Annotated in this window: 113 protein-coding genes and 1 pseudogene (2 of these 114 only partly in view); 64 read left to right on the top strand and 50 right to left on the bottom strand. The window is 68.5% G+C overall.

Annotated elements, in window-relative coordinates; all coding sequences use genetic code 11:
- The 4 genes from AC1RSK_RS05075 to AC1RSK_RS05060 form a co-directional block, all read left to right on the top strand.
- A protein-coding gene (locus AC1RSK_RS05075) for a terminase small subunit (RefSeq protein ID WP_492906125.1) crosses the window boundary here: on the top strand, positions 1–441 show its 3' portion. Its footprint begins 390 nt before the window's first position; 441 of the gene's 831 nt are visible here — the last part of the coding sequence; the start codon falls outside the window, past its left edge; its stop codon occupies positions 439–441.
- A gap of 335 nt (positions 442–776) precedes the next feature.
- Positions 777–1619, top strand: coding sequence for an N-acyl homoserine lactonase family protein (locus AC1RSK_RS05070; RefSeq protein WP_492906123.1), 843 nt, complete (start codon positions 777–779; stop codon positions 1617–1619).
- 2 nt (positions 1620–1621) lie between these two features.
- Positions 1622–2209 carry a UDP-4-amino-4,6-dideoxy-N-acetyl-beta-L-altrosamine N-acetyltransferase gene (gene pseH / locus AC1RSK_RS05065; RefSeq protein ID WP_492906121.1) on the top strand — a complete coding sequence of 196 codons (588 nt, stop codon included), beginning with the start codon at positions 1622–1624 and terminating at the stop codon, positions 2207–2209.
- A gap of 209 nt (positions 2210–2418) precedes the next feature.
- On the top strand, positions 2419–2919 hold the full coding sequence (locus AC1RSK_RS05060; protein ID WP_492906119.1) for a hypothetical protein: 501 nt from the start codon (positions 2419–2421) through the stop codon (positions 2917–2919).
- Here AC1RSK_RS05060 and flaF read toward each other — a convergent pair.
- Entirely contained in the window at positions 2916–3281 is a 366-nt protein-coding gene (gene flaF, locus AC1RSK_RS05055; RefSeq protein WP_492906117.1) for a flagellar biosynthesis regulator FlaF, read from the bottom strand. The two genes, AC1RSK_RS05060 and flaF, sit on opposite strands and share 4 nt — an antisense overlap.
- Positions 3241–3666 carry a flagellar biosynthesis repressor FlbT gene (gene flbT / locus AC1RSK_RS05050; RefSeq protein WP_492906115.1) on the bottom strand — a complete coding sequence of 142 codons (426 nt, stop codon included), beginning with the start codon at positions 3664–3666 and terminating at the stop codon, positions 3241–3243. The genes flaF and flbT overlap by 41 nt, the downstream gene beginning before the upstream one ends.
- A gap of 189 nt (positions 3667–3855) precedes the next feature.
- Between flbT and AC1RSK_RS05045 the strand changes: the two genes are divergently transcribed.
- The 4 genes from AC1RSK_RS05045 to AC1RSK_RS05030 all read left to right on the top strand — a co-directional run bounded on the left by AC1RSK_RS05045 (position 3856) and on the right by AC1RSK_RS05030 (position 8214).
- A complete protein-coding gene (locus tag AC1RSK_RS05045; RefSeq protein WP_492906114.1) occupies positions 3856–5613 on the top strand; it encodes a tetratricopeptide repeat protein in 1758 nt (585 codons plus the stop codon).
- Positions 5614–5673: 60 nt separating this feature from the next.
- The gene (locus tag AC1RSK_RS05040) at positions 5674–6159 is read left to right on the top strand and encodes a primosomal protein (protein WP_492906112.1); all 486 of its coding nucleotides are present in this window, start codon (positions 5674–5676) and stop codon (positions 6157–6159) included.
- A gap of 210 nt (positions 6160–6369) precedes the next feature.
- Entirely contained in the window at positions 6370–7239 is an 870-nt protein-coding gene (locus tag AC1RSK_RS05035) for an AAA family ATPase (protein WP_492906110.1), read from the top strand.
- A 105-nt stretch (positions 7240–7344) separates the two neighbouring features.
- A complete protein-coding gene (locus tag AC1RSK_RS05030) occupies positions 7345–8214 on the top strand; it encodes a hypothetical protein (protein WP_492906108.1) in 870 nt (289 codons plus the stop codon).
- Between the two features lie 52 nt (positions 8215–8266).
- On the opposite strand, the gene AC1RSK_RS05025 is transcribed toward AC1RSK_RS05030, so the two are convergent.
- Both AC1RSK_RS05025 and AC1RSK_RS05020 read right to left on the bottom strand, forming a co-directional pair.
- Positions 8267–8641: a hypothetical protein gene (locus AC1RSK_RS05025; RefSeq protein WP_492906107.1), complete on the bottom strand. Its 375-nt coding sequence runs from the start codon at positions 8639–8641 to the stop codon at positions 8267–8269.
- 22 nt (positions 8642–8663) lie between these two features.
- A complete protein-coding gene (locus AC1RSK_RS05020) occupies positions 8664–9476 on the bottom strand; it encodes a universal stress protein (RefSeq protein WP_492906105.1) in 813 nt (270 codons plus the stop codon).
- Positions 9477–9594: 118 nt separating this feature from the next.
- Here AC1RSK_RS05020 and AC1RSK_RS05015 point away from each other — a divergent pair, with 118 nt between their 5' ends.
- From AC1RSK_RS05015 to AC1RSK_RS05005, 3 genes are all read left to right on the top strand, one after another.
- The gene (locus AC1RSK_RS05015; protein ID WP_492906463.1) at positions 9595–10233 is read left to right on the top strand and encodes a YfbR-like 5'-deoxynucleotidase; all 639 of its coding nucleotides are present in this window, start codon (positions 9595–9597) and stop codon (positions 10231–10233) included.
- Positions 10230–10742: a tyrosine phosphatase family protein gene (locus AC1RSK_RS05010; protein ID WP_492906104.1), complete on the top strand. Its 513-nt coding sequence runs from the start codon at positions 10230–10232 to the stop codon at positions 10740–10742. Before AC1RSK_RS05015 ends, AC1RSK_RS05010 begins: the two co-directional genes overlap by 4 nt.
- 177 nt (positions 10743–10919) lie before the next feature.
- On the top strand, positions 10920–11876 hold the full coding sequence (locus tag AC1RSK_RS05005; protein WP_492906102.1) for an NUDIX hydrolase: 957 nt from the start codon (positions 10920–10922) through the stop codon (positions 11874–11876).
- Positions 11877–12034: 158 nt separating this feature from the next.
- Here AC1RSK_RS05005 and AC1RSK_RS05000 read toward each other — a convergent pair whose 3' ends face one another.
- From AC1RSK_RS05000 to AC1RSK_RS04990, 3 genes are all read right to left on the bottom strand, one after another.
- Positions 12035–12988 carry a sterol desaturase family protein gene (locus tag AC1RSK_RS05000; protein WP_492906100.1) on the bottom strand — a complete coding sequence of 318 codons (954 nt, stop codon included), beginning with the start codon at positions 12986–12988 and terminating at the stop codon, positions 12035–12037.
- Positions 12985–13383 carry a hypothetical protein gene (locus tag AC1RSK_RS04995; RefSeq protein ID WP_492906098.1) on the bottom strand — a complete coding sequence of 133 codons (399 nt, stop codon included), beginning with the start codon at positions 13381–13383 and terminating at the stop codon, positions 12985–12987. Before AC1RSK_RS04995 ends, AC1RSK_RS05000 begins: the two co-directional genes overlap by 4 nt.
- Positions 13384–13520: 137 nt before the next feature.
- The gene (locus tag AC1RSK_RS04990) at positions 13521–14045 is read right to left on the bottom strand and encodes a porin family protein (protein ID WP_492906096.1); all 525 of its coding nucleotides are present in this window, start codon (positions 14043–14045) and stop codon (positions 13521–13523) included.
- A 254-nt stretch (positions 14046–14299) separates the two neighbouring features.
- Here AC1RSK_RS04990 and AC1RSK_RS04985 point away from each other — a divergent pair, with 254 nt between their 5' ends.
- From AC1RSK_RS04985 to rutC, 4 genes are all read left to right on the top strand, one after another.
- A complete protein-coding gene (locus tag AC1RSK_RS04985; protein WP_492906094.1) occupies positions 14300–15421 on the top strand; it encodes a beta-ketoacyl-ACP synthase III in 1122 nt (373 codons plus the stop codon).
- A 155-nt stretch (positions 15422–15576) separates the two neighbouring features.
- Positions 15577–16665 carry a pyrimidine utilization protein A gene (gene rutA / locus AC1RSK_RS04980; protein ID WP_492906092.1) on the top strand — a complete coding sequence of 363 codons (1089 nt, stop codon included), beginning with the start codon at positions 15577–15579 and terminating at the stop codon, positions 16663–16665.
- Positions 16649–17383 (top strand): pyrimidine utilization protein B, encoded by a 735-nt coding sequence (gene rutB, locus AC1RSK_RS04975; protein ID WP_492906091.1) that lies wholly within the window; start codon positions 16649–16651, stop codon positions 17381–17383. Before rutA ends, rutB begins: the two co-directional genes overlap by 17 nt.
- 18 nt (positions 17384–17401) lie before the next feature.
- The gene (gene rutC, locus AC1RSK_RS04970; protein ID WP_492906089.1) at positions 17402–17788 is read left to right on the top strand and encodes a pyrimidine utilization protein C; all 387 of its coding nucleotides are present in this window, start codon (positions 17402–17404) and stop codon (positions 17786–17788) included.
- Positions 17789–18001: 213 nt separating this feature from the next.
- Here rutC and AC1RSK_RS04965 read toward each other — a convergent pair whose 3' ends face one another.
- Genes AC1RSK_RS04965 through AC1RSK_RS04955 form a run of 3 tightly spaced genes read right to left on the bottom strand, consistent with a single transcriptional unit; the run spans position 18002 to position 23831 of the window.
- On the bottom strand, positions 18002–19408 hold the full coding sequence (locus tag AC1RSK_RS04965) for an efflux transporter outer membrane subunit (RefSeq protein ID WP_492906087.1): 1407 nt from the start codon (positions 19406–19408) through the stop codon (positions 18002–18004).
- Positions 19405–22581 (bottom strand): efflux RND transporter permease subunit, encoded by a 3177-nt coding sequence (locus tag AC1RSK_RS04960; protein ID WP_492906085.1) that lies wholly within the window; start codon positions 22579–22581, stop codon positions 19405–19407. The genes AC1RSK_RS04965 and AC1RSK_RS04960 overlap by 4 nt, the downstream gene beginning before the upstream one ends.
- A gap of 11 nt (positions 22582–22592) precedes the next feature.
- On the bottom strand, positions 22593–23831 hold the full coding sequence (locus AC1RSK_RS04955) for an efflux RND transporter periplasmic adaptor subunit (RefSeq protein WP_492906084.1): 1239 nt from the start codon (positions 23829–23831) through the stop codon (positions 22593–22595).
- 155 nt (positions 23832–23986) lie between these two features.
- Here AC1RSK_RS04955 and AC1RSK_RS04950 point away from each other — a divergent pair, with 155 nt between their 5' ends.
- Complete coding sequence (locus AC1RSK_RS04950; RefSeq protein WP_492906082.1) at positions 23987–24592, top strand: TetR/AcrR family transcriptional regulator; 606 nt, start codon at positions 23987–23989, stop codon at positions 24590–24592.
- A gap of 91 nt (positions 24593–24683) precedes the next feature.
- On the opposite strand, the gene AC1RSK_RS04945 is transcribed toward AC1RSK_RS04950, so the two are convergent.
- The 7 genes from AC1RSK_RS04945 to AC1RSK_RS04915 all read right to left on the bottom strand — a co-directional run bounded on the left by AC1RSK_RS04945 (position 24684) and on the right by AC1RSK_RS04915 (position 30060).
- On the bottom strand, positions 24684–25070 hold the full coding sequence (locus tag AC1RSK_RS04945; RefSeq protein ID WP_492906081.1) for a hypothetical protein: 387 nt from the start codon (positions 25068–25070) through the stop codon (positions 24684–24686).
- A 917-nt stretch (positions 25071–25987) separates the two neighbouring features.
- A complete protein-coding gene (locus AC1RSK_RS04940; protein ID WP_492906079.1) occupies positions 25988–26152 on the bottom strand; it encodes a hypothetical protein in 165 nt (54 codons plus the stop codon).
- A 25-nt stretch (positions 26153–26177) separates the two neighbouring features.
- Entirely contained in the window at positions 26178–26969 is a 792-nt protein-coding gene (locus AC1RSK_RS04935) for a TrmH family RNA methyltransferase (RefSeq protein WP_492906077.1), read from the bottom strand.
- Between the two features lie 166 nt (positions 26970–27135).
- Entirely contained in the window at positions 27136–28083 is a 948-nt protein-coding gene (locus AC1RSK_RS04930; protein ID WP_492906075.1) for an NAD(P)H-dependent flavin oxidoreductase, read from the bottom strand.
- Positions 28080–29009 (bottom strand): formylglycine-generating enzyme family protein, encoded by a 930-nt coding sequence (locus AC1RSK_RS04925; protein WP_492906073.1) that lies wholly within the window; start codon positions 29007–29009, stop codon positions 28080–28082. The genes AC1RSK_RS04930 and AC1RSK_RS04925 overlap by 4 nt, the downstream gene beginning before the upstream one ends.
- Positions 29009–29668, bottom strand: a complete 660-nt coding sequence (locus AC1RSK_RS04920; protein WP_492906071.1) for a TetR/AcrR family transcriptional regulator — start codon at positions 29666–29668, stop codon at positions 29009–29011. The genes AC1RSK_RS04925 and AC1RSK_RS04920 overlap by 1 nt, the downstream gene beginning before the upstream one ends.
- On the bottom strand, positions 29644–30060 hold the full coding sequence (locus AC1RSK_RS04915; protein WP_492906070.1) for a DUF1330 domain-containing protein: 417 nt from the start codon (positions 30058–30060) through the stop codon (positions 29644–29646). The genes AC1RSK_RS04920 and AC1RSK_RS04915 overlap by 25 nt, the downstream gene beginning before the upstream one ends.
- Positions 30061–30160: 100 nt before the next feature.
- Between AC1RSK_RS04915 and AC1RSK_RS04910 the strand changes: the two genes are divergently transcribed.
- The 3 genes from AC1RSK_RS04910 to AC1RSK_RS04900 are packed head-to-tail and all read left to right on the top strand — an operon-like array spanning position 30161 to position 34074.
- Positions 30161–31354, top strand: a complete 1194-nt coding sequence (locus AC1RSK_RS04910; RefSeq protein ID WP_492906068.1) for a DsbA family protein — start codon at positions 30161–30163, stop codon at positions 31352–31354.
- Complete coding sequence (locus AC1RSK_RS04905; RefSeq protein WP_492906066.1) at positions 31351–32421, top strand: MBL fold metallo-hydrolase; 1071 nt, start codon at positions 31351–31353, stop codon at positions 32419–32421. Before AC1RSK_RS04910 ends, AC1RSK_RS04905 begins: the two co-directional genes overlap by 4 nt.
- A gap of 21 nt (positions 32422–32442) precedes the next feature.
- Positions 32443–34074, top strand: a complete 1632-nt coding sequence (locus AC1RSK_RS04900) for a sulfatase-like hydrolase/transferase (RefSeq protein ID WP_492906064.1) — start codon at positions 32443–32445, stop codon at positions 34072–34074.
- A gap of 181 nt (positions 34075–34255) precedes the next feature.
- On the opposite strand, the gene AC1RSK_RS04895 is transcribed toward AC1RSK_RS04900, so the two are convergent.
- On the bottom strand, positions 34256–34960 hold the full coding sequence (locus AC1RSK_RS04895) for an anti-sigma factor (protein WP_492906062.1): 705 nt from the start codon (positions 34958–34960) through the stop codon (positions 34256–34258).
- A complete protein-coding gene (locus tag AC1RSK_RS04890) occupies positions 34957–35520 on the bottom strand; it encodes a sigma-70 family RNA polymerase sigma factor (protein ID WP_492906060.1) in 564 nt (187 codons plus the stop codon). Before AC1RSK_RS04890 ends, AC1RSK_RS04895 begins: the two co-directional genes overlap by 4 nt.
- Before the next feature lie 543 nt (positions 35521–36063).
- On the opposite strand from AC1RSK_RS04890, the gene AC1RSK_RS04885 reads away from it, so the two are divergent.
- The 3 genes from AC1RSK_RS04885 to mdoH all read left to right on the top strand — a co-directional run bounded on the left by AC1RSK_RS04885 (position 36064) and on the right by mdoH (position 40171).
- Positions 36064–37293 (top strand): acyltransferase family protein, encoded by a 1230-nt coding sequence (locus AC1RSK_RS04885; protein WP_492906058.1) that lies wholly within the window; start codon positions 36064–36066, stop codon positions 37291–37293.
- Entirely contained in the window at positions 37290–37973 is a 684-nt protein-coding gene (locus AC1RSK_RS04880) for a DUF998 domain-containing protein (RefSeq protein ID WP_492906056.1), read from the top strand. Before AC1RSK_RS04885 ends, AC1RSK_RS04880 begins: the two co-directional genes overlap by 4 nt.
- A gap of 197 nt (positions 37974–38170) precedes the next feature.
- Positions 38171–40171: a glucans biosynthesis glucosyltransferase MdoH gene (gene mdoH, locus AC1RSK_RS04875; protein WP_492906054.1), complete on the top strand. Its 2001-nt coding sequence runs from the start codon at positions 38171–38173 to the stop codon at positions 40169–40171.
- 175 nt (positions 40172–40346) lie between these two features.
- Here the strand turns inward: mdoH and AC1RSK_RS04870 are convergent, their stop codons facing one another.
- The 4 genes from AC1RSK_RS04870 to AC1RSK_RS04855 form a co-directional block, all read right to left on the bottom strand.
- Positions 40347–40880 (bottom strand): MarR family winged helix-turn-helix transcriptional regulator, encoded by a 534-nt coding sequence (locus tag AC1RSK_RS04870; RefSeq protein WP_492906052.1) that lies wholly within the window; start codon positions 40878–40880, stop codon positions 40347–40349.
- 84 nt (positions 40881–40964) lie between these two features.
- Entirely contained in the window at positions 40965–41603 is a 639-nt protein-coding gene (locus tag AC1RSK_RS04865; protein ID WP_492906050.1) for a septation protein A, read from the bottom strand.
- Positions 41604–41612: 9 nt separating this feature from the next.
- Positions 41613–42542 carry a signal recognition particle-docking protein FtsY gene (gene ftsY, locus AC1RSK_RS04860; RefSeq protein WP_492906048.1) on the bottom strand — a complete coding sequence of 310 codons (930 nt, stop codon included), beginning with the start codon at positions 42540–42542 and terminating at the stop codon, positions 41613–41615.
- A gap of 44 nt (positions 42543–42586) precedes the next feature.
- Positions 42587–42778 carry a hypothetical protein gene (locus tag AC1RSK_RS04855; protein ID WP_492906046.1) on the bottom strand — a complete coding sequence of 64 codons (192 nt, stop codon included), beginning with the start codon at positions 42776–42778 and terminating at the stop codon, positions 42587–42589.
- Between the two features lie 64 nt (positions 42779–42842).
- Between AC1RSK_RS04855 and AC1RSK_RS04850 the strand changes: the two genes are divergently transcribed.
- A complete protein-coding gene (locus AC1RSK_RS04850; RefSeq protein ID WP_492906044.1) occupies positions 42843–43478 on the top strand; it encodes a trimeric intracellular cation channel family protein in 636 nt (211 codons plus the stop codon).
- A gap of 3 nt (positions 43479–43481) precedes the next feature.
- Here AC1RSK_RS04850 and AC1RSK_RS04845 read toward each other — a convergent pair whose 3' ends face one another.
- The 5 genes from AC1RSK_RS04845 to dapF form a co-directional block, all read right to left on the bottom strand.
- A complete protein-coding gene (locus tag AC1RSK_RS04845; RefSeq protein WP_492906042.1) occupies positions 43482–43676 on the bottom strand; it encodes a hypothetical protein in 195 nt (64 codons plus the stop codon).
- A gap of 2 nt (positions 43677–43678) precedes the next feature.
- Positions 43679–43801: a hypothetical protein gene (locus AC1RSK_RS04840; RefSeq protein ID WP_492906040.1), complete on the bottom strand. Its 123-nt coding sequence runs from the start codon at positions 43799–43801 to the stop codon at positions 43679–43681.
- A 584-nt stretch (positions 43802–44385) separates the two neighbouring features.
- Positions 44386–45675 carry a tRNA (N(6)-L-threonylcarbamoyladenosine(37)-C(2))-methylthiotransferase MtaB gene (gene mtaB, locus AC1RSK_RS04835; RefSeq protein ID WP_492906038.1) on the bottom strand — a complete coding sequence of 430 codons (1290 nt, stop codon included), beginning with the start codon at positions 45673–45675 and terminating at the stop codon, positions 44386–44388.
- Positions 45672–46631 carry an SDR family NAD(P)-dependent oxidoreductase gene (locus AC1RSK_RS04830; protein ID WP_492906036.1) on the bottom strand — a complete coding sequence of 320 codons (960 nt, stop codon included), beginning with the start codon at positions 46629–46631 and terminating at the stop codon, positions 45672–45674. The genes mtaB and AC1RSK_RS04830 overlap by 4 nt, the downstream gene beginning before the upstream one ends.
- A complete protein-coding gene (dapF, locus tag AC1RSK_RS04825; RefSeq protein ID WP_492906034.1) occupies positions 46628–47470 on the bottom strand; it encodes a diaminopimelate epimerase in 843 nt (280 codons plus the stop codon). The genes AC1RSK_RS04830 and dapF overlap by 4 nt, the downstream gene beginning before the upstream one ends.
- A 213-nt stretch (positions 47471–47683) precedes the next feature.
- On the opposite strand from dapF, the gene AC1RSK_RS04820 reads away from it, so the two are divergent.
- The 7 genes from AC1RSK_RS04820 (at position 47684) to AC1RSK_RS04790 (ending at position 55997) form a co-directional block, all read left to right on the top strand.
- Positions 47684–48478, top strand: coding sequence for a potassium channel family protein (locus AC1RSK_RS04820; RefSeq protein ID WP_492906032.1), 795 nt, complete (start codon positions 47684–47686; stop codon positions 48476–48478).
- 7 nt (positions 48479–48485) lie between these two features.
- Positions 48486–49238 carry a sulfite exporter TauE/SafE family protein gene (locus AC1RSK_RS04815; protein WP_492906030.1) on the top strand — a complete coding sequence of 251 codons (753 nt, stop codon included), beginning with the start codon at positions 48486–48488 and terminating at the stop codon, positions 49236–49238.
- A gap of 100 nt (positions 49239–49338) precedes the next feature.
- Positions 49339–50430: a bifunctional DNA-binding transcriptional regulator/O6-methylguanine-DNA methyltransferase Ada gene (gene ada, locus AC1RSK_RS04810; RefSeq protein ID WP_492906028.1), complete on the top strand. Its 1092-nt coding sequence runs from the start codon at positions 49339–49341 to the stop codon at positions 50428–50430.
- Positions 50427–51137, top strand: coding sequence for a 2OG-Fe(II) oxygenase (locus tag AC1RSK_RS04805; protein ID WP_492906026.1), 711 nt, complete (start codon positions 50427–50429; stop codon positions 51135–51137). The genes ada and AC1RSK_RS04805 overlap by 4 nt, the downstream gene beginning before the upstream one ends.
- Before the next feature lie 91 nt (positions 51138–51228).
- Positions 51229–51471 (top strand): DUF3297 family protein, encoded by a 243-nt coding sequence (locus AC1RSK_RS04800; RefSeq protein ID WP_492906025.1) that lies wholly within the window; start codon positions 51229–51231, stop codon positions 51469–51471.
- 244 nt (positions 51472–51715) lie between these two features.
- On the top strand, positions 51716–53854 hold the full coding sequence (locus tag AC1RSK_RS04795; protein ID WP_492906023.1) for a prolyl oligopeptidase family serine peptidase: 2139 nt from the start codon (positions 51716–51718) through the stop codon (positions 53852–53854).
- Positions 53855–53903: 49 nt separating this feature from the next.
- Positions 53904–55997 carry a prolyl oligopeptidase family serine peptidase gene (locus tag AC1RSK_RS04790; RefSeq protein WP_492906021.1) on the top strand — a complete coding sequence of 698 codons (2094 nt, stop codon included), beginning with the start codon at positions 53904–53906 and terminating at the stop codon, positions 55995–55997.
- An 86-nt stretch (positions 55998–56083) separates the two neighbouring features.
- Here AC1RSK_RS04790 and AC1RSK_RS04785 read toward each other — a convergent pair whose 3' ends face one another.
- A complete protein-coding gene (locus AC1RSK_RS04785; protein ID WP_492906019.1) occupies positions 56084–58348 on the bottom strand; it encodes a TonB-dependent receptor plug domain-containing protein in 2265 nt (754 codons plus the stop codon).
- 94 nt (positions 58349–58442) lie between these two features.
- Here AC1RSK_RS04785 and AC1RSK_RS04780 point away from each other — a divergent pair, with 94 nt between their 5' ends.
- A complete protein-coding gene (locus AC1RSK_RS04780) occupies positions 58443–59543 on the top strand; it encodes a phytase (RefSeq protein ID WP_492906017.1) in 1101 nt (366 codons plus the stop codon).
- Between the two features lie 195 nt (positions 59544–59738).
- On the opposite strand, the gene AC1RSK_RS04775 is transcribed toward AC1RSK_RS04780, so the two are convergent.
- The 4 genes from AC1RSK_RS04775 to AC1RSK_RS04760 all read right to left on the bottom strand — a co-directional run bounded on the left by AC1RSK_RS04775 (position 59739) and on the right by AC1RSK_RS04760 (position 63406).
- Positions 59739–60062, bottom strand: coding sequence for a DUF2218 domain-containing protein (locus AC1RSK_RS04775; protein ID WP_492906015.1), 324 nt, complete (start codon positions 60060–60062; stop codon positions 59739–59741).
- Complete coding sequence (locus AC1RSK_RS04770) at positions 60062–60604, bottom strand: PadR family transcriptional regulator (protein WP_492906461.1); 543 nt, start codon at positions 60602–60604, stop codon at positions 60062–60064. The genes AC1RSK_RS04775 and AC1RSK_RS04770 overlap by 1 nt, the downstream gene beginning before the upstream one ends.
- 301 nt (positions 60605–60905) lie before the next feature.
- Positions 60906–62300, bottom strand: a complete 1395-nt coding sequence (locus AC1RSK_RS04765) for a M20/M25/M40 family metallo-hydrolase (protein WP_492906013.1) — start codon at positions 62298–62300, stop codon at positions 60906–60908.
- A gap of 209 nt (positions 62301–62509) precedes the next feature.
- Entirely contained in the window at positions 62510–63406 is an 897-nt protein-coding gene (locus AC1RSK_RS04760) for a hydrogen peroxide-inducible genes activator (RefSeq protein WP_492906012.1), read from the bottom strand.
- A gap of 152 nt (positions 63407–63558) precedes the next feature.
- On the opposite strand from AC1RSK_RS04760, the gene AC1RSK_RS04755 reads away from it, so the two are divergent.
- Positions 63559–64122: a peroxiredoxin gene (locus tag AC1RSK_RS04755; RefSeq protein WP_492906010.1), complete on the top strand. Its 564-nt coding sequence runs from the start codon at positions 63559–63561 to the stop codon at positions 64120–64122.
- Positions 64123–64256: 134 nt separating this feature from the next.
- Positions 64257–64793, top strand: a complete 537-nt coding sequence (gene ahpD / locus AC1RSK_RS04750) for an alkylhydroperoxidase, AhpD family (RefSeq protein ID WP_492906008.1) — start codon at positions 64257–64259, stop codon at positions 64791–64793.
- Positions 64794–64996: 203 nt separating this feature from the next.
- On the opposite strand, the gene AC1RSK_RS04745 is transcribed toward ahpD, so the two are convergent.
- Both AC1RSK_RS04745 and AC1RSK_RS04740 read right to left on the bottom strand, forming a co-directional pair.
- On the bottom strand, positions 64997–65521 hold the full coding sequence (locus AC1RSK_RS04745) for an SRPBCC family protein (RefSeq protein WP_492906006.1): 525 nt from the start codon (positions 65519–65521) through the stop codon (positions 64997–64999).
- A gap of 50 nt (positions 65522–65571) precedes the next feature.
- Positions 65572–66423, bottom strand: coding sequence for a glutamate racemase (locus AC1RSK_RS04740; protein WP_492906004.1), 852 nt, complete (start codon positions 66421–66423; stop codon positions 65572–65574).
- Positions 66424–66529: 106 nt separating this feature from the next.
- Between AC1RSK_RS04740 and AC1RSK_RS04735 the strand changes: the two genes are divergently transcribed.
- From AC1RSK_RS04735 to AC1RSK_RS04725, 3 genes are all read left to right on the top strand, one after another.
- Positions 66530–66913: a BlaI/MecI/CopY family transcriptional regulator gene (locus AC1RSK_RS04735; RefSeq protein ID WP_492906002.1), complete on the top strand. Its 384-nt coding sequence runs from the start codon at positions 66530–66532 to the stop codon at positions 66911–66913.
- Positions 66903–67799, top strand: a complete 897-nt coding sequence (locus AC1RSK_RS04730; protein ID WP_492906000.1) for a M56 family metallopeptidase — start codon at positions 66903–66905, stop codon at positions 67797–67799. Before AC1RSK_RS04735 ends, AC1RSK_RS04730 begins: the two co-directional genes overlap by 11 nt.
- A 116-nt stretch (positions 67800–67915) precedes the next feature.
- Positions 67916–70036 (top strand): M3 family metallopeptidase, encoded by a 2121-nt coding sequence (locus AC1RSK_RS04725; protein WP_492905998.1) that lies wholly within the window; start codon positions 67916–67918, stop codon positions 70034–70036.
- A gap of 207 nt (positions 70037–70243) precedes the next feature.
- Here the strand turns inward: AC1RSK_RS04725 and AC1RSK_RS04720 are convergent, their stop codons facing one another.
- Positions 70244–70834 carry a hypothetical protein gene (locus AC1RSK_RS04720; RefSeq protein WP_492905996.1) on the bottom strand — a complete coding sequence of 197 codons (591 nt, stop codon included), beginning with the start codon at positions 70832–70834 and terminating at the stop codon, positions 70244–70246.
- 112 nt (positions 70835–70946) lie between these two features.
- On the opposite strand from AC1RSK_RS04720, the gene AC1RSK_RS04715 reads away from it, so the two are divergent.
- From AC1RSK_RS04715 to AC1RSK_RS04705, 3 genes are all read left to right on the top strand, one after another.
- The gene (locus AC1RSK_RS04715) at positions 70947–71339 is read left to right on the top strand and encodes a VOC family protein (RefSeq protein WP_492905994.1); all 393 of its coding nucleotides are present in this window, start codon (positions 70947–70949) and stop codon (positions 71337–71339) included.
- 129 nt (positions 71340–71468) lie between these two features.
- Entirely contained in the window at positions 71469–71909 is a 441-nt protein-coding gene (locus AC1RSK_RS04710; protein WP_492905992.1) for a hypothetical protein, read from the top strand.
- Between the two features lie 2 nt (positions 71910–71911).
- Positions 71912–72391 carry a CYTH domain-containing protein gene (locus AC1RSK_RS04705; RefSeq protein ID WP_492905990.1) on the top strand — a complete coding sequence of 160 codons (480 nt, stop codon included), beginning with the start codon at positions 71912–71914 and terminating at the stop codon, positions 72389–72391.
- 5 nt (positions 72392–72396) lie between these two features.
- Here the strand turns inward: AC1RSK_RS04705 and AC1RSK_RS04700 are convergent, their stop codons facing one another.
- Positions 72397–73011, bottom strand: coding sequence for a hypothetical protein (locus tag AC1RSK_RS04700; protein WP_492905988.1), 615 nt, complete (start codon positions 73009–73011; stop codon positions 72397–72399).
- Between the two features lie 309 nt (positions 73012–73320).
- Here AC1RSK_RS04700 and ffh point away from each other — a divergent pair, with 309 nt between their 5' ends.
- From ffh to AC1RSK_RS04680, 4 genes are all read left to right on the top strand, one after another.
- Positions 73321–74850 (top strand): signal recognition particle protein, encoded by a 1530-nt coding sequence (ffh, locus tag AC1RSK_RS04695; protein WP_492905986.1) that lies wholly within the window; start codon positions 73321–73323, stop codon positions 74848–74850.
- A 23-nt stretch (positions 74851–74873) separates the two neighbouring features.
- Positions 74874–75509, top strand: a complete 636-nt coding sequence (gene rpsP, locus AC1RSK_RS04690) for a 30S ribosomal protein S16 (RefSeq protein ID WP_492905984.1) — start codon at positions 74874–74876, stop codon at positions 75507–75509.
- A gap of 222 nt (positions 75510–75731) precedes the next feature.
- On the top strand, positions 75732–76268 hold the full coding sequence (rimM, locus tag AC1RSK_RS04685; RefSeq protein WP_492905982.1) for a ribosome maturation factor RimM: 537 nt from the start codon (positions 75732–75734) through the stop codon (positions 76266–76268).
- 55 nt (positions 76269–76323) lie between these two features.
- Entirely contained in the window at positions 76324–76563 is a 240-nt protein-coding gene (locus tag AC1RSK_RS04680) for a hypothetical protein (protein WP_492905980.1), read from the top strand.
- A gap of 20 nt (positions 76564–76583) precedes the next feature.
- On the opposite strand, the gene AC1RSK_RS04675 is transcribed toward AC1RSK_RS04680, so the two are convergent.
- Positions 76584–77441, bottom strand: coding sequence for an acyl-CoA thioesterase (locus AC1RSK_RS04675; RefSeq protein ID WP_492905979.1), 858 nt, complete (start codon positions 77439–77441; stop codon positions 76584–76586).
- A gap of 71 nt (positions 77442–77512) precedes the next feature.
- Here AC1RSK_RS04675 and AC1RSK_RS04670 point away from each other — a divergent pair, with 71 nt between their 5' ends.
- From AC1RSK_RS04670 to rplS, 3 genes are all read left to right on the top strand, one after another.
- The gene (locus AC1RSK_RS04670; protein WP_492905977.1) at positions 77513–77887 is read left to right on the top strand and encodes a hypothetical protein; all 375 of its coding nucleotides are present in this window, start codon (positions 77513–77515) and stop codon (positions 77885–77887) included.
- 173 nt (positions 77888–78060) lie between these two features.
- Complete coding sequence (gene trmD / locus AC1RSK_RS04665) at positions 78061–78792, top strand: tRNA (guanosine(37)-N1)-methyltransferase TrmD (protein WP_492905975.1); 732 nt, start codon at positions 78061–78063, stop codon at positions 78790–78792.
- A 13-nt stretch (positions 78793–78805) separates the two neighbouring features.
- Positions 78806–79210: a 50S ribosomal protein L19 gene (gene rplS / locus AC1RSK_RS04660; protein WP_492905973.1), complete on the top strand. Its 405-nt coding sequence runs from the start codon at positions 78806–78808 to the stop codon at positions 79208–79210.
- 132 nt (positions 79211–79342) lie between these two features.
- Here rplS and AC1RSK_RS04655 read toward each other — a convergent pair whose 3' ends face one another.
- On the bottom strand, positions 79343–81163 hold the full coding sequence (locus AC1RSK_RS04655; RefSeq protein ID WP_492905971.1) for a DUF885 domain-containing protein: 1821 nt from the start codon (positions 81161–81163) through the stop codon (positions 79343–79345).
- A gap of 185 nt (positions 81164–81348) precedes the next feature.
- On the opposite strand from AC1RSK_RS04655, the gene leuC reads away from it, so the two are divergent.
- The 6 genes from leuC (at position 81349) to leuB (ending at position 86624) form a co-directional block, all read left to right on the top strand.
- The gene (gene leuC / locus AC1RSK_RS04650; RefSeq protein WP_492905969.1) at positions 81349–82773 is read left to right on the top strand and encodes a 3-isopropylmalate dehydratase large subunit; all 1425 of its coding nucleotides are present in this window, start codon (positions 81349–81351) and stop codon (positions 82771–82773) included.
- Positions 82770–83600 carry a VOC family protein gene (locus tag AC1RSK_RS04645; protein ID WP_492905967.1) on the top strand — a complete coding sequence of 277 codons (831 nt, stop codon included), beginning with the start codon at positions 82770–82772 and terminating at the stop codon, positions 83598–83600. Before leuC ends, AC1RSK_RS04645 begins: the two co-directional genes overlap by 4 nt.
- Positions 83597–84499, top strand: a complete 903-nt coding sequence (locus AC1RSK_RS04640) for a hypothetical protein (RefSeq protein WP_492905965.1) — start codon at positions 83597–83599, stop codon at positions 84497–84499. The genes AC1RSK_RS04645 and AC1RSK_RS04640 overlap by 4 nt, the downstream gene beginning before the upstream one ends.
- Positions 84496–85104 carry a 3-isopropylmalate dehydratase small subunit gene (gene leuD, locus AC1RSK_RS04635; protein WP_492905963.1) on the top strand — a complete coding sequence of 203 codons (609 nt, stop codon included), beginning with the start codon at positions 84496–84498 and terminating at the stop codon, positions 85102–85104. The genes AC1RSK_RS04640 and leuD overlap by 4 nt, the downstream gene beginning before the upstream one ends.
- Entirely contained in the window at positions 85105–85401 is a 297-nt protein-coding gene (locus AC1RSK_RS04630) for a putative quinol monooxygenase (RefSeq protein WP_492905961.1), read from the top strand. It abuts the gene before it with no gap.
- A gap of 170 nt (positions 85402–85571) precedes the next feature.
- A complete protein-coding gene (leuB, locus tag AC1RSK_RS04625) occupies positions 85572–86624 on the top strand; it encodes a 3-isopropylmalate dehydrogenase (protein ID WP_492905959.1) in 1053 nt (350 codons plus the stop codon).
- A gap of 21 nt (positions 86625–86645) precedes the next feature.
- On the opposite strand, the pseudogene AC1RSK_RS04620 reads toward leuB, so the two are convergent.
- Positions 86646–86815: pseudogene (locus AC1RSK_RS04620) on the bottom strand (hypothetical protein); the annotation flags it as partial.
- Between AC1RSK_RS04620 and AC1RSK_RS04615 the strand changes: the two are divergent.
- On the top strand, positions 86787–87515 hold the full coding sequence (locus AC1RSK_RS04615; RefSeq protein ID WP_492905957.1) for an EcsC family protein: 729 nt from the start codon (positions 86787–86789) through the stop codon (positions 87513–87515). The pseudogene AC1RSK_RS04620 and the gene AC1RSK_RS04615 overlap by 29 nt on opposite strands.
- Positions 87516–87571: 56 nt before the next feature.
- Positions 87572–88423, top strand: coding sequence for a dienelactone hydrolase family protein (locus AC1RSK_RS04610; protein WP_492905955.1), 852 nt, complete (start codon positions 87572–87574; stop codon positions 88421–88423).
- A 157-nt stretch (positions 88424–88580) separates the two neighbouring features.
- On the opposite strand, the gene AC1RSK_RS04605 is transcribed toward AC1RSK_RS04610, so the two are convergent.
- Positions 88581–88970, bottom strand: coding sequence for a PaaI family thioesterase (locus AC1RSK_RS04605; RefSeq protein WP_492905953.1), 390 nt, complete (start codon positions 88968–88970; stop codon positions 88581–88583).
- Between the two features lie 66 nt (positions 88971–89036).
- Positions 89037–90032: an aldo/keto reductase gene (locus AC1RSK_RS04600; RefSeq protein WP_492905951.1), complete on the bottom strand. Its 996-nt coding sequence runs from the start codon at positions 90030–90032 to the stop codon at positions 89037–89039.
- Between the two features lie 93 nt (positions 90033–90125).
- Between AC1RSK_RS04600 and AC1RSK_RS04595 the strand changes: the two genes are divergently transcribed.
- Together AC1RSK_RS04595 and AC1RSK_RS04590 are read left to right on the top strand one after the other, a co-directional pair.
- A complete protein-coding gene (locus AC1RSK_RS04595; protein ID WP_492905949.1) occupies positions 90126–91022 on the top strand; it encodes a LysR family transcriptional regulator in 897 nt (298 codons plus the stop codon).
- A 50-nt stretch (positions 91023–91072) separates the two neighbouring features.
- Complete coding sequence (locus AC1RSK_RS04590) at positions 91073–91606, top strand: hypothetical protein (protein WP_492905947.1); 534 nt, start codon at positions 91073–91075, stop codon at positions 91604–91606.
- A gap of 142 nt (positions 91607–91748) precedes the next feature.
- Here the strand turns inward: AC1RSK_RS04590 and AC1RSK_RS04585 are convergent, their stop codons facing one another.
- Positions 91749–92063, bottom strand: coding sequence for a hypothetical protein (locus AC1RSK_RS04585; RefSeq protein ID WP_492905945.1), 315 nt, complete (start codon positions 92061–92063; stop codon positions 91749–91751).
- 160 nt (positions 92064–92223) lie between these two features.
- On the opposite strand from AC1RSK_RS04585, the gene AC1RSK_RS04580 reads away from it, so the two are divergent.
- From AC1RSK_RS04580 to AC1RSK_RS04565, 4 genes are all read left to right on the top strand, one after another.
- Positions 92224–93261, top strand: coding sequence for an aspartate-semialdehyde dehydrogenase (locus AC1RSK_RS04580; RefSeq protein WP_492905943.1), 1038 nt, complete (start codon positions 92224–92226; stop codon positions 93259–93261).
- 84 nt (positions 93262–93345) lie between these two features.
- Positions 93346–94254 carry an EamA family transporter RarD gene (rarD, locus tag AC1RSK_RS04575; protein WP_492905941.1) on the top strand — a complete coding sequence of 303 codons (909 nt, stop codon included), beginning with the start codon at positions 93346–93348 and terminating at the stop codon, positions 94252–94254.
- Between the two features lie 192 nt (positions 94255–94446).
- Positions 94447–95778 (top strand): serine hydrolase domain-containing protein, encoded by a 1332-nt coding sequence (locus AC1RSK_RS04570; RefSeq protein ID WP_492905939.1) that lies wholly within the window; start codon positions 94447–94449, stop codon positions 95776–95778.
- Positions 95779–95827: 49 nt separating this feature from the next.
- On the top strand, positions 95828–96739 hold the full coding sequence (locus tag AC1RSK_RS04565; protein ID WP_492905937.1) for a DeoR family transcriptional regulator: 912 nt from the start codon (positions 95828–95830) through the stop codon (positions 96737–96739).
- On the opposite strand, the gene AC1RSK_RS04560 is transcribed toward AC1RSK_RS04565, so the two are convergent.
- Entirely contained in the window at positions 96736–97860 is a 1125-nt protein-coding gene (locus tag AC1RSK_RS04560; protein WP_492905935.1) for a serine hydrolase domain-containing protein, read from the bottom strand. The genes AC1RSK_RS04565 and AC1RSK_RS04560 overlap by 4 nt on opposite strands.
- Positions 97857–98705: a bifunctional hydroxymethylpyrimidine kinase/phosphomethylpyrimidine kinase gene (locus AC1RSK_RS04555; RefSeq protein ID WP_492905933.1), complete on the bottom strand. Its 849-nt coding sequence runs from the start codon at positions 98703–98705 to the stop codon at positions 97857–97859. The genes AC1RSK_RS04560 and AC1RSK_RS04555 overlap by 4 nt, the downstream gene beginning before the upstream one ends.
- A gap of 125 nt (positions 98706–98830) precedes the next feature.
- On the opposite strand from AC1RSK_RS04555, the gene AC1RSK_RS04550 reads away from it, so the two are divergent.
- Entirely contained in the window at positions 98831–99244 is a 414-nt protein-coding gene (locus AC1RSK_RS04550; protein WP_492905931.1) for a hypothetical protein, read from the top strand.
- Positions 99245–99308: 64 nt separating this feature from the next.
- Here AC1RSK_RS04550 and ahcY read toward each other — a convergent pair whose 3' ends face one another.
- Both ahcY and AC1RSK_RS04540 read right to left on the bottom strand, forming a co-directional pair.
- A complete protein-coding gene (gene ahcY / locus AC1RSK_RS04545; RefSeq protein ID WP_492905929.1) occupies positions 99309–100700 on the bottom strand; it encodes an adenosylhomocysteinase in 1392 nt (463 codons plus the stop codon).
- 83 nt (positions 100701–100783) lie between these two features.
- Positions 100784–102493 (bottom strand): M61 family metallopeptidase, encoded by a 1710-nt coding sequence (locus AC1RSK_RS04540; protein ID WP_492905928.1) that lies wholly within the window; start codon positions 102491–102493, stop codon positions 100784–100786.
- A gap of 125 nt (positions 102494–102618) precedes the next feature.
- Between AC1RSK_RS04540 and AC1RSK_RS04535 the strand changes: the two genes are divergently transcribed.
- The 3 genes from AC1RSK_RS04535 to AC1RSK_RS04525 all read left to right on the top strand — a co-directional run bounded on the left by AC1RSK_RS04535 (position 102619) and on the right by AC1RSK_RS04525 (position 108205).
- Positions 102619–103929 carry a metal-dependent hydrolase family protein gene (locus AC1RSK_RS04535; protein WP_492905926.1) on the top strand — a complete coding sequence of 437 codons (1311 nt, stop codon included), beginning with the start codon at positions 102619–102621 and terminating at the stop codon, positions 103927–103929.
- Positions 103930–104178: 249 nt separating this feature from the next.
- The gene (gene bioB, locus AC1RSK_RS04530; RefSeq protein WP_492905924.1) at positions 104179–105180 is read left to right on the top strand and encodes a biotin synthase BioB; all 1002 of its coding nucleotides are present in this window, start codon (positions 104179–104181) and stop codon (positions 105178–105180) included.
- 256 nt (positions 105181–105436) lie between these two features.
- On the top strand, positions 105437–108205 hold the full coding sequence (locus AC1RSK_RS04525) for a M16 family metallopeptidase (RefSeq protein WP_492905922.1): 2769 nt from the start codon (positions 105437–105439) through the stop codon (positions 108203–108205).
- 136 nt (positions 108206–108341) lie between these two features.
- Here the strand turns inward: AC1RSK_RS04525 and AC1RSK_RS04520 are convergent, their stop codons facing one another.
- From AC1RSK_RS04520 to AC1RSK_RS04510, 3 genes are all read right to left on the bottom strand, one after another.
- Positions 108342–108716, bottom strand: a complete 375-nt coding sequence (locus tag AC1RSK_RS04520) for an endonuclease domain-containing protein (protein ID WP_492905920.1) — start codon at positions 108714–108716, stop codon at positions 108342–108344.
- A gap of 92 nt (positions 108717–108808) precedes the next feature.
- Entirely contained in the window at positions 108809–109111 is a 303-nt protein-coding gene (locus AC1RSK_RS04515) for a winged helix-turn-helix domain-containing protein (RefSeq protein ID WP_492905918.1), read from the bottom strand.
- Positions 109112–109139: 28 nt separating this feature from the next.
- Positions 109140–109285, bottom strand: the 3' end of a protein-coding gene (locus AC1RSK_RS04510) for a hypothetical protein (protein ID WP_492905917.1). The gene runs 481 nt beyond the window's last position; 146 of the gene's 627 nt are visible here — the last part of the coding sequence; the start codon falls outside the window, past its right edge — the gene reads right to left on this strand; the stop codon is at positions 109140–109142.

Below are 109285 nucleotides of genomic sequence, written 5' to 3'. Positions count from 1 at the left end.
ACGGGGGTGGTGACGCGGACCGTCGGGTTTCGGCTGGCCGACCGGTCGGCGGCGCTGATGAAGCTGTTGCCGGTGCTGCGCTCGCCGACCGAGCAGGAGGCGAACTGGCGCGGGTGGCTGGAGGGGGCGGAGGCCATGGCGGAGCTGTCGCCCGAGCAGTTCGGCCGCTTCCAGGCCGTGCGGGCGGAGATGACCGGCGGCCGCAAGGCGGTGGCGATCAATGAGGTGGTCGACGCCTTCTGGGACCGGGAAACACAGGCGCGGGCGACCCGGCAGCAGGCCGCGCTTGATGAGGCCCTGGCGGCGCGGCAGGTGGAGCTGGACGCGCTGGCCCAGCAGCTGGACAGCGAATGGGAGGAGATTTCGGCGGAACGCACCCGGCTGAGCGAGCAGGCGCACCGGCTGGAGCGGCAGCGGGCGGAGGCGGAAGGCCGGCGCTGAAGGGGCGTTGTGGGTTTGCCTGAGGGGCCGGCGCTGCCCCCTCCACCACGCGCTTCGCGCGCGGTCCCCCTCCCCCGTCGCTGCGCGCCGGAGGAGGAATTGCCGGCGCTGCCCCCTCCACCCCGCGCCTACGGCGCGCGGTCCCCCTCCCCCGTCGCTGCGCGCCGGAGGAGGAATGGCCGGCGCTGCCCCCGCCACCACCCTGCTTCGCCAAGGCTTCGCAGGGCGGTCGTTCGGCGTATACGCCTCACCCCCCGTCGCTGCGCGCCGGAGGAGGAATGGCTGGACGGCGGTCGGGACGGCTTTCATGATCGCGCCGCCGCCTGGAGTCTGCCATGAAACTGTCGCCGCTCGCCGCCGCACTCGCCCTGCTGGGCGCCTTCGCCTTCGAGGCGGCCGCCGCGCCGGCCCCGGCGGTGACGCTGTACGCCATCGACTGCGGGACCATCGCCGTGCCCGACGCCGACTGGTTCGCCGACGACGGGGCCTACAAGGGGGTGTCGCGGGACCTGATCGTGCCCTGCTACCTGATCCGTCACCCGAAGGGCGACCTGATCTGGGACACCGGCCTGCCGCAAGCGGTGGCCGATCTGCCGGGGGGCAAGGGGCCGGAGGGGATGATCGTGCGGCGCAAACTGACCGACCAGCTGACGGAGCTGGGGCTGAAGCCGGCGGATATCGAGTATCTGTCGGTGTCGCACAGCCATTTCGACCATATCGGCAACGGCGGGCTGTTCGCGGCCTCGACCTGGATCGTCGACGCCGACGAGAAGGCGCACGCCTTCCGGCCGGCGGCGCGGGCCGAGACCCAGGTGTTCGGCTACTACGCGGCCCTGGAGACGGCGCCGACGCGGCTGCTGGAGGACGACGCCGACCATGACGTGTTCGGCGACGGCTCGGTGCTGCTGGTCGCCGCGCCGGGCCATACGCCGGGGCACCGGGTGCTGCTGGTGCGGCTGAAAGGGGCCGGGCCGGTGCTGCTGACCGGCGACCTGTGGCACCTGGCCGAGAGCCGGGCCGGGCGCAAGGTTCCGCGGTTCAACGTCGACCGGGCGGCGACGCTGAAGGCGATGGACAAGGTCGAGGCGCTGGCCAAGGCGACCGGGGCGCGGGTGGTGCGCCAGCATGTGATCGAGGACTTCGAGGCGATGCCGAAATTCCCGGCGGGGCTGGACTAGCCATGGCGGTGACCCTGCGGCCCCTGGCGGCCGGCGACGGCGAAACGGTGCTGGCCTGGCGCAACAGCGAGGCGGTGGCGCCCTACATGTATTCCGAGCACGTCATCACGGCGGAGGAGCATGCCGGCTGGCTGGCGCGGGCGCTGGCGGGCGGAGACCGGCGGTTCTGGATCATCGAACTGGACGGCCTCGGGGTGGGGCTGGCGAATTTGGTGAAGATCGACGGGGCCAATTCGAAGTGCGAGTGGGCCTACTACCTGGCCGATCCGGCGACGCGGGGGCGCGGGGTCGGGGCGGTGGTCGAGTATCTGGTGCTGAGCTTCGTGTTCGAGCGGCTGGGGCTGAACCGGCTGTGGTGCGAGGTGCTGGTCGAGAACGAGGCGGTGTGGAAGACCCACGAGGGCTTCGGCTTCCGGCGCGAGGCGCTGTTTCGGGCCCATGTGCGCAAGGGCGGGGTGTTCCGGGACGTGGTGGGGCTGGGGATGCTGGCCGCCGACTGGCCGGCGGCGCGGGCGGCGGCGCGGGAGAAGCTGGGCGCCAAGGGGGTGGACCTGGCGGCGCTGGAGGGGGTGCTTGAGGAGATGGGCTAATCCCCCCTACCGCTCATCCCGGCGAATGCCGGGACCCAGCCGCCTGAGCGCCGGCTGTTCAGGATGAAGCTCTGATCCAAGTGGATGAATCTGGGTCCCGGCATTCGCCGGGATGAGCGGAAATAATCATTGGTCGAGCGTCTGGCCTTTGGCCTGCCCGTTGCATTAAGACTTCCTTAACCGGCGAAAGTCCGGTGCGGAGGATCAAAATGGGACGAGTTTGGGCCGTGTTGGCCGTGGCGTTGGGTCTGGCGTTCGGCCAGGCGAGCTTGGCTTCGGCGGCCGAGTGGACGCTGTTGAAGGCCGAGGACGCGGGGTTTTCGGCCGAGCTGCCCGGGGACGCCACCCATGTGCGGTCCGGCGCCTATGAGCCCGAGCAGTGGCTGCTGGTCGGCGGCGAAGGGGTCTACGCCATCTTCCTGTCGCCGACCGGCGCGGGCGAGGCGGACGAGGCGCTGCTGGACAGCGTGCTCGACAACAGCGTCGAGGCGCTGGCCGGCGAGGTGCAGGAGCGCTGGACGGCCGACGCACAGGGGACGCGGGTGCGCTGGGCCAATTTCGCGGGCCAGGCTTCGGACCTGCCGGTGGCGGGCCAGGCGATCGCCATCGCCCGTCCGGGCGCGGTGCTGGTGGCCATGGCGCTGACGCCCCAGGGCGGCGACCCGGCCAGCGTGGCGCGGTTCCTGAACAGTGTGCAGTTGACGCGCTAGGCGGTTTCCGCCGGAGCGCCGTGCAGGCCCTGCATGATGATGCGGTTGATGTCGATCAGCGGGTCGATCTCTTCCTCGCGGCGGATGACGGCGCTGGTGTGCTTGCCGACCCAGATGGAGATGGAGATGATCTGGGCGCGCAGCGGCACCGGCAGGGCGTTGTCCGGCTGCGAGCAGTCGGTCGCCAGGGCCGACCATAGGCGGCGGTTCCAGTCGAGGGCCTCGACGCGGCCCGCGATCTGGGTGTCGGGAAGCTGCTTGGCGTCCATGAGGGCGCGGGTGACCTGGCCAAACAGCCGGTACTCGGCCTCCTTCGGGTTTTCAGCCCTCGCCGCCGCTTGTTGATACGCCTGAAGACCCATTCCCCAACCTTTCGTCCTCGTAGTCCACCAGCTTCCGGCAGAGCATGAGCGCTTTGTAGTATTCTCGCTCCATGATGTGCTTGGAGATGTTAACGCACTCCGACAGAACGCCCGGGTTGCGGATAACGTTCATGAACTCGGTGAGGCGGCGGACGAACTCGTCGTAGTAGCGGCCGGCGCCGGGCTCATCGAGGTACATCATCATGACGGGGAAGTAGATGTGGCGGGCCGGCGTGACGGCTTCGGACTCCTGCATGATGTCCTTCTCGCGAAGGACGGAGGCCTTGTTTTGTAAGATTAAAACGCCGCGCCGGTCGCCATTCTGGACGACCGCGCCATTGAGGACGAACTTCTCGCCCGGCTTCAGAGACAGTTTGAGCGGCACTGGGCCCTCCCCCGATACTGGCTCGTAGAATGCCCCACCATGGTTAACGCCGTATTGCCGCAGGGGGTAACATTTGGCTGATCTTAAGGGCGGGGTAACCATAAGTCGGCGATCTGAGGGGTTAAGATCGCCACAGACTGTGACCACATGACGCGCCGAAAATCCGAAGTTTCTTCCGTTGCTCTGGGGATGACGCCAATCGTCGGCCAGGCGGCGCAGGTGAAGGCGTTCGGCGGCATGGCCGGCCAGGCCGGATCGCCGGCGGCGCTGACCCGCATGCTGGAGGCCATGGCCGAGATGAAGGCGGCCAGCGTCGGCGGCATCATCGACCAGGCGGTGGCGGCGCTGCAGAAGGACGACTTCGAGACCGGCGGGCGCCTCGCCATCCAGGCGCTGGAGATGGACGAGCGGTCGGGCTTCGCCTGGTACCTGCTGGCCATCGCCCGCGAGCGGGCCGGGGATTTCGGCAGTTCGGTGAAGGCCTATGAGAAGGCGCTGCTGCTGATCCCGGCTCATGCCGAGGTGGCCAACGACATGGGCCGCCTGGCCTATCGCATGGGCATGCGGGAGACGGCCGAGAAGCTGTTCGCCCACTATGTGGCGGCCTATCCGGGGAACCCGGAAGGGGTCAACAACCTGGCTTGCGCGGTGCGCGACCAGGGGCGCTATGACGAGGCGGTGGAGATCCTGCGGCCGGCGATCATGGCCAATCCGGGGGCGGCGGTGCTGTGGAACACCCTGGGCTCAGTGCTGGCCGAACAGGGCGACCCGGCCGGCTGCGTGACCTTCTTCGACGAGGCGCTGCGGCTGCAGCCGGTGTTTCCCAAGGCGCAGTACAACCGCTCGACGGCGCGCCATGCGCTGGCTGACACGGTCGGGGCGCTGGAGGACTGCAACGCGGCGATGGCGCAGACCATGCCGGCCGACGAGATCCAGATGATGCGGCTGGCGCGGTCGACGATGCATCTGACCCTGGGCGATCTGCAGCACGGCTGGGACGACTATGAGGCGCGGCGGCATCCGAGTTTCGGCGACGTCACCCACTATCTGGTCGAGCGGCCGGAGTGGACGCCCGACAGCGACCTGGCCGGCCAGTCGCTGCTGATCTTCGGCGAGCAGGGGCTGGGCGACGAACTGCTGTTCGCCAACCTGATCCCGGACGTGCTGGCCGCGCTGGGGCCGAAGGGGAAGCTGACCCTGTCGGTGGAGCCGCGGCTGGTTCCGCTGTTCCAGCGCAGTTTCCCGCGGGTTCGGGTTGGGGCGCATGCGACCTTCGACGTCGACGGCAAGACCGTGCGGGTGGCGCCCTTCCTCGATGAAGCGGACCTGGCGAAGATCGACCTGTGGTCGCCGCTGGGATCGCTGCTGCGGGGGTTCCGCGGCCGGGTCGACGCCTATCCCCAGGACAGCGGCTATCTGACCGCCGATCCGGCGCGGGTGGCCCATTGGCGCAAGGTGCTGGACTCCGCGCCGGCCGGGCCCAAGGTCGGGCTGTTGTGGAAGAGCATGACCGCCAAGGGGGCGCGGCACCGCTGGTTCTCGCCGTTCGAGCTGTGGGCGCCGGTGCTGCGCACGCCGGGGATCTGCTGGGTCAACCTGCAGTACGGCGACTGCTCGGCCGAATTGGCGCACGCCAGATCGCAGGGCATCGACATCTGGGTTCCCCCCGGCATCGACCTGAAGCAGGACCTGGACGACGTGGCGGCGCTGACCTGCGCGCTGGACCTGACCGTCGGGTTTTCCAACGCCAGCCTGAACCTGGCCGGGGCCTGCGGGGCGCCGGTGTGGCTGGTGACGCCGCAGGCCTGCTGGACGCAGCTGGGGACCGATCACTACCCCTGGTATCCGCAGGCCCGGGTGTTCACCCCGACCACCTATGCCGACTGGAACGAGGTCATGGACGAGATGGCGGCGGCGCTGGCCGAGAAGTTCGAGACCGGAACGTAAGGCGTCCGCAGGGGTTGAATCCGTGGGCGGCATTCCAGCCGCCGGACGGATGACAACGCCATGACCAACATCGACAACGGGTCCGACCCGCAGGATCGCGCCGAGGTCCTGGACGAAACCAACCTGACCAAGGACGGCGGCAATATCGCCAATTTCGACGAGGTCTCGGACGTCTATGACGCCACCTCGGCCGCTGGCGACGCCGACATCGACGATCTCGACCCCGAGCGGGACGAAGCCGACTTCGAGGCCGCCGAGTTCGACGACCTGACCGAAGAGCGCGACGACGCCGGCCTGCGGGCCGCGCCGGAAGACCGCAGCTTCGCCTCCGACACTGATCGGGTGACGGGCGAGCAGGAGCGGACCCGCAACTACGAGGCCTCCGGCGGAACCGGCGACGAGGCCGACAAGACCGGCACGGCCTCCGATCCGGCCGACGCCGTCCCCGACGAAAAGGACGAGCACGTCGACAAGCAGCTGGACAAGGGCCTGAAGGAGACCTTCCCGGCTTCGGATCCGGTGTCGATCAATCCTGGGGCGGATTAGAACCGAACCCTTCTCCCGCGGGGCGGGAGAAGGGTTTGCCCTGACCTGCCCTCCCCCAACGTCACCCCGCATCGCCCGCGCGGCTTTTTCGCGCGAGGCGATGAAAACGCTTCACAGACCGGTTCCTGACGCTAGTGTCGCCGTTGAATGAAACGTTTGTTTGGAGCGCCCTTCTCCCCTGCAGGAGGGGGCGCTCCGCAGGGGATGCGAATGACCACGCGCTTCGAAGGCACCAAGGACTATGTGGCCACCGACGACCTCAAGGTCGCGGTCAACGCCGCCATCGCGCTGCAGCGGCCGCTGCTGATCAAGGGGGAACCCGGAACCGGCAAGACCGTCCTGGCCGAGGAGATCGCCAAGGCGCTGGGCGCGCCGCTGATCACCTGGCACATCAAGTCGACGACCAAGGCCCACCAGGGGCTCTACGAGTACGACGCCGTCACCCGCCTGCGCGACAGCCAGCTGGGCGACGAGCGGGTCAAGGACGTCCGCAACTACATCAAGAAGGGCAAGCTCTGGGAGGCCTTCGAGGCCCCCGGCGCGCGGCCGGTGCTGCTGATCGACGAGATCGACAAGGCCGACATCGAGTTCCCCAACGACCTGTTGCAGGAACTCGATCGGATGGAGTTCTACGTCTACGAGACCGACGAGACCATCAAGGCCGTGGTCCGCCCGGTGGTGATCATCACCTCCAACAACGAGAAGGAACTGCCGGACGCCTTCCTGCGCCGCTGCTTCTTCCACTACATCAAGTTCCCGGAAGCCGAGACGATGAACGCCATCGTCGAGGTCCACTACCCGGGGATCAAGCAGAAGCTGGTCGCCGAGGCGCTGCGCATCTTCTACGACATGCGCAAGGTTCCGGGCCTGAAGAAGAAGCCCTCGACCAGCGAGCTGCTCGACTGGCTGAAGCTCTTGATGGTCGAGGACATCGGCGAGGACGTCCTGAAGGAAAAGGACCCGACCAAGCTGATCCCGCCGCTGCACGGCGCCCTGCTGAAGAACGAGCAGGACGTCCACCTGTTCGAACGCCTGGCCTTCCTGGCCCGGCGCGAAGGGGCGACGCGGCCGGGGCAGTAGTTCTGGCGAGACCATAGCGGTTACCGCGAATTCACTGGCGAATTGATTGGCGCGGCCTCACCTTCACGGGTGAGGCCGTCGCTATTTCAAAAGGCTAAGAGCAACATGAAAACCAAGCTGATGACCGCCGTGGGCTGCGGCGCCATCCTCCTCGCGCTGGGCGCCTGCGAAAGCCGGTCCGAGTACCGGGCCCGCAAGGCCGAGCGCGAGGCGCTCAAGGTGGTGAGCAAGCTCGACTGCCCCGAAACGCAAGGCAACCTGAAGCGCACCGCCGTGGCCGCCGATGGGCTGAGCTGCACCTACGCCGGCGACGGCTCGGACGTGACCCTGCGGCTGGTGGCGGTCAGCAACGACCCGTCCAAGGCGCTGGAGCCGATCGAGGCCGAGGTGAAGGGTCTGTTCCCCGCCACGCTGGTCGAACCGGAAACCCCGACGCCCCCGGCCAAGCCGGGCGAGCCGGCTCCGGTGGTCGAGAAGAAGACCACGACCAAGGAAAAGGTCTCCATGCCCGGCCTGTCAGTCGAGACCGAGGAAGGCGACGGCGTCGACAAGGCCCATGTGCGGATGCCGGGCCTGACCGTCAACGCCGACGGCGACAACGCCCACGTCAAGGTCATGGGCATCGAGATCAACGCCAACGAAAAGGAAAACGAGGTCCGCATCGTGCGCGAGCGCTGGCGCGGTGACGACGAGGGCGATTTCAACATCGACACCTCCGATGGTCACGCCAGCATCAACGATGGCGGCTTCTCGCTGGGCGGCAAGCGCAGGCAGGGCTACCGCAGCACCTTCGTGAAGACGACGCAGGCGGCGGGCGCCGAATGGACTGTCGCCGGCTACGAGGCCCAGGGCCCCAAGCGCGGGCCGCTGGTCGTGGCCATCGTCAAGTCGAAGAGCCCAAGCGACGCCGACGGCGAGGCCAAGCACCTGTTCCGGGACGCGACCTCGCTGGTGCGCAAGCAGTTCGGGGAGTGATCACGAAGGGCGGTCCTTTGAAGGACCGCCCCCTCCGGATATTGGTTGGACCTCAGCTCACCGGCTGCACGTCGGTGACCTTGTAGGCCAGCAGGCGGCCGTCCTCGTCGGCCACTGACACATACTCCCCGACCGCGAAACGGTGCTGGCCGAGCTTGTGGACGGCCTCGTCGTCGGTGTCGTCCTGGTCGTCGTAGTCGAAATACCAGTTGTCGCGGCGGCGGGCCAAACGGCCCGTCGTGGCGTCCTCGTCGGGGGCGAAGCGGCGGACGGTGCAGTCGGCCTTGGCCTTGCCGAAGGCCTCGGGGTCGAGCATGCCGTCGTCGGTCAGCGGCGCGGTCAGGGTGTAGCCGCGGTGGTCGTCGCCATCGGCGAATTCGGTGCCCGGATTGCGGGCAAGGCGCATGATGATGCGGGACAGGGTCATGCCTGTTTCTCCGGTTTGAAAGCTAATGTGAGAGGAAGAGCGACGGACCGTCGTTGTTGAGCAGCGTCCGGGTGGTGCCGCCGAAGATGTACTCCTGCAGGCGCGGGTGCCCGAAGGCGCCCGCCACCAGCAGACCCGCCCCCAGACGCTTGCAGGCGTCCAGCAGCAGGGGGGCGGCGTCGCCGTTCTCGGCGATGACCTCGACCTCCGAGGCCACGCCGCGATCGGCGAAGAACTGTTGCAGCCGGCCGCCCTCGAAATTGCGCGACGAGGCGGCCGGGGCGCAGAGGATGACCACGCGGCTGGCCTTTTCGAGCAGCGGCTGCGCGGTGCGGGCGGCGCGGCTGGCCTCCTTGCCGCCGTCCCAGGCCACGGCGACGACGCCGCCGACGGCCAGGCCGGGACGGGCGACGATGGTCGGCCGCTGTTCGTCGGCGACTGTCTGCTGGAAGGCCTCGGCCAGGGGGCCGCGGCCGCGGGCGGCCTCGTCGGTGAAGACCACCACGTCGGAGAGGCGGCCTTCCATCGACAGGCCGGCCCAGACCGGCGTCTCGAGGCTGACGAAGCGGGTCTTGGCGTAGCCGCAGGCGGCGACGGCGGCCTGGGCGGCGCGCTGGCCCTCGGCGGCGGCCTCCTTGAGGCTGTCCATGGCGGTGATCTGCACCCCGCCCATGAACCCCTCGCCCATCCAGGGCATCAGGTCGGCGACGTCGGCCGGGGCGTGGACGGCGGCCAGTTCGGCGCCGAACGGCGTCGCGATGGCGGCGGCGGCCGCCAGCACCTGTTCATCACCTGCGCCACCGGCCAGAGGCGCCATGATACGGGCCCAACTCATGCAGTCATCTCCATGTGTAGACCAACGAATGTGACCGCTACCCCGTTCCTGTCGTTGATCTTTGTCAAGCGATGCTCCAGTTGAACGTTCCCGATTGTTCGACGAGAGGAACGGCGAGATGGCCAACGGGCCGCGCGGCAAGCAACCCAGAGCCTGGCAGCGGATGCTGTCGGGGCGCCGCCTGGACCTGCTTGATCCCTCGCCGATGGACATCGAGATCGAGGACATCGCCCACGGCCTGGCCCGGGTGGCCCGCTGGAACGGCCAGACGATCGGCGAGCACGGCTTCTCGGTGGCCCAGCATTCCCTCGTGGTCGAAGAGATCGCCGCCCACATCCAGCCGGATCTGGCTCCGCGCTGGCGGCTGGCGGCGCTGCTGCACGACGCGTCGGAGTATGTGATCGGCGACATGATCAGCCCGTTCAAGGCGGCGCTGGGCGTGAGCTACAAGGAGTTCGAGGAGCGGCTGGAGCACGCCATCCACGCCCGCTTCGGCCTGCCGGCCAAGACGCCGCAGAACATCAAGAAGCTCTTGAAGACCGCCGACCGGGCCTGCGCCTATTTCGAGGCGACCCAGCTGGCCGGATTCACGGTCGAGGAGAGCCTGAGCATCTTCGGGGCCCCGCCGGCCGGCTACAGCCTGGTCATCCATCCGCAGCCGCCGGGCGAGGCGCAGGAACGCTATGTGGCGCGCTTCCATCTGCTGTCGGAAGCGGCCGGCTATGAGCGGACACCGCAGGCCTTCAGCACCGAATGACGATTATTGTCAGCCCGCTGCGGGACGCGCCGACGGTCATCAAGTGGAAGAAGCCGTCGCACGTCATCACCCTCCTGGAAGAGGGGCTGATGAGCCAGGCGCCCCGGGCGCTGTATCCGGACCGGCACCTGAAGCTGATCGTGCACGACATCTGGGAACAGACGGCCGGCGAGACGCTGCCTGACGAGGGACTGGTGCGAAAAATCCTCGATTTCGCCGGGACCTGGGACGGGCGCGATCCGATGCTGGTGCATTGCTGGGCCGGGGTCAGTCGGTCGACGGCGAGCGCCTTCATCGTCGCCTGCGCGCGCAATCCCAGAGCCGATGAGGCGGAGATCGCGCGGACGCTGCGCAAGGCCTCGCCGGGGGCGACGCCGAACCCGCTGATCGTGCGGCTGGCCGACGACGTGATGGGACGCGGCGGGCGGATGGTCGAGGCGGTGCAGGGGATCGGGCGGGGGGTGTATGTGTACCCGGGCGCGCCGTTCGAGATGGCGTCGCGGTACTAGTTCCTCCCCCATCGGGGGAGGTGGGCGTCGCGCAGCGGCGGTCGGAGGGGGTCCGCTCCCCATGCCAGCGGCAGCTTTCGGGGGTTCGGCCGCCGCCATCGGTGGGGACCCCCTCCACCACCGCCTTCGGCGGCGGTCCCCCTCCCCCGATGGGGGAGGAACTGCTACCACCACCCCATGAACCCGTCCGTCGTCATCGGCCTGTCCGCCGTCATCGTCGCCATCCGCGAGAGCGAGGCGGTGGTGCTGACCGTGCGGCCGCAGGAGGCGGCGGCGCTGCCGTTCGGGCCGTTCGCGCCGGAGCGGGACCGGACCTTCGAACTGGCGCTGCGCCAGTTCGTGTCGAGCCAGACCGGGTTCGAGTTGGGCTATGTCGAGCAGCTCTACACCTTTGGCGACCGGGGCCGCGAAGCGCCCAGAGCCGAGGTCGGGGCCGGGGCGGCGCGGGTGGTGTCGGTGGGCTATCTGGCGCTGACCCCCTCGGCCAGCGGCGGGCTGGCGGGCGACACTGTCTGGGCCTCGTGGTCGCGGTTCTTTCCCTGGGAGGACTGGCGCCGGGGCCGGCCGGACCTGATCGATGAGGGGATAAGGCCGGCGCTGATGGCCTGGGCCGGCCACGACGCCGGGCGGGCGGCGCGGGCCAGGCTGGCCTTCGCCCTGGACGGGGCGCCGTGGAACGAGGAGCGGGTGCTGGAGCGCTATGAGCTGCTCTACGAGGCCGGACTGGCGCCGGAGGCGGCGCGCGACGCGGCCCGGGCCGACGGGCGCGACCCGGCCGAGCCGGCGGCGATCTCGGCGGCGCTGGGCGAGCCGATGATCAGCGACCACCGGCGGATCCTGGCGACGGGGCTGGGGCGGCTGCGGGGCAAGCTGAAGTACCGCCCGGTGGTGTTCGAGCTGATGGCGGCGGAGTTCACCCTGTCGGCGCTGCAGAAGACGGTCGAGGCCATCGCCGGCATCCCGCTGCACAAGCAGAACTTCCGCCGGGTGGTCGAGCGGACGGGTCTGGTCGAGGGGCTGGGGCGGATGGACGCCGAGACCGGCGGGCGGCCGGCCGAGCTGTTCCGGTTCCGGCGCGAGGAGTTGCAGGCGCGGCCGGCGCTGGGGCTGAGTTTGCCGGGGGTTCGGGATTGACGCAGAGGAGCGGCCCGCCGCAATTTCGGGGACACAATACTTAATTCGACCCTTCACGCTTGAGCGGCAAGACCGGTGGGCGAATTAAGTATTGTGTCCCCGAAATTACTCCGCCGGCTCCGTGACCGCCTTCGGTGTGTGGGGGTGGGGTGTGAGCCCTACTCCGCCGCCATCGGGGGCGCGGCTTCAGCCTCTGCTTCCGCCTTCTGACGCTCGACCCACTTGGCCTTCAGCGTCTTCGACGTCTCCCGCGAGCCATCGGGACTCCAGCCCGGCGGTCCAAACAGGTAGCCGAGCACCTCCCGCGCCGACCGCGAGCCGGCGAGGTCCTTGCCGATGCCGATCCACTCGTGGAAGGCCACCCGCAGGATGTTGAAATCGCCGAGGTTCTTGACCAGGCCGTAGCGCGGCGGCTCCGCGTCGGTCTCGGGGATGAAGGTGCCGAACATCCGGTCCCAGATGATCAGGATGCCGGCGTAGTTGGCGTCGAGGTAGCGGGCGTTGCGGGCGTGGTGGACGCGGTGATGGGACGGGGTGTTGAACACCGCCTCGAACCAGCGCGGCATCTTTTTGATCGCCTCGGTGTGGATCCAGTACTGGTAGACGAGGCTGATCCCCTTCTGGATGGCGATCATGGCCGGCGGGAAGCCGATCAGGGCCATGGGCAGCCACAGCAGCCAGGTGCCGGCGACGCCGCCGGTCCAGGTCTGACGCAGGGCGGTGGCCAGGTTGTAGTGCTGGCTGGAGTGGTGGTTGACGTGGCTGGCCCACCAGAACCGGCGCTCGTGGCTGAGGCGGTGGAACCAGTAGTAGGTCAGGTCCTCGAGGAAGAAGATGGCGACCCAGGCCCAGATGGCGGTCATGCCGATGTCGAAAAAGCGGTAGTTATCCCAGATCCAAATGCCGACGAGCGCGATGCTGCCCTCCAGCAAGCCACCAGCGACGGAGCTTCCAAGACCCATCAGCAGGGACGTTGCCGTGTCTCGCGCCTCATAGGCGGCTTTGATTTTCCCCCACCTGGTCAGGATGATTTCGCCGATGATCGTCAGGACGAACAGCGGGATCGCGTAGGTGACCGGATTGAAGGCCGGCTCGATCGGGCTGAGGGTCATGCTGCGATCAGGCCTTCGGGCGCCTGGGGCGGCCAGGGAGTGACGCCGCTGACGGCCAGCGAGAGCTTGGGGGCGGCGGGGTCGGCGGTCCGCAGGCGGACGCGGCCGCCGCGGATCGGCGAGGCGATGGCCGCGTCCCAGGCCATGTCGCGGGTCACCCAGCTGTCGCCGAGTTGGGCGAGGACCAGTGCGTGGTCGCCGCTGCGGGCGATGGCGCCCAGGCCGTCGGCGGCGATCCAGACGGCGTCGATGGGATAGCCAGGATAGTCGGTGTCGAGGAGGTGGCGGGCGGTCGGCTCGTCGAGGGGCTCAGTCGGGCGCGGGATTCTCGCCCAGGCCGTCAGGCCGACCATGGCGGCGACCGCCACGGCCGAGCCGATCAGCTGTATCAGCATGCCGTTCACTTCAGACGCTCCGTGCCCCGGGCGCGGACTCTGACGGGCTGGGCGGCGGCGTCAATGAAAAAGGCCCCCGCCGGAGGGCGGGGGCCTGTTCCACAAGGTCGCGGAAAACCGCGACGGCTGGCGCTGTCCTAGAACTTGCGGACGTAGCTCAGGCCGACGACGTCGGCTTCGCCGTCATCGGTGTCGTGACGGGTGACGTCGAGGCGGACGCCGTCCTTGTCGCTGAAGAAGTACTGGCCGCCGATGCCGTAGGCGACGCCGTCGGTCTCGCCGGACCCGGTGAAACCGGCGCCGGAGATGTCGAACTCGGACTTGGCGTAGCCGACGCGGGCGAAGATGTCGGCCTTCGGCGAGACGGGCAGGTAGCCGACGGCGAAGGCGCCGGCCGAGTAGTTCAGATCGACGTCGACAGGGATGCCGCTGATGCTGGTCGAGTCGTCGGTGACGCCGCCGGACAGTTCGCCTTCAACGCCGAAATACTGGCCGAAGCGGGCGCCGACGCGGCCCTGCACGGCGCCGAGGTTTGCGTCTTCGACATTGACGTTGGCGCCGCCGATGGTGCCGTACCAGGTCGGGCTGAGGTCCTGGGCCATGGCCGGGGCGGCAATGGCGAGGGTGGCGACCGAGGCAGCGGCGATGATGAGAGATTTCATTGTTCTATACTCCTGACTTCATTTCGTACTTTAGGACCCCTCCTGCCCTTGTTTAGGTATGGTGCAAACGCGGCGGCGCAACGGCGGTTCAGGGTTTGGATTGCGGCTAACCTGTTTCGTTGCGGCGAAAGCACACACCCTGTTCGGCGAAAGGCCTGGCGCGTGCGGGGATGACGCCGGCCCCGCCCGTGCTATCTAGCGGGCAAGCAACAACAGGGCGGGTCCGGACGGATCCGCGTCGGGAAGCATCCATCGTGCATCAGGCCGTCATCGCCGCCACCGGGCTGTTCACGCCCGAGCAGAGCATTTCCAACACCGAGCTGGTCGAGGCCTTCAACAGCTACGTCGAGCGCTTCAACAGCCGCAACGCGGACGCCATCGCCGCCGGCGAGGTCGAGGCCCTGGCGCCCTCCTCGCCGGAGTTCATCGAGAAGGCCTCGGGCATCAAGGCCCGCTTCGTGATGGACAAGGCCGGCATCCTCGACCCGGAGTTCATGGCCCCGCGCATCCCCGAACGGTCCAACGAGGAGCTGTCGGTGCTGGCCGAGATGGCGGTCAAGGCGGCGCGGCAGGCGATCGAGGCCTGGGGCAAGGATGCGTCCCAGATCGACGCGGTGCTGTGCGCGGCCTCGAACATGCAGCGGGCCTATCCGGCCATGGCCATCGAGGTGCAGCAGGCGCTGGGCATCGAGGGTTTCGCCTTCGACATGAACGTCGCCTGTTCCAGCGCCACCTTCGGCATCAAGACGGCGGCCGACTTTATCGCCAGCGGCTCGGCGCGGGCGGTGCTGATGGTCAACCCGGAGATCTGTTCGGGCCACCTGAACTTCCGCGACCGCGACAGCCACTTCATCTTCGGCGACGTGGCCACCGCCGTGATCGTCGAGCGGGCCGAGGATACGCCCGCCGGCCAGGGCTGGGACATCCTGGGTACGCGGCTGAAGACGGTGTTCTCCAACAACATCCGCAACAACTTCGGCTTCCTCAACCGCGCCGCGCCCGAGGGCATCGGGGCCAGGGACAAGCTGTTCGTGCAGGAGGGCCGCAAGGTGTTCCGCGAGGTGGTGCCGATGGTCGCCGAGATGATCGTCGAGCATGCCGGCGACATCGGCGTCGATCCGCATGGGCTGAAGCGGATGTGGCTGCACCAGGCCAACATCAACATGAACGAGATGATCGGCAAACGCGTGCTGGGCCGCGATCCCGAGCCCGGCGAGAACGTCATCATCCTGGACGACTACGCCAACACCAGCTCGGCCGGCTCGATCATCGCCTTCCACCTGCACCATGACGGGTTCGGGGCGGGGGACACGGGGCTGATCTGCAGCTTCGGGGCGGGGTATTCGGCCGGGACGGTGTTTGTGCGCAAGCGCTAGTCACCGGGCGCTGGCGCTGCCCTCATCCGACCTCCTTCGGAGGCCACCTTCTCCCGACAAGCGGGAGAAGGGACGGGGATGGCCCTCCCCTCTTGCCAATTTCAGCAAACAGAGCGCCTCATGCCCGCCCACTGAATTCGAGGGCAGGCATACCTATGGACATCGGCGTCTTCATCCCGATCGCCAACAACGGCTGGATCATGTCGGCGACCTCGCCGCAGTACATGCCGACGTTCGAGCTGAACAAGCAGGTCACCCTGAAGGCCGAGAAGTACGGGCTGGATTTCGCCCTCTCGATGATCAAGCTGCACGGCTTCGGCGGCGAGACCGAGTTCTGGGACTATGCCCTGGAGAGCTTCACCCTGATGGCGGGCCTCGCGGCCGTGACCAGCAAGATCAAGCTCTATGCCTCGGTGCCGGTGCTGGCCATTCCCGCGCCCATCGCGGCGCGGATGGCGGTGACCATCGATTCGATCTCGAACGGCCGCTTCGGGATCAACATCGTCTCGGGCTGGCAGAAGGCCGAGTACGACCAGATGGATATCTGGCCGGGCGAGCGCCACTTCCTCAATCGCTACGACTTCTGCGCCGAGTACGTGACGGTGATGAAGGAGCTGTGGCGCGACGGGGAGTCGAACTTCAAGGGTGAGTTCCTCACCATGAAGGACTGCAAGCTGCTGCCCAAGCCGCAGGTCGACATCAAGATCGTCTGCGCCGGCCAGAGCCAGACCGGCGTCGACTTCGCCGCCAAGCACGCCGACTACAATTTCTGCTTCGGCATGGGGCTGAACGAGCCGAAGAAGTGCGCCGAGGCCGTGGCCCGCAACGTGGCCGCCGCCAAGAAGGCCGGGTCCAACACCGGCGCACTGCTCCTCTTCATGATCATCGCCGACGAGACCGACGAGGCGGCGATGGAGAAGTGGGAGACCTACAAGAAGGGTGCGGACCTCGACGCCATCGCCTGGATGAACCACCAGGGCGAGGCCGATCCGCGCGGGGCGCTGGACGTCTCGGCCATCTACATGAGCCGGCCGCCGTCGGCGATGAACCTCAATATCGGCACGCTGGTGGGATCGTACGAGACCGTCGCCCGGCTGATGGACGAGATCGCCGAGGTCGAGGGCGCGGCCGGGGTGCTGCTGACCTTCGACGACTTCCTGGTCGGGCTCGACCAGTTCGGCCAGCGCATCCAGCCCTTGATGAAGACCCGGCGGGACGTGGTGAGCGATGTCCTCCCTGCGTGATCGCCCGCAATCGATGGCGCAGGCGCGGCCGGGGGCGGTGATGCTGCCGGCCCGGCCGGAAGCGGTGCCGATGTCGCCGAAGGACACGGCGCTGATCGTCGTCGACATGCAGAACGCCTACGCCTCGCCCGAGGGGTACCTCGACAAGGCCGGGTTCGACATCGGCGGGGCGGCGGCGGTGATCGGCCAGATCGGGCAGGCTTGCGAGGCGGCGCGGGCGGCGGGCGTGCAGGTGGTCTATTTCCAGAACGGCTGGGATCCGGACTACGTCGAGGCCGGCGGCGAGGGGTCGCCCAACTGGTGGAAGTCGAACGCCCTGAAGACCATGCGCGAGAAGCCGGAGTTGGAGGGCCAGCTGTTGGCCAAGGGCGGCTGGGACTATGAGCTGGTCGAGGCGCTCAAGCCTCAGGCCGGCGACATCGTCATCCAGAAGCCGCGCTACAGCGCCTTCTTCAACACCTCGCTGGACTCGGTGCTGCGGGCGCGGGGCATCCGCAACCTGGTGTTCGTCGGCATCGCCAGCAACGTCTGCGTGGAATCGACCCTGCGGGACGCCTTCCACCTGGAGTATTTCAGCGTGATGCTGGAGGACGCCGTCCACCAGGCGGGCCCGGCCTTCCTGCAGGAGGCCACCGTCTACAATGTCGAGAAGTTCTTCGGCTGGGTGAGCAACACCGCCGACTTCTGCGGGGCGATCCGCCAGACCCCGCCCGCCTGAACCTCACAAGGACAAGCCATGCCCAAGAAAGTCATCACCCCGCCCGGGACCGTCACCCCGATCGCCCCCTTCTCGCCCGGCACCCTGGCCGATGGGGTGGTCTACGTCTCCGGCACCCTGGCCTTCGACAAGGACAACAACGTCGCCCACGTCGGTGACGCCGAGGGCCAGACGCGGCAGGTGCTGGAAACCATCAAATCGGTGATCGAGACGGCCGGCGGGACCATGGACGACGTGACCATGAACCACATCTTCCTGAAGGACTGGGCCGACTACGCGGCGATGAACAAGGTCTATGCGGAGTATTTCCCGGGCGACAAGCCGGCCCGGTTCTGCATCGTCTGCGGCCTGGTGCGGCCCGACTTCCTGGTCGAGATCGCCAGCATCGCCCACATCGGCAAGTAGCTTAAGGCCGTACGTCGAGTCGTCGACCAACGTTCGACAACTTGTGGTTAGGTTTTTGGAAACCCCGCCGGCCGCCATGCCGGTATCCAGACAAGGCGAAGGGGCGCACCGGGGGGGTGGTGCGCCCCTTCTTGTCAAGGCGCGGGGGGATGCGCCGTTGACGCCCGCCTAAGGTCGGATTGGGGGGGACCCAGGCGGGATTCGAATTGGGTATTAGTTCAAGGAGTCCGTTCCACCCCCCAACGCCTTGTACAGTGTGGCTGAAGTTTGCGCCCTCACAAGCCATAGCGCAACCAGAGCCTTCTCAGCGCTGTATCTGGTTCTTTGGGCATCTAGCAAGACCAGATAGCTGTCTATTCCCTGCTCATAGCGGATTCTTGAAAGCCGCTCGGCGTCTTGCGCGGCCACTAACAGGCGAGTCGCCGCCTCGAGTCGCCTGTTGAGCGTCGCCTGAACGGCAAGAGAATCGGCCACTTCGCGAAAGGCCGTCTGGACCGATTTGTCATACTGAGCGAGGGCGATCTCGCGGTCGGTTTTTGCAACCCTGAGATTTGCCGCGTTGGCTCCGCCGTCAAAAATCGGCAGGCTGATGGCCGGGGCGAAGCTCCAGGCCCCCGAACCGCTGCCGAACAGGCCTGACAGCTCACTGCTGGCCGAGCCGGCGCTGGCGGTCAGGGTGATGCGCGGGAAGAAGGCCGCGCGGGCGGCGCCGATGTTGGCGTTCATCCCCTGCAGATTGTGCTCGGCGGCCAGCACGTCGGGGCGACGGGCCAGCACGTCGGACGGCACGCCGGCCGGCAGGTCGTGGCGGATGGCCAGGTGCTGCAGGTCGCCTTGCGGCAGCAGGCCCGCCGGAACCTCGGCCCCGGCCAGCAGGGTCAGGGCGTTGCGATCCCGGGCGACCTGGGCCTGGGCGGCGGCGAGGTCGCCGCGCGCCTGTTCGGCCAGGGTCTCGGCCTGACGCACCTCCAGCAGGTTGGCGGCGCCGCCTTCCTGACGCCGTTTGGTCAGGGCCAGGGACTCCTCGCTGGATTTCAGCGTGTTCTGCGAGACGGTCAGCAGGTCCTGGTCGGCGGCCAGCGTCGTCCAGGCGGTGGCGGTCTCGGCGATCAGGCTGATCTGCACCGCCCGGCGGGTCTCGGCGGTGGCAAGGTAGCTCTGCAGGGCGGCGGCGTTGAGGCTGCGCACCCGGCCGAACAGGTCCAGCTCATAGGCGGTGATTCCCAGGCTGGCGCTGTAGCTCTCGGTGTCGACCGCCGAGCCCGTGCCGGAGAGTTCTCCGGGCGTACGGCCCTTCGAGCCGGAAACGCCGGCGTCGACGGTCGGCAGCAGGGTCGAACGCTGGACGCGGTACTGGGCCCGGGCCCGCTCGATGTTCAGCACGGCGACGCGCAGGTCGCGGTTCTGCTCGAGGGCCAGCTGGATGACGCCCTGCAGGCGGGGGTCCTGGTAGACCTCCTTCCAGGCCAGATCGGCGGCGCTGGTCGTCTGACCGGCGGCATTGCCGTCCGGCCAGGCCTGGGCGATGGGCAGCACCGGCTTTTCATAGGCCGGCGCCAGGGTGCAGGCCGAAAGGGCCGTGGACGCCATCAGGATGGCGGCGATCAGGGAGCGGCTCATGCCGGGGTTCCTTCAATCGAAGGGGCGACCGGGGCGGCATCGTCCGAGGGGGCCTCTTCCTTTTTCCTGAGATTGCGATCGAACAGGCGCTCGATGACGACGAAGAACAGCGGCACGAAGACCAGGCCGAGGACCACCGCCGCCAGCAGGCCGCCGATGACGCCGGTGCCGACTGCGTTCTGGGCGCCGGAGCCGGCTCCCGTCGCGATGGCCAGCGGCAGCACGCCGAACATGAAGGCCAGGGAGGTCATCAGGATCGGCCGCAGGCGGATACGCACCGCATGCAGGGTCGCCTCGACCAGCTCCTCGCCCCTGGCCATCCGTTCTCGGGCGAACTCGACGATCAGGATGGCGTTCTTGGCCGCCAGACCCATGGTCGCCAGGATGCCGACCTGGAAGTAGATGTCGTTGTCCAGGCCCCGGACGCTGGTGGCCACCACGGCCCCCAGAATGCCCAGCGGCACGGCCAGCAGCACGGCGAGCGGGATGGTCCAGCTCTCGTACAGGGCGGCCAGCAGCAGGAAGACCAGCAAGGCGGTCAGGCTGTAGAGCATCGGCGCCTGGGCCCCGGACTCCCGTTCCTGTAGCGACAGGCCGGTCCATTCGTAGCCGATGCCGGGCGGCAGCTTGGCGATCAGGCTCTCCATCGACTTCATGGCGTCGCCGGAGCTGTGGCCGGGAGCGGCCGAGCCCTGGATGTTGACCGAGGGGGCGCCGTTGTAGCGCTCCAGCTTCGGCGGGCCGTAGGTCCAGCCAACGGTGGCGATGGCGCTGAGCGGGACCATCTGGCCGGCGCCGTTGCGCAGCTGGATCTGGGTCAGGTCCTCAGGGCTGCCGCGCCATTGGGCGTCGGCCTGCATGTAGACCTTCTTGACCCGGCCGCGATCGACGAAGTCGTTGATGTAGGCCCCGCCCAGCGCAGCCGAGATGGTCGAATTGACCTCGGCGATCGACAGGCCTTGGGCGGACGCCTTGGACTGGTCGACGTCGATGCGCAGCTGCGGCGTGTCGTCCAGGCCGTTGGGACGGACCCCGACCAGGGTCTTGTCCTGCGCGGCCATGCCGAGCAGCTGGCCACGGGCAGCCATCAGGGCCTCATGGCCGACGCCGCCGACGTCCTTCAGCTGCAGGTCGAAGCCCGAGGCGTTGCCCAGCTCGTTCACCGCCGGCGGCACGATCGGGAAGACCATGGCCTCGCGGATCTGGGAGAAGGCGCCGAAGGCCCGCTCGGCGATGGCCGGCGCGCGCAGCTTCTTGGAATTGCGCTCGTCGAAGTCCTTCAGCCGCAGGAAGGCGATGCCGGCGTTCTGGCCGTTGCCGGCGAAGCTGAAGCCGGCGACGGTGAAGATCGACTGCACGGCCTGGTTCTCGTCGACCAGGAAGTGGTGCTCGACCTTCTTGAGGACGTCGACCGTCTGATCCTGGGTGGCCCCGGCCGGCAGCTGGACGAGGGTCAGCATCAGGCCCTGGTCCTCGTCCGGCAGGAAGGAGGTCGGCAGCCGCACGAACAGCAGCATCATGACCACCATGATGGCCCCGAAGGCGACCAGGTAGCGGCCGCCGCGGCGGATCACCGAGCCGACCAGGCCCTCATAGCGGTCGCGGCCACGGTCGAAGGTGCGGTTGAACCAGCCGAAGACGCCGCGCTCGGAGAGGGTGTGGCCCTTCTTGACGGGCTTGAGCAGGGTGGCGGTCAGGGCGGGGGTGAGGATCAGAGCGACCAGCACCGACAGCAGCATGGCCGTCACCAGGGTCACCGAGAACTGGCGGTAGATGGCGCCTTGCGAGCCGCCGAAGAAGGCCATCGGCACGAACACCGCCGACAGCACCGCGGCGATGCCGATCAGGGCCCCGGAAATCTCGGCCATCGACTTCTTGGTGGCCTCCTTGGGACTGAGGCCCTCCTCGCTCATCAATCGCTCGACGTTCTCGACCACGACGATGGCGTCGTCGACCAGGAGGCCGATGGCCAAAACCAGGGCGAACATGGTCAGGGTGTTGATCGAGTAGCCCAGCGCCAGCAGCACGCCCATGACGCCCAGCAGGACGACGGGCACGGCGATGGCCGGGATCAGGGTGGCGCGCCAGTTCTGCAGAAAGACGAACATGACGATGAAGACCAGGACCATGGCCTCGACCAGGGTCTTGACCACCTCCTCGATCGACTTCTCGACGAAAGGCGTGGTGTCGTAGCCGACGGCGTAGGAGACGCCCTCCGGGAAGTTCTTGGAGAGGGCTTCCATCTCCTTGTTGACCCGCTCGGAGGTCTCCAGGGCGTTGGCCCCGGTGGCCAGGCGGATGGCGAAGCCGGCGGCCGGCTTGCCGTTGAAGCGGGTGGCCGACTGGTAGCTCTCGGCCCCCAGCTCGACGCGGGCGACATCCTGCAGCCGCACGACCGAGCCGTCCTCGCGGCTCTTGACGACGATCTGGCGGAACTCGTCGGCCGTGGTCAGGCGGGACTGGGCGGTGATGGTGGCGTTGAGCGAGGCGCCGGGGGCGCTGGGGGCGCCGCCGATCTGGCCAGCCGAGACCTGGGCGTTCTGGGCCCGCACGGCGGTGGCGACATCGGCCGGGGTGAGGCCCAGGCCCGCCAGCTTCACCGGGTCGAGCCAGATGCGCATGGCGTACTGCGAGCCAAACAGCTGCACCTCGCCGACCCCGTCGACGCGGCTGATGGCGTCAACGACGGTGGAGGCGGCGTAGTCGCCCAGGTCGGTGCTGCTCTGGGAGCCGTCGGGCGAATAGAGCCCGATGACCATCATGAAGTTGCGGGCCGACTTGGAGACGGTCAGGCCCTGTTGCTGGACTTCCTGGGGCAGCAGGGCGGTGGCCGCCTGCAGCTTGTTCTGCACCTGCACCTGGGCGATGTCGGGATCGGTGCCGGCCTTGAAGGTCAGGGTGGTGGTGGCCAGGCCCGAACCGTCACTGGTCGAGGACATGTATTCCAGCCCGTCCAGACCCTTCATCCGCTGTTCGATGATCTGGGTGACGCTGTCCTCGACGGTCTTGGCCGAGGCGCCAGGATAGACGCTGCTGATCGAGACCTGCGGCAGGGCGATGGTCGGATACTGGGCGATGGGCAGGTTGAGGATCGCCAGGACGCCGGCCAGCATCACAATGATAGCCAGCACCCAGGCAAAGATCGGGCGTTCGATGAAAAAGCGCGACAACATTGGGGCAGGTCCTAGCGCTGGGCCGAAGATTGGGCCGAGGCGGGCCGGGCCGGCGTGTTGTCGGCGACAGCGACCTGGGTGACGACCTGCGCCTTCACCGGGGCCCCGGGCCGCACCGACTGCAGGCCCTCGACGATCACCTTGTCGCCGGGCTTGAGGCCGGCGGTGACCACCCAGCGATTGCCCTTGGTCTGGTCGGCCGTGACCTGGCGGCTCTGGGCCTTGCCGTCGGCCCCGACGACCAGGACGCTGGCGGCGCCCTTGGCGTCACGGGTGATGGCCATCTGCGGGACCAGGATGGCCTGGGCGGCGACGCCGGTGGTCAGGCGGGCGCGGACGTACATGCCCGGCAGCAGCGTCCCCGTCGGATTGGGGAAAACCGCCCTAAGCCCGATCGAGCCGGTGCCCGGATCGACGGTGACGTCGGAGAAGGCCAGGCGGCCTTCCAGCGGATACTCGCTGCCGTCCTCGAGGATCAGCCGCACGGCGGCCGTGCCGGCCTGGTCGAGCTGGCCGTTGGCGAAGCTGGCGCGCAGTTTCAACAGGTCGGTCGAGGACTGGTTGAGGTCGACATAGACGGCGTCCAGCTTCTGGACCGTGGCCAGGGCCGCGGGCTGGCTGGCGGTGACCAGGGCGCCCGGGGTGACCGTCGACTTGCCGATGCGGCCGCTGATCGGGGCGGTGACGCGGGTGAAGTTGAGGTTGATGCGGGCGGCGTCGACGGCGGCCTTCTGGAAGGCGACGTTGGCCTGCGCCTGGCGGAAGGCCGACTGAGCGTCGTCGTTGTCCTGCTTGCTGACCGCGCCGGTGGCGGACAGGGCGCCGTAGCGCTCGGCCTTCAGCTTGGCGGAGTCGCGGGCGGCGTCGGCCTGGGCCAGGCCGGCGCGGGCGCTGTCGTAGGCGGCCTGATAGGTGGCCGGGTCGATCTGGTAGAGCAGCTGGCCGGCGCGGACCATGCCGCCCTCGGCGAAGTTGCGGCTCTTGATGATGCCGCCGACCTGCGGCCGGACCTCGGAGACCAGCACCGCCGAGGTGCGGCCCTGCAGCTCGGTGCTCAGGGTGACCGGCTCGGTCCTGGCGATCATGACGCCGACGCTGGCCGGGCCCATGCCTTGGCCCTGGGCGTTGGCGGCCCCGTCGCCGCAGCCGGAGAGGGCCAGCGCCGCCAGGGTCAGGGCGATGGCGCCCGCTTGGATCGAATTGGAGAAGGCGGCGCGCGCAGGCGCCGTCCGGAGGGGAGTCTGGGACATGGGGAGGACGCCTTGCTAACTACACACAAATGTGAGAATGAACGTTCATTCTCAGTTCAGGCAGACTTAGATATGGCCTGTCCCTAAGTCAACCGCCTCTGGCGCCTTTTTGTCGCAACGTGCACAAGCGGCCCAACGGCTAAGCAAGGATAAGAATGATCGACGCCGCCCCCTCCCCGCGCCCGAGCATCGAGGCGCGCCGTCAGCAGATCCAGGACGCCGCGGCGGCCTGCTTCCGCCGCTCGGGGTTCCATGGAGCCAGCATGGCCGAGATCGCCAAGGCGGCGAACCTCAGCGTCGGCCAGATCTATCGCTACTTCGAGAACAAGGAAGCGATCATCGAGGCCATCGTCGAGCAGGACCTGGCCGACAAGCGCGAGAAGTTCGCCGAGTTCTACGAGACCTCCGAGGATCTCGCCGAGCACATGGTCGAGAACTGCGCCGGGGCGATCGACAAGTTCTGGGACCGCGAGCGCGCCGCCCTGATGCTGGAGGTGCTGGCCGAGGCGGCCCGCAACCCCAAGGTCGCCGCCATCCTGCACCGCCGCGACGAGCAGGAGCATGAATTGATGGCCCTGTTCCGCGAACGCATCCGCCGCCCCGACTGGAGCGAGGAAGAGACCGAGATGCGCAGCGAGCTGATCGGCATGATGTTCGACGGCATGGCGTCCCGCTCGATCAACAGCGACATCGACCCGACGCGGCTGGCGCCGGTGCTCAAGAGGGTGATGGCCGCCATCCTCGGCGTCGATCAGAAATGACCCCGCGAAAATGACCCCGGGGCGAACCCCGGGGCCAGGTGCTGTCATCAGGAGCCGTCATTGGGGCTGACGGCGGCCCATTTGGCGGCGCCTAGTAGCGGCGGTAGCCGCCGTGGTCATAGTCGTCGTCACGCACTTCCTGGCGGACGCGGAAGGCCAGCCGGTCGAGGCGCTGGTCGAGGTCGGACCGTTCCCAGCGGTTCAGGCGACCGTCATAGCGGTAGCGGGCCTCGACGCGGTGGATTTCCCACAGCTGCTCGCGCAGGCGGCGGGCTTCGCGGCGGTTGAGACGGCCGGACTGCTCGGCGCGGGCGATGCGGTGCTGCAGCTGGGCTTGGCGCTCGTCGATCGAGCCGCCGCGATCATGGCCGTAGCCGCCACCATAACCGCCACCGTAGGGTTGGGCCGCGGCCGGCATGGCCAGGGCGGCGGTTCCAAGGGTCGCAACAGCCGCGACCGTCATCAGCATCTTTTTCATCAGGAACGCTCCATCTGAAGGGTCACGCTGTCAGGGGCGACAACGCTGAGATGGAGTTCAGCATTTCAGTCCTGAAACGAACCTGAGAGGTTTGTTGTGTGGGGTTCAGGTTGATGAACACCCCCCCGCTACCGTCATCCTAGGGCTTGTCCCTAGGACCCACGGTTCAGCCGCCGCAAGCGATTGCCATGGAGGCGCGGCCGCGCCTCCACCCCACGGTGAGTGCGGCGGATACATGGGTCCTAGGGACAAGCCCTAGGATGACGGTTGTTTGGGGGATGTAAGGGGGAAAAGGTGTCGGCTGACCAAGCTTCCGATGCGGGGGGCTGGGGGGGCTGTTCAGGATCCGGACCGGGGCCGATCAGCCGACATAGACAGACTGATGGGCGGGTGTGGCGGGGACTTGCTCGGATTAGGGCGGCAATGGGGCTTTTTCGTTAGCGCCGTCCCGGCAAAGCCTCGTTGTGGCGATACCACACCCCCGCCCAAATCGGCCGGCGCGACACCTGCGCCGATTGAGTCGGCCGGTTTTCGGCCTGATAGTGCCTGTGAACGGCGGCCACCTCGTGGTCGCCGGGGCGTGGGGCCCTCCGCGGCGCCTCCGGGACATTGCGTCCCGCGCGGATCATCAGAGGCGGCGAAGGCGGTCCCGAGGGGCCGCCTTTTCTGCATCGGGATTCACGTCGCGCCGGGCCGGCGCGGTCCGCCCCGCAATATGTCTAGACATATTCCGCGGCCCGGGCTGAAGCCCTGTCGCGCACCGGCGCCGACCGGCCTTTTCGGGGTGGTCTCTGGTGGGTCCAATCCGCTCGAAAAGCCGTGCGAAAGACGGTCCTTGGCCGCGCTTCGGTTGGATATAAGGCGTTGATATCGCTTATTTAATCCCCACACGACCTGTGCTAGACTGAGGTCAGCGGCTATCCGGCTCTCTTGCCGAGGTACTTCATGGCCAACGTGCCGGCCAAGCCGATCAGGCAGATGAAGAAGGCGATCTTGGCCAGGGCTCCGGCGACGTCGACGACGAAGCCCAGGATGCCCGCGATGATCATGACGACGAGGAAGACACCGGCGAGTTTCAGCATTTTCCGCTAACGGCGCGCGCCGCCGTCAGTTCCGCAGGTGGTGCAGGGCGATGCCGACGCTTGTGGCGACGTTGAGCGAGTCGAAGCCAGCCGCCATCGGGATGCTGACCGTCCGGCAGCGGGCCAGGACCGTGTCGGGCAGGCCAGGCCCCTCGGCGCCGGCCAGCAGGGCGGTGCGGGGCGGGACGGCCAGGCGGGCCAGGGGCGTCTGGCCGGCGGGACTGAGGGCGACCGGCTGCAGTCGCGCCTGCTCCAGCAGGCCGATGATGTCCTCGCCCTCGGCCAACCAGGCGAAGGGGGTGGTCAGCACGCCGCCGACCGAGACCCGGATGGCCTTGCGGTACAGCGGGTCGCAGCAGCCGGCGTCCAGCAGCACCGCGTCGACCCCGAAGGCGGCGGCGTTGCGGAACAGGCCACCCATGTTGTCGTGGTTGGCGATGCCGACCAGGACGAGGACCAGCGCCCGCTCCGGCAGGCCGGCCAGCAGGGTCTGCGCCGACGGCGGATCGCGCCGCCGGCCTATGGCCAGGATGCCCCGGTGCAGGTGGAAGCCGGCGATGGCGTCGAGCACCGCCTGGTCGGCGAGGTAGACCGGCGTCGTCTCGGGAAGGAGGTCGAGGGCGGCGGCGAGCTTGGCCTGGCGGCGGGGGTCGATCAGCACCGACACCGCCTCGAAACGGCTTGAGCGGGCGAGCAGGTTCAGCACCACCTCCCCCTCGGCCACGAACAGCCCCTGGCGGCCGACGAGGTCACGCTCGCGGATGTCGCGGTAGGGCTGGGTGCGGGGGTCGGCGGGGTCGGTGATGGGGAACAACATCGGGGCCGTCTTAGCGGACTTCGCTCCCACCCCACTACCGATCATCCCGACGAAAGTCGGGACCCAGTGTCCACGGCGGTACAGGTAACAGCACTGATCAGCGCCAGCCCTTCAACAGATTGCCAGCTGGGTCCCGACTTTCGTCGGGATGATCGGAATATTGGGGCTAGGCCGGAACGCCGTATCGCCTGCCGAGATCCGCCGTGACCTCCTCGAATTCCCGCACCGTGTCGCGGATGATGTCGGCCACCGGCCGGACGCTATCGATCCGCCCCGCGACCTGCCCCGACAGCGCGATCGAGGCCTCCATGTCGCCGCCAAAATAGAGCTTCAGCGCGTTGGCGAACTCGCCCATGACGCCGCCTTCGGGCGAGGCCTTCTCATAGGCCGTGGTCTTTTCCGTGCGCAGGGCCCGCAGCGCCGGCCCGGGCCCGAAGCGGTTGAGGAAGACGGTGTCGGTCTCCTTGGCCTCGACGATGGCGGTCTTCCAGTTCTCGTGCACCGGCGACTCGGCGGCCGAAACCATGCGGGTGCCCATCTGCACCCCCTCGGCGCCGAGCGCGAAGGCGGCGGCCATGGTCCGGCCGTCGGTGATGCCGCCGGCGGCGATGACCGGCACATCGACCTTCGAACAGACCAGCGGCAGCAGCACCATGGTCGCCACGTCGCGCGGGTTCTTGAAGCCGCCGCCCTCGCCGCCCTCGACGATCAGCCCGTCGACCCCGGCCTCGATGGCCTTCAGCGCCGCGCTCAGCGACGGCACGACGTGGAAGACGGTCAGGCCGGCGCTCTTGAGCTGGCCGCAGTATTTGGCCGGATCGCCGGCCGAGGTGGAGACGAACTTCACCCCCTGGTCGATGACGAACTGGACGATGTCGGGGTCGCGCACGAAGGCCTGGGCGACGTTGACGCCGAACGGCTTGTCGGTCAGCTGGCGCATCTTGCCGATCTCGGCGCGGACCTCGTCCAGCTGGCCCGAGGACGTCTCGATGATGCCCATGGCGCCGGCGTTCGACACCGCCGAGGCCAGCTGGCTGCGGGCGATCCAGCCCATCGGGGCCTGGACGATGGGGTACCGGACCCCCAAGAGCTCGGTGATGCGGTTCTTGATCATGGTGACCCCAATTGAGCGCGCTTGACCGTGCGGAAGCCAAGGTGGCTCTGGCCGGTGTCGGGCGGTCCCGGCTGGCGGGCGGCCGGGCGGTAGCGGAGGCAGAAGTTGTCGGCGCAGAGGTAGGAGCCGCCCTTGATCAGCCGCGAACCGTCCGGGTAGCGGCCGCTGGTCCATTCCCAGACGTTGCCCGACATGTCGTAGAGGCCGTAGGCGGATGGCGGGAAACAGCCGACCGGCGCGGCGCGGGCCCTGTAGCCGTCCGCGCCGGTGTCGATGGCCGGGAAGACGCCCTGCCAGGTGTTGGCCTGGGGCTTTTTCCCGTCGAGCGGCGCGTCGCCCCATTCGTACTTTGCGGCGGCATGGCCGGCGCGGGCGGCGAACTCCCACTCCTCCTCGGTCGGCAGGTCGCGGCCCTTCCAGCGGGCGTAGGCCAGGGCGTCGTCGTAGGCGATGTGCACGACGGGGTAGCGGTCGCGGCCTTTCAGGTCGCTGCCGGGTCCCTTGGGATGCTTCCAGCTGGCCCCGTCGATCACCCGCCACCACTGGGCCGGGTTGCCGTCGCCCAGCGCATCGGCGCCGACGAAGACCAGGGACGAGGGCTTGAGTTGCTCCTTTGGTATTCCGGGATAGAGGGCCGGGTCGGGGTCGCGTTCGGACAGGGTGACGTAGCCCGTGGCCTGCACGAACTGCGCGAACTGCGCGTTGGTCACCTCGGTGCGGTCGATGGAGAAGGGGCCGACGGTGACGGTGCGCTGCGGTCCCTCGTCATCGTGCATGGCCCCGGCCCCGAGGGTGAAGGTTCCCCCCTTCAGGGCGACCTCGCCGGTCGGCTGGGCGGCGCAGACCGGCTCGGCGACGGCGACCTTGGCCTTCGGTCCGCAGGCGGTCAGGGTCAGGGCAGCCAACAGGAGAACGGCGAGCCGCATCAGGGGCCGACCACCCGCTCGACCAGGCCGGCGACGATCGCTTCGGCGTCTTCGGTCGACAGATGCTGGTCCAGGCGCAGGCGGCGCCAGGCGTCGAAGCTCATCACCAGGTCCATCATCTCGACCAGCACCGGGTCGGCCTTGATCTCGTCGGGCAGCAGGGCGGTGGCCAGGCTGCGCTGCAGCCGCACCAGGCTCTCATGCGCCTTGTTCAGAAAGGGCGAGCGGGCGCGCTGGGCGTCGGCGGCGACCTGGAAGGGCATCATCTCCTCGAACAGGCGCACCCGGCGATGAATGAGATTCCGCAACCGCTCCCGCCAGGTGTCGCCGACCACCGGCTCGGCGGCGATCGGGACCAGCCGGGCCAGCATCATGGCGTGCATCTCGCGGTAGAGGCTGTCCATGTCGTTGAACAGCCGGAAGACGGTGCGCAGCCCGACCCCGGCCCGCTCCGCCACCGCCTCGGCCGAAGGGGCGGGATTGCCCGCCGCGATCAGCTCCAGCATGGCGGCGACGATGCGCGCCCGGCTGGCCTCGGCCCGCAGGCGGCGGCCGTCGATCGGGGCGGAGGGGGTGTTGGCGGCCATGGCCCCCGCAATTGCCGCCGCGACGCCCTGAAGTCCAGTCTCGGCGATCATGCGCCTGGCGTGGGACTGCATTGGATCAGCAGCTGGCCCTTAAGGCCGGCCTTGCGGTGATGGCCGATGGCGGCGACCTCCGCCGAGGTGGCGATGGCCACGAAGGCGGCGCGACTGGGGTACTCCATGATGGCGGCGACGTCCCACAGCTCGCCGACCTCACCGATCACCAGGTGGTCGATGGCCGCCGAAAACAAGATCCGCCCGCCCTTGGCGGCGACCAGGGCGCTCATCGGCGCCCCGTAGCGCATATAGGCCTCGCGGCCGCTGATCTTCGGCTCGGCGGGATCGTCGTACTGGGCGATGTCGTGGAATTTCAGAAGGTTGAGCATCTGGATCGGCTGGTCGCCGCCCAGGCCCAGGAGCCCAACGAGTTGTTCCTGGCGGGGCATCACGGCGTTTTCGAGCTTCATATCTTGGTTCCCGTCTTGACGGCCTGGCCTATTTTGGCATTATTAGTGCCAATAGTTTCGAGAGCGTCAAGTCACTCGAGCGCAAGTCGGGAGGGAACGGGTGTCAGCAGGTGAACCGGCCGGCGGCGTGGTCCGCTATTTCCACCAGGCGGACGATCCCTACAGCCATCTGGCGGTGCAGCTGTTGCCGCGCCTGGCGGCCGCCTATGACGTCGCTGTCGAGGTCTTCCTGGTTCCCGCCCCTGTCGAGAGCGCCGCCCCCGACCGCGAGCGGCTGGCCGGCTGGAGCCTGCGCGACGCGGGTCGCCTTGCCGCCGCCCACAACCTCTCTTTGCCGGCCGACGCCCGCCAGCCGAGCCCCGAACAGACCGCCATCGCCCAGCAGGCCCTGGCGGCGGCGCTCGGCGGGCCGGACTTCGCCGCCCGCGCCAAGGCTATCGGCGAGGCTCTGTGGCGCGGCGACGACCGGGCGCTCGAACGCCTGCCGCTGGCCCCGGCGGCCGAGGCCCTCAGCGCCGGCGAGGCCAGGCGGTTGGAGCTCGGCCACTACCTGGGGGCCACCTTCCATCACGGCGACGTCTGGTTCTGGGGGCCCGACCGGCTGCACTATCTGGAGGAACAGTTGGCGGCCTATCGGCGTCCCGGCGCCGCCCCCGTCGCCCGGCTGATGCAGGAGGGCGCTGCGCCGGAGCGGCGCGGCCTGGTCACCCTCGACTTCTTCGCCTCGTTCCGCAGCCCCTACACCTGGCTGGCGGCCCGACGGGTGCGTGAGCTGGCCGAGCGGCATGGCGCGACCCTGCGCCTCAAACCGGTGCTGCCGATGGTCATGCGCGGCCTGCCGGTGCCGCGCGAGAAGCAGGTCTACATCGTCCGCGACTGCTGGCGCGAAGCCATGCGCCAGGGCATCGCCTTTGGCCGCATGGTCGATCCGGTCGGCCTGGGGGTCGAGCGCGGGATGGGGGTGCTGGGCCGGGCCATGGCGCTGGGCAAGGGCATGGCTTTCGCCGAATCCTTCCTGGGCGGCGCCTTCTCCGAGGGTGTCGACGCCACCACGGACGATGGCCTGTGGACCATGGCCGAGCGGGCCGGGCTGAGCCGCGACGACGTCGCCGCCGGCCTGGCCGACGAAAGCTGGCGCGACATGGCCGAGGCCAATCGCCTGGAGATGCTGGGGCTCGGCCTGTGGGGCGTGCCCTCGTTCCGGGTCGGCGACCTGCCGGGCCACTGGGGCCAGGACCGTCTTTGGGCGGTCGAACAGGATCTCATCGCGTTCGCCAAGGAGGCCGCGGCATGAAGCGGATCATCGCAGCCGTTGTCGTCCTCCTGCTGCTCGGCGGGGCCTGGATGTTCCGGGGGCCCATCGCGCTGAAGCTCAGCGACCGGGCGGTGGCCGCCAACATGAAGGCCGATGCCGTCGCCGGCCTGCCGGACGGGCTGCACGCCTTTGTCTGCGGCTCCGGCTCGCCCCTGCCCGACCGCAGCCGGGCTGGGCCCTGCCTGACGGTGATCGCCGGCCAGCGGGTGTTCCTGGTCGACGCCGGCGAGGGCGCGGCCGAGGTCCTGAGCGCCGGCGGCATCCCGGCCGGCCGCATCGACCGGCTGTTCCTGACCCATTTCCACTCCGACCACCTCGATGGCCTCAGCGCCGTCGCCCTGCAGCGTTGGGTCGGCAGCGCTGCCACCCGGCCCTTGCTGCTGGTCGGGCCGCCAGGCGTCGAGCGCATCGCCGCCGGCTTCAGCGAGGCCTACGCCATCGACAACACCTATCGCACCGGCCACCACGGCGCCGCGGTCGCCCCGCCGTCCGGCGGCGGCTTCGCGGCCCAGGCCTTCGCCATGCCGGAGGGCCAGAACGCAGTCGTCGTGCTGGACGAGGGCGGGCTGAAGGTCACCGCCTTCCGCGTCGACCACGGCCCGGTCGAGCCGGCCGTCGGCTACCGCTTCGAGTACAGGGGCCGCAGCCTGGTGGTCAGCGGCGACACCTCGGCCAATGCCGGCCTGGTCGCCAACGCCAAGGGCGCCGACCTGCTGGTCCATGACGCCCTGTCGCCAGTGCTGGTGCGCCGCCTGCAGAAAGCCGCGTCGGGTGCCGGCCAAAAGAACCGCGCCAAGATCCTCGGCGACATCATCAACTACCACGCCAGTCCCGAGGACGTGGCCCGCGAGGCCAGGGACGCCAAGGTGGGGGCCGTGCTGCTGACCCATCTGGTCCCCCCCCTGCCCTTGCCGGGGCTGGACGCGCCTTTCGTCGGCCAGGCGCGCAAGCTGTACGAAGGGCCGCTATGGCTGGCGCGGGACCGCGACCTGATCAGCCTGCCGGCCGGGTCGACGAAGATCGAACGCAAGCGGCTCGGCCGCTAGAACTGAGTTGGGGAGAACGAGATGAAAAAGCGCACCCTGGTCGGCCTGCTCGTCCTGGCCGTGGTGGTGGTCGGCGGCTACGCCGGCTTCCAGCACTTCAAGATCTACCTGCCCGGCATCATCGGCCGGCTGAAGCAGCCGATCGGTCCCAACCAGCCGGTGACCTGGGCGCGGGGCCCAGCCACCCCGCCTGCCGGCCAGCGGCCGCCGAACATCATCCTGATCGTCGCCGACGACCTGGGCATCAACGACACCACGGCCACCGGCACGGGCGTGGCCGGCAAGGTGGCGACCCCCCACATCGACAGCATCGCCAGGACCGGCGTGCGCTTCGCCAACGGCTATGCCGCCAACGCCACCTGTTCGCCGTCGCGGGCGGCGATGATGACCGGCCGCTATCCCAACCGCTTCGGCTTCGAATTCACCGCCGTGCCCAAGAGCTTCGCCCGCGAGGTGACCCACGCGTCCGACGGGCCGATCAAGCCGGTCTTCTACGCCGACCGCGCCAAGGAGATGCCGCCGGTCGAGAAGATGGGCGTGCCGGCCGGGGAGACGACCATCGCCGAGGCGCTGAAGGCCCAGGGCTATCGCACCCTTCACATCGGCAAATGGCACCTGGGCGAGGCGCCGGCCATGCAGCCCAATGGCCAGGGCTTCGACGACAGCCTGGCCATCCTGGCCGGGGCCGGCATGTTCCTGAAGCCGAACGATCCTGAGGTCGTGAACTCCAAGCAGGAGTTCGACCCGATCGACAAATACCTGTGGCCCAACCTGCCCTATTCGGTGCGTTGGAACGGCGGCAAGCCGTTCGAACCCAAGGGCTATGTCACCGACTACTTCGGCGACGAGGCGGTCAAGGCGATCGACGCCAACGCGAACCGACCCTTCTTCCTGTACCTGGCCTTCAACGCCCCGCACACGCCGCTGCAGGCGACGCGGGAAGACTATGAGGCGCTGAGCGACATCCCCGACCACACCACGCGGGTCTATGGGGCGATGATCCGGGCGCTGGACCGCAACGTCGGCAAGGTGCTGGCCGAGCTGGAGCGCCAGGGCCTCAGCGACAACACCATCGTCATCTTCACCAGCGACAACGGCGGGGCCAACTACATCGGCCTGCCGGGCATCAACAAGCCCTTCCGGGGCTGGAAGGCGACCTTCTTCGAGGGCGGCGTCAACGTGCCCTTCTTCCTGAAGTGGCCCGGCCATGTCGAGCCCGGCCAGGTCGCCCCGGCCCGCGCCATGCACATCGACATCTTCGCCACCGCCGCCCATGCGGCCGGGGCCCAGGTGGGGCCGAAGGTCGACGGGGTCGACCTGCTGGCCCTGGCGTCGGGCAAGGCGGCGCCGCGGCCGCTGTTCTTCCGTTCGGGGCATTACCGGGCGGTGATCGATCGCGACTGGAAGCTGCAGCTGTCGGAGCGGCCGAAGAAGGCCTGGCTGTTCAACCTGGCCGCGGATCGGACCGAGCAGAAGAACCTGGCGGCATCGGAGCCGGCGCAGCTGGCGCGGCTGACGGCCTTGCTGGACGAGCAGGACCGGCGGGCTGGCAAGCCGCTGTGGCCGGCGTTGGTCGAGGCGCCGTTCTTCATCGATGAGCCGCTGAACAAGGCGCGGAGCATGACGGGCGAATATGTGATGTGGGCGAACTGACGACGGCGCGAGTCCTCCCTCCCCGACTTGGGGAGGGTGGCGCCCCCGGGTCCGGCCGACGGCCGGCCCGAGGACAGGCTCCGGCCGGGTGGGGAAGCAGGTTCCCGCCATCTGAGTTCTGTGGCCGATTCCCCACCCGGCGCGCAACGCGCGCCTGCCCTCCCCAAGTCGGGGAGGGAGGTTAGCCGATCGACAGCGGGCCAACCCCCAGGATCGGCCCCGTTGGCGCGCCCGTCGGCGAGCCACCTTCCGGCTCCCGTGAGATCGCCAACGCGGCGCCCTTGGCCTCGACCGGCAGGGTCACGCCCGCCAGCACCGTCGCGCCGCCGGCCTTGACCAGGCCCAGCGACCGGGGCGCTCCGCCATCGGCCGGCACGATCCACAGCTCAAGCGACCGCGCCTGCTCCTCGGTCAAGCCGATGGGCGTCACCACGATCCGCTTCAACTCCCCATCGACCGTGATCGCCGCCAGGGCCGGTCCGCCGTCGGGGGCGGCGACCAGGGCCGTCCAGGGGGCGGAGGCGACGAGCGGCGGCGCCACCGGGGTCGGGCTTGGGGCGACCAGAATGCCGATGGTGATGGCGGCGACGGCGATGGAAGCGGCGGTCAGGCCGCGCCAGACATCGAGATTGCTCCACCAATTGTCATTGGCCGCGCCCGGCGGCAGGCGCAGGCGCACCGCCTCCCAAACATGGGCGGAAGGGCGGACCTCGGGCGTGTCGTCGGCCAGGGCGGCGAGGCGTAGCTCCCAGGTCTCGACGGCCTCGGCGAAGCTGGCGTCGCTGGCCGCCAGGGTCTGGGCTTCAGCCAGGGCGGCGCCGTCGAGGACGCCCAGCGCGTATTCGGCGGCGCGCAGGTCCTGTGGATGGGGGGGCGTGGCGCTCATGACTCGAGGCAGACCTTCAGGGTCATCAGACCCTTGCGGATCCAGGTCTTCACCGTGCCGAGCGGCTTGCCGGCCGCCTGGGCCAGGTCGCTGTAGGACAGGCCGCCGAAGAAGGCGCGGCGGATCAGGCCGGCGTGGTCGGGGTCGAGGCTGTCGAGGCAACGTCTGAGGCGGCGGCTGTCCTCGCTCCGGGCCAGCTGGCTCTCAGCGTCGGGGCCGGGATCGGCCAGCGCCAGGGCCCCGTCGATCGGGCCCGAGCTGCGCACCACGCGGGCCCCGGAGGCCCTCAAGCGATCGATGGCGCGATTGCGGGCGATGGCGGCCGGCCAGGTGATCGGGCTGGCCTTGGCGGCGTCGTAGGCGGCGGCCCGCTTCCAGACGGTGAGGTAGACCTCCTGCAGCACCTCCTCGGCCTGGGCGTCGTCGCGGACGATGCGCAGGCAGACGCCGTAGAGCTTGGCGGAAGTGGACTTGTAGAGCTCAGCCATGGCCGCCCGGTCGCCGCGCGCCACTTGTCCGAGCGCGCGCTTCAGGCGCTCGCGGTCCAGATCGGTCGTCATGCCCCTCCCCCAGGCGCCGGGCCGCGATCCCGGCAGGGCGCCGTCCCCGCTCCCTTGAGATGCGACGGCGCCATGGCGCGTCGGGCTGGCGACGTAACTCATGGTCTGCAGATACGCGCCGGCCGGCGATTTGGATTTGCCGCGATCTTTTTCGCCCCGCCGTTGATCCGGCCCGACCGCGCCTGCGTAGCTGTTGTTGGGAGCCTCACGCCGGTCCAGCAGACGGCGGCTTTCCGACAACGCGGCGCTCCTTGGGGCGCGTACCTGCTTTAAAGGCGCCGCCAGGGCGGGGCCGGCCTCACTCCCCCCCGACGACTGGCCGGTCCCGTCCGATCCCCCCCGTGACGCGCCGGACACATTGTGCGGTCCGGTTTGAGGCATAGTGACCCGGCGATGACGAATCGCCGGGCGCGGAACCCCCGCGCCGCCTAGGTATTTCGGGCCTTTGCGGCCAGATGTCGGGAGATCAGGGGTGTGATCGGTCAGGGCAGACACCGCCTCGGACGTGGACTTTTTCGTCCGCGGGCGTCATAGGACCGCCCCGTGTCCCCTCCCCCCACATCCAACAGCCGCAGGGCGGATCTGGACTGGCTGCGCATCGGCGCGCTGGGCCTGCTGATCCTGTACCATGTGGGGCTGGCCTACACGCCCTGGGACTGGCACCTGAACAGCCGGCATCGCTTTGGTTTCATGGAGGAAGTCATCCTCCTGACCTCGCCCTGGCGCCTGACCCTGCTGTTCCTCGTCTCCGGCGCGGCGCTGCGGCTGATGAGCCGCAAGTACGAAGCCAAGGAGGTGCTCAAGCAGCGGTTCGCGCGGCTGGCGCCGCCGCTGCTATTCGGGACCCTGTTCCTGGTGCCGCCGCAGGGTTGGGCCGAGACCACCGCCAAGGACGGCTATACGGGCAGCATCCTCGACTGGTGGATCAGCGAGTTCAGCCTCAGGGGCTGGGCCGACGGCATCCCGATCAACCACCTGTGGTTCGTGCTCTACATCGCCGTCTACAGTCTCGTGGCCGTGGCCCTGCTGACCCGGCCCGCCTGGATCGCCAGGGCCGAGGATTGGCTGGCGCGCGCGCTGACCGGCTGGAAGCTGCTGGTGCTGCCGATCCTGTATCTGGCCGTCGTGCGCCAGCTGCTGTTCCCCTGGTTCGGGCTGAACAACCAGATCCAGCATGACTGGTACAATCACGCCTCCTCGCTGGGCGTCTTCCTGTTCGGCTTCCTCGTCGTCGGCCAGGCGGGCATCTGGGCGCAGCTGGAACGCCTTCGCTTCGTCGCCCTGCCGGTGGCGCTGGTCTCGGTCGGCTGCCTGATGGCGCTGCACGCCCACCCGGGCGGCGAGGCCTTCTTCGGCTCGGTCAAGAACACGATGTTCGCGGTCAACCAGTGGGCCACGGTCTGCGCGGCGCTCGGCTTCGCCAGCCGCCACCTGCGCGGCGCCGACAACGCCGTGAAGCGCTATCTGAACGACGCCATCTTCCCGGTTTACATGGCCCACCAGACCATCCTGGTGCTGACCCTGTTCGTGCTGGCGCCCCAGGGCCTGCCGGCCTGGATCGAGGCGCCGCTGTTCGTCTTCATCACCTTCGCCGGCAGCCTGGCGGTCTATGAGGCGGTGCGCCGTTTCAATCCCCTGCGGCCGCTGTGGGGCCTGAAGCCCCTGGGCCCCAAGGCGCCGCCGGAGCCCAGCCCGGCCCGCCTGGTGCTGATCGCCGCCCTGCGCAACGACGCCGCCCCGCTTGGCGAGCCGGCGGGAGCCCAGACGGCGTGATCCTCGACGACCTGGCCGCCCAGTTCGCAACCGGCCAGCGCTGGCGTCGCCGCCGCATCCTGCTGGCCATCGCCGTCGCCGCGCCCATCTTCGCCTTCCTCGCCGTGGTGGCGGCGGTTCTGGCCTACCCCGGCTACAACAACGCCACCCAGTTCCTCAGCGAGCTGGGCGGGACCACCGCCCGCTATCCCTGGCTGTTCAACGGCGGGGTGCTGATCAGCGGCGTCGGCGCGGCGGTGGCCGGGGTCGGCTTCGGCCTGGCGCTGGTGGCGCTGGGCGGCTCGCGGGTCGCGGCCGGCGGGGTCGTGCTCTGTTTCGTGCTGGCCGGGATCGGCATGGTGGTCTCCAGCCTGATCGCCTGGCCCAACCCCTGGCACCTGCTGATCAACCTCGGCCTCGGCATCATCCTGGCCCCGCTGTTCCTGATCTGGGGCCTGTGGCGCATCGAGGCGATGGGGCCGATGAAGCTGTTCCTGGCCGCTATCAGCCTGATCAACCTGTTGATGGCGCTGATCACCAACCACCGCATCTGGTACGGCATCGTGAACCCCCAGAACGTCGGCTGGTGGGAGAGCGCCTTCGCCATCCTGCTGGTGGGCTGGACGGGAATCGCCGCCTATGGTCTGGAGCGTCGGCTCTACCGACTGGCGCAATCACAAAGCGTTTCTGACATCTTCTGAACACGCAACTGTCACGGTCCGGTCATAGCCGTGCAGACCCGGTGCATTTTTGGGCGCCGATCGCTCTGGAAGCGATTTTCCGGCTTCCATCGCAGCGCAACATAACGTATCCGTGATAATCACGTTACCAGCCTCCCGGAGACTCGGTTGGCGCGCTCTCCGGGGCGGGACGGACACCTTTTGACGGCGGTTTTCCCATGGACGGCACGAGCAATCTCGCCCTGCGCTACGAGCATGATGACCGTGCGTACGCGCCGCTGGGCGAGCCTTGGCTGCCGCCGGAATCGCCGATGGACATGCCGCGCCAGTCGTTCGGCGCCGATGCGCCGAAACTCGCCAAGGCCCCCGTCACCTCGCCGGCCAACATCGGCGCCCGCCGCTTCATCCTGTTCGCCGCCAGCTGGCTGCTGACCGCCCTGATCGCCGCCACCCCGCTGCAGCTCTACATGCGCGACGGCTTCACCCCGCTCGAGGGGATCGGCCTTGGCCTGTTCGTCGTCCTGGTCTCGGCGGTGTCGACCTGGTTCTGCAGCGCCGTCGCCGGCTTCTGGGTGCTGAAGAACCGCCAGGAAGACATCTTCGACTTCCCGGCCATCGTGCCGGCCCCGCGGGTCAAGACCGCCCTGCTGATGCCGCTCTACAACGAAGACCCCGCCGCCACGCTGGCCCGCCTGGCCCGCATCGAGCGGTCGCTGAGCATGCTGGGCGTCGCCCACTGGTTCGACCTCTTCGTGCTGAGCGATACGACCAACGAGGCCATCGCCGCCCAGGAGCGCGTGCAGTTCTCAGCCCTGCGGGCCCGCAGCCGCTGCGCCACCTACTACCGTCGCCGGCCCAAGAACGTCGAGCGCAAGGCCGGCAACATCAGCGACTGGGTCACCCGCTGGGGCGGCGGCTACGAGCACATGATCATCCTCGACGCCGACAGCGTGATGAGCGGCGAGACCGTCGTGAAGCTGGTCGACGCCATGGAGCGCCACCCGGGCATGGGGCTCCTGCAGACCACCCCGGTGATCATCGGCGCCGAGACCCTCTATGCCCGCGCCCAGCAGTTCAGCGTCCGCATGTTCGGCAAGGTCGCCTCGGCGGGTCTTGCCTGGTGGACCGGCGCCGAGAGCAGCTACTGGGGCCACAACGCCATCGTCCGGGTGAAGGCGTTCGCGTCCTGCTCGGGCCTGCCGGTGCTGCCGGGCAAGAAGCCGTTCGGCGGCCACATCCTCAGCCATGACGTGGTCGAGGCGGCCCTGCTGCGCCGCGGCGGCTGGGCGGTGCACGTCACCCCGGTGCTCGACGGTTCGACCGAAGAGACCCCGCCCTCGATGATCGAGTTCATGAAGCGCGACCGCCGCTGGGCGCAGGGCAACCTGCAGCACCTGGGCCTGCTGTTCGCGCCGGGCCTGCACCCGATCAGCCGCCTGCAGCTGTTCTTCGGCATGCTCTGCTATCTGGTCTCGCCCATCTGGCTGCTGTCGCTGATCGTCGGCCTGGGCATCCAGGCGCAGATCACCCTGACCATGCCCGAGTACTGGCGCCTGCTGGCCCCGGTGAAGTACGACCCGATCATCTGGGCCTCGCTGCTGACTGTCCTGATGCTGATCGGTCCCAAGGTGCTGGGCCTGGCCCTGACCCTGAGCCGGCCGGAGGAGCGCGCCAAGTTCGGCGGCGCCTTCGCCATCCTCAAGAGCGCCGCCTTCGAAACCGCCTACTCGGCCGTCATGGCCCCGGTGATGATGGTCGGCCACAGCCGCATCGTCTTCGAGGTGCTGATGGGCCGCGACGCCGGCTGGTCGACCCAGACCCGCGAGGGCGAGACCCTCTCTTACAAGGACGCCTTCCGCGCCCACCGCTGGGAGATCAACACCGGCCTGCTGTTCGCCAGCATGCTGATCCTGGCCCCGCAGCTGACGATCTGGTTCGCCCCCATCATCCTGCCGCTGATCGCCTCGCCGTTCATCGCCGTGGCCACCAGCCGCAAGGACCTCGGCGCCCTGGCCGGACGCCTGGGCCTGCTGGTCACGCCGGAAGAGGTGACCGAGCGCAGCGAAGCGCTGGGCGCCCAGATCCACCAGTTGTTCCCGGTGGTCGACGATCGTCATGCGACGGTGATGGACCTGGACCTGCCGGAAACCTCGGTGTTCTGGCCGAACCTGATCGCGACGCAGCGGCGAGCGATGCCGGCTTCAGCGACGGTGCATTAGGAACCTCCCTCCCCGAATGGGGAGGGCAGGCGCGCGTTGCGCGCCGGGTGGGGAAGTGGATCACCACACCCCGCCGGTTATGCTTCTCGGTGCCCGATCTCGAAGGTCAGTGACCGACTTCCCCACCCGACGCGCGTAACCGCGCGTCTGCCCTCCCCAATTCGGGGAGGGAGGGCTAAGCCGCCTTCGCCAGCTTCTCTTTCTTCTTCTTGGCCTTCTTCTCCGCCTTGGCCGGCTTGTCGGCCTTGGGCGTCTTGGCCTTCTTCTCGCGGGCCTCGCCAGCCGCCAGGATTTCCAGCGCCTCCAGCAGGCCATCGCGCTTGCCCTTGGGCAGCAGGGCCATCAGGGCGGCGTCGGCGGCGGCGGTCTTTGGTCCGATCGACTCCAGGGCCTCGCGGCCGGTGTCGGTGAGCCGGACGGCGTTGGCCCGGGCGTCGAGGGCGGAGCGTTCGCGGGCCAGCAGGCCCTTGTCGATCATCCGGGCGACCATGTCGGCCAGGGTCGAGCGGTCGATGCCGGTGGAGGCGACCAGGTCGGCCTGGGCGGCGCCCTCCTTCTCGGCGACGGCGGCGAGCACGGCGTGCTGGCGCTGGGTCACCGCGCCGGGACCGGCCTGCGCGGCGTAGAGATCGAGCGCCCGCTGGGCGGCCCTGTGCAGCAGGTGGCCCACCGAAGCAGCGGCCCGTTTGCCCGACTTGTCTTTCGCCATAATCCCCTCCGGTTCATCGACCGCCTGCGGAGCTTAATCGGCCTCGGTGTAGGTTTGACGACAGATCATTCACTCGATGCCCCGTCACTCGATGATCGGCGGGGCGGCCGTGGCTTCCTCCGGATCGGTCGGCGGGCCGCCGGCGTTTTCCGCCTGCTTCATGCCGCGCATGATCAACGGCCCCTGGCTCAAGGAGAACAGGACGGTCAGGCCGAGGATGCCGAACACCTTGAAGGTCGCCCAGAGGCTCTCCGACTGGGTGCGCCAGACGACCTCGTTGAGGATGGCCATGGCGAAGAAGAACAGGCCGTAGCGCAGGGTGAAGGTGCGCCAGACGGCGTCGCTCATCACCAGTTCCGAGCCCATCAGCATCTTCAACACGTTCTTCCGGGCCAGGAGGCCACCGAGCAGGATGACGCCGAACAGGGTCATGGTGATGGTCGGCTTGAGCTTCAGGAAGATGGGGTCCTTGAAGACGACCGTCAGCGTGCCGAACACCAGGGCCAGAACGCCGGAGATCAGCGGCATGGGGGCCAAGCGCTTCTCGACGACATAGCCGACGACCAGCGCGATCGCCGATCCGGCCACCAGCCACCAGGCGGCGGCGACCAGACTGTGGGTGACCAGATAGCCGATAAAGAAGGCGACCAGGCCGCCGAAGTCGACGGCGGTGCGGATCCAGCCATGGGATTTTTTCGCAGGCGCGGAGGGCGTCTCAGTCATGGTCTTCCTTTACGCGTCCAGCCCAACCAGGGACCGGGAAAACGCCCGGGCGTCGAAAGGTTGCAGATCGTCGATGCCCTCGCCGACGCCGATCAGCTTGATGGGCGAATCGGAGGCCTGGGCGACCGGCACCAGAACGCCGCCGCGGGCGGTGCCGTCGAGCTTGGTCATGACGATGCCGGAGACGCCGATCTGGTTGCCGAACAGGTTTTCCTGGCTCAGCGCATTGCGCCCGACGGTGGCGTCGAGGACCAGCAGGGTCTCGTGCGGAGCCTCCGGATCGACCTTCTTCAGGACGCGGATGACCTTCAAGAGTTCGTCCATCAGCCCCTGCTTGTTCTGCAGCCGGCCGGCGGTGTCGATGAGGACCACGTCGTATCCCTCGGCCTTGGCCTTCTCGACGGCGTCGAAGGCCAGGCCCGCCGCATCGGCGCCGGTGGGACGGCTCATGAAGTCAGCCTTGGCGCGGGTCGCCCAGATCTGCAGCTGCTCGACGGCGGCGGCGCGGAAGGTGTCGCCGGCGACGATCAGCACCTTGGCCCCCTTGCCGGTCAGGTCGGCGGCGATCTTGCCGAGCGTCGTGGTCTTGCCCGAGCCGTTGACGCCGATGAACAGCACCACATAGGGCTTGGGCCCCGACAGCGGGTCGAAGTCCCCTTCCCGGCTGACCAGTTCCTTGGCCACCAGATCGGCGAGGGCTTCCTTGACCTCCTGGTCGGAGACCGACTTGCCGAACTTGGCGTCGCTGAAGGCCTGGGTGATGCGGCCGGCGGCGTAGGGGCCGAGGTCGGCCTCGATCAGCATCTCCTCCAGCTCGTCGAGCTGGGCCTGGTCGAGGGGACGTCGGAAGATTTCGGTGACCTGCTGGGTCATCGCCTGGGAGGAGCGGGAAAGCCCGCTGGTCAGGCGCTGGAACCAGCCTTGTTTCTGTTCAGCCATGGGCGGGGTTTAGCCTGCCTTGCCTCGCCACGAAAGCCGCGCGCTCACCGGTCCTTGCGCGGTGGGGAGCGCGGCAGGGGCATGGCCAGCATGTCGGCCAGATCCTGGTCGGTATTGTTGTCCACAATGGCCTTGAGGGTGCGGTCGGTGAGCGCCTCGGGACCATCCGGCCGGCCGAGCAGAACGGCCAGCTTGACCGCCCATTTGCGCATCCGAAGGTCGATCACCTCGCCCATGGGTTCAGCCTGCGCCCGGCGCGGCGGGCTTTCAAGCCGCCGCCGCACGGCCTAGAGACGAACCATGCCGCCAACCCTGCCCAACCTCGACCTGGCCTTCCTGCTGTTCGACTACGCCGCCGTGCTGGTGTTCGGCGCCACGGGAGCGCTGGCGGCGGCGCGGCGGGGGCATGACATCGTCACCTTCGCCTTCTTCGCGGCGATGACCGGGGTCGGCGGCGGCACCTTGCGCGACCTGCTGATCGGGGCGCCGGTGTTCTGGATCAACAGCCCCGGCTACCTGCTGGCCTGTATCGTGGCGGCGGTGGTGGTCTGGGCTGTCGGGCGGCGAACCTGGCGGCTGAGCGCCCTGCTGTGGCTCGATGCGGTGGGGATGGCGGCCTACTGTATCGTCGGGGCGGCCAAGGCCCTGTCGCTGGGGGTGCATCCGGTGTCGGCCGTGGTCATGGGGATGATGACGGCCTGCTTTGGCGGGGTGCTGCGCGATGTGGTGGCCGGCGAGCCGTCGATCCTGCTGCAGCGGGAGATCTATGTGACGGCGACGATCCTGGGGGCGGCGGTGTTCGTGGTGCTGGCCGTGCTGGGGGTGGACCGGATCCTGGCGGGGCTGATCGGGTTTGGCTGCGCCTTCGCGCTGCGAGGGGCGGCGATCCGATGGAAGCTGCGCCTGCCGGAGTTTCAGGGGCGGGAGCCGGAATAGGCTCTACCCCCGGGGGTGCAGGGCGGCGTCGCGCAGGCTGGCGAATTCTTCCGGCGTGCAGAGGGGGACGTCCGCGATGGCCGGCGGCGGCTCGGCAGACAGCGGGGCGAGGGCCGGACGCTGGGATTGTCCGGTGATCCAGCGCCAGGGGTTGAAGGGGTGGGTCATGGTCGGTTCCGTCTTTCGGGGCTTGGCCATCCTCAGCGAGGATCCAGGGCGGCGCGCTCGGCTTCCAGGGCCGCGACCTCTCGCAGGCGCCAGGAGCGGGCGAGATCGGCGAACTTCTCGCGCTCGACAATCAGGCTGACAACGCGAGCCAGCAACTCCAGCTCTTCAGCCCTCAATCGGCAAATATTTGAACTCGCAAGGTGCATGATGCAGCCAGAACGGGTTCATGGCGCTGATGTTCCGCAAAACGGGAATATATTTAAATAAAAGTGGTGATGGTTGAATTATAATTTCCGTTAACACTTATCGTATGCCTTTGTTTTGTCTGATTTTGTACTGCTTATCGGCTAAAATCACCCATAAATATTTGCAACTTACTCACATTAACGATTGTCATCTAAATACGGTTGCTGATCAACACAATCCCGACAGCCTCTGACCGACTTCCCCACCCGGCAGGGCTATCGCATATGGAACCAGCTGGCCAAGACTGGGGCAGCCGCCGTGAGTGTTCCCTTCTCCGTCGGCGGTGGGAGAAGGTGGCGCGAAGCGCCGGATGAGGGGTCGATAGGTCTTTCAGCTGCGATGAGGCGGTGGCGACAGGCTGTATCGGAGGCCGGGGAGCCCCCTCATCCGCCCCCTCCGGGGGCACCTTCTCCCACGAGGGGAGAAGGGAGACCCGAGGCGAACTCACGAACATCCCGTCGACGCCTTATGCGCCCGCCCCTCTTTGGGGAGGTCAGGCCAGTTCGGCCAGGGCGCGGGCGCCGTCGTGGGCGGTGATGCGCATGGGGCGGAGAGAGCCGGGGGCGGCTTCGCCCTGGAAGGCGATTTCGGTGAAGTCAGGGGCGCGGGCGAAGCCGGGGCGTTCGACCAGGCCTTCCAGCACCTTGCCGACGCGGGCCTCGAGGTGGCGGACGAGCGCGGCCGCGCCGGCTTCGCGCAGGCGGGCGGCGCGGGCCTTGATGACCGGGCGCGGGACCGGCGGCATGCGGGCGGCCGGGGTGCCGGGGCGCGGGCTGTAGGGGAAGACGTGGAGGTAGGAGAGGCCCGCCTCCTCGACCAGCCTGACCGTGTTCTCGAAGGCTTCCTCGGTTTCGGTCGGGAAGCCGGCGATCAGGTCGCAGCCGAAGGCCACGTCGGGACGCACGGCCCGGACGTCAGCCACCAGCCTGAGAGCGTCGGCGCGCAGATGGCGGCGCTTCATGCGCTTGAGGATGAGGTCGTCGCCGGCCTGCAGCGACAGGTGCAGGTAGGGGACCAGGCGGGTCTCGGTGGCCAGCACCCGCATCAGGTCGGGGTCGATCTCGGCCGCGTCGATGCTGGAGAGCCGCAGGCGCGGCAGGCCGGGCACCAGCTTGAGGATACGGGCGACCAGCTGGCCGAGGGTCGGCGCGCCGGGCAGGTCGGCGCCCCAGCTGGTCAGGTCGACGCCGGTCAGCACCACCTCGTTCCAGCCCTCGGCGGCCAGGCGGCCGATGCGCTCGACGATCTCGCCGGCCGGGGCCGAGCGGCTGTTCCCGCGGCCATAGGGGATGATGCAGAAGGTGCAGCGGTGGTCGCAGCCGTTCTGGATCTCGACATAGGCGCGGGCCCGGTCCTTGAGGCCGTCGGACAGGTGGGCGGCGGTCTCGCGCACGCTCATGATGTCGTTGACGCGCACCCGGCCCAGCTCCGGCTGGGGCAGCAGGGCGCCGGGGGCGGCCTTTTCGGCGTTGCCGAGGACGAGGTCGATCTCGTCCATGGCCGCGAAGCCGGCCGGGTCGATCTGGGCGGCGCAGCCGGTGACGACGATGCGGGCGTTCGGGTTCTCGCGCCGGGCCTTGCGGATGGCCTGGCGGGCCTGGCGCACGGCCTCGCCGGTCACCGCGCAGGTGTTGAAGACGATGGCGTTCGAGACGCCGTCGGCCTCGGCCCGGGCGCGAATCTGCTCGGATTCATAGGCGTTCAGCCGGCAACCGAAGGTGACGACGCGCGTGCCAGCGTCGGTCTCGGCGACCTCGGGATGATCCAGGACGTCTTCGCTCACAGGATCGATCCCAGGGCCAGGCCGGTGAGGAAGCCCGACCCGTCCCCGTCCGACCCGTTTTCCCGCTCGCTGGCGGCGAGGCGATCATTGTACCGGGCCAGCCAGTCCGCGTTCTGGACACGCTGCTCGCCCATGAAGGACTCGAAGGCTTCCTTGTAGTCGGCATGCCACCGGCTGAGCGGCGGACGGCCGGCGGCGACGTCCTCGGCGGCCCAGCGGATGCGGGCGGCGTCGGTGACGCGGTCGACGTCGTTATCGGGGCAGAGGATGTAGAAGTCGCCGGCGGTAACGTTGGCCAGCATGAGGTCGATGACCTGATCGGCGGTCCAGGCGGCCGGCGGCTTCTCGGCCTGGCCGCGGGCGGTCATGCCGGTGAAGGTGTAGCCGGGGATCAGCAGGTGGGCGGTGACCTGGCAGCCGGGGGTGTTGCGCAGGGTGTGCTGCAGGCCTTCGGTCAGGACCTTCACACCGGCCTTGGTGACATTGTAGGCGGTGTCGCCGGGCGGGGTGGTGATGCCCTGCTTGGAGCCGGTGTTGATGATCAGGCCGGGGGCGCCCTGGTCGATCATCGTCTGGGCGAAGGCCTGGACGCCGTTGATGACGCCGAACAGGTTGACCTCGATCAGCGCCCGCCAGCGGTCGGGCCGCTCGATGGCCGAGCCGCCGCCGCCGATGCCGGCGTTGTTCATCAGCACATCGACGCCGCCGTACTGGGCCAGGGTCGCGTCGCGCAGGGCCTCGACGGCGCGCGGGTTGGAAACGTCGGTCGGCACGGCCATGGCCCGCTCGCCGCCGTTGAGCCCGGCGGTGGCGGCCAGCAGCTTCTCGGCGTCGATGTCGGCCAGCACGACGTTCAGGCCCATGGCCAGATAGCGGCGCGCGGCGGCCAGGCCGATGCCGTCGGCGGCGCCGGTGATGACGGCGGTGTGGCCGGGCTGCAGGGCGGGATGGGTCACGCCGCCACCGCTTCGGGCAGGCGGCCGGTGAACTCGACCTCGACCGGGCCGGTCATGATCACGTGGTTGTCGCTCTCGCGCCATTCGATGGTCAGCTCGCCGCCGTCCATGACCAGGGTGGCGCGGCGACCCGACAGCCCCCGGCGGGCCGCGGCGACCAGGGCGGCGCAGGCGCCGGTGCCGCAGGCGCGGGTCATGCCGGCGCCGCGCTCCCAGACGCGGAAGCGGATGCGCTCGGAGCTCTCGATGTGGGCGAAGCCGACGTTGACGGCCTCCGGGAACAGGGGGTGATGCTCCAGCATGCTGCCGAGGCCCCGCACCATCTCCTCCTCCGGCTCGTGGTCGAGGAAGAAGACGACGTGGGGGTTGCCCATGCTGACCGCGCCGGGCGGCTGCAGCGTCTGACCGACGGGGCCGGCGAGGACTTCGATGCGGCGGGTGTCCAGCTCCTCGCTGAGCGGGATCTGGCGCCAGTCGAGGCCGGGCTCGCCCATGTCGATGCTGATGGTCCCGGCCGGGCCGCGCGTGGCGTGCAGCAGGCCGGCGCCGGTCTCGATGACGGCGCTGTCCTTGCCGCTGGCCTCCATGAGCAGCCAGCCGACGCAGCGGGTGGCGTTGCCGCAGGCGTCGACCTCGCCGCCGTCGGCGTTCCAGATGCGCATGAAGGCGTCGGCGCGGTCGGAGGCTTCCAGCCCGATCAGCTGGTCGCAGCCGATGCCGCTGGCGCGGTCGGCGATGCGGCGCGCGTCGTCGGCCGAAGGGCGGAACGGCTGGTCACGGGCCTCGACGACGACGAAGTCGTTGCCGAGCCCGTTCATCTTGAGGAACGGACGGGACATTGAGCGGGCTATATAGGGGAAAATCGGCCGGATGGTGAGGGGGTGAGGCATTGCGGCGTCCACTTCCACCGATCGTCCTCGCGAAGGCGGGGACCCAAGCGCGGTTGGCGGCGCCTGTGAGGATGAGTAGGTCTGGAACCGACGAGGGTAGATCAGCCTATGCATGGGTCCCCGCCTTCGCGAGGACAGTCGGTTGATTGGGTGAGCGGGCGCGTGGAATCACAAGCGGCCAGGCATGATCGAAAGGGCCTGCGGCTGAGGGCCCGCCTGCGGGCGCTGTACCACGGCGATTCGCGCGTTGCGGTGAAGTTCCGGTTGGGCGTCATCGTGCTCGACCTGGCCATCGTCGCCTTCTTCGTGGCGGCGCCGATCCTGCGCGAGACGCGGGCCTTCTACGCTATCGACTACGCCATCGCCGCCTTCCTGGTGCTGGACCTGGGGGCGCGGTTCCTGGCCGCGCCGGACCTCAAGGCCTGGCTGAAACGGCCGCTGGTCTGGGTCGATCTGGCGGTGTTGCTGACCCTGCTGTTCCCGGTCTGGCTGGCCAACTTCGGCTTCCTGCGGGTGCTGCGGCTATGGACCCTGGTCGAGAGCGACTTCTTCTGGCGAACGGTCGGGCGCCGCTTCGACAACACCCGCTACGAGGAGCTGACCAAGGCCGGGGCGCGGCTGCTGACCTTCATCTTCGTCATCACCGGCTTCGTCTACGCCAGCTTCATCGGCCGCTACGAAGGCATCGGCGGCTGGGTGGACGCCCTCTACTGGACGGTGACCAGCCTGACGACGACCGGCTATGGCGACATCAGCCTGCCGGGGGTGTGGGGGCGCCTGCTGTCGATCGCGGTGATGTTGGTCGGGGTGTCGCTGTTCATCCGGCTGATGCAGGTGCTGGTGCGGCCGCACAAGGTGCGCCACGCCTGCCCCAAGTGCGCCCTGCTGCTGCACGACCCGGACGCGGTGCACTGCAAGGCCTGCGGCCAGGTGCTGTGCATCCCGAACGAAGAGTAGCGGCAGCATGGAGCCGCTCCTCCTGCTGGCCGGCGCCGGGTTGCTGGCCGGGGCGATGAACGCCCTGGCCGGCGGCGGCTCGTTCGTCAGCCTGCCGGCCCTGATCGCCGTCGGCGTGCCGTCGGTGGCGGCCAATGCCAGCAGCACCGTGGCCCTCTATCCGGGCGGGCTGGCCAGCGCCTGGGTCTATCGGTCGGGGCTGAACGACATCTGCGGCGTGCCGGCAAGGGCGATGCTGGCGGTGACCCTGATCGGCGGACTGGCGGGCAGCCTGCTGCTCTTGCTGACGCCGTCGGCGGCCTTTGACCTGGTGCTGCCCTGGCTGCTGCTGATCGCCACCCTGGCGCTGGCTTTCGGGCGGCGGGTCGCGCCCTGGCTGCAGGCCCACGTGCGGCTGGGGGCGGGACCGATCCTGGCGATCCAGTTCGGGCTGGGCGTCTATGGCGGCTATTTCGGCGGGGCGGTCGGGCTGATGATGCTGGCGGCCTGGAGCCTGCTGGGCCAGGTCGACCTGAAGGCGCTCAACCCGCCGCGCACCCTGATGGTCAGCGCCGCCAACACCGTGGCGGTGCTGTGCTTCGTGCTGGCTGGGGTGGTGCACTGGCGCGAGGCGCTGGTGCTGGGAGCGGCCGCCATCGTCGGCGGCTATCTGGGGGCGGTGGTCGGCAAGCGGCTGGATCCCCGGCTGACCCATGCGGCGACGGTGCTGCTGTCGGTGGGCATGACGGCGGCCTTCTTCGTGCGGGCGTGGCGCAGCTAGCGGCGGCGCCCTACCTTTCCGATTGCAGAGCAAGACCCGGAGCGCGGGCCCATCGGCATCCCTTCAAAGTGTGGCCAACACCGATGAAAGGGATCAAGCCATGAGCACCGTTCTCGCCTTCAGGCCCACGATGACTTCGAACAAGACCCCCACCGAGCTGGACCCGCGCTGGCCGCGCGTGCAGGCGCGCGACGCCAGCGCCGACGGGGCGTTCTTCTATTCGGTCGCCACGACCGGCGTGTACTGCCGCCCCTCCTGCGCCGCCCGGCCGGCCAATCCGAAGAATGTCGGCTTCCACCTGACGACGGCCGAGGCCGAAGCGGCGGGGTTCCGGCCCTGCAAGCGCTGCAAGCCCGACCAGCCGCCGAAGGCCGAGCGCGACGCCGCCCTGATCGCCGGCGTCTGCCGGATCATCGAGGCGGCCGAGGAGCCGCCGGCCCTGGAGGCCCTGGCCCGGGCGGCGAACCTGTCGCCGCACCACTTCCACCGGCTGTTCAAGGCCGTCACCGGGGTGACCCCCAAGGCCTATGCCGACGCCCACCGGGCCATGCGGCTGCGCGAGGGGCTGGAAACGGCGGCATCCGTGACCGAGGCCATCTATGACGCCGGCTTCAACTCCGCCGGCCGGTTCTATGAGGCGTCGGATGCGTTGCTCGGCATGACGCCGGGCGCCTATCGGGCCGGCGGCGTCGGGGCCGAGATCCGGTTCGCGGTCGGCGAGTGTTCGCTGGGCGCCATCCTGGTCGCCCGCAGCGACAAGGGGGTCTGCGCCATCCTGATGGATGACGACCCAGACGTCCTGGTCCGCGACCTGCAGGACCGCTTCCCCAAGGCGCGGCTGGTGGGTGGTGACGCCGGGTTCGAGCAGCTGGTGGCGCGGGTGGTGGGGCTGGTGGAACAGCCGGGGATCGGCCTGGATCTGCCGCTCGACGTGCGCGGCACCGCCTTCCAGCAGCGGGTCTGGCAGGCCCTGCGCGACATTCCGGCCGGGACGACGGCGACCTATCGCGATATCGCGGAGAAGATCGGCCAGCCGAGCGCCGTCCGCGCCGTGGCCGGGGCCTGCGCCGCCAACGCGCTGGCCATCGCCATCCCCTGCCACCGGGTGGTGCGCAACGACGGTTCGCTGTCGGGCTATCGCTGGGGCGTCGAGCGCAAGCAGGCGCTGATCAACCGCGAGAAGGCGGCGTGAGCGGCGGCAGCGGACGGCTGGCGGCGGTGGACTGGACCGTCGTCGCCGGCGATCTCGACGCGCAGGGCTTCGCTGTGCTGCCTGGTCTGTTGCGGCCCGAGGAATGTGAGCGGATCGCCGGGCTGTACGACCAGCCCGGCGGTTTCCGCAGTCAGGTGATCATGGCCCGCCACGGCTTCGGCCGAGGGGAGTACCGATACTTCAGCTATCCCCTGCCCGCCCTGGTCCAGGGCCTGCGCGAGCGGATGTGGCCGTATCTGGCGCCGATCGCCAACCGCTGGAACGAGGCAATGGGCATGGCGGCGCGGTTCCCGGAGACCCACGCCGATTTCCTCACGCGCTGCCATGAGGCCGGGCAGAAGCGGCCGACGCCGTTGCTCCTGCGCTACGGGCCCGGCGACTACAATTGCCTGCATCAGGACCTCTACGGCGAGCATGTCTTCCCGCTTCAGGCCGCCGTGCTGCTCAGCCAGCCGGGCCGCGACTTCGAAGGGGGCGAGCTGGTGCTGACCGAACAGCGGCCGCGGATGCAGTCACGGGTGATGGTGGTTCCGCTCCGCCAGGGCGACGGCGTGGTGTTCGCGGTCAACAGCCGGCCGGTCGCGGGGACGCGCGGGACCTACCGCGTCACCATGCGCCACGGGGTCAGCGCCCTGCGCTCGGGATCGCGCCATACGCTGGGGGTGATCTTCCACGACGCGGCCTAGAACCCGCCCCAGTCATCCTTCGGTTGGGCGAAGGATGACAGATGAAGGAAGGGCCGCTATCAACCGCGCCTCACATCTATCGAGACTGACCATGGCCGACGAACTCCCCGACCGCCTCTGCACCAACCCGCGCAGCCCCTACTACAACGAGGACCTGCTGCAGCAGGGCATCGGCATCAAGTTCCGCGGCGAGGAAAAGACCAACGTCGACGAGTACTGCGTCAGCGAAGGCTGGGTGAAGGTCGCCGTCGGCAACAAGGTCGACCGCAAGGGCAACCCGATGACCATCAAGCTGACCGGCCCGGTCGAGCCGTACTTCAAGCCGAACGAGTAGCGCGCCGGCGCCCTGCGGCGCCACCCTCCTAAATTCCGACTTCCCCGACGAAAGTCGGGGCCCAGAGGCCGCGTTGATCAAGGGTTCGCGCTGATCAGCGCCTCGACCTTCATACGAATTGCCAGCTGGGCCCCGACTTTCGTCGGGGTGATCGGATGAAGGGGGTCTTGAGGAGAGGAAATCGCCGCCTTGCTCCCGCCACGCGGGCGCCTATGCTCCGGCGGTTCAAGTTTCGGGGAAATCCATGCGTCCCATCCGCTTCGCAGCCGCGCTCGCCGGCCTTTCCCTGTTCATCGCGGCGGCGGCCGTCGCCCAGACGGCCGATCCCTTCCAGTGGCTGGAGGAGGTCGAGGGGGCCAAGGCGCTCGATTGGGTGAAGGCGGAGAACGCCAAGTCCGAGCCGGTGCTGATCGGCGACAAGCGCTACGCGACCCTGCATGACGAGGCCCTGGCCGTGCTGTCGGCCAAGGACCGGATCCCGAAGCCGGAGTTCATCGGCGAGGCGGTCTACAATTTCTGGCAGGACGCCGAGCATGTGCGTGGCATCTGGCGGCGCACGACGCTGGAGAGCTTCCGGAGCGCCGAGCCGCAGTGGGAGACGGTGCTCGACCTCGACGCCCTGAGCGCCGCCGAGCATGCCAACTGGGTCTGGAAGGAAGCCACCTGTCGCTCGCCAGGCTACGACCGCTGCCTGGTGCGGCTGTCGAACGGCGGCAAGGACGCGGTCGAGGTGCGGGAATTCGACCTCAAGGCCAAACGCTTCGTGGCCGGCGGCTTCCGCCTGCCCGAGGGCAAACAGAACGTCGAGTGGCTGGACGACGACCGCCTGATCCTGACCCGCGACTGGGGTCCGGGCAGCCTGACCGAGAGTGGCTACGGCCGGATCATCAAGGTGCTGGGCCGCGGCCAGCCGCTGGAGGCGGCCAAAACGGTGTTCGAGGGCGCGACCCACCACGTCAGCGTCTCGCCGGACGTGGTCAAGGACGCCAAGGGCAATAAGCTCGTCCTGATCGGGCTCAACCTCGACTTCTTCAACACCGCCTGGTTCCAGCTCGACGACCAGCTCCGCACCCAGCGCATCATGCTGCCGACCCGGTCGAACGTGCATGGCATGGTGAACGGCCGGCTGATCGTCTCCATCCAGCAGGACTGGACCTGGAAGGGCTATGCCTACAAGGCCGGCTCGCTCCTGGCCGTCGACGTGCCCGGCATGACGGCCAACCAGTTCGCGCCGCTACCGCGCAACCGCAATCCGCCGCAGAGGCCCATCGCCCAGGTGGTGTTCGAGCCCAAGGACCGCATCGCGCTCGACCGCGACCAGATCGGCGTCACCGACAACCGCGTCGTGGCGGTGCTGTACAACAACGTGCGCGGCTCGCTCGTCAGCTTCAACCAGACCCAGGGGGTGTGGCTGATGCAGCGCTACCTGGGGGCCGACAACGCCGCCATCGGCCTGGTCTCGACCGCCGACAAGGGCGACGACGTCTTCTACACCGAGGAGACCTTCCTCACCCCGACCAAGCTGATGCTCGGGGTCGGGGCGACGCCGATGGCCCGGCCGGTGAAACTGCTGCCGCCGAAGTTCAAGGCCGACGACCTGATGGTCGAGCAGCGCCAGGCGATTTCGAAGGACGGCACGGCCATCCCCTACTTCCTGGTGCGCCGCAAGGACCTGGCGATGAACGGCCAGGCCCCGACCCTGCTGCACGCCTACGGCGGTTTCCAGCTGTCGAAGCTGCCGGTCTATGACCCGGTGGTTGGCAAGCTGTGGCTGGAGCGCGGCGGCGTCTATGTGGTCGCCAACATCCGCGGCGGCGGCGAGTTCGGACCGGCCTGGCACGAGGCGGCGCTGAAGGCCAACCGACAACGGGCCTATGACGACTATTTCGCGGTCGCCGAGGCCCTGATCAAGGACGGCGTCACCAGCCCCCGGCGCCTGGGCGCCTACGGCCGCTCGAACGGCGGTCTGTTGATGGGCGTGGCCATGACCCAGCGGCCGGACCTGTGGAACGCCGTGGTGGTGGAAAGCCCGCTGCTCGACATGCTGCGCTATCACAGGCTGCCGGCCGGGGCCTCGTGGATCGGCGAGTATGGCGATCCGGAAAAGCCCGAGGAAGCCGCCTGGATCGCGGCCTACAGCCCGTACCAGAACCTGAAACCCAGGGTGAAATATCCGCTGGCCTACATCACCACCTCGACCAAGGACGACCGGGTCCACCCCGGCCACGCCCGCAAGTTCGCGGCCAAACTGCAGAGCCTGGGCCAGCCCTATCTCTACTACGAGAACCTCGACGGGGGTCACGCCAACGGCGCCGACCCCAAGGCCAACGCCAAGCGCTGGGCCATGCACTATGTCTACCTGTCACGCCAATTGATGGATTGAATGGACTGAAGCGTTGAAACACCTGTTCCTCACTGCCGCGGTAGCCGCCTTGACCCTGTCCTCCATTCCCGTCGCCAACGCCCAGCCATCGGCGGGCGGCCCCTCCGCGACCCAGGCCGATCCCTTCCAATGGCTGGAGGACGTCGAGGGCGAGAAGGCGCTGGGCTGGGCCCGGGCGCAGAACGCCCGCTCGCTGCCGGTGCTGCAAGGCGACCCGCGCTACCAGGGCCTGTTCGACGAGGCGCTGAAGATCGTCACCGCCCAGGACCGCATCCCCCTGGCCGGGTTCGCCGGCAAGGGCGACGCCCAGTTGCGCAACTTCTGGCAGGACAAGGAGCATGTGCGCGGCGTCTGGCGGCGCACGACCCTGGACAGCTACCGCACCGCGACGCCGGACTGGGAAACCATCCTCGACCTCGACGCCCTGTCGACGGCCGAGGGCAAGAACTGGGTGTGGAAGGGCTCCAACTGCCTGCCGCCGGATGACCGCTACTGCCTGGTCTCGCTGTCGGACGGCGGCAAGGACGCGGTGACGGTCCGCGAGTTCGACACCGTCAGCAAGACCTTCGTCGAGGGCGGTTTCGTGGCCCCCGAGGGCAAGCAGAACATCAGCTGGCTCGACAAGGACACCCTGATGATCGCCCGCGACTGGGGTCCGGGCACGATGACCAAGTCGAGCTACCCCTTCGTGCTGAAACTGTGGAAGCGCGGCCAGCCGATCGAGCAGGCTGTCGAGATGTTCCGCGGGACCGAGGACGACATCTCGGTCAGCGGCTACGCCCTGCGCGATCCCGAGGGCCGGATCGAAGCGGTGTTCATCAACCGCGCGGTCAGCTTCTTCGAGGCCGAGACCTACGCCTGGGCAGGCGGCAAGGCGACCCGCCTGCCCTTCCCGCTGAAGTCGTCGGTGCAGGCCCTTGTCGACGGCAGGCTGGCCTTCTCCGTCGAGGAGGACTGGGCCGCCCAGGGCCTGAAGCAGGGCGACTTGGCCGCCTTTGACCTGAAGGCCCTGCTGGCCGATCCGGCGGGGGCCAAGGCCGAACTGATCCTGCGGCCGACGGCGCGCCAATCGATCGAGACGGTGACCTCGACGGCCCACACCCTGGTGGTCGAGCTGACCGACAACGTCACCGGCGCCATCTACGCCTACCGGCCCGGCAAGGCCGGCTGGACGAAGCAGAAGCTGGACCTGCCGGCCAATTCCTCTCTCGGCATCGCCTCGGTCGGCGCCCAGGGCGACCAAGTGCTGACGACGGTCGACAACTTCCTCAACCCCAAGACCCTGTGGCTGGCCGACGGCGCGGCCAAGCCGGCCCAGATCAAGGCCGCCCCGGCCAAGTTCGACGCCAGCGACATGGTGACCGAGCAGTATGAGGCGACCAGCAAGGACGGGACCAAGGTCCCCTACTTCGTGGTCCACAAGAAGGACATCAAGCTGGATGGGTCCAACCCCACCCTGCTGTACGCCTACGGCGGCTTCCAGGTGTCGATGAACCCCGCCTACTCGGGGACCATCGGCAAGCTGTGGCTGGAGCGTGGCGGCGTCTATGTGCTGGCCAACATCCGCGGCGGCGGCGAGTTCGGGCCGGCCTGGCACCAGGCGGGCCTGAAGGAGAACCGCCAGCGGGTCTTTGACGACTTCTTCGCGGTGTCCGAGGACCTGGTCTCCAGGAAGATCACTTCGCCCCGGCGGCTGGGGATCATGGGCGGCTCGAACGGCGGCCTGCTGATGGGCGTGGCCTTGACGCAGCGGCCGGACCTCTACAACGCCGTGGTCATCCAGGTGCCGCTGCTGGACATGCAGCGCTACACGGTCATGGGCGGGGCCGGCGCCAGCTGGGCCGGCGAGTACGGCGACGGCACGGACCCCAAAGACTGGGCCTTCATCGGCAAGTACAGCCCCTACCAGAATATACGGATCGGTATGAAATATCCGGAGGTCTACATCGAGACCTCGACCAAGGACGACCGCGTCGCCCCCGGCCACGCCCGCAAGGCCGCCGCCAAGCTGGAGTCGCTGGGCTATCCGGTCCTCTACTACGAGAACATCGACGGCGGCCACGCGGCCAGCGCCAACCTCAACGAGACGGCGATGCGGGTGGCGCTGGAGTACAGCTATCTGTCGCGGCGGCTGATGGACTGACGCTCCAAGGCGAACTCACAAAGAAAGACCCCGCCTGGCAGACCAGGCGGGGTCAGGGGATTCACACTCTGGGGAGGGAGTGAATTCTAGAAGGCGTACCGCGCCACGATCTGGAACACCGGACCGGCGCGCTCGGTTTCGATTTCGTACTCGTCATAAGTGCGGCTGGCCTGGTCGTCGAGGTCGCCGAACTTGTGGAACACCTCGTCCTTGGAGCTGTCGAGCAGGTTCTGGCCGGTCAGACGCAGGACGAAGTTCTTGCCGAACCGCTTCTCGACAAAGACTTCCAGGTCACTGCCATAGGAGGTGTGGACCTCTTCCAGCTCCAGTCGGCCGAAGGCGTCGCCCTGCTTGCGGTAGGTCGCGCCGAAAGCGGCCCCCCAGCTGGGCAGGTCCTGGATGAAGCCGATGTTGTAGACGTAGCCTGACTGGTCGTTGAACTTCCGCTCGCCGGCGAAGTCGGTGATCTCGCTGTCCAGCCAGCTGTAGTTGAAGAAGACGCCAGTGTTGTCCAAGCCCATGAAGGTCAGCGGGGTGGAGAGATCGAACTCAATGCCCCAGACTTGGCCGTCGCCGACGTTGGCGACGGTGTAGAGGTCGGCGGCCAGATCATTGGGGTTGACGCCAGTGTTGATGACCGCGATCAGGTCGGTGACGTCACGATAGAAGACGTTGACGCCAACGACGCCGCGGCGACCGATGCGATGCTCGTAGCCAGCGTCTAGACCCCAGGCCGTTTCAGGATCCAGGTTCGGGTTGCCGATGAAGTCCTTGTCATCGCCGAACTCGTCGTTCAGTTCGATCGGCTGTAGTTGATCGAACTTCGGCCGACGGACCGTCCGGGCGGCCGACAGGTTGATCCGGCCGGCCTCACCGACCTTGATCCGCAGGTTGGCCGACGGCAGCAGCAGTTCGTAGGACTTGTCGGTGACCCGATCGGCCGGATCGACGTCATCGCTGTCGTCGGTGATGGTGACGTCGGTGGTCTCGTAACGCAGACCCGCCTCCCAGCGGACCACGTCGCCCTTGCCGGAGAGCATCACGAAGGGGTCGAGCCGGGTTTCCTCGATGTTGACGTCGCCGGTCCCCTGGGGGGTGTAGACCGGGGTTGGCGTCGGGAAGGTGGTGGTGCGGAAGCGCTGTTCGACAACGAGGTTGTCGCGCTCCTTGTCATTGTACTGGAGGCCAAAGGCCAGCTCGACCGGGCCGAAGGCGCGGCTGTGTTCGTAGCCGGCGGAGAACTCGCGGTCCTCGAGGTCGGTCCGGACCTCATCGCGGGTGAAGCGGTCGGCGTCGGGATAGGGGATCGGGACGCCTTCGCGGCGGTATTCGATCTCTTCCTCGAACTCGAACTGGTCGTCGATGATGGCCGCATAGCCGAGCCGGAACTTGTTCTTGCCGCCCAGGAAGTCGCGCTCATACTTGGCGGCCAGGGTGTAGTTGTCGGTCAGGATGTCGAGATCGTTGTCATTGACGGTGTTGATGTTGACGTCAGTCCGGATCCCATTGACGTACTCGATCGAGTCCTCGTCCTGCAGGCGGTCGGTGCGGACCCAGAAGCCGCTCAGCTCAAGCTCGCCGCCGGCCAACGGGGTCTCGTAGGAGAAGTTGGCCGAGTAGTCGGTGCCGTCACGCACATCGGTCTGGACCTCGATGTTGTTCAGCGTACCGCCCGGCGCGCTGAAACGCTTGGACAGCTTTTCTTTCGGGCTGCGGCGGCCCTGAGCGCCGAGCCCAAACAGCAGCCGACCTGGGCCCACCTGGCCGCCCCAGACCAGGCCGGCCGAACCGGCCCACTTGCCGTCGTCATAATAGGCTCCGCCGCCGCGAACATAGCCGCCGTCGAGGCTGTAGGCGTCGCGAAGCACGATGTTCAGGGAACCGGCGACAGCGTCGCCGCTGCGGTTCGCTGACGGGGCGCGGACGATCTCGATGCGCTCGACCAGCTCGGCCGGGATGCGGTCGACGAAGAAGCTGCGGTCGGCATTGGCGCCGGGCACCCGCTCGCCGTTGATCAGGATCTGGGTGTAGCCCGGGTCGAGGCCGCGCAGGCGGGCGCCGTCGCTCTCCAGCACGTCGGACAGGAAGGTGACGCTGGGGATGCGCTTCATGGCGTCGCCGGCCGAGACCGGCTCGAAGCGCTGGAAGTACTCCTGATCATAGACCAGGACCGGGGCGGTGGTGTCGGTGCGATCACGGAAGGTGACGCCGGGGTTGATCACCAGTTCCTCGACGGTGGCCGGCGCCTCGGGCTCGGCCGTGGCGATGGCGACTTCATCAGCGGCCCAGGCTTGCGCGGCGAAAGCGAGCGGCGCGAGGGCCGTCAGTGCAAAGAGTTTGGTTCTGGTCATCGGTTGCCCCTCGTGTGACAGCGCGGTTGACGGGAGATCGCGCTCGTGATCAGCACGCGGCGGACTTAGTTTTGACAGCAGAGAGACGCCAGTGATGTTTGTTCGACGGTTTTGCTACAGTTCCGTGACGGCGATCCTGGCCTCTGCTCTTCTCTGTGCTTGCACAACGACTGATCCGGAGGCGGTGTCGGACTCCGGAAAACTGACGATCGGCGTCGGAACCCCTGTTCTGTCGTCGAAAGAGACGCAATCGGTGGCCACAAGGTCGGCCGACGCCGCCGACGACCCGGAAATCTGGGCCGATCCGCGCGATCCATCGCGGGTTGTGATCTTCGGGACGGACAAGCAGGCCGGGCTCTATACCTACGACCTGGAGGGCCGGATCACCGGCTTCATCCCGGACGGCAAACTCAACAACGTCGACCTGCGTGGCGGATTCGCCACGGCCAAAGGCGAGCGGGTGCTCGTCGCCGCGTCGGATCGCGGCCGCATGGGGGCGGCGCTGTATCTGATGGATCCCGATTCGCTGACGGTCGAGCCCTGGGGCGTCGCGCCGCTCGACCTGGCCGAGCCCTACGGCCTGTGCATGGGCCGGCGGGCGGGCGGTTTCCTGGTCATCGTCAACGGCACGGACGGCCAGGTGCGGCAGGTGCGCATCGAGGCCGGGCCGGACGGCGCCTTCAAGGCGACCGAGGAGAAGCGCTTCGGGGTCAGCAGCCAGACCGAGGGCTGCGTCGTCGATGACGAAAAGGGCGTGCTGTACCTGGGCGAAGAGAACAAGGGCGTCTGGCGCTTCGACCTCGATCCGGCGGCCACGCAAGGGACGCTGATCGCGGCGGCCCCGTCGGCGATGCTGACGCCCGATGTCGAGGGCCTGACGCTGCTCCGCGAGGGCGCCGTGACCTGGCTGATCGCCTCCAGCCAGGGTGACAGCAGCTTCGCGGTCTGGCGGGTGGACGGCGCGGAGCCGGTGTTCAAGGGCCGGTTCTCCGCCGTCGGCGGCAATGGCGTCGACCCGGTGACGGGCACGGACGGCGTTGCCGGACTGGGTGGCGTGGTCGGGCCGTATGGCGAGGGCCTGGTGGTGGTCCAGGACGACGTCGACAGCGACGGCGAAGGCCAGTCCGCCGCCCGCGCCCGCCAGAACTTCAAGCTGATCGACTGGCGCGCGGTGAAGGCGGCGCTGGGGTTGTAGTCTAGCTCTCCGCCCCCGAGAGGGGGCGGAGGACGGTTCGGAGCGTGAGCGACGGACCAGGAGGCGGGGCAGCGCCGGTGGTTGGGGTTGTCGTTCTGAACCGGCGGAGGAGACCCCCTCGGTTTGGCTCGCTTGCAGCGCTCGCCAAATCCACTCCCCCGCCAAGCGGGGGAGAGCGAGACGCCGCTTTCTCGATTAGGCCCGCATCCGGCTCACATCGATGGCCCCCGCCGGCCAGGCGCGGGTCCAGCCGAACGTGACTTCCCCCTCCCGGAAGGCGAAGCGGGCCAGGTGGCTGGCGATGACGTCTTCCAGCTTGGTCAGGCCCTCCGGCGTCTCGGCCGTGGCGGTGATGGCCAGGCCCTCGGCGTCGGCGCGCATCACGCAGCGGCCGATGGGCAGGTCGATCTCGCAGTCGGCCTCGCCGAGCAGCACCGGGAACTTGTGGCTCCAGTGCTTGCCCAGCTGGCTCATGTAGCGGACCGCCCTGTCGGTGGTCAGGCGGGCGTGGCTGTCCATCAGGCGCGCTCCACAGCCGCCGCCGCCGCGTCCAGGGCGTCGCAGATCGCGGCGATCTGTTCCTTGGTCAGCGACTGGCCGGTCAGTTTCAGGCGAAGGGCGGTCTTGAGGTTCTCGCGGGCCCGCAGGATCTGCGGGGAGAAGATGGCGCTGGCCTGGGCGGCCTGCGCCATGCGGTCGAAGATGCCGGCCACCTGGCCCTCGTTGGCGGCCAGTTGGGCCTCGCCCTCGGGGGTGATGCTGTAGCGCTTCTTGCCGCCCTGGGCTTCGGCGACGATCAGGCCGGTCTCTTCCAGCAGGGTCAGGGTCGGGTAGACCACGCCCGGGCTGGGGGTATAGGCGCCGCCGGCGTTTTCCTCGACGGCCTTGATCAGCTCGTAGCCGTGACGCGGGGTCTCGGCGATCAGCTTGAGCAGCACGAAGCGCAGGTCGCCGTGGTCAAAGAACCGGCCGGGCCGACGCCAGCCGTGGTGGGCGCCGCCGTGGCGGCCGTGATGGCCGAAGGGGCCGCGGTGATGGGTGTGGCGGTGAAAGCCGAACATGCGATGCATTGAAATGAGTCCTATTGCGATATGTCTGACATGCGATGCTATTTCGATATGTCGGATTTTAGATATATCGGAAATGTGGGGTTCGCAAGAGGTATTTAGATATATCTGTTTCCCACCCTCAACACCCGTCATCCTAGGGTCGGTGGTGCCTAGGACCCACGTGTCCGCCGCACTCACGGCGGGGTGGAGGCGCGGCCGCGCCTCCATGGCAGAAGTTCGCGGCGGCTGAGCCGTGGGTCCTAGGCACCACCGACCCTAGGATGACGGCCGTTGGGGTGGTTGGAACGGCGCCCTACTCCGCCCCCGCCAGCGCCTTGATCAGCAGGTAGAAGTGGTCCAGGCCGTCGTCGAACTGCGCCACGGGCAGGCGTTCGTTGTTGCCGTGGATGTTGTAGTCGACGCCCTGTGACAGGAAGAGGCCGCCGACGCCGAGGGTCGGGATGCCGGCGCTACGGAAGTAGAGGCCGTCGGTGGCCCCCGCCTCCATGTAGGGGATGGCGACGACGCCCGGCGAGCGGACGGCCAGCACCTTGGCCAGGGCCACGCGCAGCTCCTCCGGCGGCACCGAGACGTCGCTCTCGACCGGTTCGCCGGTGATCTTGATCTCCAGCTTGTCGTTGCCGGCCACCTTCAGCAGCGTGTCGCGGACCTGCGCGATCGTCTGGCCGGGGAAGATTCGGCAGTTGATGGTGGCGGTCGCCGCCACCGGCAGGGCGTTCTCGGCATGGCCGCCGCGCAGCATGGTGGCCACGCAGGTGGTGCGCAGCTCGTTGCTGACCCAAGACTTGTCGAGCTCGGCGATGGCGCCCTTGTCGTGCGGATTGGCGGCGAAGCGGGCCATGGCCTTGCCCAGCTCGCCGTCCAGGCTGGGGGCGGTCAGGCGGAAGCTTTCCAGGGTGACCGGGTTCCAGCGCGCCTCGAACTTATAGGCGGCGATGTTCCGCAGCGCGGCGGCCAGGTCGTAGATGGCGTTGTCCGGGCGCGGGGCCGAGGAGTGGCCGCCGGTGTTGTGGGCGGTCAGTTCGTAGGTGGCGTAGGTCTTCTCGGCCACCTGCAGGGCGTAGCTGGCCTTCTCATTGCCGCCGCCCCGGAAGCCACCGCCGGCGTCGGAGTTGATGGCGTAGGCGGCGCCCTTCAGCTTGCCGGCCAGCAGGATGGCGGTCTTGCCGGTGGTCTCCTCGTCGCCGGTGAAGGCCAGGATCAGGTCGCGGTCGGGGACGAAGCCCTCGCGGCGCAGGCGCATGAAGGCCTGGGTGATGGTCAGCACGCCATACTTGTTGTCGACCACGCCGCGGCCGAAGAAGGTCCCGTCCTGCTCGGTGAGGACATAGGGGTCGCGGCCGCCCCAGTCTTCCTTGCTGGCGGCGACGACGTCCATGTGGGCCATCAGCACGACCGGCGGCTTGGTCGAGCCGGCCTTGCCGGGATAGCGGACGATCAGGCCGGCGGTCTCGCCGAGCGGCACGATCTGCATCTCGCCGTCCTTGAAGCCGGCGGTCTTCAGCTCGCCGACCAGGTATTTGGCCAGGGCCGGAACCTGGCCCCTGCCCTCCTGGGTCGGGAAGGCGATGATCTTTGAAAACAGGGTACGGGCCTCGGCCTTGACCTCGGGCGAGGGTTCGGCGGCGTGAACCGATGAGCCTATGAGCGCGAACATCGCCGCAACGGCTACTAAGACTCTGTGCATCGAAATCCCCAGCTGACGGACAGACGGTATCGCGTGCGGATTTCCACCGCCATGCATGCCTATCTAAAATTCCGATCACCCCGACGAAAGTCGGGGCCCAGCTGGCAAACCAGAGGACAGGCCGGCGCTGATCAGCGCCACGCTCAGCGCCGTCAGCGGACACTGGGCCCCGACTTTCGTCGGGGTGATCGGATATTGGGGGATGTAGATCAGGCATCCCGCAGCGTCTCCGCCAGCAGGCGTCCGTCGCGCGCCCGGCTGGAGCCGGCCCGCCAGGCGACGACCACCTCGCGGCTGGGATGGTCGGCCTTCAGCGGCCGCACGGTGACCGGCGCCTGGCCGGTCAGCCCCGCCTCCACCGCCATGGCCGGCACGAAGGAAACACCCAGGCCCGAGCCAACCATCTGCACCAGGGTCGGCAGGGAGGTGGCGGCGAAGGCTTCCTCCTCGCCGTGCCGGGCCGGGGGGCCGAGGCCACAGGCGGCCAGCACATGGTCGCGCAGGCAGTGCCCGTCCTCGAGCAGGATCAGCTCGTCGCCGTCCAGCGAGGCGGGGCTGATGCTGGCCTGGCTGGCCATGGCGTGGCCGGTCGGCACGGCGGCCAGCAGTTCGTCGTCGACGACATGGGCCCAGTCGAGGCCAGCCATATCGTAGGGCAGCGCGATCAGGGCGGCGTCGAGGGCGCCCGACTTCAGGGCGGTGATCAGGCGGCTGGTCAGGTCCTCGCGCAGGAAGAGGCGCAGCTTGGGGAAGCGGGCCCGCATGACCGGCAGCGCCTTGGGCAGCAGGAAGGGGGCGATGGTCGGGATGACGCCAAGCCGGAACCGCCCGGCCAGCGGCAGGCCGGCGCTCTGGCTGGCCTGCACCAGATCCTCGGCCCCGGCCAGCAGGTCGCGGGCCCGGCGCGCGGCCTCCTCGCCGGCGGCGGTGAGGATGACGCCGCTGCGGGCGCGATCGACCACCGGGGCGCCGATGATCCGCTCCAGCTCGGCGATGCCGGCCGACAGGGTGGGCTGGGTGACGTGGGCGGCCTCGGCGGCGCGGCTGAAGCTGCCGTGCTCGGCGAGGAGCTTGAGATACTGCAGCTGGCGCAGGGTGGGGAGCATGAGGCGATCATAGAGACGATCTATGCCGCCGGCAAAAACTATCGATTGGCTAATGGGTGAGTCGCCGCTTATCTGGCCCCTGTCGCCGCGACGCTCCCCTGTCCGGCGGCTTCACCTGTCTCGATCATTTTTCCAAGCGCGAGGGATACGCAATGCTGGGTGTTGGCCAGAAACTGCCTGAGTTCAAAGTCGTCGGCGTGAAGCCGAAGTTCAACCGTCACGAAGAGAACGGCGAGAGCGCGTTCGAGGCCGTGACCAACGAAAGCTTCCCGGGCAAGTGGAAGGTCATCTTCTTCTACCCGAAGGATTTCACCTTCGTCTGCCCGACCGAAATCGCCGAGTTCGCCCGCCTGAACCGCGAGTTCGAAGACCGTGACACCGTCGTCCTCGGCGGCTCGACCGACAACGAGCACAGCAAGCTGGGCTGGCGCCGGGAGCACCCGGACCTCAACAGCCTGCCGATGTGGAACTTCGCCGACAACGGCGGCAAGTTCGCCCGCGAACTGGGCGTGCTCGACGAGGAAGAGGGCGTCGCCCAGCGCGCCACCTTCGTGGTCGACCCGCACAACGTCGTGCAGCACGTCTACGTCACCAACCTGAACGTCGGCCGCGCGCCGGCCGACACCCTGCGGGTGCTCGACGCCCTGCAGACCGACGAGCTGTGCCCGTGCAACCGCGCGGTCGGCGGCGACGTGCTGAGCCTGGCCGCCGAGTAGGCAGCCACAAGATCCAGCGGGTCCACCGTCCCTCCCCGGACCCGCTGGCGCCGGGGCTCCCCTGCCCCGTTTCCTCCCCCCAGCGGGCGGGGGAGACCCCGGCCCCCTTTTTCCCCTTTGAACGGACCCAACCGATGTCGATCGACACCGTGCGCGACGCGCTGCCCGCCTATGCCAAGGACCTGAGCCTCAACCTCTCGTCGCTGTCGGCCGAGACCCTGCTGAGCGAACAGCAGAAGTGGGGCGCCTTCGTCGCCTCCGCCCATGCGGTGGGCCAGCCGGTGGTGGTGAAGGGCCTGGAAGCGGCCGCCCGCGCCGCCGGCCTCAGCGAAGAGGCCCTGACCGCCGCCAAGGCCGCGGCCGCCATCATGGGCATGAACAACGTCTACTACCGGTCCCTGCACCTGATGAAGAACAAGGAATACGGCACCCTGCCGGCCAAGCTGCGCATGAACGTCCTGGCCAACCCGGGCGTCGACAAGGTCGACTTCGAGCTGTGGTCGACGGCGGTGTCGGCCATCAACGGTTGCGGCATGTGCCTGGACGCGCATGAGGCGGAGCTGAAGAAGCACGGGGTTCCGAACACGGCCGTGCAGGCGGCGCTGCGGATCGCGGCGGTGGTCAATGCGGTGAGCCGGGTGATCGCGGGCGAGGCGGCCGCGGCGGCTTAAGAGTTCGCGCCCTCCCTCCCCTTTATGGGGAGGGACAGCGGGGCGCAGCCCCGCAGGGTGGGGAACTCGCGTTCAAGCGCTGGCCTGTCCGAACTTGGCATTCCAAGACCACGAACTCTGGGTGGGCTGCATCCGACTTCCCCACCCTGACGGCTTCGCCGTCGGTCCCTCCCCATAAAGGGGAGGGAGGACCGCGCCCCGTCTCAGCTCGGCTTGCCGGTCTCGATATACGCCTTCAGCCGCGTCAGCTGCCCGGCGATCACCCCGTCAATCCCCGGCGCGGCCTGCAGCTGGCCGGCGCTGAAGCCGCTGGCCTTGTAGCGCAGGACCACCGTCGTCTTGCCACCCTCGGCCGGCTTCAACTCGAAGGTCATCGCCGTGGCGACGCCCCAGTCCTGCATCGGACCCAGCGGGGCCGACAGCCGCACATACTTGCCCGGCATGGCCAGGACCACCTCGCCATGCTTGACCCCGCCGCCGGGCAGGCTTTCGCAGAAGCAGCCGCCGGGCTTCAGCTCCAGGGTCATCTTGCCGCCGTAGCTGTGGGCCGGGTCCCACCAGGAGCCGATCTGGCCGATGGCCTCGTAGACCTTGTCCGGCGCGCCGGCCACGACGACGCTGCTCTCCAGTTCCAGCCGCCCCTCGGCGGCGGACTTGACGGCGGCCGAAGCCGTCCCGGCTGTGCCGACAAGCGCCGCCGCCAACGCGGCCGCCAACAGAATGCGCATGATCCCCTCCGATCGAACGGCGGTCACCTAAACCCGTCTTGAACGATCAATCAAGCCGCTTCGAAGTCGAGCGGCGCGCCCCAGAAGCCCTGCACCAGGCCGTTCTGCCGGCCGGGCGTCCCGGTGGTCAGGAAGCGGCGATGACCCGAACTGCCCGGGTCCAGTTCCGGGTGGCGGTCGAGATAGAGGGCCAGCGCATCGGCCGTCGCCCCGGGCTGGTGGATCAACGGCGTGCCGGGCGGCAGGGCGGCGCGGAACAGGTCGGCGACCATCTCGTAGTGGGTGCAGCCGAGGATGGCGCGGTCGGGGAAGCGGCCGATGCGGCGCTTCAAGGCCTGCACATGGCCCTCGACCTCCTTGGCCAGCTCGACCGGCCCGGCCCCGTCCTCGATCATCCGGGCCAGGTTCGGGCAGGGTTCGGAGAAGACCGCCAGGTCCTGCTTGCGCTTGTCGATCTCGATCTCGAACACGCGGCTGCTGGCCGTACCCGGCGTTGAAAACACCCCGAGGACGTCGAGCTTCTCGATCTTGTCGCCGCGCCGTTCGGCCTCGTGTTCCCAGGGCAGGCCCGTGGCCGCCTCGATGGTCGGCACGATGATGCCCAGCACGTTGAGCGCCCGCCCCGTCTCCTTGCGGTAGCCCGGGAGCCAGGTCTGCTGCAGGCGGCGAAGCGCGATGGCGCTGGCGGTGTTGCAGGCCAGCACGACCAGCGACGCGCCGGCCTCGAACAGCCGGATGCAGCCGGCCCGGGTCAGGTCGACCACCTCCTCGCCGGGCCGCCCGCCGTAGGGGGCGTTGGCCTGGTCGGCCAGGTAGATGAAGTTCGCGTGCGGGAGCCGCTCCACCAGGGTGCGGTGCACGGTCAGTCCTCCGACGCCGGAGTCGAATACGCCTATCGCCATGACCTGCGGTGTAGGCCCACGCGCCATGCTTGGGAAGCGGGCCCGCTCTCGGTTGACGGTCATAAATTCATGTTGACGTCGTGCATTACCGGCGTAATCTCATGGCATGGCCAGAGAACCCGTCCAGATCACCAGCGCCGAAAGCCAGGTCATGGAGGCGCTGTGGCGCACCGGACCCTGCACCGCCGACGAGCTGGTCGCCGAGGTCAAGCAGGCGCAGGACTGGGGCGACGCCACGGTCAAGACGCTGATCAACCGCCTGCTGAAGAAGTCGGTCATCCAGTCCGAACGGGCCGGCGGCCGCCACCAGTACCGGCCCCTGGTGCAGCGCGAGGACTACATCACCTCCGAGAGCCAGGGCCTGCTGGACCGCCTGTTCGACGGCGAGCTGGCCCCGCTGATTTCCCACTTCGCCGAGCACCGCAAGCTGAGCCCGCAGGAAGTGTCCCGGCTGAAGGCGCTGATCGAGGAGATGGGCGATGATCAGTGACCTGCTGATCTCCCTGGCCAAACTGAACATCGCCGTCGCGGCGGCCGTGCTCGTCGTCATGGCCCTGCGCCAGCCGTTGCTGCGCCTGTTCGGAGCCCAGTCGGTCTACGCCGCCTGGCTGATCGTGCCGATGGCGGCCAGCGCCAGCCTGCTGCCGGCCCTGCGCAGCGTGCCGCTGGAAGAGGCCGCCGTCCCGGAGGTCGCCGCCCTGATCGAGGGCCAGCCCTGGCTGTCGGGTCTGGCCATCGCCGCCTGGCTGATCGGCGCCGTGGTCCTGGCCCTGCGGCTGGCCGCCGGCCAGCGCCGCTTCATGCGCAAGGCCGCCCGTGGTCAGGCCGGTCCGGCCATCATCGGCGTCATCGACCCGCGCCTGATCCTGCCGGCCGACTTCGCCGAGCGCTTCAGCCCCGAGGAACAACGGCTGATCCGCGCCCACGAACGGGTGCACATGGACCGCGACGACCCGCGCGCCAACGCCGTGCTGGCCGCCATCCAGTGCCTGTTCTGGTTCAACCCCCTGGTCCACCTGGCCGCCAGCCGCATCCGGCTGGACCAGGAGCTGAGCTGCGACGCCGTCGTCGTGGCCCGCTATCCCAAGGAGCGCCGCCGCTACGCCCACGCCATGCTGAAGACCAGCCTGGCCGACCAGGCCCTGCCGATCGGCTGCTACTGGCCCGCCTCGGCGAAGCATCCGCTGGAGGCCCGCATTGCCCTGCTCAAGGCCCCGGCCCCGACCAGCGCCCGCCAGCTGATGGGCTTCAGCCTGGTCGCCGCCGTCGCCCTGCTGACCGCCGCCGCCGCCTGGAGCGCCCAGCCGCCCCGCGCCGAGGCGCCCGCCCCGCCGCCGGCTCCCCGGCCGGTGATGGATCTGATGATCCTCAGATAGCGTCCTTCTCCCGCTTGTCGGGAGAAGGATCCCGTTAGGTTACAGCCCGTTCATGTGACCTCGCCGACCGCATGCCCTAGGGTCTCGCCACAATGTGACCCTGGAGCTCCATGCCCGTGCAACGCAGAACCTTCCTCGCCGCATCGACCGCGGCCGTCGCGGCCGCCGCCGTCCGTCCCGCCTTCGCCTTCCAGGCCGACAATCCGGTCGTCGCCCCCTTCAAGGGCCCCTACGGCGGCGTGCCCTTCTTCGACAAGGTCAAGGTCGCCGACTTCAAGCCGGGCCTCGAAGCCGCCATGGCCGAGAACGACGCCCAGATCGCCGCCATCGTGAACAACAAGGCCGCCCCGACCTTCGAGACGGTGATCGCGCCGCTCGAGGACGCCGGCCGGGCCCTGGGCCGCGCCTACCGCTACTATGGCGTCTGGAGCTCCAACCTCAGCACGCCGGAGTTCCAGGCGGTCGAGGCCGAGATGGACCCCAAGCTGTCGGTCTATCAGGACAAGATCAACCAGAACGCCCCCCTCTTCGCCAAGGTCGAGGCGGTCTACAACTCGCCTGACAAGGCCAAGCTGACGCCCGAGCAGCAGCGGGTCACCTGGGTCTGGTACGACGGCTTCGTGCGCTCCGGCGCCAAGCTCGGCCCCGACGCCAAGAAGCGCGTCGCCGGCATCAACGAGGAACTGGCCGGCCTCTACACCCAGTTCAACAAGAACCTGCTGGCCGACGAGAGCACCTACATCGAGCTTTCCGACGCCGATCTCGTGGGCCTGCCCGCCTCGCTGGTCGACGGGGCCCGCGCCTCGGCCAAGGCCAAGGGGCTTGAGGGCAAGGCGGTCATCGTCAACACCCGCTCCAGCGTCGATCCCTACCTGACCTATTCGCCGGTGCGCGCCACCCGCGAGAAGGTCTGGCGCGCCTTCGTCGGCCGCGGCGACACCGGCGGCGCCACCGACAACAACGCCATCATCACCAAGATCCTCAAGCTGCGCGTCGAGCGGGCCAAGCTGCTGGGCTACAAGACCCACGCCCACTGGCGGCTCGAGAACGCCATGGCCAAGACCCCCGAGCGGGCCATGGAGCTGATGGAGGCCGTCTGGACGCCGGCCGTGGCCGCCGTGAAGCGCGACGTCGCCGACATGCAGGCCATCATCGACGCCGAGAAGGGCGGCTTCAAGCTGGCCCCCTGGGACTACCGCTTCTACGCCGAGAAGGTCCGCAAGGCGAAGTACGACCTCGATCTGAACGAGGTGAAGCCCTACCTCGAGCTCAACAACATGCGCGAGGCGATGTTCTTCGCGGCCGGCAAGCTGCATGGCTTCGAATTCAAGCCGGTGACCGGCATCCCGGTCTTCCATCCCGACGTGAAGGTCTGGGAAGTGACCCGCAAGGGTGAGCACGTCGGCCTGTGGTACTTCGATCCCTTCGCCCGCGAGGGCAAGCGCTCGGGCGCCTGGATGACCGACTACCGCACCCAGGAGACCTTCAAGGGCAAGATCACCACCCTGGTCAGCAACAACTGCAACTACATCCAGGCCGGCGAAGGCAAGCCGGTGCTGATCAGCTGGGACGACGCCGAGACCATGTTCCACGAGTTCGGCCACGCCATCCACGGCCTGTGCTCGAACGTGGTCTATCCGACCGTCTCGGGCACCAACGTCGCCCGCGACTACGTCGAGTTCCCCAGCCAGCTGAACGAGAAGTGGCTGACCACGCCGGAGGTGATGGAAAAGTACATCATCCACTACGAAACCAAGCAGCCGATCCCGCAGGCCCTGGTCGACAAGATCGACGCGGCCTCGAAGTTCAACCAGGGCTTCATCACCGTCGAGTACCTGGCCAGCGCCCTGATCGACATGAAGCTGCACCTGGCCGGCGACGTGACCATCGATCCGGACAAGTTCGAGCGCGAGGAACTGGCCAAACTCGGCATGCCCGAGGAGATCGTCATGCGTCACCGCACGCCGCAGTTCGGGCACGTCTTCTCGAGCGACGGCTACTCGGCCGGCTACTACAGCTACCTGTGGTCCGACACCCTGACCGCCGACTGCTGGGAAGCCTTCGTCGAGGCCGGCAGCGCCTACGACCGGCCGACCGCCGACCGGCTGTATGCGACCATCATGAGCCAGGGCAACCGCAAGGACCCGGCCCAGCAGTACCGCGACTTCCGCGGCCGCGACCCGGCCATCGGGGCGCTGATGCGCAGCCGCGGCTTCCCGGAGCCGGGCAAGGCCTAGAGGCCTAGAACGACAGGGCCGTTCCGGACCCAGACAATTCCTCCTCCGGGACGCGAAGCGTCACGGGGAGGGAGCAGCGCCGGCCCCTGCCGATGAATCGCGTTCTGGAGCGGGAGCAACGACAGCGTTCAGGATCAACCCGATCCGCCGGCGCTGCCCCCTCCACCACCGCCGCTAAGTCGCGGCGGCGGTCCCCCTCCCCCGCCGCTACGCGTCGGAGGAGGAACTGGCCGCCTTCCGCCCCAGCAGCCAGGCCGCCACCGCACCCGCGACGGTGTAGCCGACGAAGGTCGTCACACCCGTGGCCAGCGAGAAGTCCATCGGATAGCCGTACCAGATGGCGTTGCTGCCGTTGGTCGTCACCGCCGCCGCCAGGCCGACGGCGGTCGCCGAGAGCAGCCGCGTGGTGAACGAGCCGGCGATCTTGGCCAGCACAAAGGCCAGCAACAGGCCCTGCAGGATCTCGATCAGGGCCTCGCTGATCAGGTAGGGGCCCATGTCCATCGCCCGACCCGGCGGATGATAGATGACGATGCCGGACGGGCTGGTTTTGGTCGCTTCCATCAACGCCGCGCGGGCGGCCTCGTCCTCATGCGGGTTGAGCCCTTCGCCGACGCCCGGAAAGCTGTAGAGCCCCGCCTTCTGGCCGGCGTCGGCCCGCAGCGCCGCCGGCGCGGCCGAAGCCTCCGGAAGCTGGTTGATGCCGATATGGCCCAGCGGCAGGACCGTGTGCGCCAGCGACGACCAGACGAACATGGCGAGGCCAGCCAGCAGGCCCGCCAGCAGAATTCTTCCCATGATCTCCTCCCCGAGATGATTGCCCAAAAATCGATTGAGCGAACGATGCTATGCTTAACGAAGAGCAGCGTCGACCCTTGCCCGGCCGGCCCCACGCGACCATCTGGACGCCATGCGCATCACCGGCATCGACCACCTCGTCCTGCGGGCCCATGACCAGCAGAAGCTCGTCGACTTCTACACCGGCGTGCTCGGCCTCACCGTCGAGAAGCGGCAGGACGCCATCGGCCTGGTGCAGCTGCGGGCCGGCTCCAGCCTGATCGACATCGTCTCGGTGGACGGCCGGCTGGGCCGCATGGGCGGCGCGGGCCCCGGCGAAGAGGGCCGCAACCTCGACCACGTCTGCCTCAACGTCGCCGGCTTCGACCTGGAGACCGTCAAGGCGCACCTGGAGGCCCACGGCGTCGAGGTCGGCGAGGAAGGCCTGCGCTACGGCTCCGGCGGCGAGGGCCTCAGCCTCTATCTCAAGGATCCGGAAGGCAACGGTCTCGAACTTCGCGGCTAGTCGTTCTCCCGGTTGACGGTAAGCTCACGACGCCACGATGGTGGGCTGATCCAGAGGGGGACAACGATGCGAGGATGGGTTTCGGCGCTGGTGGCCGCGGGGGCGCTCGCGGCTGTTGGGGCGCCGGCTGTGGCCGCGCCGTTGCGGATCGAAGCGACCGACGGGCGCTGCGGCTTCAGCGTCAACAACGGCACGATCGGCACGGGCAACCGCTGCAACAAGGCGACGGTCTCCCAGGACGCCAAGACCGGTGACATCACCCTGCGGCTGGATTTTCCCGATGACCTGTCGGTGGAACTGACCGGAGCGGGGATGCAGGTCAACAGCACCTGGATCATGATGGGGGTCGGCCGGATGGCCTGGACCAATCCCGGCGCCACGCCGCAGCAGGACCTGAGCAATCCCGCCGACTCGCCGCGCGACCAGCTCATCGGCCAATGCGCCATCTCCCTGCAGGAGGAGGGTCAGCGGATCTGGGAGATCTACTGCGTTCTCAAGACCGCCATCGGCGACGTGAAGGTGGACTACAAGGTCCCCAAGATCGAGGACAAGGCCAAGGCCGAGGACTGAGCATGAGCGCCGCCCACCGCGAGATCGAGCGCAAGTTCCTGGTGTTGCACGACGGCTGGCGGGCCCAGGTCATCGGCGAGCCGGTGGTCATGCGCGCCGGCTATGTCAGCCGCCGCAAGGAGGCTTCTATCCGGGTGCGCTTCGAGGGCGAGGCGGCGGTGCTGACCCTCAAGGGCCGGGCCATCGATCCTGAGGGCCGCGAACGGCCGGAGTTCAACATCCCCATCCCCGCCGACCAGGGCGCCGCCATCCTGGAGAGTGGCATGGTCGATGGCGGGGTGATCAGAAAGACCCGCCACACCGTGCAGGTGGGCGCGAGCCTGTTCGAGGTCGACGAATTCGAACACCCCCGCCCCGGCCTGGTGCTGGCCGAGATCGAACTGCCCTCGGCCGACGCCGACTTCGAACAGCCGGACTGGCTGGGCGAGGAGGTCACGGCCGACAGCCGCTATTCCAACGCGGCAATCGCGGGCGAGGCCTGATCCCGCTAGTCGTTCCGCTCAGGCGCACAGCGACGATCCATGTCGAACCAACCGCAGGCGTAGTCCAGCACGGCCTGCTGCAGCAGGGCGGCGATGGCGTCGTTGGGGTGGTTTTCGCCGCAGAAGCCGTCCAGCCAGGTCTGCTTTCCGCCAACCCGCCGCTCGCTGACATAGCCCGGGCCGTCCGTGCAGACGATCAACTCCGTCACCGGCCCGCCCGGCTCCGACACAAACCCACCGGTCCTCGGCTCGTCCCGCGCCAGTTCGGCGTCGATGCGTCGGGTCAGCGTCTCGTAGTCCTCGATGGGCATCGAAAAGCGGACCCGACCGGCCTCGTTCCCCTTGCTGCGGCTGGTCCACAGAAACCTCGCCTCGCCCACCGCCCATTTCGCATCGGCACGATGGAGTTCGATGACCCAGCTCCTGCCGCCAAGCGCAGGCGTGCTGCTCATCCGGATCACGTCGTCGCCGAGGGACGCCAGCGGCGGGGACCTGGTCCAGGCCAGGATATTGAATCTGCCGTGGTCAAACGGACCAACGCCGGTGTCCGCCCGGGCCGCCGGCGACAACAGCACGACCATCGCTGCCACGGCGGCCCGTGCCCAATGGGATTTTCGCATTCCGCCTCTCCACGACCCCGCCGACTATCGCCCCGCCTCACGAGGACGGGCAATGGGCTGCTTCCTTGACCTGAGCGCCCCTTTCGCCCATAAGCGCGCCCTTCCGGCGCAATCTGCCAGCGCCCTCCCCCATCACGACCCCGGTTCCTATATCGGACGAGGATGGAGAGGACCCCCGTCGACGCGATCGTCCACGGGGGCTGGCTTCGTTGTGCGGTTCAGATCGTAGCGAGCAGGCGCAGCCTGATCGTGGTCCGATCTGAACAAAGGAAATGGTAGGTCCGCCTTGGCGGACCGGTGGAGTTTTGAATGTTTGAAGGCCTTACAGAACGGCTGAGCGGTGTTTTCGACCGCCTGTCCGGACGCGGCGTCCTCAGCGAGAAGGACGTCGATGAAGCGCTGCGCGAGGTCCGCGTGGCGCTGCTGGAGGCCGACGTCGCCCTGCCGGTGGTCAAGGACTTCATCGCCAAGGCCCGTGAGGAAGCCACCGGCGAGGCGGTGATCCGCTCGATCCGTCCCGCCGACCAGGTGGTCAAGATCGTCTACGACGGCCTGGTCGAGATGCTCGGCGGCGAAGAGCCCGTCGGCCTGAACATCGCCATCAACCCGCCCAGCGTCATCCTGATGAGCGGCCTGCAGGGCTCGGGTAAGACCACCACCTCGGCCAAGCTGGCCCTGCGCCTGTCGAAGACGGACCGCAAGAAGGTCCTGATGGCCTCGCTGGACACCCGCCGTCCGGCCGCCATGGAACAGCTGGCCACGCTGGGCAAGCAGGTCGAGGTCGACACCCTGCCGATCGTGGCCGGCCAGTCGGCGACCGACATCGCCAAGCGCGCCATGAGCGCCGCCAAGCTGGGCGGCTACGACATCCTCATCCTCGACACCGCCGGCCGCACGACGCTGGACGAGTCGATGATGGCCGAGGCGGCCGAGATCGCCCGCATCGCCTCCCCGGCCGAGACCCTGCTGGTCGCCGACAGCCTGACCGGCCAGGACGCGGTGCGCACCGCCAAGGCCTTCCACGAACGCCTGCCGCTGACCGGCCTGATCCTGACCCGCGCCGACGGCGACGGGCGCGGCGGCGCGGCCCTCTCCATGCGGGCCGTCACCGGCCTGCCGATCAAGTTCCTGGGGGCCGGCGAAAAGGTCGAGGCCCTCGACGTCTTCGACGCCCGCCGCGTGGCCGGCCGCATCCTCGGCCAGGGCGACATCGTCTCTCTGGTCGAAAAGGCCGCCGCCGACTTCGACCAGGCCAAGTCCGAGGCCATGGCCCGCAAGCTGGCCAAGGGCCAGTTCGACCTGGACATGCTGTCGGACCAACTGTCGCAGATGCAGAAGATGGGCGGCATGGAAGGCCTGATGGGCATGCTGCCGGGCGTCCAGAAGATGAAGGGCCAGATCGCCGAGGCCGGCCTCAACGACAAGTCGATCAAGCGCCAGCAGGCGATCATCAGCTCGATGACCAAGACCGAGCGCAAGAAGCCCGACATCCTGGCCGCCTCGCGCAAGCGCCGCATCGCCGCCGGCTCCGGCGTCGACGTCGCCGAGGTCAACCGCCTCCTGAAGCAGCACCGTCAGATGGCCGACGCCTTCAAGATGATGAGCAAGAGCGGCGGCAAGGGCTTCGCCAAGATGGCCGCCATGCTCGGCGGCGGCGGTGGCGGCATGGACCGCCTGAAGAACCTCGGCGGCGGCAAGATGCCCGAGCCCAGCACGGCCGAACTCGAACAACAGCTGAAGGGCCTGCCCGGCATGGGCGGACCCGGCGGCGGTTTACCCAACCTGCCCGGCCTTCCTGGCCTGGGCGCCTCGTCTTTCAACCCGTTCAAGAAAAACTGAACCAACTCCAAGGACTACCCGAAATGCTGAAGATTCGTCTGGCCCGTGGCGGCACCAAGAAGCGCCCCTACTACTCGATCGTCGTCGCGGACAGCCACTCGCCGCGCGATGGCCGTTTCATCGAGAAGGTCGGCACCTACAACCCGCTCCTCAAGAAGGACGACCCGGCCCGCACGACCCTGAAGCTGGAGTCGATCGAAGCCTGGATCAAGAAGGGCGCCCAGCCGACCGACCGCGTCGCCCGTTTCCTGGCCAAGGAAGGCCTGGTGAAGTGGGAGCACGGCAACAACCCGACCAAGGGCAAGCCGGGCAAGAAGGCCGAGGAACGTGTCGCAGAGCGCGCCAAGCGTGAAGAAGACCGCGCCGCCGCCGCCGCCGAACTGGCCGCCAACCCGCCGGCCCCCGAGCCGGAACCGGAAGTCGAAGCCCCGGTGGCTGAAGAAGCGCCGGCCGTCGAAGCCGCCGCTGAAGAAGCCGCTCCGGTTGAAGCCGCTGCTGAAGAAGCTGCTCCGGCTGCTGAAGAAGCTCCGGTCGAAGCCGCTGCCGAGGAAGCTCCGGCTGCCGAAGCCGCCGCCGAAGAAGCCCCCGCTGCTGAAGAGGCTCCGGCCGCTGAAGAAGCCCCGGCCGCCGACGCCGGCGAAGAAAAGGCCGAAGGCTAATGCTCAGGTCCCTTCTCCCGCTTGTCGGGAGAAGGTGGCCCCCGAAGGGGGTCGGATGAGGGCAGCACCGGCTCCGGCCGGGCTGTCCTTTTCCGTATCTGGACCACACCTTCAAAGGCTGGCGCTGCCCTCATCCGACCGCTTCGCGGCCACCTTCTCCCGACAAGCGGGAGAAGGACGCAGCTCTTGCCCTCCGCGCCCGTTTCCGTTCCAAGGCTCCCTATGAGTTCCAACCTCCTCCTCATCGGCCGGGTCGGCGGCGCCCATGGCGTGCGCGGCGAGGTGCGGATCGCCACCTTCACGGCCGACCCGCTGGCCCTGACCCAGTACAGGCATCTGAAGCGCGCCGACGGCTCGCCGGCCCTGACAATCACCTCGGCGCGCCTGTCCAAGGGCGGCGTCGTCGCCCGCGCCAAGGGCATCGACACCAAGGAACAGGCCGACGCCCTGCGCGGCCTGACCCTGCACATCGACCGCGCCGATCTGCCCGAACCGGACGAAGACGAGTTCTACCTGGCCGACCTCATCGGCCTCAGCGCCGTGACGCCCGAGGGCGAGCTGCTCGGCAAGGTCAAGTCGGTGCAGGACTTCGGGGCCGGCGACATCCTGGAAATCGACCCGGCGCAGGGCGGCCAGACCTGGTACCTCAGCTTCACCCGCGAGGCCGTCCCCACCGTCGACATCGCCGCCGGCAAGCTGACCGTCGTGCGTCCCACCGAGATCGAAGTGCGTCCCGAAGACGGCGAAGACGAAGCCTGAACCTCAATTGATTCAAATACTTGTTGAATATGTCTAGACATATTCGCCGCCTCGGATGGCCGCCGCCGCCGGCCCGCCCGAGGGTGTTGGTCGAGGCGGCGCGCTTTCGACCAACAATCCCAGCGCATCGACCAACACTTCGACCGACGCCGCGGGCGACATCCTCGCGGCCTCGACCCACGCCAAAGCCAACGCGGCATGGGTTTGCCCGGGATTTCAGCGCCCTTCAACCGACGACAGCTTTTTTTGTGGGTCGATCGGGCGGCGGTATAATGTCCGCCGCTTCGATAGCTGACCGCCGGGAGGCGAATGGCCCTAGGTCTTCACCCGCATCAGGCATTCCTGCGTCACCGAGGCGGCCAGCCGGCCGTCCTGGGTGTACATTTCGCCGCGGATGAAGCCCCGACCCTGCGAGGTGCTGGGGCAGTCCTGGTCGAACAGCAGCCAGTCGTTGAAGTCGACCGGCCGGTGGAACCACATGGCGTGGTCGAGACTGGCCGACTGCATGCCCGGCGTCTGCCAGGTCAGGCCGTGCACCCGGATCGCCGTCTCCATGAAGGCCATGTCCGAGGCATAGGCCAGGCAGGCCTGCTGCAGCCGGGGGTCCGGACCGATCGGGAACTTGGCCTTCATCCACACCTGTTTGCGCGGCGGCTTGGGCACGGGGTTGGCGAAGTTCTGCGGGTCGGGCCAGCGCACGTCGATGGGGCGCGGGCGCCGCATATGCGCGACCATGGCCGGCGGCAGGCTGCTGAGGTCCTGGGCCAGCATCCGCTCCAGGTCGGTCGGGATGGTCTCCGGGTCCGGCGCGGCCGGCATCGCCGACTGGTGCTCGTACCCCTCCTCGGCCACCTGGAAGGAGGCGGCGAGGTTGAAGATCTGCTTGCCGTTCTGGATGGCGATCACCCGGCGGGTGGTGAAGGTGCCGCCGTCGCGCGAGCGGTCGACCTCATAGAGCACCGGCATGCGCACATCGCCCGGCCGGATGAAGTAGGCGTGCAGCGAGTGGCAGACGCGGTTCTCGACCGTCTCATAGGCGGCCAGCAGCGCCTGGGCGATGACGAAGCCGCCGAAGATGCGGGGCATGCCGTCGTTGGGCGAGACGCCGCGGAACAGGTTCATCTCGATCGGTTCGAGCGCCAGGGTCTCGAGCAGGTTTTCAGTCTCTTCCATGGGTCGGTGCATAAGCTCCCCCAACGGGAGCGGCAAGTGACGTCGCCCCGGGCCGCTGCTAGGCTGGCCGCATGTTGATCGCGTCCGCCCTCTCCCTCGCCCTGATGTTCCAGTCCGGCTCCGGCCTCGCCTACGGCGAGGCCCTGGCCCGGGCCGACAAGTACAAGGACGACCCCAAGGCCCAGGAATGGCGCACCACGAAAATGGACCCCTTCCTGAAACCCAAGACCACGGCCCTGTTCGACCGCTGCTACTCCAGTTCGCTGCGGCGGCGGATGAGCTTCTCGCTGGTGGTCAGCTTCAAGGACGGCAAGTTCGACCGCGTCGACCGCGACAGTGAGGACCAGGTCGCCGTCTGCATGGCCGACGTCTTCGCCGAGTACCGCTGGCCAAGCCCGCCGCACCCGGACTTCGCCGAAAAGTTCAATCTGGACCTGGCGCCCTAATCCCCTCTCCCGATCATCCTCGCGAAGGCGAGGATCCATGCGGAGGCGGCCACAATCACCCGCCCGGGCAGCTTCCAGCGCCGTATGGATCCTCGCCTTCGCGAGGATAGTCGGTGGATGGGCGACGCCGCCCCTTCGACTCGACGGCCCGAAAGGTGTAGGGAGCCCGCCCCATGCCCTTCACCGCCACCGTCCTGACCATGTTCCCCGAGGCCTTCCCGGGCCCGCTGGGCGTCAGCCTGATCGGCACGGCCTGGCGGGAATTGGACCTGTGGCGCCTTGAAACAGTGGACATTCGGACCTTTTCCAAGGATAAGCGCGGCTTCCTCGACGACACCCCTGCGGGTGGCGGTCCTGGACAGGTGATGAAGGCGGACGTGATCGCGGCGGCGCTCGACAGTGTCGACACCGCGGGACGGCCGCTTTTGTGCATGAGCGCCCGGGGCAGGCCCCTGACCCAGGCGCGTGTGAGTGAGTGGGCCAGGGCGCCGGGGATTGTTGTCCTCTGCGGCCGGTTCGAGGGGGTGGACCAGCGGGTGCTCGATGCCCGGGGGTTCGAGGAGGTCTCCGTCGGAGACGCGGTCCTGGCCGGTGGCGAGGCGGCGGCGATGGTGGCGATCGAGGCCTGTGTGCGGCTGGTTCCGGGGGTTCTGGGCCAGGCGGACAGCCTCAAGGAAGAAAGCTTCGAGGACGGGCTCCTCGAGCATCCGCAGTTCACCAGACCGCGGACGTTCGAAGGGCTCGACATCCCCGAGGTGCTGCTGAGCGGCGACCACAAGCGGGTCGCGGCCTGGCGGCGGGAACAGAGAGAACTGACGACCCGCGAGCGACGGCCCGACCTCTGGTCAGCCCACCTCGCCAACTTACAGGCAAACGGCGCCCACAAGGGTAAGCCTCAGAAATAATTGGAGTAACGAGATGGCTGCGAACATTATCAAGGAACTGGAAAAGGAAGAGACCGCCCGTCTCGCCCAGCTCCGCAAGACCCCCGACTTCCAGGCCGGCGACACCCTGCGGGTGAACGTCAAGATCAAGGAAGGCGAACGCGAGCGCGTGCAGGCCTATGAAGGCGTCTGCATCGGCCGCCAGGGCGCCGGGCTCCACGAGAGCTTCACCGTCCGCAAGATCAGCTTCGGCGAAGGCGTCGAGCGGGTTTTCCCGATCATGTCGCCGATGATCGAAAGCATCGAAGTCAAGCGTCGCGGCGTCGTCCGTCGCGCCAAGCTCTACTACCTGCGCGACCGCCGCGGTAAGTCGGCCCGGATCGCCGAACGCGCCATGGGCGCCAAGAAGGAAGTGGTCGAGGCCGACGCCGGCGAATAAGCCGATCCTTCGGGTTGAATTGGAAAGGCCCCGCTGGAAACGGCGGGGCCTTTTCTTAAGGGCAGTTGCTCCCCCTCTCGGGGGAGCTGGCGGCGGCGCAGCCGCTGACTGAGGGGGTCCCCACGAACGCCGCTATTTCGCCCCGGCGATATACAGGTCCATCTGGCTCTCCAGCACGTCCAGCGGCAGGGCCCCGTCCTTCAGCACCACGTCGTGGAAGCCGCGGATGTCGAACTTCGCGCCCAAGGCCGCCTTCGCCTTGTCGCGCAGTTCGAGGATCTTCTGCTGGCCGACCATGTAGCTGGTCGCCTGGCCCGGCCAGCAGATGTAGCGCTCGATCTCCTTGACGATGTCACGCTCGCTGAGCAGCGAGTTCTGCTGAAAGAAGGCGATGCCCTGTTCGCGGGTCCACTTCTTGGCGTGCATGCCGGTGTCGGTGACCAGCCGCACGGCCCGCCAGGCCTCCAGCGAAAGCCGGCCGAAGTCGGAATAGGGGTCCTGGTAGAAGCCCATCTCCTTGCCCAGCCGCTCCGAATAGAGCCCCCAGCCCTCGATATAGGCGCCGTAGCCGCCGAACTTGCGGAACTTCGGCAGCCCCTCCAGTTCCTGGGCCAGGGCGATCTGGAAGTGATGCCCCGGCGCCCCCTCGTGGTAGGCGATGCCCTCGATCTGGGGTTTGAGCACCTGGGTCATGTCGGCCAGGTTGACGTAGAAGATGCCCGGCCGCGACCCGTCCGGGGTCGGGCGGTTGTAGAAGGCGACGGACGCCGTCCGCTCGCGCCAAGCCTCGACCGCCCGCACCTCCAGCGCCGCCTTGGGCAGGCGCAGGAAGTACTGCGGGGCCTTGGCCATAACCTGGGCGATGTAGCCCTTGGCGTCGGCCAGGTACTGGGCTTTGCCTTCCGGGGTGTTGGGGTACTGGTGGGCCGGGTCCGTCTTCAGGGCCTTGAAGAAGTCCTGCAGCGTGCCCTTGAACCCGACCTTGGCCATGATGGCCCGCATCTCGCCCTGCACCCGCTCGAGGTTCTTCAGCCCCAGCTGGTGGATCTGCTCGGCGGTCATGTCGGTGGTGGTCGAGACCTTCAGGCGGTAGGCGTAGAAGGCCTCGCCGTCAGGCAGCGACCAGGCGCCGTTGTTGCCCTTGGCCAGGGCCTGCACCTTCTTCTGCGCAGCCAGGAAGTGCTCGTAACCTTCCTTGAACGGGCCCAGCAACGCCGCCTTGCCCTCGGCCAGCAGGCGGTCCTTGTCGCCCTGCGGCGCAGCCAGCTTGCCGACCTTGGCCTTGAAGTCGGCCCAGACGGCGACGTCCTCGCCCTCGGTGAAGGGCGCCCCCTTGAGCACGTTGCGGGCGTCGGCGTCGACCGGATCGAAGGTGAAGGCCGGGGCGACAATGCCCTTGGCGGCCGACGTCTCGATGGCGGCGCTGACCTCGGTCATCACCCGGCGGGTTTCCTTCAGCCGGCTGATGTAAGCCTCGGCGTCGCCGATGCCGTCGATGCGGTGCTGGTTGATCAGGAAGACCGGAATCTCGCCGGCCGGGCTGCCGTTGGTCGTCGCCTGGTAGCCGTGGTCGCGCCAGCGCATCCCCTCGCGGGCCCGCATCACCTGCTGGTCGAACAGCTTCCAGGAGATCTGCGACTGGGGCCCCAGCTTGTCGTAGGCGAAGCCGGCCTTCATCCGCTTCAGCTGATCTTCGCTGAGAGCCAGGGCCTTGTCGGCGGCGGCGTCGGTGTAGTCGTCCAGCTTGCCATAGTCGGTCTTCATGCCCAGCGAGGTCATCGCCTCGGGGCTCAGCGCGATGGACTCGTCGAAGGCGGCGTCCAGGAAGGCGGTGAACTTTGCATCCACGCTGTCCTGGGCGAAGGCCGCCCCACCGAAGGAGACTTGGGCGAGCGGCCCCGCAAGGACAAGCCCGGCCAGGGCGAAGCGGCGGCTGATGATGAGTTGGGACACGCTGGAAACTCCCGCAAATTGAGGCGGGCTCAGTCTTCACGGTTCGCGGGCGGTGTCACCTGTCGGTTTTGTCATGATCCGGCGGCCGCAACTTCCTGCCCCGGCGCCACGCCGAACCATCGCTCTGACGCACTTTTGTTCCCCCGCACTGGACGGACCGCCCCCTCGCGTCCTACATCCCCGCCATGGCCGGCAAGACCCTCTATGACAAGATCTGGGACGCTCACGCCGTCGCCCAGGACGGCGGCGAGACAGTCCTCTACATCGACCTGCACCTCATCCATGAGGTGACGACGCCGCAGGCCTTCGCCGGCCTTCGCGCCGCCGGCCGCAAGGTGCGCCGGCCCGATCGCACGCTGGCGGTCGCCGACCACAATGTGCCGACCGTCGGCCAGGCGCTCGGCGTCGACGCCGTCGAGGACGAGGAGGCCCGGCTGCAGCTGCAGACGCTGGGCCGCAACGTCGCCGACAACGGCATCGAGTATTTCCAGATGGGCGACCCGCGCAACGGCATCGTCCATGTCGTCGGCCCCGAGCAGGGCCGCACCCAGCCGGGCATGACGGTCGTCTGCGGCGATTCCCACACCTCGACCCACGGCGCCTTCGGCGCGCTCGCGCAAGGGATTGGCACCAGTGAGGTCGAGCATGTGCTGGCGACCCAGACCCTGCGCCAGGCCAAGTCGAAGAACATGCGCGTCACCGTCGACGGCCAGTTGGGTCCCGGCGTCACCGCCAAGGACATGGCCCTGGCCATCATCGGCACGATCGGCACGGCCGGCGGCACCGGCTCGGTCATCGAGTTCGCCGGAGAGGCGGTCCGTAGCCTGTCGATGGAGGGCCGCATGACCCTCTGCAACCTGACCATCGAGGGCGGGGCCCGCGCCGGTCTGGTCGCGCCGGACGACAAGACCTTCGCCTATATCCAGGGCCGTCCGGCCGCGCCGAAGGGCGCCGCCTGGGACATGGCGGTCAGCTACTGGAAGAGCTTCTTCACCGACGAGGACGCCCACTTCGACCGCGAGGTCCGCCTCCAGGCCGAGGACATCGCCCCGACCGTGACCTGGGGCACCAGCCCCGAGGACACCGTGGCCGTCACCGGCGTCGTCCCCGACCCGGCCAGCTTCGCCACCGCCGACAAGCGCGCCTCGGCGGTGCGGGCCCTCGACTACATGGGCCTGACCGCCGGCCAGCCGATCACCGACGCCCGCGTCGACGTCGTCTTCATCGGCAGCTGCACCAACAGCCGCATCGAGGACCTGCGCGCCGCCGCCGCCGTCGCCCAGGCCGCCTTCCTGGAAGGCCGCATGGTGGCGCCGCACGTGCGGGCCATGGTCGTGCCGGGCTCCGGCCTGGTGCAGGAACAGGCCGAGTCCGAGGGCCTCGACGCCATCCTCAAGGCCGCCGGCTTCGAATGGCGCGAGCCGGGCTGTTCGATGTGCCTGGGCATGAATCCCGACCGCCTGACCCCCGGCCAGCGCTGCGCCTCGACCTCCAATCGCAACTTCGAAGGCCGCCAGGGCCGCGGCGGCCGCACCCACCTGATGAGCCCGGCCATGGCGGCGGCGGCGGCGATCGCCGGCCACATCGTCGACGTGCGGACCTTCCTGTGAGCATCACCGCGCTCGATCACATCGCGCTGGTCGTGCACGACCTCGACAGCGCGGTCGTCGGCTACACGAACCTGCTCGGCCGCGCCCCCGACTGGCGCGGGGCCAGCGGTCCCGTGCGCCACGCCTGGTTCCAGCTCGGCAACACCGCCCTCGACGTCATCGCCCCCGGCGACCAGGGGCCATCCGGCGCCTGGCTGGCCGCTCACGGCGAGGGCCTCTGGGGCCTGGCCTTCGCCAGCGACGACATCGAGGCCGAGCGCAAGCGGCTGGCCCGGCTGTCGATGCCCTCGACCGACACCTTCCCGATTCGCACCAAGTCGGAAGCCGGCGAAGCCCGCACCTGGCCGACCTCCATCCTCGACGCCGACGCCACCCACGGCGTCACCACCTTCCTGATCGGCGAGACGCCCGACTGGCCGGTCGCGCCGGCCGCCAGTGACGAGGCCGCCGCCGTCAGCGGCTTGGACCACGTCGTCGTCTCCACCCGCCACCCCAACCGCGCCGCCGCCCTCTACGGCGCGCGCCTGGGCCTCGACTTCAAGCTCGACCGCAGCAACGAGGCCTGGGGCACGCGGCTGATGTTCTTCAAGGTCGGCGACCTCGTCGTCGAGGTGGCCCACCCGCTGAAGAGCGAGCCCAACGACGCCCCCGACAGCCTGTGGGGCCTGTCCTGGCGCGTCCCCAACCTCGCCGCCGCCCATGGCCGCCTGGCCAAGACCTTCGCCGTCAGCGAGATGCGCGAGGGCCGCAAGCCCGGCACCCGCGTCTTCACCATCAAGGACGCCCCCGTCGGCGTGCCAACCCTGATCATTGGACCTGTATCGTGAACCGCGTTTTCGCCTGCCTGATCGCCGCCGCGGTCGCCCTCGCCCTGCCCTCCGTTTCGCTGGCCGGTCCGGACAAGACCTTCGAGCAGGCCATCGACCTGCCGACCGGAACGATCATCGATTTCCAGGTCGTCCGCACCCGCAGCGGCGCCAGCACGCCCGAGGCGTCGATGGCGTTTCGCTACCGCCAGAAGCTGACGATCACCGACGAGGGGTACCGGGTCGAACAGACCCTGCGCGAGCCCAGTCCCGACCAGCTTCCGGCCGAACTGCGCCTGCCGGTCGGCCATGGACTGGCCTATCTGACCGATGAATCCCTCGCGCCGGTGGAGATCGCCGACTGGGACAAGCTCCTGTCCGACACCATCGGAAACTTCGTGGGCAAGGACGACGCGGCGGGTCAGGCCAAGGTCCGCGCCATGTTCGCGCAGTACGACGGCGCCAGCGCCGCGCAGCTGTTCCTGAAGCCGCAGGTCTTTCTGGGCCAGATCCAGAATGCGGTGCTGACGCTCGGCGAAACCCAGACCTACGAGCGGGAGATGCAGATGCCGTTCGCGAAGGAACCAATCAAGGCGATCGGAACGGTCAAGCTGATCTCGCTCGACCAGGCAGCCGGCGAGGCCCGGATCGAATGGCGACAGGCCACCGATCCCGAGTCGCTGAACAAGGCCATGAAATCCATGATGAAGGAGCTGGCGCCGGCGGAGGTCCAGGCCCAGTTGGGCGCCATGGGCCTGCAGAACGAGAGCGGCTGCGACTACCTCATGGACCTGAAGACCGGCCTGGTGCGGCACGCCGAATGCACCATCACGGTCAAGGGCCGGACCGCCGGGTCCACCGAAACCACCGTCCAGGCGCTCGAGCGCTGGACCATCGACCAGAAGGTCATCAAGGAATGAAAGCCTTCACCCGCCTCGACGGCCGCGCCGCGCCGCTGCATCTGGCCAACGTCGACACCGACCAGATCATCCCCAAGCAGTTCCTCAAGACCGTCGAGCGCGAGGGGCTGGCCAAGGGTCTGTTCTACGACTTCCGCTTCGACGAGCAGGGCCGCGAGAAGACCGACTTCGTGCTAAACCGGCCGGAGTATAAGGGCGCCGCCGTGCTGATCGCCGGCGACAACTTTGGCTGCGGGTCGAGCCGTGAGCACGCCCCCTGGGCGCTGATGGATTTCGGCATCACTTGCGTGATCTCGTCCAGCTTCGCGGACATCTTCAAGAACAACTGCCTGAACAACGGCCTGCTGCCCGTCATCCTCAAGCCTGACGAGGTCGAGGCCCTGATGGACGAGGCCAAGGGCGGCAATCACGTCTTCACCGTCGACCTGGAAAGCCAGACCGTCACCGCCCCGTCGGGCGCGAAGTTCCACTTCGACATCGACCCCGACCGCAAGGACAAGCTGATGAAGGGCCTCGACGCCATCGGCGAGACCCTGCAGCACGCCGGCGACATCGACGTCTACGAGAGCCGGCGGGCGCTCAGCACCCCCTGGCTGGAGGCCTAGGTGGTCATCGTCATGGGCACAGTCCGCGTGGACCCGGACGCCATCGAGCGCCTGCGCCCGGCCATGGAGGCAATGATGGCCGCCAGCCGCGCCGAGGCCGGCTGCCTGACCTACGCCTACGCCCTGGACCTGCTGGAGCCTGGCCTGGTGCGGGTGTCGGAGCTGTGGACCGACGCGGCCTCGCTGGAGGCGCATATGAAGACCGCCCACATGGCGACCTGGCGCGCGGCGTTGACCGGCCAGGTTCTGGAACGCGACATCAAGCTGTATGAAAGCGGCGATGGAGAGTCGTTCTGAGCCGACCAGACCTCATCCCTCCCCTTTATGGGGAGGGTGGCGCGCGGCGCCGGGTGGGGAAGTCGGCCCCATCCCCAACGCCTTGTGATTTCACCCCAATTCCCCACCCTGGCGGCTGCGCCGCCTGTCCCTCCCCATAAAGGGGAGGGAGTGCTCAATCAGGCCCCCCCATGACCACCCTCCTCCTCCTCCCCGGTGACGGCATCGGCCCCGAGGTCACCGCCCAGGTCACCCGCGTCGCCGCCGCCCTGACGCCCGACATCACCCTCGATGAACGCGACTTCGGCGGCGTCTCCTACGATCGCCATGGCGTGCCGATCACCGATGAGGCCGTCGCCGCCGCCCTGGCCGCTGATGCCGTGCTGATGGGCGCGGTCGGCGGGCCCAAATGGGCCGGCGTCGCCCGCCAGCATCGCCCCGAGGCCGGCCTCCTTCGCCTGCGCAAGGAGATGCAGGTGTTCGCCAACCTGCGCCCGGCCCTCTGCTTCGACGCCCTGGCCGACGCCTCCAGCCTCAAGCGCGAGCTGGTCGCCGGCCTCGACATCATGATCGTCCGCGAGCTGACCGGCGGCGTCTACTTCGGCGAGCCGCGCGGCATCGAGGTTCTCGCGGACGGCCAGAAGCGCGGCTTCGACACCCAGGTCTACACGACCAGCGAGATCGAACGCGTCTCCCGCGTCGCCTTCGAACTGGCCCGGGGCCGCCGCAACAAGGTGCACAGCGCCGAGAAGTCCAACGTCATGGAGTCGGGCCTGCTCTGGCGCGAGGTCGTCACCGACCTGCACAGACGCGACTACGCCGACGTCCAGCTGGAGCACATCCTGGCCGACAACGCCGCCATGCAGCTGGTCCGCGCGCCGACCCAGTTCGACGTCCTGCTGACCGACAACCTGTTCGGCGACATCCTGTCAGACGCCGCCGCCCAGCTGACCGGCTCGCTCGGCATGCTGCCCAGCGCCGCCCTTGGCGAGCCCGGTCGCCCGGGCCTCTACGAGCCCATCCACGGCTCGGCGCCGGACATCGCCGGCCAGGGCGTCGCCAACCCGCTGGCCGCCATCCTGTCGTTCGAGATGGCCCTGCGCTGGAGCCTGAACCGGTCCGCCGAGGCCGACCGCCTCTACAAGGCCGTCGAGGCCGCCCTGGCCGCTGGGGCCCGCACCCGTGACCTCGGCGGTGGTTTGTCCACGGTGGAAATGGGCGATGCGGTCCTCAAGGCGTTGTAGGCAGATGCATTTCCAACATCCGTCATCCCGGACGCCCCGCAGGGGCGATCCGGGACCCAGGAGGGACGGAGTGGAGGACGCGCGGCTGCCGACAATCTGCCGCTCGCCCCTGGGTCCCGGCTCTTCGCTGCGCTACGGCCGGGATGACGGAGGGGGGTGCTAGTGGCGAGATTGGACGCGCATGAGGAGATCGCCCTCGCCGAACTGGAAGCCTGGCGGGCCAAGCTGGCCAAGCCGCCGGGGCCGATGGACCGCGCCGCCCGCAACATGCAGACGACGGTCAACAACCTGATCCCCGAACAGGTCCACGGCGCCATCACCAAGGTCATCGAGGGCCTGACCCGCACCATCCTGACCGGCTCGGACCTGACCACCGCCAAGCCGCTGGTCAATGCCTCGCTCGGGGCCCGCGAGGGCCTGGTCCGCCAGCGCATCGCCGCCTACCGCACCATGGCGGCGGCCGAGGGCGGCGTCGCCGGGGCCGGCGGCTTCCTGCTGGCGGCGGCCGACTTCCCGGTGCTGATCGGCTTCAAGATCAAGCTGCTGTTCGAGATCGCCGCCCTCTACGGCCACGACGGCGAGAGCTGGGACGAGCGGCTCTACATCCTGTCGATCTTCCAGCTGGCCTTCTCCGGCGCCGACCATCGCCAGGCCGTGCTCCACACCCTGGAGACCTGGGACCAGGGCCAGCGCCCGGCCTCGCCCAACGACTTCGACTGGCGCACCTTCCAGCAGCAGTACCGCGACTACATCGATCTCGCGAAACTGGCCCAGCTGATCCCGGTCATCGGCGCCCCGGTCGGCGCCTTCGTCAACTTCCGCCTGCTCGACCAGCTGGGGATGGTGGCGATGAACGCCTATCGCATGCGGTGGCTGCGCGAGCGGGGGTGACCTCGCCGCGGGGTTGATCCAGACTGCCGGTCTGCTCACCCCCGCAGGAGTCTCCCATGCCCCTCGACGACGACATGCCGCCCGGCATCGCCCACGATCCGAAGATCTCCCGCCGGGGCTTCGGCCTCGCTTCCCTGGCCGTCGGCTCGGCGGCGGCCGCGCCGGCGCTCGCCCTGACCGAGAAGCATGTCATGGAGATGGACGTCTCCGTGCCAACGCCCGACGGGACCTGCGACGCCGCCTTCTTCCACGGCAAGAAGGCCGCGCCCGGCGTGGTCATCATCCCCGACATTGTCGGCCTGCGCCCGGCCTTCCGGCGCATGGGCCAGCGCCTCGCCGCGTCCGGCTACAGCGTGCTGGTCATCAACCCCTACTATCGCGAGAAGAAGGCCCCGGTCGTCGCCGACACCTTCGACTTCGCCAATCCGACCGACCGCGCCGCCGTCTTCGCCCTGCGCTCCAAGCTGACCGTTCAGACCATCGACACCGACACCGCCGCCTTCGTCGACTGGCTGGGCAAGAGCAAGCATGTGTCCAAGGCCAAGGTCGGCTTCACCGGCTACTGCATGGGCGGCGCCTTCGTCGTCCGCGCCGCCGCCATCCGGCCGGACCGGGTCGGGGCCGGGGCCAGCTGGCACGGCGGCGGCCTGACCACCGCCGCCCCCGACAGCCCCCATCTGCTGGCCCCGAAGATCAAGGCGGCCATGTATTTCGGCATCGCCCAGGACGACGACGCCAAGCAGCCCGAGAGCAAGACCATGCTCAAGCAGGCTTTCGAGGGCGCCGGCGTCGAAGTCTACAAGGCCAACCACGGCTGGTGCGTCCCGGGCTCGGCCGCCTACAACGAGGCCGAAGCCGAGCGGGCCTGGAGTGAGCTGCTGAAGCTGTACAAACGGGCGCTGGTTTAGAGTTCCTCCCCCTTCGGGGGAGGTGGCAGCGGCGAAGCCGCTGACGGAGGGGGTCACCGCTCACGTCAGCGGGTAAACCTGTTCGAAGCTGAACCGCTGGTGGGGACCCCCTCCACCATCGCTTCGCGATGGTCCCCCTCCCCCGAAGGGGGAGGAACTAGCCTCCCAGCACCATCTGCGTCTGCGTTACCAGCCCGACCAGCTTGCCGTTCTCCCCTTCGATCCGGGTCTGCCAGACGCTGGTCCGGCCGCCGATATGGATCGGCGTCGCCGTCCCGGTGACCGTCGTGCCGGCCTTGGCGGCGCCCAGGAAGTTGGTCTTGCTCTCCAGCGTCGTGGTGTGCTGTCCCGCCGCCAGGTTGAGGAAGGCCCCGACCGCCCCCAGGCTGTCGGCGAAGGCCATCACCGCCCCGCCGTGCAGGATGCCGCCGGCGGTGCAGAGGTCGTCGCGGACCAGCAGCCTGCCGACCACCTTGTCCTTCGATGCGTCCGTGAACTCGACGCCCATCAGCTTGGCGAACGGCAGGGCGGCGGCGTCGAAGGTCATGGCGGGGCTCCTTGGGCCGGCAACATGCCAGCCGCCCGGCCGCCGCGCCATGACCTCGGACGTAGGCTACTTCTCGCTGTCGAGGTGGGCCATCAGCGCCGTCGGATAGCGGTCGCCCCTGGCCGCGCCCTTCGGCGCCGCCGCCTCGATGGCCGCCAGGTCGGCCGGCGTCAGGGTGACGTCCAGCGCCCCCAGCGCCTCGGCCAGCCGCTCGCGCTTGCGGGCCCCGACCAGCGGTATGATGTCGTCGCCCTGCGCCGCCACCCACGCGATGGCCAGCTGGGCCGTGGTCACGCCCTTCTCCGCCGCCACCCGGCCGAGCGCCTCGGCCAGGCTGAGGTTATGGTCGAGGTTCTCGCCCTGGAAGCGCGGGCTCATCACCCGGAAGTCGCGGCCACCGGCCGGCCGTTCCTTCTGCCAGTGACCGCTGATCAGCCCCCGGGCCAGCACGCCATAGGCGGTGATGCCGATGCCCAGCTCACGGCAGGTCGGCAGGATCGCCGCCTCGATGCCCCGGCTGATCACCGAATACTCGATCTGCAGGTCGCAGATGGCGTGGGTCGCCGCCGCCTTGCGGATGGTCTCGGGTCCGACTTCCGACAGCCCGATGTGGCGCACGTAGCCCGCCTGCACCATCTCGCCGATGGCCCCGATGGTGTCCTCGATCGGCACGTCCGGATCCAGCCGCGAGGGGCGGTAGACGTCCAGGTAATCGACCTGCAGCCGGCGCAGCGACATGGTCAGGTAGTTCTTCAGGGCGTCCGGCCGGCAGTCGTAGCCGACGAAGGCGCCGTCCGGTCCGCGCAAGGCCCCGAACTTGACGCTCAGCTGGTAGCGGTCGCGCGCCACGCCCTTCAGCGCCTCGGCCAGCAGCATCTCGTTGTGGCCACTGCCGTAGAAGTCGCCGGTGTCGATCAGGGTGACGCCGGCCTCCAGCGCCGCATGGACGGTGGCGATGCTCTCGGCCCGATCGGACGGGCCGTACATGTCGCTCATGCCCATGGCGCCGAGGCCGAGGGCGGAAACGGTCGGGCCTGTGCGGCCGAGGGGACGGGTCTGCATGGGAAACACTCCTTCTTCGCCGCGTCTTATGCCCCGGCCGCCGTTGTGCGATAATCCATCCCATTCGTCACGGCCCGTACGGAAATTCGCACAATGGATCTCGCCGACCTCGACGCCTTCACCGCCGTCGCCCGGGCCCGCGGTTTCCGCGCCGCCGCCGTCGGCCGCGGGGTCTCGGCCTCGACCCTCAGCCAGGCCGTTCGCCGGCTGGAGGACAGGCTCGGCGTTCGCCTGCTCAACCGCACCACCCGCAGCGTCTCCCTGACCGAGGCCGGTGCCCGGCTGCTTGAACGGCTCGAACCGGCCCTGGGCGGCGTCGCCAGCGCCCTGGAGGCGGTCAACGCCTTCCGCGACACGCCGCTGGGCACGCTGCGCCTGAACGTCTCCGGCGTCGTCGCCCGGCTGATCCTGCCGCCGATGCTGCCGGGATTCCTCAGCCAAAACCCCGGCGTCACCGCCGAGGTCATCGTCGAGGACAGCTTCGTCGACATCTTCGCCGCCGGCTTCGACGCCGGAGTGCGCTTCGAAGAAGCGCTGGAGCAGGACATGATCGCCGTGCCCATCAGCCCGCCCATGCGCTTCGCCCTGGTCGCCTCGCCCGCCTACCTCGCCGCCCGGGGCACGCCGCGGCACCCGGCCGAACTGGCCGGTCACGCCTGCGTCCGCCACCGCTTTCCCAGCGGGGCCTCGACGCCCTGGGAGTTCGAGAAGGACGGCGAGATCCTGCGCCTCGCCCCGCCGCGCAGTCCGCTGGTCAGCAACGCCGTCGAGGCCCTGGTCACCGCCGCCGTCGAGGGCGTCGGCCTGATGTTCACCTTCCCGGGCTTCGTCGAGGCGCAGCTGGCCGACGGCCGGCTGGTCGAAATCCTGCACGACTGGTCCCAACCCTTTCCGGGCCCCAGCCTCTACTACCCCAGCCGCCGCCTCGTGCCCGGGCCCTTGCGCGCCTTCGTCGACTACGTGCGCCGCCAGCGGGTGAATCAGGCTTAACTTGCGGACGACCGCCGGGGAGGAGACCGTGGCGGCGGGAGGATTCCATCATGCTGACCCGACTGCTCGTCGCCGGCCTGCTCGTCGCCCTTGCGGCGCCGGCCCTGGCCCAAGCCCAGACCGCGCCGGCGCCCGCCGTGGCAAGCCCGCCCCCGCCGCCCTGCCAGGAGCCCGAGCGCCGGCAGTTCGACTTCTGGGTCGGCAATTGGGATGTCTATCCCACCGGCAAGGAGACCCTGGTCGCCCACAGCACCATCGAGAAGCTCTACGGCGGCTGCGCCGTGCGCGAGAACTGGAAGCCGCTCAAGGGAACCGGCGGCGGCAGCCTCAACGCCTGGCTGCCCGGCGACAAGGGCTGGCGCCAGACCTGGACCGACAGCGGCGGCGCCTGGGCCGAGTTCAAGGGCGGCTGGAACGGCACGGCGATGGTCATCCAGGGCGACTGGGCCGGCACGCTGACCCGCATGACCTACACCCCCGGCCCCGACGGCTCGGTCCGCCAGTTCGGCGAGACCTCGGCCGACAAGGGGGCGACCTGGACGACCAGCTTCGACCTGACGTATCGCAAGGCCAGAGGCGGCTAAGAACTCTCCCTCCCCTTTATGGGGAGGGACGACGGCGAAGCCGTCCGGGTGGGGAAGTCGGATGCAGCGCGCCCCTGCCCGTGAGTACCCCACCCTGGCCGCTTCGCGGCCTGTCCCTCCCCATAAAGGGGAGGGAGAAACGTCAGATCACCGCTTCCGCCACAATGAACTCCGGACTGTCCACGAACCCCATGAACTGGCCCATGATCGCCTGTACCACCCCGCCCGGCATGTCCTCGCCCGTGAAGCCGGCCAGGTCGGGGATGTCGAACACCTCGATGTAGTCGGCGCTGGGCTTGCCCTCGCCGAGCAGCAGGCCGGTCGCCTTGTAGGTCACGAAGCTGGCCACCCGGCGAAGTCCCCGCATGGTCGGGTAGTCGGTGGATCGTATCCACGCCTCATAGTCTTCCTGTGCAGTTTCAGGTTTCAGCTTGTAGGTCAGGAACACGGTCGCCATATCAGGGCCCTCCCAGGCTTGTACGACCAGACCTAGTCCGGATCGGCGCAAGGTAAAGCGTCCGAAAAGGGGGCCTTAACGGGCCTAGAGGTTTCCTCGCCTTGCGTGGGTTCCATCAGGGGCGTATCCGTCCCCGCCTTAGTAAAACTGGAGACTACCGATGGGCTACCGAGTGGCCGTCGTCGGCGCCACGGGCAACGTGGGTCGCGAGCTGTTCAACATCCTCGAGGAACTGGAATTTCCGGTCGACGAGATTCATGCGATCGCGTCCCGCAAATCCATGGGCATGGAAGTCTCCTTCAAAGAGCAGATTCTGAAATGCAAGGATCTGGAGCAGTTCGACTTCACCACCGTCGACATCGTGCTGATGAGCGCCGGCGCCTCGGTCTCCAAGGCCTGGGGCGAGAAGATCGGCCGCGCCGGCCCGGTGGTGATCGATAACTCGAGCCACTTCCGGATGGACCCGGACGTGCCGCTGATCATCCCGGAAGTGAACCCGGACGCCATCGAGGGCTTCCGCGCCAAGAACATCATCGCCAACCCCAACTGCACCACCGCCGGCCTGCTGGTGGCGCTGAAGCCGCTGCATGACGCGGCCAGGGTGAAGCGGATCGTCGTCTCGACCTTCCAGTCGGTGTCCGGCACCGGCAAGGCGGCGATGGACGAGCTGTGGGACCAGACCAAGGGCGTCTTCGTCCTCGGCGCCCCGCCGCCGAAGGTCTACCACAAGCAGATCGCCTTCAACGTGATCCCCCAGTGCGACGTCTTCCTCGACGACGGCTCGGGCGACACCAAGGAAGAGCGCAAGATGCAGGACGAGACCCACAAGATCCTCGATCCGAACATCAAGGTCAGCGTCACCTGCGTGCGGGTGCCGGTCTTCGTCGGCCATAGCGAGGCGGTGAACATCGAGTTCGAAACCGCGCTGGACGACGACGAGGCCCGCGAAATCCTGCGCGAGGCCCCCGGCCTGGTCGTCATCGACAAGCGCGAGGACGGCGGCTACGCCACGGCCAAGGAAGTCCAGGGCGAGTTTCCGGTCTACGTCAGCCGCATCCGCAACGACCCGACCGTCGAGCACGGCCTGTCGCTGTGGGTGGTGTCGGACAACCTGCGCAAGGGCGCCGCCCTCAACGCCGTCCAGATCGCCCAGCTGCTGCACGAGCGTGGCCTGATCAATCAGAAGGCCCTGGCTTAACCGAAAGCGCCGCAACAAGCGGAGCGAATAGGAAGGCCCGGGACCCCAAGGTCCCGGGCCTTCAACTTTTCTGGAGTGTGTGTCTTGCCCAAACCTCAGAATGAAGGCCAGGCCGCCCTGCTGGCGGGGCTCGGGGCCTACGGCATCTGGGGCTTCCTGCCCCTCTATTTCCACCTGCTCGGCGCCCTCGGTGTCGGCACGGCCGAGATGATCGCCCACCGCACGGTGTGGAGCGTCTTCTGGGCGCTCGGCCTGGTCTGGCTGTCGCGCCAGGGCGCCGACGTGCGCCGGGTGCTGACCGAACCGCGGACGCTCGGCCTGCTGGCCCTCTCCACGGCGGCCATCTTCGTCAACTGGGCCATCTATGTGGTGGCGGTGAACGACCACAAGGTCATCGAGGCCAGCCTCGGCTACTACATCAACCCCCTGCTCAATATGGCCGTCGGCGCCCTGTTCTTCCGCGAGCGCATGCCGCTGAGCGGCAAGATCGCCATCGCCCTGGCCACGGTCGGGGTGGCGGTGCAGACCTTTGCGCTCGGTCACCTGCCGCTGATCTCGCTCGGCCTGGCGGTCAGCTTCTGCGCCTACGGGGTCATCCGCAAACAGGTGAAGGCCGACGCCCAGACCGGCCTGTTCTTCGAATGCGCCTACCTGGCCCTGCCGGGGCTGGCCTATGTCGTCTGGCTGCAGTCGAGCGGCGGCGGTCATTTCCTGACCGGCTGGAACGTCGCCCTGCTGCTGCTGGCCGCCGGCCCGGCCACCGTCGCGCCCCTGGCCCTGTTCGCCTGGTCGGCCCGCCGCCTGTCGCTGACCGCGCTCGGCTTCCTGCAGTTCGTCGCGCCCACCCTGCAGTTCTTTGTCGGCCTGGCGCTGGGCGAGCTGTTCACCCCCATGCGGGCCCTGAGTTTCGCCTTCATCTGGGCGGGCGTCGCCGTCTTCGCCTGGGGCGCCTGGCGGATGTCGCGCCGCGCGGTGGTGGCGCCGGCTGAGTGATCCAGTTCCTCCCCCTCTCGGGGGAGGGGGCAGCGGCGCAGCCGCTGACGGAGGGGGTCACCGCGAGCGTTCGCGGCCGCTCTTTCAGCTGCACCGCCGGTGGGGACCCCCTCCACCATCGCTTCGCGATGGTCCCCCTCCCCCGAAGGGGGAGGAACTGTGTATCCTGACCCTTCACCGGAGGCCCTGAGCGTGATTTCCAGACGGACCCTGATGGCGACAGCCGCCGCCGCCGCAGCCTCCCCCGCCCCCCTCGCTGTGTCTTGGGCGCAGGACGACCCCTTCTCCCGCCTGCTCACCGGGGCCGGCGATGCCAAGCGCGCCATCCCCGGCTATGCCGCCATCGCCTTCCGCAAGCCTGACCAGACCGCCGTCCTCGCCAAGGCCGGCGGCTACGCCGTCGATGGCCTCGAAGCGGGGCGGATCATGCGCACCGAATCGCCGATGCGCATCGCCTCCATCTCCAAGCTGGTCGCCGCCATCGGCTTCATGATGTTGCAGCAGCAAGGCCGCATCGGCCTCGACGAAGACGTCTCCGAACTCCTGCGCTTTTCCCTGCGCCATCCGCTGTTCCCCGATGTCCCGATCACCCCGCGCATGCTGCTCAGCCACACCAGCGGCCTGCGCAATGGTCCCAGCTACCCGGTCGGCCTCGGCCGCCAGCTGGCCGACGCCCTGACCCCGGCCGGCAAGCAGTGGGACAATGGCGCCTGGTTCGGCCCCGCCACCCAGCCGCCCGGCCAGTACTTCGCCTACGCCGACGTCAACTTCGCCGTCATCGCCCAGCTGATCGAGCGGATGACCGGCATGCGCTTCGACCTCTACATGACCCGCCGGGTGTTCGAGCCCCTGGGCCTGGCGTGCGGCTACAACTGGTCGGGCGTGCCGCAGCGGCTGCGGAACTACGGCGCCGCCCTCTACCGCAAGGCGCCGTCCGAGGAGGGCCCGTGGAACGCCGCCGGTCCCTGGCGGGCCCAGCTCGACGCGACGATCCCCAAAGAGCCCGAGATCGCCGTCACCCGCTCGCCCGAGGGCGAGACCCTGCGCCTGACTCCCGACGAGTACGAGGGCGGCAATGGCTTCGTCTTCTCGCCGCAAGGGGGCCTGCGGGCCAGCGCCCGCGACCTGGAGGTCATCGCCCGCCTGCTGGCCGGCGGCGGCCAGGTCGACACCGTCCGCCTGCTCAAGCCCGAGACGGTGCAGCTGATGGCCACCCCCGTCTGGCGCTACGACGCTGCCAGCCCCAACGGCGACGCCTATGGCGGGGCCATCCTCGCCTATGGCCTGGGCGTGCAGATCCTCACCGACGCCGGCGGCGACAGCCTGTTCCCGGACTGCGCCGGCTGGATCGGCCACGCCGGCGACGCCTACGGCCTGGTCTCCGGGCTGTGGGTGCAGCCCTCGACCGGGCGCGGCATGACCTATCTGGTCAATGGCGTGGCCGCCCCGTTCGAAGCGCTTCGCGGCCGTTCGAAGTTCACCGTCATCGAGGAACAGATCGCCAGCGTGCTGTCGGTCGCCTGAGGCGCGGCGCCGCGTCGCCGGTTTGGCAGAACCGTGTTATCGTCCAGCCATGGGCGATGACCAGATCAAGCATCGCGCCGTGGCGCGGGCCTTTGGCGAGATGGTCCTGCAGTGGATCCAGGCCATTGCCCGGCCGTTCGGCGGGGAATACGAGCTGGCGGTGCTGCTGGTCGCCATCCAGCAGGCCAACCGGCCGCCAGGTTGGGAAGGCCCGCCTCGCCCCATCTCCACCACCGCCGTGGCCCAGTCGCTGGGCGTCTCGCGCGAGACCACCCGTCGCAACGTCATGATGCTGGAGGCGCAGGGCTTCATCCAGCGCGGCGCCGACGGCCTGATCGCCCCGCTGCGCCTCGGCGAGGACGCCGCCGCCCTGGCCGCCCGCCGCGAGCTGTACGACACCGTCTGCCGTTTCATGCAGCATCTGCGGGCGGCTGGCGTCGACTTCGCCCAGCAGGAAGGGCCCGACCTGCCGCCGCCCGGACCGGAGCCGAGCCCGCGCCAGCGGCTGCTGCTGGTCGGCCGCATCTATGACCATTTCATCCTGCGCTGGGTGGAGAGCGCCATCCGTGACTTCGACGGCGACCTGCGGCTGATGCTGGTCCACACCGCCGTCATCCTGGCCAACGAGTGGCCGCTGCTCGAGGACGCCCGGCTGAACGCCTTCTACGGCGGCTTCGTGCCGCCGCCCGACTCCCTGCGCCGTCCGGTCACCATCGCTGCCCTGGCCGGCATGACCGGCCTGTCGCGCGAAACCACCCGCCGGTTCGTCGCCAAGCTGGAGGCCGAGACCTTCGTCGGCCGCACGCCGGCCGGCGTCCTGTCGCGGATGGAGGGCCGGCATCTGGACTTCTGCGTCCGGCGGGTGATCGACCTCTATCCGAACATCCGCCAGTTCGTGCTCATCCTGCGGGCGGAGGGCGTGACCTTCGCCCGGCAGGCCGCCGAGCAAAACGTCGCCTAGAGGCTCTCGTAGGCAGCGTTGATCAGCCGCCGGCTGCGCGGGTCGCCGATCAGGTGGACGTCCTGGCGGTTCATCACATAGGCGCCGGACAGCCGCGCCGCCGGGTCGGCGAAGGCGCAGCTGCCGCCCCAGCCACTGTGGCCGAAGGTCTCGACGCTGGGGCCGAAGAACATGTTGGGCGGGTTGCGCATGTAGCCGGCCCCCCAGCTGAGCACATAGGGCAGCACCAGGTCCTGGCCCTTGATCCGCTGGGCCCGCGCCTCGTCGCGCACCTTGGGCGACAGGACATGGACGCCGTCGATGTCACCGGCGCCCGCCAGGGCGCCCATGAATTTCGCCAGCGCCTGCGCCGTGGCGTGGCCGTTGGCCGACGGCACTTCCAGGCGCCGCCACTCCGGCCCGCGGCCGTTGGGCGCCGCCCAGGGGCTCAGGAAGGCGGCCCGCTTGGGGTCGGTGACCTCGCCAAACTGCGGCAGGGCGCCGGGGGGTTTGAGCTCAGCGACACGGCCGTGCTCTTCGTCGGGCAGGCCGATCCACAGGTCGAGGCCGGCCGGATCGCAGATGTCGGCCTTCAACGCCGTGCCCATCGAGCGGCCGTCGACCCGGCGGAAAATCTCGGCGGTCAGGTAGCCCACGGTCAGGGCGTGGTAGCCGCTGGCGCTGCCCGGCGGCCACATCGGGGCCATGACGGCCAGCTTTTCGGCGATGGCGGCCGGATCGAACCACAACGCGGGGTCCATCTCGGCCACAAAACCCGGCAGCCCGGCCTGGTGCGACAGAACCTGGGCGACGGTGATCGCCTCCTTGCCGTTCTGGGCGAACTCGGGCCAGACCTCGGCGACCGGCTGGTCGAAGGCCAGTTTCCCCTGCTCGACCAGGCGGGCGATCATCGTCGCGGCGATGGCCTTGGTGGTCGAATAGACCATGGTCAGGGTGCGCTGATCGAAAGGCCGCGTCTGCTTGCGGTCGGCATGGCCGGCCCACAGGTCGACGACCAGTTCGTCCTCATGCACCAGGCTGAACCGCGCGCCCAGCTCCAGCCCCTCGGCGAAGTTGGCTTCGAAGGCTTCCCAGACCGCCGAGAAGGCGACGTCGCAGTGGCCGTGGATGTCAGGGGTCACGCCAGCCGCTCCATGCGCACGGTCGGGCTGGCGTTCTTGATCTTGGGCCCCATGGCCACGATCGGCAGCTCCGGCGACTGCCAGATGGCGGCCGCCGCGACGGTTTCCGCCAACCCGCCGACGGCCCGCGCCAGGCCGTAGGACGGCGTCTGGCCCTCCAGCATTGCCGCCGCGAACAGGGCGGCCAGCAGGTCGCCCGTGCCGCTGGGCACATTGTCCTGCTTCTGGTGCGCCGCCAGCCAGGCCTCGCGCTTGTCGGCGAAGACGACGCCGATCTCGCCGCCGCGCATCACCGAGGAGACCAGCGCCGGCCGCCCCATGCTGCGCGCCGCCCGCACCGCCGAGGCCGGGTCGCGCACGTCCAGCGACGACAGCCGCTGCAGCTCCCAGGCGTTGGGGGTGATCAGGTCGGCGCGGGGGACCAGGTCGTCCTGGATGGCGCTGGCGACATCGGCTCCGACATAGAGCCCCTTGCCAGCGTCGCCCATCACCGGGTCGACGACGATGTAGGGCTTGCGGGCGAAGGCCCCCTCGCGCGGGGCGGCGCGCACCGCATCGATGGCCCGGCCGGCCGCCCGCACCTGTTCGACGGAGGCGAAATAGCCGGTGATCACCAGGTCGACCAGGCCGAACAGCCCGTTGGCCTCGACCCCGTCCAGCATCCCTTCGAACGCCTCGATCGGCACCTGCGCCCCACCCGGCGCGCCCCAGCCGGGGTGGCGGCCGTAGAGCACGGTGGGGATGTGCACCGGATCGATCTTGAAATTGGCCAGCGCCAGCGCCTGGGCCGAACCGCCCACGCGGCTGCCTGCGACGTGGCTGGAAAGAAGGAGCGCCATGGGCATGGCCAAGGGATTAGCGGAGGCGCGGGCGGCGCGCCATGGCCTTTTGACAGACAGACGCCCCAGAAAGGCGTGGGGTTGCAAGTACACAATCTTGCATTGTAATTTCGCTTGATGGGGGGCTGACCATGGATGGCGGGACAACTGTACTGGCGCTGATCGCCCTGGTTCTCTTGGGACTGGGCATAAGCAAGGCCCGGAAGCCGCGGGAAATGCGCATCCAGGCCTATTCGGCGGGACAGGCGGTCTTCTGGTATTTCGCCAGCAGCGTGCTGTTCGGCCTCTACGGCTTCTTCGCCGCGCCCTTGTTTCACGCCGCCTGCAGCTATTCCGACGAGTGGTGGGTGGGCGCTCTCAAGGCCGCCGTCCCGGCCTGTATCGTCGCGACGATCATTGTCTTGGTCGTGTTCCCGAAGGCCTTCTGGGACCAGGGGCCAGCGCTACGCAAATCCAGTTCCATGCTGGCCGGCATGGAGAAGATCGGTGGAACCGTGCTGCTCGGCGTCATCGGTTACCATTGGTACCTGCTCGCCAACTGCTAGACCGGCAAGAAAGAGGGGCGGAGACCTGCGCCTCCGCCCCTTCATCAATCGGCTTTCGCGGGTCCTAGTAGCGGTAGTGATCCGGCTTGAACGGCCCTTGCTCGGGCACACCGATGTAGTCGGCCTGTTCCTTGCGCAGGGTGGTCAGCTTGGCGCCCAGCTTGGCCAGGTGGAGCATGGCCACCTTCTCATCGAGGTGCTTGGGCAGGGTGTAGACGTTGTTGTCGTACTTGGACTTGTTGGTCCACAGCTCGATCTGGGCCAGCGTCTGGTTGGTGAACGACGCCGACATCACGAAGCTCGGGTGGCCGGTGGCGTTGCCCAGGTTCACCAGGCGGCCTTCCGACAGCAGGATGACCTTCTTGCCGTCCGGGAACTCGATGTGGTGGACCTGCGGCTTGATCTCGTCCCACTTGAAGTTCTTCAGGCCAGCGACCTGAATTTCCGAGTCAAAGTGGCCGATGTTGCAGACGATCGCATTGTTCTTCATCGCCCGCATGTGGTCGACGGTGATGACGTCCTTGTTGCCCGTGGCGGTGACGAAGATGTCGGCGCGGCCGGCGCTGTCGTCCAGGGTCTGGACCTCATAGCCTTCCATCGCCGCCTGCAGAGCGCAGATCGGGTCGATCTCGGTGACGATGACGCGGGCGCCGCCCTGGCGCAGCGAAGCCGCCGAGCCCTTGCCGACGTCGCCGTAGCCGCAGACCACGGCCACCTTGCCCGACAGCATCACGTCGGTGCCCCGGCGGATGGCGTCGACCAGGCTTTCGCGGCAGCCGTACAGGTTGTCGAACTTCGACTTGGTGACGCTGTCGTTGACGTTGATGGCCGGGAACGGCAGGTCGCCGGCGGCGGCCATCTGGTAGAGGCGGTGGACGCCCGTGGTGGTCTCTTCCGAGACGCCGGTGACGCTGTCGCGGATCGCCGAATAGAAGCCGGGCTTCTCCGCGATGTACTTCTTCATCACCGCGAACAGGGCTTCCTCTTCCTCGTTCTGCGGGTTGGAAAGGACGCTGATGTCCTTCTCGGCCTTGGGGCCCAGCACGCAGAGCAGGGTGGCGTCGCCGCCGTCGTCGAGGATCAGGTTGGGGTAGCCGCCGTCATGCCACTCGAAGATCTTGTGGGCGTATTCCCAGTACTCGACCAGGGTCTCGCCCTTCAGGGCGAAGACCGGGGTGCCGGTGGCGGCGATGGCCGCGGCGGCGTGGTCCTGGGTGGAGAAGATGTTGCAGCTGGCCCAGCGCACCTCGGCGCCCAGCGCCTGCAGGGTCTCGATCAGCACCGCCGTCTGGATGGTCATGTGCAGGCTGCCGGCGATGCGGGCGCCCTTCAGCGGCTGGTCCTTGCCGAACTCCTCGCGCACGGCCATCAGCCCGGGCATTTCGGTCTCGGCGATGGCGATTTCCTTGCGGCCGTAGTCGGCCAGCGAGATGTCGCGCACGATGTAGTCAGCCACGGAGTGCTCCTTGCGGCGAAAGATGATTGCCGCCGTCTATAGCCGCCGCGCCGCCCCGTAGCAACCGGGATATAAAGATATCCTTATATGCCGCCGATCGCCTTGCGGCAGCGCTCGCGGCCCGCCTTGTCCAAACCCTCGGCCAGACGCGCCGTGCGTAGCGGCATCCGCGCCTTGCCCTCGGGCCGGAAGGTGATGACCCGCTCGGTCTCGCCGTCCTTGACCCGCAGCACGTAAGGAACCCGCGAGTCCCCCGGCGCGCCGCCCTCGCGCTTGAGGATCTTCATGCCGTCGCGCAGGCCGGCGGCATAGGCCGGGCTCTGCGGATCGAGGCCAGTGACGACCCCGCTGGCCGAGGTTTTCGGCACGTCCCAGCCCCGGTCGAACACCGGAACCTGCGCCGTCTCGACGATGACGCAGCCCTTGAACCACGCCCCATCGAGCGGGACGATCTCGCCGTCGTCGATATAGCGGGCGATATCCTCGCTCGGATCCAGCCCCCGCGCCGTCATCATGGCGATCAGCCCCGGCCGCGCTTCGGGAACCTCCTCCCAGGTCTTGGCCGCCCGCACCTGGTTGCGCAGGCCCAGCACGACATTGTCCAGATCGATCCGGCCACCACTCTCGCGCCGCAGCTGCTCGTCCCAGCGCATGGCCAGGAAGGCGCCGCGGCGGTAGGGCATGCGCTGCGCATCGCCGTCGCTCCAGAAGGCCTCGGCCACCTTGGCGTTCGACCAAGCCCGGGCCGGCGAGCCGTCGAACTCGCGGAAGGCGTCGTTGAGGGCGGCGATATACTGCTCCAGGCTCCACACCCGGCCACGCACCTGCGTGCGCCAGGCGTAGAAGTCGGTGAAGCCTTCGCTGAGCCAATAGTCGGTCTGCTCCGGCTCAGGCATCCGAACCATCTCGCGCGGCACCCAGCTGTGGATGTGCTCATGGCCGAGGATGCCGCGCAGTTCGTCACCGACGTCGCCCCGCGTCGAGAACAGGGCGAAGGCGTCGCCCCGCCCGGTGCCGCCCACCGACTGCCAGCCGGCCGGCGCCTCGACCGGGATCAGGGTGACCAGATAGGGCCCCTCGACGTCGTCGAAGAAGTCACGCTGCGCCCCGATCACCTTGGCCACGTCGGTCGCGAAGGCCTCGTTCGTGAACGGCCACTCCCCGCGCATCGCCACTCGCAGCACGCCGCCGGGGATCTTGCGGCTGAGGACATGGACGTCCCTGCCGCCCAGGGCCACGCTCTCGATCACCCCGCCCAGGGTCAGCCGCTCGCCGGCCTTCGGATGCTGCAGGTCCGAGGCGATGGTCCAGTCCTTCGGCCAGCCCGTCCAGGTCACGCTCGCCGCCTGCCGGCCACGACCATCCGGCTGCACCACCCAGGTGTTGCCCAGCAGGTGAAACCAGCCCGGCCGCACGATCGGCCGGTAGGGATTGTCGTCGCCGGCGTCGGGATCGCCGGCATAGCCGTTGTTCACCCGGTAGCGGACGACCAGCATGACGCCGGGCGCATGGCTGGCGATCCGCGACGTCGGCCCATCCTCGCGCACCGTCCCGCCCTCGACAGTCAGGTCCGCCAGATGCCTGTAGAGGCCGTCCTTGCCGCCCCAGCTGTCCGGCAGCGCCAGCCGCGTCTCGCCATCCTCGTCGGCCTGGAAGCGCAGGGTGACGGCGACGGCCGTCAACTGGCCGTCGGCCGTCACCGGCGACAGGTCATAGGTCAGCGACGGCGCCGGCGCGGCCCCCATCAGGGGCAGGGCCAGCAACAGGACAAGCAGGGACAGCAGGCGGTTCATTCCCCATTCCTAGCAATGGCTGGCGCCACTGCACCTTAAATCCTCGCAACCCTACGGCCGGGATGACGGATTGTTTGATCGGATGGAGGGTCCTACGCTGCTCGCCAGTTTGCTGGGGAGTTCGCATGTTCGGAAAGCTCAAGATCGCCGCCGCCGTCGCGGCCGCCGCCCTGCTGGCCGGTTCGGCCGTGGCGCAGGACCCGCCGACCGGCGACCTCATCGTCGTCCATGCCGGAACCCTGCTCGACCGCCCGGGCCAGGCCCCGCGCAAGCAGGCCAGCGTCATCATCCGGGGTGGCAAGGTCGAGGCGGTCAAGGACGGCTACGTCGACATGCCCGGCGCCAAGGTCGTCGACCTGAAAGACAAATTCGTCCTCCCCGGCCTGATCGACAGCCACGTCCACCTCGACAGCGACCGGGCCGGCGTCGAGGGCCTGCTGGTCGGGGTCACCGAGTCGGTCCCGGCCCACGCCTACGAAGCCCAGATGAACGCCAGGAAGACCTTGCAGGCCGGCTTCACCACCGTGCGCAACCTCGGCAGCGGCGACGGGGTGACCCTGGCCCTGCGCGACGCCATCGCCAAGGGCTGGGTCGATGGCCCGCGCATCATCGACGCGGCCTCGGCCATCTCCACCTCCTCGGGCCACATGGACAACCGCCTGGGCCTCAACGAGCAGTTCCGCGAAGCCGTCTCGACGACCAACGTCTGCGATGGCCCGGAAAGCTGCCGCCAGGCCGTGCGGCTGCAGGTCTCGCGCGGCGCCGACGTCATCAAGATCGCCACCACCGGCGGGGTGAACAGCATCATCGGGGCCGGCGTCGGCAAGCAGATGTTCGACGACGAGGCCGAGGCCCTGATCTCGACCGCCCACCTCTACGGCAAGAAGGTCGCCGTCCATGCCCACGGCGCCGACGGCATCAAGCTGGCCCTGATGCACGGCGCCGACAGCATCGAGCACGGCACCATCATGGATGACGAGATCATCAAGCTGTTCCTCAAGAACGGCGCCTACTATGTGCCGACCCTGTCGACCATCAACGGCTACCTCGAGCGCATCGCCAAGGACCCCAACGCCTACAGCCCGGCTGTCCGCGCCAAGATCGACTGGCGCATCAAGATCACCGGCGAGAGCCTGCAGAAGTGCGTGCCGCGCGGGGTGAAGATCGCCTTCGGCACCGACGCCGGCGTCTCCAAGCACGGCCGCAACGCCGACGAGTTCGAGCTGATGGTCAAGTTCGGCATGACCCCGGCGCAGGCCATCCAGGCCGCCACGGTCAACGCCGCCGACCTGCTGGGCCTGTCCAGCGAGGTCGGCAGCCTGGAACCGGGCAAACAGGCGGACCTGATCGCGGTGAGCGGTGATCCGCTGACGGATGTCCGGGTCCTGAAGAGCGTCGGCTTCGTGATGCGGGGTGGGCGGATCTACAAGCAGTAGCGGTGGGGACTGGCTCGCCGCGTCACCGTCCGATCAGGACCAGGCTCCGTCGTCGCCCGGCGTGCCTGTCCCCGACATAGCGCCAGATCGGGGACAGGTTGTCCGTCGGCCGCCGGCTGGTCACCGTCAAATTTCCCCGCGGCGGACAACCAGTCCCCAACACCGAGGCTGCGTGACCCTCCGTGAGGGTTCCCCTGCTCCCTTCCCCGCACTACAAGGACCGCGCCTGATCCCAGCCTGAGGCTCCCCATGAACGCCCCCGTCCAGTTCGCCGACCCCGCCCTGCCCCGCCACGACTGGCGCAAGGACGAGATCGAAGCCCTGTTCGAGCTGCCGTTCATGGAGCTGGTCTTCCAGGCCGCCCAGGTCCATCGCCGCTGGTTCGATCCGTCCGAGCTGCAGCTCTCCCAGCTGCTCAGCGTCAAGACCGGCGGCTGCGCCGAGAACTGCGGCTACTGCAGCCAGTCGGCCAGCTTCAAGACCGGCCTGCAGGCCTCCAAGCTGATGGACGCCGACAGCGTCATCGCCGCCGCCAAGGCGGCCCAGGCCGGCGGCGCGCAACGCTTCTGCATGGGCGCCGCCTGGCGCGACCTCAAGGACCGCGACCTGCCGAAGGTCGCCGAGATGATCGGCGGGGTGAAGGCGCTGGGCCTGGAGACCTGCGCCACCCTCGGCATGCTCACCGCCGACCAGGCCGTGGCCCTGAAGGAAGCCGGCCTCGACTACTACAACCACAACCTCGACACCTCGCCTGAGTACTACGGGACCGTGGTGACCACCCGCACCTACCAGGACCGCCTCGACACCCTGGCCCACGTCCGCGACGCCGGCATGTCGACCTGCTGCGGCGGCATCGTCGGCATGGGCGAGACCCGGTCGGACCGCGCCGGCCTGCTGCACCAGCTGGCCACCCTGCCGGCCCACCCCGACAGCCTGCCGGTCAACGCCCTGGTGCCGGTCGGCGGCACGCCGCTGGGCGACAAGATCAAGATCGAAGGCGAGCTGGACGGCATCGAGTTCGTCCGCACCATTGCCGTCGCCCGCCTGGTCTGCCCCAAGTCGATGGTCCGCCTCTCGGCCGGCCGCGAAGGCATGAGCAAGGAGCTGCAGGCCCTCTGCTTCCTGGCCGGCGCCAACTCCATCTTCGTCGGCGGCAAGCTCCTCACCACCCCGCTGCCGGGCATGGACGAGGACACGCTGATGCTCAGCGACCTCGGCATGCGGCCGATGACGATGAGCGCGCAGGCCTAGTTCCTCCCCCTCTCGGGGGAGGGGGACCATCGCGCAGCGATGGTGGAGGGGGTCCCCACCGGCGGCTCAGCTTCAACAGGTTTACCCGCCGACTCGGGCGGTGCCCCCCTCAGTCAGCGGCTACGCCGCTGCCAGCTCCCCCGGAGGGGGAGCAACTGCCAGCATGACAAAACCGTAATCCCCCCGCGCCCGCATCCGCCTTAGGTTGCGTCATCCGCGGGGGCGTCCCCGCCAGCTTCCAGTCCTGGGGGACTTCATGCATCTCGCCAAACGCCTGCTCGCGGCGACCGCCGTCGCGGCCCTGCTCACCACTCCGCTCGCCTCCCCGGCCCTGGCGCAGAAGGCCAAGGCGCCGGCCGCCGCCCCGGCCCTGCCGAGCATCGACATCCCCTATACAAAGTTCACCCTGGCCAACGGCCTGACCGTCATCGTGCACGAGGACCACAAGGCCCCGATCGTGGCGGTCAACATCTGGTACCACGTCGGCTCCAAGAACGAGCCCGAGGGCAAGACCGGCTTCGCCCACCTCTTCGAACACCTGATGTTCAACGGCTCGGAGAACGCCAACACCGACTGGTTCAAGGCGCTGGAAAAGCTCGGCGCCACCGACATGAACGGCACCACCAACACCGATCGCACCAACTACTTCCAGAACGTGCCGACCGCCGCCCTCGACCAGGTGCTCTACCTGGAGAGCGACCGCATGGGCTGGCTGGTGAACGCCATCGACAAGGCCAAGCTCGATGAGCAGCGCGGCGTCGTCCAGAACGAGAAGCGCCAGGGCCAGAACCAGCCCTACTCGATCGCCTGGGACATCATAACCGCCAGCACCTACGACGCCGACCATCCCTATGGCCACACCGTCATCGGCGAGATGGCCGACCTCGACGCCGCCAGCCTCGATGACGTGAAGACCTGGTTCAAGACCTACTACGGCCCGGCCAACGCCACCCTCGTTTTGGCCGGCGACATCACCCCGGAGCAGGCGAAAGCCAAGGTCGAGCAATACTTCGGCAAGATCCCGGCCGGCCCGCCGGTGACCAAGCAGAAGGTCTGGGTCGCCAAGCGCACCGGCCACCAGCGCGCCGAGGTCCAGGACCGCGTCGCCCAGTCGCGCTGGTACCGCGTCTGGAACACCCCGCAGGCCGGCTCGACCGACTCCGACTACCTCTCCCTGCTCAGCGACGTGCTGGCCTCCGACAAGACCGCCCGCCTCTACAAGCGCCTGGTCTATGAAGACCAGATCGCCACCGCCGTCAGCGCCTTCCAGTCCGAGGCCGAGATCGGCTCGACCTTCCACATCCAGGTCACCGCCAAGCCCGGCGTGCCCCTCTCCCAGATCGAGAAGGTGGTCGAGGAGGAGCTTGCCATCCTTCTGCGCGACGGCCCGACCCAGGCCGAACTCAACAAGATCAAGGTCGACCGCTCGGCCGGCTTCGTGCGCGGCGCCGAGCGCATCGGCGGCTTCGGCGGCAAGTCCGACATCCTGGCCGAATCCCAGGTCTTCCGCGGCAGCCCCGACGCCTACAAACAGACCTTCGAGACCTGGAAGACGGCCACCCCGGCCGACCTCAAGAGGGCCGCCAATACCTGGCTGACCGACGGCGACTTCACCCTCGAGCTGACCCCCTATCCCTACCAGGACGCGGCCCTGCCGGAAGGCAAGCGCGAGCCGGCCCCGCCGGTCGGCCCGATCGCCGCCGCCACCTTCGACAAGTACGAGACCGCCACCCTGTCGAACGGCATGAAGGTCATGCTGGCCCGCCGCACGGCCGTGCCGGTGGTCGAGCTGAACATGATCTTCCCCGGCGGCTACGCCAACCTGCCGGCCGGCGACCGCTCGGTGGCGGGCCTCAGCATGAGCATGCTGGACGAGGGCGCCGGCAACCGTGACGCCCTGACCATCAGCCGCCAGCAGTCGGAACTGGGCGCCAGCCTGTCGTCCGGCGGCGGGTCGCTGTTCTCCTCGGTCGGGCTGTCGGCGCTGAAGGCCAACCTCGATCCCTCGCTCGACCTGATGGCCGACGTGGTCCTGCGCCCGACCTTCCCGCAGGCCGAGCTGGACCGTCTCAAGAAGCTTGAGATCGCCGCCCTGCAACGCTCCAAACAGCAGCCGCAGTCGGTGGCCTTCCGGGTCTTCGCCGAGAAGGTCTATGGGCCCAGCCACCCCTACGGGATCAACGTCACCGAGGAGACGATCAACAGCGTCTCCCGCGAAGACCTGGTCGCCTATCACAAGGCCCAGCTGAACCCGAATGGGGCCATGCTGGTCGCCGTCGGCGACATCACCATGGCCGAGCTGACCGCCAGGCTGGAGGCCCGCTTCGGGGCCTGGAAGGCGCCGACCCCGGCGGTGCGGGCCACCATCCCGCCGCCTTCGCCGGCCCAGAAAGCCATCTACCTGGTCGACAAGCCCGGCGCCCAGCAGACCACCATCCTGGCCGCCATCCCCGCCGCCCCGCGCGACGAGGGCAACGAGCGGTCGGTGGAGCTGATGAACAACGTCTTCGGCGGCTCCTTCGTCAGCCGGCTGAACATGAACCTGCGCGAGGACAAGCACTGGTCCTACGGGGCCAGCAGCTTCATGAACGGCTCGCTCGGCCCGCGCGCCTTCGTGGCCTTCGCCGGCGTGCAGACCGACAAGACCAAGGAATCCATGGTCGAGTTCCGCAAGGAACTGACCGAGGTCGGCGCCAGCCGCCCGATCACCGCCGACGAGCTGGCCAAGGCCCAGACCGACATGACCCAGTCGCTGCCCGGCCAGTGGGAAACCGGCGGCGCCGTCCTCGGCTCGCTGTCGACCCTCTACACTCTGGAGCGCCCCGCCAACTTCTGGGACACCTACGCCCCGGGCCTGAAGGCGGTGGACGTGGCTGGCGTCAACGCCGCCGCCAAGCGGGTGGTCAAGGCCGACGACGTCATCTGGGTGGTGGTCGGCGACCGCGCCAAGATCGAGAAGGACCTCAAGGGGCTGGGCTATGGCCCGGTGATCGTGGTCGATGCGGACGGGAAGGTTGTGAAGTAGTCACCGACTATCGCCTGCCGAAAGCGAATGCCGGCTTCCCGCGAAGCCGGCATTTTCGTTTGGCGTCCTTCTCCCGCTCGCCGGGAGAAGGTGGCCCCCGAAGGGGCCGGATGAGGGCAGCACCGGCTTCGGCCGTCTATCGACCCGCCGCTATCCGAATGGTTTCAAGCACCTTCGCCGTATCGTTCCCGATCTCCGAGTTCTTGAACCGCAGCACCCGATACCCGGCGATCCGCAACCGCGCGTCCCGCTCCCGATCATAGGCGCTATCTTCGTGCGTCGGCCCATCGGCCTCGACAATCAGCCGGGCTTCCACGCACAGGAAGTCCGCGATGTATCCCGCGATCGGAACCTGCCGCCGAAACTTCAACCCGGCCAGTTTCCGTCCGCGCAGATGCTTCCACAGCCACGCCTCGTTCGACGTCGGCTCCTGGCGCATAACCTTCGCTCGGATTTGGTCCTGCATGGTGAACATAAACAGAACATTGTATTGCGAAACGCCGCTCGTCAAGCGCCTGCGCTGCCCTCATCCGCCCCCCTTCGGGGGCCACCTTCTCCCGACAAGCGGGAGAAGGAACGGTGACGCTCCCTACGGGAGAGGGACTATCCCCGCCCTTCCACCAACCGCGCCATGGCGTCCAGATACCCGCGGAACGCCTTCCGCCCCGCCTCCGTGATGCTCACCCGCGTCAGCGGCTTGCGATCCACGAAGCTCTTGTCGATGGCCACGAACCCCGCGTCTTCCAGCTTGCGCAGATGTGCCGACAGGTTCCCGTCCGTCGCCTGCAGCTTCGCCTTCAACCCGTTGAAGTCGGCCGAGCCGGCGCCCGACAGGTAGGCCATGATCCCCAGCCGCACCCGGCCGTGGATGACCTCGTCGATCTTGTCGATGTCGAACTCGTCCATGACGCGGACCTTCCTGACGGCAGCCTGACTAAATCGTGTCCGAGGGTTCCTGACGCATCAGGATGAGGCCCGGCACGAAGGCCAGCAGCAGCAGGGCGCCCGCATAGGCCAGCATCTGCATGGGATGGTTGGTCAAGAGTCCCATGATCACCGCCCCGGCGAAGGAGGCCAGCG

The organism is Caulobacter sp. GW821-FHT11A05 (assembly GCF_058809015.1).
Note: the sequence above shows the minus strand (reverse complement) of the source record. Positions and strands in the feature narration are given on the sequence as shown.

What these genes read in the sequence shown, in the direction of transcription:
- AC1RSK_RS04920 (WP_492906071.1), bottom strand. Translation starts at nt 29,668, where the DNA reads ATGCAGTCCCACGCCAGGCGCATGATCGCCGAGACTGGACTTCAGGGC.
- rimM (WP_492905982.1), top strand. Translation starts at nt 75,732, where the DNA reads ATGAGTTCCAACCTCCTCCTCATCGGCCGGGTCGGCGGCGCCCATGGC.
- AC1RSK_RS05035 (WP_492906110.1), top strand. Translation starts at nt 6,370, where the DNA reads ATGACCACGCGCTTCGAAGGCACCAAGGACTATGTGGCCACCGACGAC.
- mdoH (WP_492906054.1), top strand. Translation starts at nt 38,171, where the DNA reads ATGGACGGCACGAGCAATCTCGCCCTGCGCTACGAGCATGATGACCGT.
- AC1RSK_RS04555 (WP_492905933.1), bottom strand. Translation starts at nt 98,705, where the DNA reads ATGCCCATGGCGCTCCTTCTTTCCAGCCACGTCGCAGGCAGCCGCGTG.
- AC1RSK_RS05060 (WP_492906119.1), top strand. Translation starts at nt 2,419, where the DNA reads ATGGGACGAGTTTGGGCCGTGTTGGCCGTGGCGTTGGGTCTGGCGTTC.
- AC1RSK_RS04905 (WP_492906066.1), top strand. Translation starts at nt 31,351, where the DNA reads ATGAAGCGGATCATCGCAGCCGTTGTCGTCCTCCTGCTGCTCGGCGGG.
- AC1RSK_RS04950 (WP_492906082.1), top strand. Translation starts at nt 23,987, where the DNA reads ATGATCGACGCCGCCCCCTCCCCGCGCCCGAGCATCGAGGCGCGCCGT.
- AC1RSK_RS04735 (WP_492906002.1), top strand. Translation starts at nt 66,530, where the DNA reads ATGGCCAGAGAACCCGTCCAGATCACCAGCGCCGAAAGCCAGGTCATG.
- flaF (WP_492906117.1), bottom strand. Translation starts at nt 3,281, where the DNA reads ATGGGTCTTCAGGCGTATCAACAAGCGGCGGCGAGGGCTGAAAACCCG.
- leuD (WP_492905963.1), top strand. Translation starts at nt 84,496, where the DNA reads ATGAAAGCCTTCACCCGCCTCGACGGCCGCGCCGCGCCGCTGCATCTG.
- leuB (WP_492905959.1), top strand. Translation starts at nt 85,572, where the DNA reads ATGACCACCCTCCTCCTCCTCCCCGGTGACGGCATCGGCCCCGAGGTC.
- AC1RSK_RS04580 (WP_492905943.1), top strand. Translation starts at nt 92,224, where the DNA reads ATGGGCTACCGAGTGGCCGTCGTCGGCGCCACGGGCAACGTGGGTCGC.
- AC1RSK_RS04945 (WP_492906081.1), bottom strand. Translation starts at nt 25,070, where the DNA reads ATGAAAAAGATGCTGATGACGGTCGCGGCTGTTGCGACCCTTGGAACC.
- AC1RSK_RS04770 (WP_492906461.1), bottom strand. Translation starts at nt 60,604, where the DNA reads ATGTTCGGCTTTCACCGCCACACCCATCACCGCGGCCCCTTCGGCCAT.
- AC1RSK_RS04740 (WP_492906004.1), bottom strand. Translation starts at nt 66,423, where the DNA reads ATGGCGATAGGCGTATTCGACTCCGGCGTCGGAGGACTGACCGTGCAC.
- rutA (WP_492906092.1), top strand. Translation starts at nt 15,577, where the DNA reads ATGGACATCGGCGTCTTCATCCCGATCGCCAACAACGGCTGGATCATG.
- AC1RSK_RS05020 (WP_492906105.1), bottom strand. Translation starts at nt 9,476, where the DNA reads ATGAGTTGGGCCCGTATCATGGCGCCTCTGGCCGGTGGCGCAGGTGAT.
- AC1RSK_RS04775 (WP_492906015.1), bottom strand. Translation starts at nt 60,062, where the DNA reads ATGGACAGCCACGCCCGCCTGACCACCGACAGGGCGGTCCGCTACATG.
- AC1RSK_RS04940 (WP_492906079.1), bottom strand. Translation starts at nt 26,152, where the DNA reads ATGCTGAAACTCGCCGGTGTCTTCCTCGTCGTCATGATCATCGCGGGC.
- AC1RSK_RS04780 (WP_492906017.1), top strand. Translation starts at nt 58,443, where the DNA reads ATGTTTGTTCGACGGTTTTGCTACAGTTCCGTGACGGCGATCCTGGCC.
- AC1RSK_RS04745 (WP_492906006.1), bottom strand. Translation starts at nt 65,521, where the DNA reads ATGCGCATTCTGTTGGCGGCCGCGTTGGCGGCGGCGCTTGTCGGCACA.
- AC1RSK_RS04730 (WP_492906000.1), top strand. Translation starts at nt 66,903, where the DNA reads ATGATCAGTGACCTGCTGATCTCCCTGGCCAAACTGAACATCGCCGTC.
- AC1RSK_RS04590 (WP_492905947.1), top strand. Translation starts at nt 91,073, where the DNA reads ATGCTGACCCGACTGCTCGTCGCCGGCCTGCTCGTCGCCCTTGCGGCG.
- AC1RSK_RS05010 (WP_492906104.1), top strand. Translation starts at nt 10,230, where the DNA reads ATGACGATTATTGTCAGCCCGCTGCGGGACGCGCCGACGGTCATCAAG.
- AC1RSK_RS05040 (WP_492906112.1), top strand. Translation starts at nt 5,674, where the DNA reads ATGACCAACATCGACAACGGGTCCGACCCGCAGGATCGCGCCGAGGTC.
- AC1RSK_RS04870 (WP_492906052.1), bottom strand. Translation starts at nt 40,880, where the DNA reads ATGGCGAAAGACAAGTCGGGCAAACGGGCCGCTGCTTCGGTGGGCCAC.
- AC1RSK_RS05015 (WP_492906463.1), top strand. Translation starts at nt 9,595, where the DNA reads ATGGCCAACGGGCCGCGCGGCAAGCAACCCAGAGCCTGGCAGCGGATG.
- AC1RSK_RS04605 (WP_492905953.1), bottom strand. Translation starts at nt 88,970, where the DNA reads ATGACCTTCGACGCCGCCGCCCTGCCGTTCGCCAAGCTGATGGGCGTC.
- ffh (WP_492905986.1), top strand. Translation starts at nt 73,321, where the DNA reads ATGTTTGAAGGCCTTACAGAACGGCTGAGCGGTGTTTTCGACCGCCTG.
- AC1RSK_RS04675 (WP_492905979.1), bottom strand. Translation starts at nt 77,441, where the DNA reads ATGGAAGAGACTGAAAACCTGCTCGAGACCCTGGCGCTCGAACCGATC.
- rplS (WP_492905973.1), top strand. Translation starts at nt 78,806, where the DNA reads ATGGCTGCGAACATTATCAAGGAACTGGAAAAGGAAGAGACCGCCCGT.
- dapF (WP_492906034.1), bottom strand. Translation starts at nt 47,470, where the DNA reads ATGTCCCGTCCGTTCCTCAAGATGAACGGGCTCGGCAACGACTTCGTC.
- AC1RSK_RS05030 (WP_492906108.1), top strand. Translation starts at nt 7,345, where the DNA reads ATGAAAACCAAGCTGATGACCGCCGTGGGCTGCGGCGCCATCCTCCTC.
- AC1RSK_RS04965 (WP_492906087.1), bottom strand. Translation starts at nt 19,408, where the DNA reads ATGAGCCGCTCCCTGATCGCCGCCATCCTGATGGCGTCCACGGCCCTT.
- AC1RSK_RS04765 (WP_492906013.1), bottom strand. Translation starts at nt 62,300, where the DNA reads ATGCACAGAGTCTTAGTAGCCGTTGCGGCGATGTTCGCGCTCATAGGC.
- trmD (WP_492905975.1), top strand. Translation starts at nt 78,061, where the DNA reads ATGCCCTTCACCGCCACCGTCCTGACCATGTTCCCCGAGGCCTTCCCG.
- AC1RSK_RS04855 (WP_492906046.1), bottom strand. Translation starts at nt 42,778, where the DNA reads ATGGGCGAGGTGATCGACCTTCGGATGCGCAAATGGGCGGTCAAGCTG.
- rutC (WP_492906089.1), top strand. Translation starts at nt 17,402, where the DNA reads ATGCCCAAGAAAGTCATCACCCCGCCCGGGACCGTCACCCCGATCGCC.
- AC1RSK_RS04585 (WP_492905945.1), bottom strand. Translation starts at nt 92,063, where the DNA reads ATGGCGACCGTGTTCCTGACCTACAAGCTGAAACCTGAAACTGCACAG.
- AC1RSK_RS04535 (WP_492905926.1), top strand. Translation starts at nt 102,619, where the DNA reads ATGTTCGGAAAGCTCAAGATCGCCGCCGCCGTCGCGGCCGCCGCCCTG.
- AC1RSK_RS04795 (WP_492906023.1), top strand. Translation starts at nt 51,716, where the DNA reads ATGCGTCCCATCCGCTTCGCAGCCGCGCTCGCCGGCCTTTCCCTGTTC.
- AC1RSK_RS04785 (WP_492906019.1), bottom strand. Translation starts at nt 58,348, where the DNA reads ATGACCAGAACCAAACTCTTTGCACTGACGGCCCTCGCGCCGCTCGCT.
- AC1RSK_RS04595 (WP_492905949.1), top strand. Translation starts at nt 90,126, where the DNA reads ATGGATCTCGCCGACCTCGACGCCTTCACCGCCGTCGCCCGGGCCCGC.
- AC1RSK_RS05000 (WP_492906100.1), bottom strand. Translation starts at nt 12,988, where the DNA reads ATGACCCTCAGCCCGATCGAGCCGGCCTTCAATCCGGTCACCTACGCG.
- AC1RSK_RS04565 (WP_492905937.1), top strand. Translation starts at nt 95,828, where the DNA reads ATGGGCGATGACCAGATCAAGCATCGCGCCGTGGCGCGGGCCTTTGGC.
- AC1RSK_RS04815 (WP_492906030.1), top strand. Translation starts at nt 48,486, where the DNA reads ATGGAGCCGCTCCTCCTGCTGGCCGGCGCCGGGTTGCTGGCCGGGGCG.
- ahpD (WP_492906008.1), top strand. Translation starts at nt 64,257, where the DNA reads ATGTCGATCGACACCGTGCGCGACGCGCTGCCCGCCTATGCCAAGGAC.
- AC1RSK_RS04760 (WP_492906012.1), bottom strand. Translation starts at nt 63,406, where the DNA reads ATGCTCCCCACCCTGCGCCAGCTGCAGTATCTCAAGCTCCTCGCCGAG.
- AC1RSK_RS04720 (WP_492905996.1), bottom strand. Translation starts at nt 70,834, where the DNA reads ATGGGAAGAATTCTGCTGGCGGGCCTGCTGGCTGGCCTCGCCATGTTC.
- ada (WP_492906028.1), top strand. Translation starts at nt 49,339, where the DNA reads ATGAGCACCGTTCTCGCCTTCAGGCCCACGATGACTTCGAACAAGACC.
- AC1RSK_RS04890 (WP_492906060.1), bottom strand. Translation starts at nt 35,520, where the DNA reads ATGACGACCGATCTGGACCGCGAGCGCCTGAAGCGCGCGCTCGGACAA.
- AC1RSK_RS05005 (WP_492906102.1), top strand. Translation starts at nt 10,920, where the DNA reads ATGAACCCGTCCGTCGTCATCGGCCTGTCCGCCGTCATCGTCGCCATC.
- AC1RSK_RS04925 (WP_492906073.1), bottom strand. Translation starts at nt 29,009, where the DNA reads ATGCGGCTCGCCGTTCTCCTGTTGGCTGCCCTGACCCTGACCGCCTGC.
- AC1RSK_RS04915 (WP_492906070.1), bottom strand. Translation starts at nt 30,060, where the DNA reads ATGAAGCTCGAAAACGCCGTGATGCCCCGCCAGGAACAACTCGTTGGG.
- rpsP (WP_492905984.1), top strand. Translation starts at nt 74,874, where the DNA reads ATGCTGAAGATTCGTCTGGCCCGTGGCGGCACCAAGAAGCGCCCCTAC.
- AC1RSK_RS04865 (WP_492906050.1), bottom strand. Translation starts at nt 41,603, where the DNA reads ATGACTGAGACGCCCTCCGCGCCTGCGAAAAAATCCCATGGCTGGATC.
- AC1RSK_RS04550 (WP_492905931.1), top strand. Translation starts at nt 98,831, where the DNA reads ATGGATGGCGGGACAACTGTACTGGCGCTGATCGCCCTGGTTCTCTTG.
- AC1RSK_RS04955 (WP_492906084.1), bottom strand. Translation starts at nt 23,831, where the DNA reads ATGTCCCAGACTCCCCTCCGGACGGCGCCTGCGCGCGCCGCCTTCTCC.
- AC1RSK_RS04990 (WP_492906096.1), bottom strand. Translation starts at nt 14,045, where the DNA reads ATGAAATCTCTCATCATCGCCGCTGCCTCGGTCGCCACCCTCGCCATT.
- AC1RSK_RS04895 (WP_492906062.1), bottom strand. Translation starts at nt 34,960, where the DNA reads ATGAGCGCCACGCCCCCCCATCCACAGGACCTGCGCGCCGCCGAATAC.
- AC1RSK_RS04900 (WP_492906064.1), top strand. Translation starts at nt 32,443, where the DNA reads ATGAAAAAGCGCACCCTGGTCGGCCTGCTCGTCCTGGCCGTGGTGGTG.
- AC1RSK_RS04680 (WP_492905980.1), top strand. Translation starts at nt 76,324, where the DNA reads ATGGCCGCCGCCGCCGGCCCGCCCGAGGGTGTTGGTCGAGGCGGCGCG.
- AC1RSK_RS04755 (WP_492906010.1), top strand. Translation starts at nt 63,559, where the DNA reads ATGCTGGGTGTTGGCCAGAAACTGCCTGAGTTCAAAGTCGTCGGCGTG.
- AC1RSK_RS04850 (WP_492906044.1), top strand. Translation starts at nt 42,843, where the DNA reads ATGCCGCCAACCCTGCCCAACCTCGACCTGGCCTTCCTGCTGTTCGAC.
- AC1RSK_RS04995 (WP_492906098.1), bottom strand. Translation starts at nt 13,383, where the DNA reads ATGCTGATACAGCTGATCGGCTCGGCCGTGGCGGTCGCCGCCATGGTC.
- AC1RSK_RS05070 (WP_492906123.1), top strand. Translation starts at nt 777, where the DNA reads ATGAAACTGTCGCCGCTCGCCGCCGCACTCGCCCTGCTGGGCGCCTTC.
- AC1RSK_RS04935 (WP_492906077.1), bottom strand. Translation starts at nt 26,969, where the DNA reads ATGTTGTTCCCCATCACCGACCCCGCCGACCCCCGCACCCAGCCCTAC.
- AC1RSK_RS04540 (WP_492905928.1), bottom strand. Translation starts at nt 102,493, where the DNA reads ATGAACCGCCTGCTGTCCCTGCTTGTCCTGTTGCTGGCCCTGCCCCTG.
- AC1RSK_RS04705 (WP_492905990.1), top strand. Translation starts at nt 71,912, where the DNA reads ATGAGCGCCGCCCACCGCGAGATCGAGCGCAAGTTCCTGGTGTTGCAC.
- AC1RSK_RS04670 (WP_492905977.1), top strand. Translation starts at nt 77,513, where the DNA reads ATGTTGATCGCGTCCGCCCTCTCCCTCGCCCTGATGTTCCAGTCCGGC.
- AC1RSK_RS05025 (WP_492906107.1), bottom strand. Translation starts at nt 8,641, where the DNA reads ATGACCCTGTCCCGCATCATCATGCGCCTTGCCCGCAATCCGGGCACC.
- AC1RSK_RS04700 (WP_492905988.1), bottom strand. Translation starts at nt 73,011, where the DNA reads ATGCGAAAATCCCATTGGGCACGGGCCGCCGTGGCAGCGATGGTCGTG.
- AC1RSK_RS04525 (WP_492905922.1), top strand. Translation starts at nt 105,437, where the DNA reads ATGCATCTCGCCAAACGCCTGCTCGCGGCGACCGCCGTCGCGGCCCTG.
- AC1RSK_RS04800 (WP_492906025.1), top strand. Translation starts at nt 51,229, where the DNA reads ATGGCCGACGAACTCCCCGACCGCCTCTGCACCAACCCGCGCAGCCCC.
- leuC (WP_492905969.1), top strand. Translation starts at nt 81,349, where the DNA reads ATGGCCGGCAAGACCCTCTATGACAAGATCTGGGACGCTCACGCCGTC.
- ftsY (WP_492906048.1), bottom strand. Translation starts at nt 42,542, where the DNA reads ATGGCTGAACAGAAACAAGGCTGGTTCCAGCGCCTGACCAGCGGGCTT.
- bioB (WP_492905924.1), top strand. Translation starts at nt 104,179, where the DNA reads ATGAACGCCCCCGTCCAGTTCGCCGACCCCGCCCTGCCCCGCCACGAC.
- AC1RSK_RS04930 (WP_492906075.1), bottom strand. Translation starts at nt 28,083, where the DNA reads ATGATCAAGAACCGCATCACCGAGCTCTTGGGGGTCCGGTACCCCATC.
- rutB (WP_492906091.1), top strand. Translation starts at nt 16,649, where the DNA reads ATGTCCTCCCTGCGTGATCGCCCGCAATCGATGGCGCAGGCGCGGCCG.
- AC1RSK_RS04715 (WP_492905994.1), top strand. Translation starts at nt 70,947, where the DNA reads ATGCGCATCACCGGCATCGACCACCTCGTCCTGCGGGCCCATGACCAG.
- AC1RSK_RS04960 (WP_492906085.1), bottom strand. Translation starts at nt 22,581, where the DNA reads ATGTTGTCGCGCTTTTTCATCGAACGCCCGATCTTTGCCTGGGTGCTG.
- AC1RSK_RS04610 (WP_492905955.1), top strand. Translation starts at nt 87,572, where the DNA reads ATGCCCCTCGACGACGACATGCCGCCCGGCATCGCCCACGATCCGAAG.
- AC1RSK_RS04515 (WP_492905918.1), bottom strand. Translation starts at nt 109,111, where the DNA reads ATGGACGAGTTCGACATCGACAAGATCGACGAGGTCATCCACGGCCGG.
- AC1RSK_RS04600 (WP_492905951.1), bottom strand. Translation starts at nt 90,032, where the DNA reads ATGCAGACCCGTCCCCTCGGCCGCACAGGCCCGACCGTTTCCGCCCTC.
- AC1RSK_RS05045 (WP_492906114.1), top strand. Translation starts at nt 3,856, where the DNA reads ATGACGCCAATCGTCGGCCAGGCGGCGCAGGTGAAGGCGTTCGGCGGC.
- AC1RSK_RS04845 (WP_492906042.1), bottom strand. Translation starts at nt 43,676, where the DNA reads ATGGCCAAGCCCCGAAAGACGGAACCGACCATGACCCACCCCTTCAAC.
- pseH (WP_492906121.1), top strand. Translation starts at nt 1,622, where the DNA reads ATGGCGGTGACCCTGCGGCCCCTGGCGGCCGGCGACGGCGAAACGGTG.